Raw genomic sequence first — 112,630 nt, forward strand, 5'->3', positions numbered from 1 at the left:
GGCTCATCGAATTCGTCCTGCTGGTCACCCAATACGACGGGCTGGCAACCACTCTCGCAACCCTGCGCGTCGAACTGGGTGGCGAGTTGGTTCCAGGTCGCGTCGGAGAGGATCTTGGTGGCGATGAGTTCGTCGACCGCGGTCAGAATGGTCCGATACCGCGTCGACAGTCCCGGTGCGTCGGGTCCGGTCTTGATGAGCTCGAGCAGATCCCGGTCGATGCCCGCCCGCTTGCCCAGCCGGATGTGATGGTCCATCTCGTACGCGGAATCGCGCAGGTGCGCCACACGCAGGATCACCATCTCGCTCTCCTTGCGCGAGATGCGTCCGCCGGGCATCAGATGGCCGCTGTAGAACAACCATGCTCGGTAGAGACCGCCGGTGCGCCCGAGGGTGGTGAACAGGTGAGGATTGGGCACCCCCGCACCCTTGGCGATCACCTTGCAGATGACCCAGTTGATGGGTCCCAGAGTTCTGGCGGTGCCGGACGGAATTCGTGGTGTGGTCACAGCCACACCGTACCGACTGCCCGGCCGGGCGTCACCGGGGGACAGAAGGGTAGGCTACCCTCTTTATGATTCTGCACAACTTCCCCTCGGAGGACCCTTGACGAAGTCCCATGCCCGCATCACGGCCCTCGCTCTCACCATCGCCGCCCTCGGTGTGGCTGCGACGGCGTGTTCGTCCACCGAGGCCGCCTCCGACACCGACGGCAGCGCGACGCGGTCGGTCGAGACCGTCCGGGGCACGGTCGACGTTCCCGAGACCCCGCTGCGCATCGTCACCCTCGAACCGGTCGAACTCGACACCACCGTCGCCCTGGGCCTCGTACCCGTCGGCACCGCAGTGCTCAGCGAGGCGAGCGGTGTGCCGTCGTACCTCGGTACCGAAGCCGCGAACATCGCGACCGTCGGCACTGTTGCCGAACCGACGATCGAAGACATCGCGGCCCTGCAACCGGATCTGATCCTGGGCACTGAGACTCGGCACGCCGAGTACTACGACCAACTCACCGCCATCGCGCCGACGGTGTTCATGGCCTCCCAATCCGATCCGTGGCGCGACAACGTCCGGTTCGTCGGACGAACACTCGGCAGGGAGGACGCTGCGGAGGAACTACTCACCGCCTACGACGATCGGTGTGCCGAGATCGCCGAGAAGCACGACACCGCTGGGAAGACGGCACAATTGATTCGCCCCCGCGCAGGCGAACTGACCCTCTACGGGCCGACGTCGTTCGCCGGGAGCACCCTCGAGTGCGCAGGCTTCACCACCCCGCCGAGGCCGGAATGGGCCGACGAGATCTCGGTCGACCTCTCGCCCGAGCTGGCGGCTCAGGCGGCCGCGGATCTGATCGTCGTCACCGCCTCGGACCCGTCGGACCCCGCTGCGATTCCGGAGTCGGTCACCGCCAACGCGGGCGTGCTGCCGAATCCGCATGCGGTGGATCAGTCCTACTGGATCACCGGCGTCGGACCCATGGGCGGACAGACCGTGCTCGACGACATCGATCGGATTCTTTCGGAGAAATAGTCCGAGTCACATTCGGACCGCGCCCGCCAATGCCGCCGCTTGCTCGGCCCGCGCGACCACCAAATCGCGTGAGGAATCGATGTGTGCCAGTAGCAGTTCCAGTGCCGAGTCCAAGGTCCCGGCGAGAACGCGCTCGACGATGTCGATGTGTTGATCGATCGCCGAGACGACGGCTGCGGCGTCGAGTCCGCCGAGTATCCGAACAGGACGCACCTTGGCGTTCACGGTGCACAGGGCCTCGGTCAGAGCCGGGTTGCCCGAGGCAGCCAACAGGGTGACGTGGAAGTTCTCGTCCAGGGACACCAGATCGTCGGTGGTCCCGGGAGGGTCGGCCCGCAAACCGATCCAGGTGTCCAACAGGTTCGACAACGACGACCGATCGACCGGGTGCGACATCGACCGAGTGATGCCGCGTGCTTCGAGAGTGGAGCGCAGCTCGTACAGGTCGGGCAGGTCGCCGATCCGGGGGCGATAGGCGTGCAGCCCGGCTTCGTCGCGGGTGACGAGGCCGTCGGCCTGCAACCGCGCCAGTGCCTCGCGCACCGGAGTGCGCGAGACACCGTACAGCTCGGCGAGACGCTCCTCGCCGAGCCGTTCGGTGGAGCTGATGGCACCGGAGATCAGATCCCGGCGCAGTGACGAATAGACCTTCTCGCGAAGGTCCTTGCGCGGCACGATGTGTCCGGTCAGATCGCCATGGCTGCGCGGACGTCCGCCTCGGACTCGGTTCCGCCCACGCCGGTGGACGTGATGCGGCCGGCCTCGAGGATGTAGTAGTTCTGCGCCGACTCGAGAGCGAAGCCGATGTGCTGCTCCACCAACAACACTCCCAGTCCTCCGCGTCGAGTGAGTTCGATGACGGTGCGTTCGATCTCGGCGACGACCGACGGCTGGATGCCCTCGGTCGGTTCGTCCAGGATCAACATCCGCGGTTCGGTGATCAGTGCCCGTGCGATCGCGAGCTGTTGGCGCTGACCACCCGAGAGCAATCCCGCTCTGCGACCGAGCAATTCCTTCAACGCCGGAAACAGATCGAGTGCCTCGTCGACGAGTGCTTTGCCGCGCTTGCGACCGTCGGCGACGACCTGCAGATTCTCGGCCGTGGTCAACTGGCCGAACGACTGCTGACCTTGCGGCACATACGCGAGACCGCGGGCAACGCGGGCGCTGGGACGCAGCGCGCTCACGTCCTCGCCGTCGAACATCACTTTGCCCGAATTGACCTTCAGCAAACCGACCGCTGCCCGCAGCAGAGTGGTCTTGCCCGCACCGTTGTGTCCCATCACCGCCGCGACCCCGTCGGCCGGAACCGTCAGCGACGCACCGTGAATCACTTCGCTGCGTCCGTAACCGGTACGCACATCGACCAGTTCAAGCATGACCGGCTCCCTCTTCTGCAATCTGGTCGAGTTCCTCGCCCGCCGCCGCGGTACCGAGATAGACCTCTTGGACCTTCGGATCTGCCTGCACCTCGGCGACTGTGCCCTCGGCCAGGACCCGACCGGCGGCCAACACCGTCACCGAGGTGGCGAACATACGCATGAAGTCCATGTCGTGCTCGACCACCACCACCGTCCGCTCACCGCCGATGCGCTGCAGCAGCTGCCCGGTTTCCTCGCGCTCCTCGTGACTCATGCCTGCGACCGGCTCGTCGAGCAGAAGCACGTCGGCGTTCTGCACCAACAGCATTCCGATCTCGAGCCACTGCTTCTGACCGTGCGCGAGAATTCCCGCGGGCTTGTCGCGCTCGGCCGTCAGGCCGATGGTCTCGAGAGCCTCCTCGATCTGGGGGAGTACCGATCCTCGACGACGCAACATCGTCAGCACGGACCGACCGGAACCGGCGGCGATATCCAGGTTCTGCAGGACCGTCAAATTCTCGAAGATGCTGGCGGTCTGGAAGGTTCGGCCGATGCCGAGGCGGGCGATCTGATGCACCTTCTTGCCGAGCAGTTCCACGCCGGACTTGGTGACCGAGCCGGTGGCCGGGACGAGGCCGGTGATGGCGTCGATCAGCGTGGTCTTACCGGCACCGTTGGGTCCGATGAGGAAGCGCAGATCGCCCTGCATCAGCGTCAGGTCGACGTTGGTGTTGGCCTTGAAACCGTCGAAACTGACTGTCAGATCTCGTACTTCGAGATACTGACTCGACATGCCGGCGTTGCCGCCGAACGTGGGTTGCGGACCTTCGACATGAATCATCGCGTCAGTTCCTTCTCTGGCTCTTCGCTCGGCTCGGGGACCGGTTCGGATTCCTTCTTTCGTTTGCGCAGCGCGAACAGTCCCGCGATACCCGCGGGGAAGAACCCGACGACCACCACGAACAGCAGGCCCTGTGCGTACGTCCAGCCCGACGGGAACTGCTCGGACAGCGTGGTCTGAGCCCAGGCGACGCCGAGCGCGCCGAGGACCGGGCCGAGCAGGGTGGTGCGACCGCCGATCGCGACACCGATGAGGAACGCGATGGACGGGACGATGCCGACGTCGTTGGGGGAGATGATGCCGACGATCGGAACGAACAGTGCGCCTGCGAGACCCGCGAAGAACGCCGCGGCCACGTAGGCCACGATCTTGACGTTGGCGGGGTCGTATCCGAGGAACCGAACGCGCTCCTCCTGATCCCGCACCGCCACCAGCAGTTCGCCGTAGCGCGAGTACATCAGCTGGCGGGTGATGGCGACGACCACGAGCAGTACGCCTGCGGCGATGAAGAACAGCATCTGCTTGTTCGCGGGGTCGTTGAGGTTGAACCCGAAGAACGTGCGGAACCTGTTGAGGCCGTTCGATCCACCGGTGGTCTGCTGGCCGATCAGCAGGATCGCGAACGCAGCGGCCAGTGCCTGGCTGAGGATCGCGAAGTACGCGCCCTTGACCCGACGCTTGAAGACGCCGAGGCCGAGCACCAGTGCCACCAGAGCCGGCACGAACAGGATGCCCAGGACGGTGGTGATCGGCGAGGTGAACGGCACCCAGTACGAGGGCAATTCACGGATACCGGCGATCGACATGAAGTCCGGTACGTCGTCGCCGCGTAGATCGGCGTCGGAGATCTTCAGATGCATGGCCATGATGTAGGCGCCGATACCGAAGAAGACACCCTGACCGAGGGTGAGCATTCCGCCACGCCCCCAGGCCAACCCGATACCGACCGCCACGATGGCGTAGCAGATGAACTTGCCCAGCAGGTTCAGCCGGAAGTCGCTGAGGACGGCAGGAGCGACGGCGAACAGCAGGATCGCGGCGAGCGCGAATCCCAGTAGGGCACCGCGCTTGGCGATGAACTCGCTCATACCAGGCTCCTTGTCTTGACGGCGAACAAGCCTTGCGGGCGGGCCTGCAGGAAGATCACGATGAGCACGAACACGATGACCTTGGCGATCGAGGCCGTGGTGCTGTACTCGATGAACGAGTTGAGAATCCCGAGAGCGAAGGCCGCGATGACCGCACCCTTGATCTGGCCGAGTCCGCCGACAACGACCACCAGGAAGGCGTCGATCAGATAGCTCTGTCCCACAGTGGAACTGGTGGAACCGATCAGGGTGAGCGCGACGCCCGCGACACCGGCCAGACCGGAGCCGAGGAAGAACGTCGAGATGTCCGTCCGACGGCTCGAGATACCCGAGGTCTCCGCGAGATCGCGGTTCTGGACCACCGCGCGGATGCGTCGACCCATTGCGGTCTTCTTCAGTGCCACCGACAAGGCGACGACGGCGACGATCGCGAGCACGAGGATGAAGATTCTGGTCTTGGGAACCACGGCACCGAGGATGTCGACGCCGCCGCTGAGCCATCCCGGGGAGACGACGTTGACCGCCGGAGCGCCGAAGATGTCGCGAGCGAGCTGCTGCAGGATGAGCCCGACACCGAACGTGACGAGCAGGGTGTCGAGTGGTCGGTGGTACATGCGCTGAATCAGCGTGACCTCCAACAACACTCCCATTGCGCCGCCGACGAGGAAACCGACGATCAGAGAGATGAACAGTGATGCGCCGCCGGTGGAGACGATCTGCTGCACCACGTAGGCCGTGTACGAACCGGCCATGATGAACTCGCCGTGCGCCATGTTGATGACGCCCATCTGACCGAACGTCAGTGAGAGCCCGAGGGCGGCGAGGAGAAGAATGGATCCGATCGACAGGCCGGTGAACAACTGTCCGATCACGACGTCCATAGGGGAGCTCCTTCGGAGCAGGTGAGTGGAACTTCGTAGCAGGCTACGAAGTTCCACTCACATGGGTGGTGGTCAGTTGAGGTCGGCGGCCCAGTCGTAGGTCTCCAGGAACGGGTCGGGTGCGATCGCTTCGGGGGACTCCCACACCGTGTAGATCAGTCCGTCGGCACGGATCTCACCGATGCGGGCGGTCTTGGAGATGTGGTGGTTGTCCCCGTCGATGACGACCTCGCCCTCGGGAGCGGCGAAGCTGACGCCGTCGGCCGCGGCCTGAATATCGGCCACGGCAAAGGAATCGGCCTTCTCGACGGTGTTCTTCCACAGGTAGACCGAGGTGTACGCGGCTTCCATGGGGTCCGAGGTCGGCTTGTCGGCACCGTACTTCGCCTTGTAGTCGGCGACGAACTTGTTGTTCTCCGGGGTGTCGACGGTCTGGTAGTAGTTCCAGGCGGTCAGCTGGCCCTCGATGTTGGCCGCACCGATGCCTGCGACTTCCTCCTCGGCGATGGAGACCGAAATGACCGGCATGTCAGCAGCTTTGAGTCCGGCGTTGGTGTATTCGCGGAAGAACGCGACATTCGAATCACCGTTGAGGGTGTTGAACACCGCGTCCGCGTCGGCAGAGCGAACCTTGTTGACGATGGTGGAGAAGTCCGTCGAGCCGAGCGGGGTGTAGTCCTCGCCCTTGATCTCGATGCCGTTCGCGGCCGCGTAGGCCTTGATCTCGCGGTTGGCGGTCTGCGGGAAGACGTAGTCGCTACCGACGAGGTACAGCGACGTCACGCCCTGTTCCTTGAGATAGTCCAGGGCCGGGATGATCTGCTGGTTGGTGGTGGCACCGGTGTAGAAGATGTTGTCCGACGCCTCGAGTCCCTCGTACTGGACGGGGTAGTAGAGGAGAGCGTCGTTGTCCTCGAACACGGGCAGCATGGCCTTGCGGCTCGACGAGGTCCAGCCGCCGAATACTGCTGCGACACAGTCGCTGCTGATCAGCTTCTCGGCTTTCTCGGCGAACACGGTCGGCTCCGAGGCGCCGTCCTCGGCGACGACCTCGATCTGCTTGCCGTTGACTCCGCCCGCTGCGTTGATCTGCTCGACGGCCAGTGCGATCGAATCGCGAACCGTCACTTCGCTGATCGCCATGGTGCCGGACAGAGAGTTGAGCGAGCCGACCTTGATGGTGTCACCGGAGGTGTCGACACACGAGGTGGCAGAACCGCCGCCGCCGTCGGCGGAGGTGGTGGTGTCGCTCGCCTTGCTTCCGCATGCGGTGGCGACCAGGCTCAATGCAGCCAACGCTGCGGGAACGACCATGACGCGCTTGACGGACATGCGCTTCGAGACAGCAGGCATCTACGGCCCTTTCGGAAGTTTTGTATACGGAGATGTATTCGCGATTGCGAACAGTAAAGGGCGAGTATTGCGTTGGTATTTTCTGCGGTGACGAGTCTGTTTCCCGCGTTACGCGGACGTAAATGCGCCAAAATGACAAGCAAGCTTGACAAAAAATGACAAGCAGAGTTGACTTTGGCGTATGTCCGGAACGAACAACGTTCGCGCACATCGCAAACTGGCACGGATCACCCAGGCCGAACTCGGCAGCATCTGCGGGGTGAGCCGTCAGAGCATCGTCTCCGTCGAAGGCGGCGACTATGCGCCGAGCGTCTACCTGGCGCTGCGATTGGCCCGCGCACTCGATACGACGGTGGAGACACTGTTCGGAGAGGAAGAATCATGAGCGCATTCGTCAGAGCAGCCCGATTCGTCGGCGACCTCGACGACGAGTTCTACGCCGACGAACTTCAACGCGACGCCTGGAACGAAGCCTCGGCAGTCGGATTCCAGTCGCTGCTGTGGATCGGACTCGTCTCGGCGGCAATCCTGCCCTATGCGGCGGGTGTCACCGGGGCGTGGGTGGCGCTGGGGATATTTCTGGCAATCTTCGCAAGTGCCTATGTCGTGATCGGGTACGCCCGGGCCCGGGGGGTCGACGCACATACGATTCAGGAGTGGCGACGCCCTAGGTTTGCGGTGTTCCTCGTTCTGTATCTCGCGGGTGCGGGCGGAACATTGGTTCGATTGGTTGCCACGTATCTCGAGGGCAGCACCTCGATGTGGGTCGCAATGGCTGTTGCGGCACCGGTGGGAGCTGCTGCCGCTGTGGTGGGGGTTCAGAAGAAGAAGCGGAAGCAACAAGACGCCGAGCGCGCCGCCGAAAAGGCCGAGCTACAGGGCTTCGAGGAAACGGACTGATTCTCGCGTCCCGAATCATCTGCGCGGAGTTTTACAGGGTGCAAAGATACGTAAAGATATCGGTTCGAACAGTCCGCTCGCAGATCCGCGGCACGAGAGGTATGTTCTGACCGATGACATCGAGATTCCCTGGATGTTTGCGGCTGTGGGTGGGCTGGTCGGAGGCGGGTTCGTAACGCGGACGGTTTCGCCCCCGATGTAAAGAGAGGCTCGGGGCGAGGCCGATGACGACGTGTGAAACCAATCCGTCTTCGACCGCGCCACGAACCACCATTGAGACCACGTTGGACGTTCACCTCAGGGTGGAGCACGCAAACAGGGAAGTCGAGGCCGTGCGCAGAGACAAGAGTTACCTCAGACTCGTCGGGTCGAGCACGCCGCAGCCCACCATCGAGGCTCTCGGCGGGCCGAAGGCCATCACCGTTCACGTCGAGAACGTCCTGCCGGGGCAGATGTGCGAAGTTCTTCACAACGGGATGCTGTCGTTGAGTCAGCGCGTGATCGTGGACGAGAACGCCACCAGCATCACCATCACCACGTTCAACCTCAAGCAGGGTGAATACAACGTCTCACTGCGTCTCGACGGACGACTGGACTGCGTGACCGAAGCGCACGCCGTCACCGTCGGTGAGCAGCTCGAGGTTCGTCGCAGCTCGTAAGGCCGGCGGTCAGCCGAGACGCTTCGCCGAAGGCTGGTGCTGGGTGATGCAGTGGATCCCGCCGCCTCGCTCGAACAGCGGCCTCGCGTCCACGGTCACCACGTCCCGGCCCGGATACGCCTCGCGCAGGATCGCTGCCGCTTCGGCGTCGGACGGATCGTCGTAACTGCAGGCGATCACGCCGCCGTTGACGACCAGATGATTGATGTAGCTGTAGTCGACGAAGCCGTCGGCATCACGCAGTGTCCGCGGAGCCGGCACCTCGACGATGTTCCAGTCCTCGCCCGATCCGTCGTGGGTGGCACGCAGAGCGTCGACGATCAGTGAACTGACCTCGTGGTCGGGGTGAGCCTGATCGTGTTGCCGATGCACCAGCACCGTTCCCGGCACCGGAATGGCCGCGACGATGTCGACGTGTCCGCGGGTACCGAAACGCATGGAATCGCGCGTCAGTCCGCGCGGCAGCCAGATGACGTGCCGCGCCCCGATGGTTCGTTCCAGTTCCGCTTCGATGTCGGCTTTCGACAGCCCGGGGTTGCGGCCCGGATCGAGTTGCACGGTCTCGGTCACCAAGACCGTGCCTGCGCCGTCGACCGCGATGCCGCCGCCCTCGTTGACTACGGTCGACGTGATGCGCGGTACTGCAGCCTGATCGGCGACGAACTCGCCGATACGGCTGTCCTTGTCCCACTGCGCCCAGTCCTGTGCACCCCAGCCGTTGAAGACCCAGTCGACGGCGGCGACCGAACCGTCCTGTGCGTGAACGAATGTCGGACCGATATCGCGCATCCAGGCGTCGTTCAAGGGCGCTTCGACGATGTCGATGTCGCGCGAGAGGTATGTCGATGCGACGGCGCGTTCGGCCGGATCGACGACGACGGTCACCGGCTCGAACGCGGCAACGGCGTGCGCGACGGCAGCCCACGTGGAGCGGGCCTCGTGCTTGGCTTTCGGATCGTCGCCGAGTGAGTAGCCCTCGCAGGGAAACGCCATCCACACCTTGTCCTGCGGAGCGGTCTCGGACGGCATCGTGAATGTCGTTGCTGTGGTGTTCATTTGATCACCGGCGTCGCGGCGTGTCCGTCACCGTACGGTGCGTCGGCGTTCACCGGCTGGGTGAGGCGGCCGTACGTGTCGGGTCTTCGTGTGAGTAGGAAGGGGAAGAGCTCCAACCATTCTCGACGCTGATCGAGGTCGAGATCCGCGACGAGGACGGCCGATTCGTCGCGGGGTGCCTGAACCAGGATGCGGCCGTAGGGATCGGAGATGAACGACGAACCGTAGAAGGTGATCTCGCCTTCGTTGCCGCAGCGGTTGGGTACCACCATGAACAGGCCGTTCGAGATGCCGTGGCCGACGATGACGTGTTGCCACAGCGGTTGGGTGTCGAAGGCCGGAAACGAGGGCTCGGACCCGATGGCCGTCGGATATGCGAGAATCTCTGCGCCGCCGAGCGCGTAACTGCGCGCGACCTCGGGGAACCACTCGTCCCAGCAGGTGGGCAGGCCCACTCTGGCGCCGCCGAGTTCCGCCGGGGAGTACACGGGATACGGGTCCTCGGCGGGGCCGGCCCGGAAGTAGGTGTCCTCGTAGTACCCGGCCGAAATGGGGATGTGCAGCTTTCTGGTTCTCGCCAGCAGTTCTCCCGTCGGGGAGACCATGATGGCGCTGTTGAAGCCCAATCCGTCTGCGGCTTCTGACTTCTCGTACAGCGAGGTGTGGACCACGATGCCGTTCGCGGCTGCGGCCTCGGCGGCGAGAGTGAACGTTGGCCCGGTCAGCAGATCCTCGGCTTCGCCGCCGGGGTTGGCTCCGGCACGGGTGTCGGCGGGGTAGCGCAGCAGGGTGATCTCGGGCAGGAAGACGACCTTCGCCCCGAGGTTCGCGGCGGCGGAGATGGCCTCGAGCAATTCGGCTTTCAACGCCGAGTCATCGGGGTTCCAGCAATGCTGTACCAACCCGACGCGGAGCGGTGCCCGATCGGTCGGGGTGGTTCGGGTCAGGGCCTCGGGGGCAGAGAGATTGGTGAGTGTCAGCATGCTGATCTCCTGTTAAAACGAATGTGATTCGTTAAGTATCGTGGATGTCTGCCTCGAACGCAACAGATACGGGAGAAATGCTGTGGGACGACCGTCGGCACCCCTTCTCGACCTCGATCGCATCACGACGGCGGCCCTGACTCTCGTCGAGGAGTCCGGTGGATTCACCATGCCTCAGCTCGCCAAGAAGCTGAAGGTCAGTCCGTCCTCGCTCTACAACCACGTGTCCGGACGTGACGAGATCATCGAGTTGCTGCGGGGACGGGCGATGTCCGAGGTGGCGATGCCGGAGGTCGGTGCGCCGTGGCGTGAGGCGCTCGCCTGGATCGCGCGCGGCTACCGAAACAGCTACGGACGCTACCCGCGGCTGATTCCGCTGCTGACGGCTCAGGCCGTGAACAGCAGTGCTGCGTTCGGGATGTACAACACGCTGGCGCGGGTGCTGACAGACGCCGGCTTCGTGCCGGCCGACGTGCTCCGCATCATCACCGTGCTCGACAGTTACGTGCTGGGTTCGGCGTTGGATCTGGCGGCTCCCGAGGCACCGTGGCTCAGCAGCCGCGATGTGGAACCGGAACTGAGGGCTGCACTGGACACCGCGGGAGATCTGCGCGAGCGATCCGAGGATGCCTTCGAATACGGACTCCGAGCGCTGCTGGCAGGATTCGATCCCACGACTCCGGACATGCTCGACGGTTAGGTCATCGACAACAACCGCAGGATCACCTTGACCTTGACGCAGCGTCAATGCCGATCATCGAAGCATGAGCCGAATCCGTCTTGCTGTCCCGCTGTACATCGGTGGCGCGTCGTTGTCGCTTTTCGGCAACTCGGCCATCACGATCGTCTTGCCCTGGTTGGTGCTGGCCACGACCGGAAGCCTGTCGTCGGCAGGTCTGATCGCAGCGGCAGCCGGCATCGCCGCGGTGCCGGCAACATTCGCCGGTGGTCGGCTGATCGACCGATTCGGGGCACGCAACGTGGCCGTCGTCTCCGATCTCGGCAGCGCGACTGCGGTACTCGGCCTGATCGTGGTGAGCACGACGGTGGGGTTGTCGGTGCCGTGGTTCGTAGTGTTGGGAGTCGCAGGCGCAGTCTTCGATGTACCGGGTATGACGGCTCGACAAGCGATGCTCGCCGACGTCGCGTCGATCTCGGGATCGTCGGTCACCACGGTGGCCGGGTTCTTTCAGACCGGATTCTCACTGGCCTTCCTGGCGGGACCGGCTCTGGCGGGCCTGCTGTTGAGCGTGCTGGATCCGATCGACGTCGTTGCCGTCACCGCCGCTTCGTCGGCGGCCGCTGCTGTGCTGACCGCGTTGGTTCCGGTCATGGGGCAGGCATTTCCGACTGCGACGACGGGGTCAGGGAGTGCCCTGGACCTGATCCGTGCGACGCCCGCACTGCGGGCGATGCTGATTTTCGCGTTCCTCGCCAGCCTGGTCACCCCGCCGATGATCAGCCTGCTGCTGCCCGGCCACTTCAACGAGATCGGTGAACCCGGGCAGCTGGGCCTGGCCATGTCGGCATTCGCAGTCGGTGCCCTGGCAGGGGCGGCACTGTTCGCTTTGTTGGCCGCCCGATCGCGACGGGCCACCTTCGTGACGGGAATGGCAGCGATGACGGCAGGCATCTGGCTGTTCGCGCAGCTGCAGGGTTTCTGGATCGTCGCGGCCGGGATGCTCGTGATGGGTCTCGGGTCCGGGCTGTTCGGTCCGATCTGGAATGTCTACGTGGCCGAACGCGTCCCCGCAGACGTTCGGGGGCGCGTCCTCGGCTGGCTGAACATGGGCGGGCTGGTGGCCGGGCCGATGGGGCTGGGACTGATGTCGGTGGTGCTCGTCGGCGGTGATCTCGCTCTCGGGGCCGTCGTGATGGGAGTCGGATGGACCGCCGTCGCCGCCTACGCCGTGCTGAGTCCGGGTGCGCGTGAGCTGACCGAACCGGTGTCGGAACCTGCCGGGGTCGACGGTTGATCGGCAAGAATGGTCGCGATGCTGCGCATCGGTGAGCTGGCTGCCTACGTGGGAGTGACGACCCGAACCGTGCGGTTCTACCACCAGCAGGGGCTGTTGGACGAGCCGCAACGCGACACGTCCGGTTACCGCCTCTACGACGGGGAGGCCGTCCTGCGGCTCTCACGGGTCGTTGCTCTTGCCTCGGCCGGTGTGCCGCTGGCGCGCGTCCACGAGCTACTCGATGCCTCGCAGGAATCCCTCGACCTGGCCTTGGTCGAGATCGACGCAGACCTGAGCACCAGGATCGAACGTCTGGAGAAGGATCGCGACAGACTCCGGCTGCTGCGGGCCGGCGACGCGCTGGTCCTTCCCGATCTGATCGTCGGCCTGATCGAGCACCTGCGCGAAGCGGGGATCGACTCCGACGTTGTCGATCACTATCGCGATGCCTGGGTGCTGACGTATGCCGTCTACCGGCCCAGGCTCGATCCCTGGCTGGAGGAATTCGGTGCCGTCATGCTCCGGGACCCGGGCTATCTGGCACTCATGGTGCGCTCCTTTCGGGCAGCCGAGCTCGAACCCGAGGACCCACGGATCCAGGAGCTCGCGGACGACACGGTCGAATGGATGGTGACCGCCTGGGACGGTGATGCCCTCGAGTGGTCGTTCGAGCGCGGTCTCGACGACCCCCGAGCCAACGCACTGCTCGAGGCTCAGTGGGCCGACCGCCCCGCCTGGGTGCGCGTCAGCGAGCTGATCCTGCAGGGCCTCCAGAAGCGCGGCGTCGAGCCCCCCGGGCGCCGACGAAGTCCAGTGGGATCGTCAGTCCTCGACGATCAGTGACGGAGTATCGCGGCGGAGAATGTTGCCCTTGAAGAACTCCGGCTTGCGCAATGCCACCACCGCCATGACGACCATGCCGAGAACGATGATGCCCACGCCGATGAGGAACACCATGCCGATCCCGAACAGTGATGAGCCGCTGCCGAATTCGGGGTCCCAGGCATCGACCGAGGTCTGCACGAACACCACGGCCATCCCGACACCACCGAGTAGCGGGGCGAGGAATTTGAAGAAGAAATTGCGGGTGCTGGCGAACAGCTCCTCGCGGAAGTACCAGACACAGGCGAATGCCGTGATGCCGTAGTAGAAGCAGATCATCAGTCCCAGAGCGGCAATGGTGTCGGTGAGAACGTTGTCGCTCACCACCCGCATCACGGCGTAGAAGCCGGCGGACGCCCCGCCTGCCACGAGCGTCGCGAAGCCCGGAGTGCTGAATCTCGGTGTGATGGAGGCGAACCGCTTCGGTAGGGCCTGGTAGTGACCCATCGCGAGCAAAGTGCGCGCCGGTGAGATGAACGTGGCCTGAAGCGAACTGGCTGAGCTGCTCAACACGGCCAGGGACAGCAGGATCGCAAAGGGACCCATCACCGGCCCGGCGAGGGCTGCGAACACATTGTCGGTGGTGTCGGGATTCTGCAGTCCGTTTCCGGTGTCGCCGGTACCGGCGAAGAGCAGGGTGGCCACCGCGGTGAGCAAGTACAGCACGATGATGAAGAACACCGTGACCAGCGCTGCGCGGCCGGGAATCTTTGCGCTGCCCGAGGTTTCCTCGTTGACCGTCAGGCAGACGTCCCAACCCCAGTACATGAAGATCGACAGCGACAGGCCTGCGGTGAATGCGGAGAAGCTCGGGATGCCGAACGGGTCGAACCAGTCCAGGCTGAACGAGATGTCCTGGGCCCCGTCGCCTGCCCCCACCTTGACGAATGCGGCGATGATGAACCACGCCATCACCAGCAACTGGAACCCGAGCATCGTGTACTGGACCCGCTTGGTCTCCTGCATGCCGCGATAGCAGAGCCACGCCGCCAACGCCATGAACACCAGGCACGTGACGATGTTGACGAGCTTGTTGCCGGTCAGGTCGGCCAAGGAGTCGTTGCTGGTGACCTGGGCGAGAAAGAGATAGAAGAAATCGACGGCCACTCCGGCCAGGTTCGAGAGCACGATGATGGTGGCCGCGATCAGACCCCAGCCACCCATCCAGCCGACGTACGGGCCGAAGGCCTTGGAGGCCCACGTAAAGGACGTGCCGCTGTCGGGTTCGGCCGCGTTGAGCTCTCGATAGCCCAACGCCACCAACAACATCGGGATGAAGCCGACGATGAAGATCGCGGGCAGGTGCACCCCGACCTCGGTGACCGTGGGCCCGAGCGACGCGGTGAGTGCGTACGCGGGTGCGATGGTCGAGATGCCCAGGACCACACTGGCGAGCAATCCGAGCTGGCCGGCGGACAGGCCCTTGGACTCGACGTCGACTACCTTGTGCTCATTCATCGCCGGCCTCCCTCGGAACAACGATCATCGGAACGGGAACGACCCGAAGCATCTTGGCGGCAACCGATCCCAAGAACAGGCGGTGAGGCTGGGCGAGTCGAGACGACCCCACCATCAACACGTCGCCGTCGTGCCAGTCGAGCGAAGAGGCGGCCTTCTCGATGCCGGAGCCCTCCGCCACCTTCAGCTGCACCTCCGATCCCGCGGGCAGTTCCGCTTGCACGGTGCGCAGTACTTCCTCGGCCTTGGCGAGACCGCTCTGTCCCCATGTCGATTGCTCTTCGGCGGACACGAGGGAGAGCAGGCGCAGCGGCAACTCGGCGGTGGCGGAGAGGTCGGTGGCTGCCTCGACGAGTTCTGCTGCCCCCGGCCGATTTCCGATGGCGCAGGTGATCTCCCGAATACGCTGCGGCGGAGAATGCCGATACCCCCGCGGAGCCAGCGCGAGCGGCACATGCGCCACGTGCAGCAGATCACTGGTGACGGTACCGATCGAATGGCGTCCGAGCAGACCGTCACCGGCCGCCCCGACGACGATCATGTACGCATCGAACTCTCGGACGACGTCGAGCAGGCCCTGCGCGAAGGACTCGTCGAACAGCAGGTGTGCACGTGCCTGTACGTCCTCGGGTACGAGGGTGAGTGCCTCGTCGAGCCAGCCGGTGGCCCGATCGATCAGGATGTCGTCGTATCCGGCCTCGACCGGCGCTTTGGACGGCACCGGACGCTCCTGCGGCAGCACCAGGCAGATGTCCAGCGAGGCCTGCAGCGAACGCGCGAGCGTTGCGCCCAGGGCGATTCCGTCCGCTCCACTCGGTGTTGCCTGGTACCCCACGATCAGACGCATGGGCGGACCTTCCCTGAGTTCGGGCGAGCTAATGACAGGTGCTACCGGGATCGGTATGGCACGATTTCGGTTCCGACGCCACGACGTCGAGCGAGGGATTGCGATCGAAGAACCCGAACGGCTTGAGCCAGAACGAGACCGTGTCCGCGGGCATCACCGGCCAGTCCTCCGGGCGAGTGATGTGGTGGATCCCGAAGGTGTACCAGACGACGACATCGGTGTTCTCGATGCTGCGATCCTTTTGGGTCCACTCCGGCAGGCCGTGATCGATACCGCTCTGGTTGACGAATTCACCACTGGGCCAACGCTCGTCGGGCGAGTTGGGGGTGACCCACACGGTGTGGCCGATCACCTGGGCGCGCTGGAAGATCGGCGACGCCGGATCGAACATCGACGGAATCGCCGCGCCCGGAACCAACTTGTAAGCGGGACGGGTGCCGAGACCGTTGGTGACGTTGTCGTTGACGACCTTCCATGCCTTCTGGGTGTTCCAGTCGTAATCCTGCTTGCCCTCGGACTCGGTGGTCAGGGGAGTGTTGACCTGAGTGAGTGCGAGGCCGTACGGATTGTCCGGGCCCATCGGAACTCGTTGCGTCTCACTGGCGTACACGGTGTTCTCGGTGCCGTCGATGTCCAGATCGAGCCGGGCGACCAGGAAGTGCTGGTGATAGGGCGCGTAGGTCCGATTGTCGACCAGCGTGCCCGACGGGTGCGCGCCACCCTCGTCGAAGTGGGTGACGACCATGATGCCGGTCGCACGGACCTCGCACTCGATGTTGCCGTCCTGATAGAACCGCCAGTAGACGAGGTACTCGTAGTTCGCCACGGTGGCATGGAAGCTGACGGTGAGTCGACGCATGCGGCGCACCTCGGCTCCGGCGTCGTGATCGACGTGCTTCCACAGCACGGCGTTGTCTTCTTCGTGAATGCAGATCGCGTTGGTGATCGTGTACGGCTCACCCTTGCTGTTGTGCAGCACCGCGTCGAGGTACCGGATCTCGCCGAGGCAATCGCAGCCCAGCTCGAGCGAGGTGGTCATGAAGCCCAGGCCCCACTCGCCGATGTCGAACGCGGTGCGCCGATAGTGATCCTCGGTGTGATCGCGATAGGGAACGACCATCTCCGCGAACGACATTCGGTTCGCGACCGACCGCACGTTGCCGTTGTCGTTGTAGTTGACGGCATGCAGCGTCATGCCCTCGCGATAGTTGAACCCCACGCGCAGCGACCAGTTCTGCCAGGTCAACTTGTTGCCGTCGAGCTCGAACGAGGGCCCGTCGGTCTGAGTGATCTCGAGGGGCTTCAACGGTGGACGTGTGCTCGCGTTCCTGATTCGCTCCGGGATATGGCGAGGCACGTACTCGCCCATGATCTCCGGCCGCTCGACGCGATACGTGTCCTCGATCTCGAGCAGTTCCATCGTGTTCACGTCGATGACGCAGTGGAAGCCGCCCACCGGTCCGGCGTAGGGATTGGCACCCTCCGCAGCTTTGACCCACGTGTCGGACCAGCCGAGGCGTCGACCCTTGTACTTCTCGGGCGTCACCGCCTCGCCGTAGGTCCAGGTGTCCATGAACACCAGATCCAGATCGGTGATACCGCGATCGGCAAGGGCGGCAATCACATCGGGGTGGGCACGCAGGGCTGCGTCGGCCTCCTCCCACTCGTCGACGGTGAAGTTGGGCTGCACGTCCGGAATGTGCGTCCACGATTCGGTGGTGCGATCGTCGAGCGATACCACGGCCTTGAAGGTGGTGTTCTCGTTGCGGTTCAACACCACCGAGACTGCCCGACGCGCAGGCACGGTTCCGTCCGCGTCGAACGCGGCGATCTCGGACTTGGCGGGTTCGATCATTTCGATCGAGGCGTAGCGCCAGCCATCGCCGACGCCGTGATCGCGGCCGAGAACCTCGGCCACGGCGGCGAATTCGTCGCTGGACAGGGGATCGAGGGGGTGAAAGGTCATCGAAGAGTCTCCGTCGAGCTCATGACGTGCTTGATGCGGGTGTAGTCCTCTACCCCGTAGGCCGAGAGATCCTTGCCGTAGCCGGAGTATTTGAATCCTCCGTGCGGCATCTCGGCCACCAGTGGGATGTGGCAGTTGACCCAGACGGCTCCGAAGTCCAGAGCTGCCGAGATACGCAGTGTACGTGCATGATCGGAGGTCCACACGCTCGATGCGAGACCGAAGTCGACGTCGTTGGCAAGCGCGATCGCCTCCGCCTCGTCGGTGAACTTCTGCACCGTGAGCACCGGGCCGAAGGTCTCCTCCTGAACGATCGGATCGGATTGCTGCACGCCGGTGATGATGGTCGGCTCGAAGAAGAAACCCTTGTCCCCGATGCGCTTGCCGCCGGTGACGATGGTGGCATGCGCGCCGATGCCGTCGACCTTGGCGCTCACCTGCCCGAAGTGGTTGACGTTGTTCAGTGGCCCGAGGAAGGTGTCGGGGTCGTCTGGAAGGCCGACTTTCAGCGTCTTCGCCTTGGCGACAAGGGCATCGACGAGGGTGTCGTGCACCGACTCGTGTACCAGGACGCGGGTGACGGCGGTGCAGTCTTGACCGGCGTTGAAGAACGCGGCCTCGGCGATACCGTCGGCGGCCTTGCTGATGTCGACGTCGTCGAACACGATTGCCGGTGCCTTGCCGCCGAGTTCGAGGTGCGCCCGCTTGAGTTGCTTGGCGGCGGCCACGGCGACAGCGATGCCGGCGCGCACCGAACCGGTGATCGATACGAGGCCGGGAGTCTTGTGCTCCACGATGGCAGCTCCGGTGCCGCCGTTACCGAGAACGACGTTGAGCACGCCGTCGGGGACGATGCCCTTCGAGAGCTTCGCGAGCACCAGCGTGCTCTCGGGAGTGGTGTCACTCGGCTTGAGCACGATGGTGTTTCCGGCGGCCAGCGCAGGACCGATCTTCCAGATCGCCATCATGAACGGGTAATTCCACGGGGTCACCTGCCCGACGACACCGATCGGTTCCCGTCGAACGTAGGAGGTGAAGCCGTCCATGTACTCGCCCGCGGATTTGCCCTCGAGCATCCGCGCCGCGCCTGCGAAGAATCGGATCTGATCGGCACCGACGGTGACTTCCTCGGCGGCAATGGTGGCCTTGGGCTGACCGGTGTTGCGGCTCTGCGCCTCGACGATCTCGTCGCTGTGCGCCTCGATGGCGTCGGCGAGCATCAGCAGTACCTTCTGCCGCTCACTCGGAGTCGTTTTGCCCCAGGTCTCGAAAGCTTTGGTGGCAGCCGACATTGCGGCATCGACGTCGGCCGCGTCGGAGATGGGGGAGTGGGCGACGATCGACTCGTCCACCGGACTCACCACATCGAGCATCTCGGTGCCCGAGGGCGTCACGAACGCCCCGTCGATGTAGTTCTGCAGGACAGGCACCGTCATCACTGAACCCCTAGCGTCGACTGTTTCGGTTCTGCAAAGCCTGCACCTATGGACGAGACTTCGCCACCCGACAAGATGTCCAACCCGCGCCGGCGGCTCAGGACGAAATGTCGTTCTCTCGGGCGAGGGCACGGACGCCCGCGATGAAGGTGTCGAGACCGAGCTTCTCGAACGCCGCCCGAGCCGTGGCATCGCCCAGATGTGGGGCGGCTGCCAGGATGTTCGGGAACTCCTGGGGATCGAGGGATTCCATCGTCGACGCCACCTCCTGCTCGACGTGTGCCCGACGCTCCGGTTCGACCTCGACGCCGGTGAACAGTGGCTCCGTGACGAGTGAAATGGCGACCCTGACACCCTGGCGGGCGAGCTGGGTGGCGTCGGGAGGGGAGAAACCGGCCTCACGTAAGAGCTTCAAGCTCAGTTCCATCGCAGCTCTGCTGTTGGGAGAGAACAGCATTCGCGGCACCACGATGGTCGCGGCTCCCGGGTGTGCGCGCAGGGCGCGCATGAAGTCCTCGTGCACGGTGCGCAGTTGATCCCACCATGCAGCGGTGGGATCCACGGTGATCTCGAGGTCCTCGCAGACGCGGTCACCCATGGCGTCGAGGAGCTCGTCCTTGTTCTTCACGTGCCAGTAGATCGCCATGGGCGATACGCCCAGTTCGGTGGCGATCTTGCGGATGGTGAGCGAGTCCAGTCCGCGACGGTATGCGACGTCCAGCGCGGCGTCGACGACGGCAGTCCTGGTCAGGCGTGGCATCGGCAGAACTATACAGGCGTACGAGTCGGTGCTAGCGTAACTCGTACTTAGTACGAGAAAGGGGTCGAAAGGTGGACGACGTCATCCTCGTCGGCGGCGGAATCATGAGTGCAACGCTCGGGACACTGCTGCAGCGACTGGAACCGAGCTGGTCGATTCGGGTGCTCGAGCGATTGCCTCGCGTGGCCGCGGAGGCATCGGACGGATGGAACAACGCTGGAACAGGGCACGCGGGTCTGTGCGAGACCAACTACACGACCCTGCGATCCGACGGGTCCGTCGACATCGATCGAGCCGTGAGGATCGCCGAGCAGTTCGCGATCACCCGTCGCTTCTGGTCGACGCTGCCTCAGGTGGACTTCGTGCGCCCCGTGCCGCACATGACGCTCGTACGAGGTGCCGACAACGTCGAATTTCTTCGCGCACGGCATCGTGCGCTGCGTGCGCATCCGCTGTTCGAGGCCATGGAGTACACCGAAGACCCTGCGGTGCTTCGGCAATGGGCACCGCTCGTGGCAGAGGGCAGGACGGGGCAGTGGGCGGCGACCCGAGATGCGACGGGTACCGACGTCGACTTCGGCGCAGCGACGCGGCAGCTGTTCGACGCCATGTCGGACGCAGGCGCGAGCGTCGAGACGGGCCGTGAAGTGCGCGGGTTGAGTCAGGATCGAGATGGATCCTGGCGACTCGACGTGCGCGGCGGTCGGCCGGTGGAACGAGCTCGTTTCGTGTTCGTCGGAGCCGGCGGCTGGGCGCTGAAGTTGCTGCGCCGAGCCGCAATTGCCGAGGCGCGCGGCTACGGACTGTTGCCGATCAGCGGACAGTTCCTGCGCTGTGATCGGCCCGAGCTGGTCGATCGGCACGACGCCAAGGTGTACGGGACTCCGCCCATCGGAGCTCCGCCGATGTCGGTGCCGCACCTGGATACTCGCGTCGTCGACGGCCGACGATCCATCCTGTTCGGACCGTACGCCGGGGCGAACCCGAAGTTTCTGAAACACGGATCCGTGATGGACCTTCCGCGATCGCTCGGAAGAGACAACATCGGTTCGCTGCTGTCGATGGCCCGCCGCAACACCCCGTTGATCGGGTTGTTGCTCTCCGAGTTGACCGCGACGCGGAGCAAGAAGATCGCTGCGCTGCGTGAGTTTCTGCCGCACGCCGAATCGGAGGACTGGTCGATCACCAACGCCGGTCAACGCGCCCAGATCGTGAAGAACGGTGCACTGCAGTTCGGCACCGAAGTGGTTGCCTCGCAGGACGGTACGATCGCCGCCGTGCTCGGCGCGTCGCCCGGTGCCTCGACTGCCGTGCCCATCATGATCGAGCTGTTGAATCGGTGCTTCCCGGAACGACAGTGGGACTCCCACCTGAACGAGCTCTTCACCGGCTAGCCTGTGGCGGTGGGAGACGCAGAGGTGGGGTACCGACAGATCGCCGACGACACCTGGGCATTCATGCGGCCGCCCGGCAGTTGGGGCCAGACCAACACCGGACTGATCGTGGCACCGGGTTCGGCGTCGATGCTGATCGACACCGTGTGGGATGTGAACTGGGCGCAGCGAGTTGTCGCCGACACCGCCGAACTGGTGGCCGATGCGCCGATCACCGAAGTGCTCAACACCCACTCCGACGGTGATCACTGGTGGGGAAACGACACCGTCCCCGCGTCCGCTCGCATCACCACCAGTACCGCGTCACTGCACGCCATGAAAGAGGAAACGCCACCGAAAGGGGTGGACGCGTTCGCATCTCTCGGCGCGAAGATCGGCTGGGTGCCGGGACCGGTCGGTGCGATGGGCTCCTACATGAACCGAGTCCGCGGCGACGCCACCTTCCCGACGAGTCTGCCGAGACTGCCCGACCACACCTTCGAGACCACCGAGACCATCGACGTCTCGGGGCGGCCGGTCCACCTCCGCTATCTCGGCCCGGCGCACACCGAAGGAGACCTCATCGCCCATCTGCCGGACGTCGGAGTCGTGTTCGCCGGCGACCTGCTGTTCATCGACGCCACTCCGGTGCTCTGGCACGGACCTCTGCAGAACTGGATCGATGCCCTCGACCACCTCCTCGAACTCGATGCCGCCGTCTACGTTCCCGGGCATGGACCCCTGTGCGGCACCGACGAGATCCGGGCACTCCGCAACTACTGGACCTGGGTGTCCGAGGCCGGACGCAGCTGCTTCGACGCTGGACTCGGGCCCACCGAGGCCGCCCTGAATCTGCTGAAATCAGGCGAATTTCAGCAGTACGCGCACTGGGATTCACCGGAACGGCTCATCCTGAGTATGAGCACGCTCGACCGCCTGTGGCGAGGTGAGAAGCCTGCTCCACCCACACTGACGCGTCGAGCACGGGCGTTCGCGGACGCGGGACGGTTTCTGCGAGAGCGCTAGGCGAACCGCTGCGTCAACGACGCGGCATGCGTGAACAGGCTGGACAGATCCGTCTCGGCCGCAGGGGGTTCGAGTACGACGGTGGTGGCACCGGCATCGATCCAGCGTTGCAGGTTGCTCAGCGCGGCATCGGAATCGGTCGCGGCGGCAATGTAGACGACGATCTCGTGGTCCGGCCCACCATCGATGTGCTCGATGGCCGTTCGCACCTGATCCGGTGACGTCTCGCTCGTGAGGATGGTTCCCACACCGGTGCGTCCGCTCAGGGCCAGAGTCTTCGGCCCCGTCGCACCGACGAGCAGCGGCGGCGGTTGCAGCGGAGGCCAATTCAGCTGCACGTTGTCGAGTGAGACGTACCGCCCCTGCACGGTGACGCTCTCGCCCGCCAACAGTGCGGTGAGCGCTGACATCTGTTCGCTCAGCAACGTCAGAGGCGACTGCACTCGCGCCCCGATCTGACCCATCCACGACTGAACACCGTGTCCGAGCCCCACGCGCAGCCGCCCCGGATGGACTCGGGCCACGGTGGCGATCTCCATCGCTGTGGCTGCCACGTTCCGCATCGGAGTGGGTAGTACCCCGATGCCGACGTTCACCCGTTCGGTGCACGCGAGAACCAGTGCAGCAGTGGATATTCCACCGGAGTAGAAGCAGTCCTCCCACAACCACACCTCGTCGACGCCTGCGCGGTCGGCCTCACGTGCCGCCTCGACGAGATCTTCCGGCGCAAGTTCGGGTCGGAGTACAACGCCGATACGAGTCATTCCAGTCTTCCTTCCTTCTCAGCGAACGAGATACGGGGACACCGAACTTCGATGCTCGTCGATGTCGAGGTCCTTGCCCAGCGGCGGAAATGCGCGTTGCGGGCAGTTGGAGCGCTCGCACACCCGGCAGCCCGCTCCGATCGGCGTCGCCGCCGCCGAACCCTGTACGTCCAAACCGTCGGCGTACACCAGCCTTCCGGCGTGGCGCAGTTCGCAACCGAGGCCGATGGCGAAGGTCTTGCCGGGCTGACCGTATCGCGCAGCGCGTCGCTCCACCGTGCGTGCGATCCACAGGTAACTGCGGCCGTCGGGCATCTCGGCGATCTGCGTCATGATCTTGCCCGGATAGGCGAACGTCTCGTAGACATTCCACAGCGGACAGGTGCCACCGCTGGATGAGAAGTGAAAACCCGTGGCGGACTGACGCTTCGACATGTTCCCGGCGCGATCGACGCGCACGAACGAGAACGGCACACCCCGCAACTCGGGCCTCTGCAAGGTGGACAGGCGATGGCAGATGGTTTCGTAGCTGACCGAGAAGAAAGCCGAGAGCCGCTCGATGTCGTACCGAAAATCCTCGGCCACGTCATGGAACTGGTGATACGGCAACACCGTCGCGGCGGCGAAGTAGTTCGCGAAACCGAGCACCGCCAACTTCTTCGACGACTCACTGGTGAAATTGCCCTCGTCGGCCATCTTCTTCAGCAGATCCCCGCATTCGAGATAGGCGAGTTCGGCGGCGTACTTGAACACCTTCTGTCCACCGGAGAGATGCGGTGAAATTTCCAGTACCCGCGTCTGCGGATCGAACCGGTGCAGCACGTTCTCGCCGAGGTCGATCCGATTGACGATCTGCACGTCGTGAACCGTCCGCAGCCGCTTGGCGATCTCGCCGCCGACGTCGGCGCGATGGAACCGGATCCTCGACGTCAGAGCCTCTGCCGCAGTGTCCAATTCGTGCAGATAATTCTGCCGCTGATAGAAATAGTCACGCACTTCCTCGTGCGGCTTGCTGATGGAACCACTGCCACTGCCGTCGGAGAAACGCTCCTCGGTGGCGGCCAACAGCTGAGCCGTCGTATTGCGGTATCGGCGGTGCATGTTGACCATCGCCCGTGCCAACTGCGGGTGCGAGCTGACCATCTGCGCGATCTCGTGCGCATCGGCGTCGATCCCCATGTCCTGATCGAGCGCGACCTCGCGGAGTTCGGCGACCAGCCTGGTGTCGTCCTCGGAGGAGAAGAACGATGTGTCGACGCCGAACACCTCGGAGATCCGCAGCAGTACCGGCACCGTCAGTGGACGCACGTCGTGCTCGATCTGATTGAGATAGCTGGCCGAGATTCCCAGCTTCTGCGCCAGCAACACCTGACTCATGCTGCGTTCGCTGCGGAGCTGCCGAAGCCGCACGCCGACGAAGGTTTTGGACATATCGCCAGGCTACGCCTGCGAAGAATTGGCTTAACAGCATTGGCAACTAGCTGCTGGATCACAATTCGGGGTTGATCGGGAACATTAGCCGAGGTAAAGGCGTATACCGGTATACGAGCTATTCACCACGCACCACGAGGAGCGGTCATGTCCAACCGTCAACGCACATCCGAAATCGCCAGGGACGTCGTCGTATTCGTCACCGGAGCCGTACTCGTCGCATCCACTGTCTGGCTGCCCGTCCAGGGAGACCAGGAAGTCACCGGTGCCATCCTCGTGCTCGGCATTCTCGCTGCCTCGACCGCCCTGTGGGCCATCGGATCCTCGTCGAGGCAAAGCCACTGGACCCACGTCGGCCTCGGCCTGCTGCTCGCAGTCTCGCCCGCGCTGATGGTGTTCCCGTCCGGACTGCTGGCCGCGGACCTGTTCGCCATCGTCGGCGGACTCGTGATCGCTGCCATGGGTGCCCTCGGGGTGCTCTCCTCGCGTCGGACGCCGATCACCTCTCAGGTGATCGCACACAGCGACGACCGAACCGGCGTCCGTATCTGATCTCGGCAACTGGTGCTCCACTCCCGGGGCCGCGTGCGATAGATGTCGTACGCGGCTCCGGGAGTGGGGCATTTCGTGCATTCATCGCCGCGAACGCCGACGCCGCCTGATCACCGATGCGATTTCGGCAGCCACGACGTCCGGCGCGGCGAGCACATCGAACGCCGAATAGCGCAGCATCAGCCAGCCATCGAGCACGATCGCGTTCTGTCGCATGACACCGATCCATCGTCGACGGTTCCCCGCGCATGTGGACCGTCGGCAGAACACGGGTGAAGCGCCGCGAGACGGTGCTGGGGTGCACTCCGGAGGCCAGCAGCTGCTGAAGGGTGGCCGGGCCGGGAGTGGAGCCTGCGGAATGACCACTGGTGTCGGGAGTGGAGCCTGCGGAATGACCTGTGTGGGCGGGAGTGGAGCCTGCGGAATGACCTGTGTGGGCGGGAGTGGAGCCTGCGGAATGACCTGTGTGGGCGGGAGCGGAGCTGGAGTTTTCGGGAGCCATGGGTGGCAGCATCGGGGATGCGTCGTCCGGCCCCAGATGCTCGACCTGGGGTGACGCACTGCCCTGCGGATAGCTACGTGCCTGTGGACGAGTGCACGATGCGCTCCACTCGAGAGCGCCGGACGCGTGATCGCGGCGATCGTGGCGGCAAGTGGAGCACCCCGTACACGCCCACATCGTGGGATTGGAGTACTGTGATGTCGGTCACATGGTACCAAGTTTCTGACTCGATTCAGACGCCCCCGTCAAACCGTACAAGCGTCCGGTAAAGAATTTTGTGCATTGCGTTCATCAACTGGGGATTCATCGCTACTGGCGAGTAACCACGCCGTCCGATCGGAGAGGTTTGCGTCGACCGAAAATTTGCAACATTAGCAACGGTGCCCGTAAAGCTAGCCAAGATTGGCACTAACAACTGGTAGACGCATGTTTTCGGGTGTGCCATTGTTTTGGAGTACACCAGAAGGGCCTGGCAACGATGTGAAGATTCGTCTCGAGGCAGGCCGAGAAGCAGAAGAGACTGGAGCTGAAGATGTCGACCACCGGCACCCCGAAGACCACCGCCGAGATCCAGCAGGATTGGGACACCAACCCCCGCTGGAAGGGCGTCACCCGTAACTTCACCGCACAGCAGGTCTCCGACCTCCAGGGCACCGTCGTCGAAGAAGCGACCCTCGCTCGCCGCGGCAGCGAGATCCTGTGGGACCTCGTCAACAACGAGGACTACATCAACTCGCTCGGTGCTCTCACCGGTAACCAGGCCGTGCAGCAGATTCGCGCCGGCCTCCAGGCGATCTACCTCTCCGGTTGGCAGGTCGCAGGCGACGCCAACCTCTCGGGCCACACATACCCGGACCAGAGCCTCTACCCGGCCAACTCGGTGCCGTCGGTCGTCCGCCGCATCAACAACGCACTCCTGCGCGCCGACGAGATCGCCAAGATCGAGGGCGACACCTCCGTCAAGAACTGGGTCGCACCGATCGTCGCCGACGCCGAAGCCGGCTTCGGTGGCGCACTGAACGCCTACGAGCTGCAGAAGGCCATGATCGTGGCCGGCGCTGCAGGCGTCCACTGGGAGGACCAGCTCGCTTCGGAGAAGAAGTGCGGCCACCTCGGCGGCAAGGTTCTCATCCCGACCCAGCAGCACATCCGCACCCTGACCTCGGCACGCCTCGCGTCCGACGTCGCCGACGTCCCGTCGGTCATCATCGCCCGCACCGACGCCGAGGCAGCCACGCTGATCACCTCCGACGTCGACGAGCGTGACCGCGAGTTCCTCGACGGAACCCGCACCGCTGAGGGCTTCTTCGGCGTCAAGAACGGCATCGAGCCCTGCATCGCTCGTGCGAAGGCCTACGCCCCGTACGCAGACCTCATCTGGATGGAGACCGGCGTGCCGGACCTCGAGGTCGCCAAGAAGTTCTCCGAGTCGGTTCGCAGCGAGTTCCCGGACCAGCTGCTCGCCTACAACTGCTCGCCTTCGTTCAACTGGAAGGCGCACCTGGACGACGCGACCATCGCCAAGTTCCAGAAGGAACTCGGAGCCATGGGCTTCAAGTTCCAGTTCATCACCCTGGCAGGCTTCCACTCGCTCAACTACGGCATGTTCGACCTGGCACACGGCTACGCCCGCGAAGGCATGACCGCGTTCGTCGACCTACAGGAACGCGAGTTCAAGGCTGCCGAAGAGCGCGGCTTCACCGCCATCAAGCACCAGCGTGAGGTTGGCGCCGGCTACTTCGACCGCATCGCCACCACCGTCGACCCCAACACCTCGACGGCCGCACTGAAAGGCTCCACCGAAGAAGGCCAGTTCCACTGAGCTAGCCCGCCTTCCCGGATCTTCAGCGCACTAGTCAGGCGGTCCGCAACTTTCGTTGCGGGCCGCCTGTTCTGTACAACGAAGGTCTTGGGCGTTCCCCTGAAGAGTTACCCTCATCTCGCTATAAATTGTTGTGCTGCAACATTATTCGCTAGGAGTTTGCCTTGACGGTCGAGAGGGTGGGGATCGTCGGAGCGGGGCAGATGGGGGCAGGAATCGCGGAGGTCTGCGCCCGCGCCCATGTCGACGTGCTGGTCCACGAACAGACCCGCGAACTGGCGACGGCCGGTCGCAGCCGCATCCTGCAATCGCTGGACCGCGGCGTCAGCAGCGGCAAGATCACCGAACGCGAGCGTGAGCAAGCGGCATGCAGGCTGCGCTTCACCTCCGACCTCGCCGACTTCTGCGATCGCCAACTCGTCGTCGAAGCAGTGCTCGAAGACGAGAAGATCAAGGCCGACATCTTCGCCGAACTCGACTCGGTGGTGACCGACCCCGACGCCGTCATCGCCTCGAACACCTCCTCCATTCCCATCGTCAGCCTGGGAGCCGCGACGACGGCACCCGGCCGAGTCGTGGGTCTGCACTTCTTCAACCCGGTCCCGGTGCTGCCGCTCGTCGAGCTCGTCACCACCGACCTGACCTCACCGGTAGTGGCCGACCGTGCCGAGCGATTCGCAGGCGATGTTCTCGGCAAACAGGTGGTGCGCTCAGCAGACCGCTCTGGCTTCGTCGTCAACGCGTTGCTCGTGCCGTATCTGCTCTCTGCGATTCGCATGGTCGAGTCCGGATTCGCCACCAAGGAAGATGTCGACAAGGCGACGGTGCTGGGCCTGGCGCACCCCATGGGGCCGCTCGCACTCGCCGATCTGATCGGTCTCGACACCGTCAAAGCCATTGCCGATTCCATGCACTCCGAGTTCGAGGAACCTCTGTTCCTGGCACCCCCGCTGCTGCTGCGCATGGTCGAATCGGGGCGCGTCGGCAAGAAGGCCGGAGCCGGGTTCTATCGCTACGAGAACGGCCGGATCGCAAAGTAGACACCGCCGCGGGCGGGTTGCCCCGCGACGGTCACCGGAGCGCTATTGTCGGTCTGCGAACGCAGTCACTTCGATCACAGGAGCGTGTCAGTGAGCAAGTCCACGAAGTCGAACGGTGTGGTTCCCAAGGCATTCGGGATCGGGTTGGCCGCCACCGGTGCCGCCCACTTCGTGGTGCCGGAGGCGTTCGAGGGAATCACCAAGCTCCCGTTCCCCAAGGACACTCGAACCTGGATCAGTCGCAACGGAGCCACCGAACTGGCGGTCGGTGCGGCGATCGCGTACCCGAAGACCCGCAAGATCGGACTTGTCGGTCTGGTGGCGTACGTTGGGTGGCTGGGCGTCAATATCGCCAAGAACAGCTGACGTTACTGTTGCGAACGACTCGTTTAGAGTAGGAATAGCCTGGTCGGAGCGGTAGCTGCCTTGCGCTCGCATCGATGCGTAGGTAGCAATGTAGTTATGACTTCAGCTACCGCTTACCAGGCCACCGCTCCGGACGCCCCGCTCGAGAAGGCGACGATCGAGCGACGCGCCGTCGGACCGAACGACATCCTCATCGACGTCAAGTTCGCCGGCATCTGCCACTCCGATATCCACACCGCCCGTAACGAGTGGGGCGGCACCACTTACCCCGTCGTTCCCGGGCACGAGATCGCAGGCATCGTGGCCGAGGTCGGCTCAGAGGTCACCAGCCGCAAGGTGGGCGACCGCGTCGGAGTCGGCTGCTTCGTGGATTCCTGTGGCGAGTGCGAGGCGTGCAAGGACGGCGACGAGCAGTACTGCACCAAGGGCGTCGTCCAGACCTACAACTCGAAGACCTACGAGGGCGAGTTCACCCACGGCGGCTACTCCACCCAGATCGTCGTGACGGAGAAGTTCGTTCTCGGCATCCCGGAAGGCGTCGAGCTCGACGTCGCCGCACCGCTGCTGTGCGCAGGCATCACCCTGTACTCGCCGCTCAAGCACTGGGGCGCAGGACCGGGCAAGAAGGTCGCCATCATCGGCATGGGCGGCCTCGGCCACATCGGCGTCAAGATCGCGCACGCACTCGGAGCCCACGTCACCGTGCTGAGCCAGACGGACGCCAAGGAAGCCGACGGCAAGGCCTACGGTGCCGACGAGTACTACGCCACCAAGGACACCACGGCGCTCAAGGATCTGCAGGGCAAGTTCGACCTGATCCTCAACACGGTCTCCGCGAACCTGCCGATGGGCAAGTACCTCGGACTGCTCGCCCGCAACGGCACCCTCGTCGAGCTGGGCGTTCCCGAGAAGCCCCTCGAGGTGCCCGCGTTCAACCTGCTGGCCAACCGTCGTTCGTTCGCCGGTTCGATGGTCGGTGGCATCGCCGAGACCCAGGAAATGCTGGACTTCTGCGCCGAGCACCACATCGGTGCCGAGATCGAGGTCATCCCGGCCGAGAAGATCAACGAGGCATACGACCGCGTCGTCAAGTCCGACGTGCGCTACCGCTTCGTGATCGACGCAGCCACGCTGTAACAGTCTCGTTCGACGCGTGAATGGTCCATTGACCTGCCCAGACTGGGGTCAATGGACCATTCACGTCTTCGAAGCGGGCCCTTCCTCAGCTCTCGGCCAGCCGCTTCTTCTCGTGTTCGACGTCGAAATCGGCTGCGGGCCAATCGAGATCGAGCTTCTCCAACGTGTCGATCAGGATTTCCGTGACGGCCAAGCGGCTGTACCACTTGCGATCGGCCGGAACGACGTACCACGGTGCATGGTCGAAGTCCGTACGATCCAACACCCGCTGATACGCCGCCCGGTACTGCGGTAGGAAGCCGCGCTCGGTGACGTCGCCCGGGTTGTACTTCCAGTGCTTCTCGGGTCGATCGAGACGTTCCTGCAATCGCTTCTTCTGTTCGTCGGCCGACACGAACAAGGCCACCTTGACGACAACCGTGTCCTCGTCGACCAATCCCTTCTCGAAAGCGTTGATCTCGTCGAATCGCTTCTCCCACACCTGCCGTGGCACCAGGTCGTGGACCGCGACGACGAGAACGTCCTCGTAGTGGGACCGATCGAACACCCCGATTCGGCCGGCCCGCGGAAGTGCTTTGCGGATGCGCCAAAGGTAGTGGTGCTGCTTCTCTTCCTGAGTCGGAACCCCGAATGACGCGAGGTCGACACCCTGCGGATCGACCATCCCGATCACGTGTTTGACCATGCCGCCCTTGCCTGCGGTGTCCATGCCCTGCAGCACGAGCAGAACCGACTTGGTGCCGCCTGCACGCCCGTGCGCATAGAGTTTTTCCTGGAGCGCCGCCAGCACCGCGCCGCGCTGTTCGAGGACCTCGTTGCCGTGCGCCTTGGCTCCGTCGAAACCTGGAGTGGCGGTGAAATCGATGTCCTCCACGCGGGGAGACGCGCTGGCCCGCAGCACATCGACGGGAGACAGCGTCCACAATTTCGACTTGTCGGCCATAGGGGAGAAGACTACTTCTCTACCATGGGACTCATGGCCCCTACCATTGCAAAAGCAGAAACCGTGTCGCGTGAGCAACTGCTCGAATTCGTCTCTCCGCGGCACCACCACACCCTGATCACTCGCAAGCGCGACGACGGTCTGCAGGTCTCCCCGGTCTCGGCAGGGGTGGACTCGGAAGGCCGCATCGTCATCGCCACGTACCCCGAGCGCGCGAAGGTGCACAACATCCGCCGCAATTCCGCCGTCACGGTGCTGGTGCACAGTGACGACTGGAACGGCGACTACGTCCAGGTCGACGGGACGGCCGAGATCATCGATCTTCCAGACGCCGTCGAGCCCCTGGTGGAGTACTTCCGCAGCATCGCCGGCGAGCACTCGGACTGGGACGAGTACCGCGAGGCGATGGTGAAGCAGGGAAAGTCGTTGATACGCATCGTGATCGACACCTGGGGACCGATCGCCGCGGGTGGCTTCCCCCCGGGGAGAGTGTGACAAGTCCCCCGGGGAGGGTGTGATCTAGCCCTTCAGCGGTGCCGCGAACAGTGGCACGGCGTTTTCCAGCGCGTATCGGGTGCCGGCCACGGAGGCGGCCGAGAATGCGTTGGACAGGTTGGTGTCACCCAGCACCACGAGGCGTCCGTCGCGTGCCGACGGCAGGCCCTGGATCGACGGGTTGTCGGTGATCACCTCGGGTCCGGTGCCGATGGGGAACATGACGGTGAGGTCGGCATCGAGTGCGGAGATGTTCTCCTCGGAGAGTTCGATGCTGAATGCTCCCGGCTGCGCGAGGTTCTGGACGGCCGGGGTGTTCTCCATGCCCAACGACTCGAGGAAGTCGACGCGGGTGTCGCCGCGGACGTAGGCACCGACCTGTCCGCTGTAGAGCGTGCCGACGGCGACGGTCTTGCCGGCGAATTCGGGGTTGGCGGCGATGGTGTCGTCGACCAGTGCCTGGGTGTCGTCGACGAGCTTCTTGCCCTCGTCGACCTTTCCGAGCGCTTGGGCAACGATCTCGGTCTGGCCGTCCCACGTGGTGCCGTAGGCGACGTCGGTTCCCGGCGGCGCCGCGACAGTCGGGGCGATCTCGGACAGGTCGTCGTAGACGGCTTTGTCGTTGGTGCTGCGGGTCCACAGGATCAGATCCGGTGCCAGTGCCGCGATCGATTCCATGTCGACGTCGAAGGTGCCGACGATGGTGGGGTCGGTGTCGTAGGTTTCGTCCACCCACGGGCCCAGGCCGTTTCCGCCGACACCGAGCCAGTCACTCGCTCCGACGGGCTGGACGCCGAGTGCCAGTGCGGTCTCTGCATCCGACCAGCCGAGCGCGACCACTCGCTGCGGATCGGCAGGGACCTCGACGTCGCCGAACATGTCGGTGACGACGACAGCACCGGACTCGGCCGAGTCGGTGCCGCCGTCGGAGTCACTACCGTCGGAGCTGCATGCGGTGAGGGTGAGGGCAAGGGCGAGGGCTGCCGCAGGCAGAGCCAACGAACGAGAAATGCGCATAGGGCACGCTAACCTATCAAGCGCTGAAATGCTCCACGATCTTCGCGCAGAAGGCCGGTAGGTCGTCCGGGTTGCGGCTCGAGACCAGGTTGCCGTCGACGACCACTTCCTCGTCGACGACGGTTCCTCCCGCGTTGCGAATGTCGGTTCGGATGCTCGGGTAGGACGTCAACGTCCGGCCCTTCAGAACGTCGGCCTCGACGAGAGTCCAGGCACCGTGGCAGATGACGCCGACGGGCTTGCGGGCCTGTACGAATGCGCGGACGAACTCGACTGCGTCCGCGTCGACGCGCAGTTGATCGGGGTTGGTGGTTCCGCCGGGCAGGATCAGTGCGTCGAAGTCGTCCGCAGAGACGTCGGCGACGACACGGTCGACGGTGAAGGTGTCGGCGGCGTGGACGTCACTCTCCATGGCCTGAATGTCGCCATGGTCGAGCGATACCAATGTGACTGTGGCTCCGGCATTTTCGACGGCCTCGCGGGGCTGAACCAGCTCGACCTGCTCGACGCCGTCGGTAGCGAGAATGGCGATGCGGCGTCCGGTCAATGTTTCGGTGGTCATGCTCCATCGAATGTCCGACCGAGTCGATTCTCAAACTGACGAGCGATGGTACGAATGGAGACATGAGCGAATCACCCATCGAAACTCCGACCGAGGACCGCGCCCTGCAGAACCTGCCGATCGTGGACGAGCCGGACGAGCCGAGTGCCGATGACCTGCCCATCGAGGCCGACGCCCGGGACGTGCTGGATCAACGAGCAGAAGTTCCCCTGGACGACGACGGGTACGACGAGCGCTAAGGAGTCTTCGGCTCGTCGTCGACCAGAGGATGCGGCTGCGACTTGAACTTCGCGGGGGAGCCGTCGGCCATGGCGACTCCGTGGATTCCGCCCCACATCATCATGCAGAGGTAGTCGATCAGGTCGTCCGCAGACATCGACTTGTTGGAGATCCACCAGTGCGTGGCCAACTGAACCGCACCGACGATCGCAAAGGCCCACGGCACAGAGCCGCCCGAGTCCATCTCGCGCTGCCGTAGACGCTCACCGAGCACGGTGGAGAGCAACTCGGCGATCATTCGCTCGGACTCGGCGACGACATCGCGGTTGTTGCCGGCGTTGTTCGCCATGACGTACAGGTAGACCTCGGGATCGGTGGCCACCGTCTCGACGTACGCGGTCACGACGACGCGAGTGAGCTCGTACTCGTCGAGCTCGTGCGAGATCGCCGCGTAGATGCGCGGTGCGAGAGTCGTCTCGACGTACCGCGACATCGTCGCGCTGGTCAGGTCGTTCTTGTCGGTGAAGTAGCGGTAGAGCACCGTCTTGGAGATACCGATCTCCGACGCGATCTCGTCCATCCCGATCTCGCGGCCTCGCAACCGGATCGCGGCCAAGGTGCCGTCGACGAGCTCTTCGCGGCGGGCGATCTTGTGCTCACGCCATCGACGTTTTCGGCCGTCCGGCTTCTCGACCTTGGGCTTGTCCTCGCTCGGCTCGGCCTCGCCCAGCTTTGCCTCCGTCGTATTTCTTGCCACAACCCCACCCTATGCGCCTTGTCCGACACCATTGCAGGCTGCGTCCGGTTGATCCGACGTATTTCTGGGCACAATGTCGGTTGTGCAGCTCATGAACTTCGACGACGAGACCAAACGTCGCGACCTCCGCAAGATGAAAACAGTCGCGACGGGCTTTCTCGTTTTCGCATCGATCGTCTACCTCTTCTGCCGATGGCAGGAGTCGACGGGCGCAGGTGCCTGGGTCGGCTACGTCCGGGCGGCGTCGGAGGCGGGTATGGTCGGCGCGCTCGCGGACTGGTTCGCGGTGACGGCACTGTTCAAGCACCCACTGGGTATCCCGATTCCGCACACGGCGCTGATCAAGAAGAAGAAGGACCAGTTGGGCGCGAGCCTGAGTTCGTTCGTCGGCAGCAATTTCCTCGCACCCGAGGTGGTGTCCGAGAAGGTCGCGTCCGCGCAGGTTCCCCTGCGATTGGGTACCTGGCTCGCCCAGCCGGACAACGCCGAACGCGTCGCGGCCGAGGCGGCGACCGTGCTGCACGGCGTCGTCGACGTCCTCAACGACGAGGACATCACCGCCGTCATCGACAGCACCATCGTGCGCCGACTCGCCGATCCGCAGTGGGGCCCGCCGATCGGCCGCATCCTCGACGAGTTGCTCCGTGAGAACCGTCAGCTGCCGTTGATCGACATGCTCGCCGAGCGCGCTCACCAGTGGGCGCTCGGCAGCCAGGAGATGATCGATCGCGTCGTCGCGCGAGATTCCCCGAACTGGTCGCCGAAGTTCGTCGACACGCTGTTGGGCGAGAAGGTCTACAAGGAACTCGTCGAGTTCACCTGGAAGATTCGCTCCAACCCCGAGCACGACGTCCGTCAGGCCGCGAACAAGTTCCTGGTCGACTACGCCAACGATCTGCAGCACGACCCGGTGACCATCGAGAAGGCCGAGAAGCTCAAGGCGCAGATCATGGGACGCGAGGAGATCACCGGCCTCGCTGCGGCGACGTGGAAGGTGGCCAAGCGTCTGATCACCGAGTCGGTGGACGATCCGACGAGCACGCTGCGCACCAAGATCAAGGAGAACACCGCCAACCTCGGCGTTCGCCTACGCGACGACGCGGACCTGCGCGGCAAGGTCGACGGTTGGCTCCTCGGTGGGGCCAGCTACATCGCCGCGAACTACGCCGACGAGATCACCACGATCATCGGCGACACCGTCGCTCGCTGGGATGCCGAGGAGGCGAGCAAGAAGATCGAACTGCAGGTGGGACGGGATCTGCAGTTCATCCGCATCAACGGAACCGTCGTCGGTTCCATCGCCGGTCTGGCCATCTACACGATCTCGGATCTGATCTTCGGGCACTAGTGCTAGCAGAGTGCTTGCAATAGTTAGCACCCTTCGGTACCGTCCAGTAGGACACCGAAAACAGGAGGCCGACATGGCCGATGACGAGGGGGATCTGGTCGCCAAGGCGACCGAGGCGACGCAGGTCGTCGCCGAGGCAGGGGATCTTGTCGCCGCAGTCGTGACGACCGCAGCGCAGGACATAGGCAGCTACATCCGATCGCAACGGGAAGCCGCGCAGGTATCCATGCGGCAACTCGCGAGCCGAGCCGGAGTGAGCAACCCCTACCTCAGCCAGATCGAACGCGGACTGCGCAACCCGTCCGCAGAAGTGCTAGCGCAGATAGCCAAGGGTCTGCGCGTCTCCTCGGAGGTGCTGTACGTCCGGGCCGGGATCTTGGAAGCGCGTCCCCACGGTCCGGTGCGCGAAGCTCTGCTCGGCGATGAGCACATCACCGAACGGCAGAAGCAAGTGCTGATCGAGATCTACGACTCGTTCTGTCGTGAGAACGAGTCGACGCAGGAGCCCGAACCCGACGAACAGGAGACACCAGATGTCTGATTCCAAGAACTTCGAGAACGTCAAGACCCCCATCTTCGCAGCCGTCGGTGCAGGCGACGCAGTCGTCCAGGCCGTAGCGGACGTCGTCGCTCAGGTGCGCTCGCGCGCCGAGAGCCGCACCAGCGAGGTCAACGCCCGCATCGCCGACATCTCCGAAGATGTCACCGAAGGCGTCGAGAGCCTGCGCGAGCGGCTGGCCAACCTGCCCGCAGAGCTGCCCGACGAGATCGCCGAACTCCGTGAGCGCTTCACCCCCGAAGAGCTCCGCAAGGTTGCCGAGGCATACCTCAAGGTGGCCTCCGACCTCTACACCTCGCTCGCCGAGCGCGGCGAAGAGACCGTCGAGCGCATCCGCCGCACCCCGGCCGTCGAAGAGAGCCTCGAGCGCGCCAACTCCGCCGCCAACGACGTCGTCGACCTCACCGAGCAGGCCCTCGGAACAGTCGCCTCGCAGACCCGCGCAGTCGGCGAGCGCGCCGCTGCCCTGGCCGGCCTCGCGTCGGACAAGGTTCGTGAAGGTGCCGAGGAGATCTCCGACGCCGCCGACGAGCTCGCCGAGAACATCGACGAAGCAGGCGACGAGGCCAAGGACAAGGCCGTCGAGGCTTCCGACAAGGTGAGCGGCGTTGCGGGCAAGGTCGAGGCCAAGACCCGCAGCAGCGCGAACTCGCCGATCAAGAAGACCCCGGCTCCGGCCAAGAAGACGGCACCGGCACCGGCAGCGAAGAAGTCCACCCCGGCTCCGGCCAAGAAGGCTCCGGCGAAGAAGACCACTCGCTAAAGCACTCGTAAAGAAAACGACCCCTGCGCCGCGCGGCGCAGGGGTCGTTTCTCGTACACTGGCGCCCGTGAGCATCGCCGGCAGCTTCAGCTACTACATCCTGACCTTTCTCCAGATCCTCGGAGTGGTAGGTGCAGGATTCGCGATCTTCCACGCACTGCGTCAGCGTGCCGACGCCTTTCCCGCCGTGGACAAGCTCACCAAGAACGCCTGGCTGGCCATTCTGTTCGTCGGTCTGCTCCTCATCCTCGTCTCGGGAGTGATCGGATTCCTGGGCATCATCGGCGTCGTCGCCGTGTGCGTGTACCTCGTGGACGTACGGCCCAAGATCGACAGCATCCAGCGCGGACCCCGCTGGTAGCCAGCCGCGTCGACGCCGGTTCGCTCCTGGGCGTAGCCTCTACCGCACCCGCTCGGGGGATACAGGTGGAGGGGAATCAGTGGTTTCACGCAAGGTAATCGAACGCGCGCTGTTCGGAGTCGGCAGTGCAGCCGTCGCGGCATCTGTCGGCGCGTTCGTCGTTCGGCGGCGTCGCCTGCACTCGTTCACCAAGACGACCGACGTCCAGCCCGACGAGCTGCTGCAGTACCCCACATTCGAGCCGCACATCACCGAGGTGGTCACCGACGACGGCGCCCACCTGCACGTCCGTAGCTACGGTGACGCCGACGCCGCGCCGATCGTCTTCAGCCACGGTTGGACCTGCTCGGCCGACTACTGGTACCCGCAGATCAACGCCCTCGCCGGCCGCTACCGCGTCATCGCGTACGACCAGCGCGGCCACGGCCGCAGCGACGTGGGAACGCGACCACTGAGCCCCGACGTGTTGGCCGACGATCTCGCCGCGATCCTCACCGCCACCGTCGACGAGGACAACAAAGCTGTGCTGGTGGGACACAGCATGGGCGGCATGTCCATCATGGCCTGGGCCGGAAACTATCCCGAACAGGTCGATCGCCTGGTCAGTGCCGTGCTGCTCGCCAGTACGGCGACCGACTCGCTCGTCCGCGAAACCACCGTCATCCCACTGCCGCAACGCTTCCCACGCCTCCCGACCCCCGTGGGCAAAGCCGTGCTCAGCTCGGCACTACCGCTGCGTCCGTCGCCGGTGACCCGCCAAGCCATCAAGTACATCTCCATGGCACCCGGAGCGACACCGGCCGAGGTGGCGTTCTGCGAGAAGATCGTGCTCGAATGCGCGCCGCGCACCCGCGGCATCTGGGGCGCCGCACTCAGCGACCTCGACATCCACGAGGCACTCGAGAACATGTCCGTCCCCACCAGTGTGCTCGTCGGATCGGCCGACCGACTGACCCCACCCGTGCACGCCCGCAAACTCGCCCGCGCACTCGACGACCACGACCACCTGAGCAGACTGATCGTGATCCCCGGAATCGGACACATGAGCTCCGTCGAGGCAATCGACGAATTCAACACCGAAGTGGTTCGGCTCCGGAATCTCTGATTCTTCGGGTCCCGCCTAGCTGAACACCACGGTCTTGCGGCCGTGCACCAGGACACGATCCTCCAGGTGCCACCGCAGGCCACGGGAGAGCACCAGCTTCTCGATGTCGCGGCCCTGACGCACCATGTCGGCCACCTCGTCGGCATGGTCGACGCGGATGACGTCCTGCTCGATGATCGGACCCGCGTCGAGCTCGGCCGTCACGTAGTGGCATGTTGCGCCGATCAGCTTCACGCCCCGCGCGAACGCCTGGTGGTACGGGCGCGCACCGACGAACGACGGCAGGAAGCTGTGGTGGATGTTGATGGCGCGGCCCGCCCAGTGCGCGCACAGCGACTCGGGGAGAACCTGCATGAACCGTGCCAGCACCACCGCGTGCGGGTCGTAGGAATCGACCAGCGACCGCACCTCCTCGAAGGCGGGCCCGCGCTCGGCCGGATCCTTCGCGAACTCGACGTGATGGAACGGGGTGCCGTGCGCGGCGGCGATCGGCTCGAGCGACTTGTGGTTGCCGATCACCGCGGAGATCTGTGCGGGCAGTTCGCCGCCCGCAGCGCGCCCGAGGAGGTCGTGCAAGCAATGCGCTTCCTTGCTGACGAGCAGGACCACGCGCTTGGGTTCACCCGAATCATGAAGTGTCCATTCGGTTTCCGGGCCGAGCTCGGCGGCCACCGCGGCGAAACGCGTGCGTAGCTCCTCGATGCTCATGTCCACCGACGACGCGCGTACTGCCTGCCGGGTGAAGAACCAACCGGTGTCGGGATCGGCGTGATAGGCGGCCTCGACGATCCATCCACCGACCTCGGCGAGGAAGGTCGAGATACGGGCGACGATGCCCGTCTTGTCGGGGCAACCGAGCGACAGAACGTAACGGCGATCCTCGGATACGGAAGAACTCATACCGCCGATTGTCTCAGGGCGTCCGCACTCCGGTTGCCACCAGTGTCCCGAGATCGATCGAATCGATTCCGCGCTCGGTGAGCAGCGCAGAGAACTCGGCACGGATCTGCGCTCGGGTCGCATCGTCGAACGGTGTCAACGCGCCCCGCATCGCGCTGCCCAGCACGAGATCCCACACGAACGACTCCGTCGCGGGAACGTGGTTGGACAGCTCCACGACCTCGACCTCGGTGGTGCCGGCCGCAGTGAGCCACGCGGACAGAAGATCCGCAGTCTCCATCCGCCGGATCGGGTGCTTGTCGTATCCGTCCTGCGCGAGTGGCCCGTCGTGCTCGTTCGGCGGCGAATGCGCACCGATCACCTCGAAGAACGTGCCCGCGAACGCCTCGAACGCACCCTTGCGCCACACCGTCACCCCGACGCGACCGCCCGGACGAACCATCGACACCAGACGCGCGAAATCCCCCTCGGGATGGGGCAGAAAGAAGATGCCGTACGAACAGGCCAACGCGTCGTATCCGGCATCGGGAACCGTCGACGGCGGCTCCCACTCGGTGGCGTCGGCGAGAACGAAGTCGATGTTGCGCAGCGCACGGTCGGTGGCCTTCACCCGGCCCACCTCCAACAGCTCGTCGGCGAGGTCGATGGCATGGACGAGACCGTCCGGGCCGACGGCCGCCGCCGCAGGAATCGCCGACGCCCCGGTGCCGGAACAGACGTCGAGGACCGCGTCGCCGGTGGCCAACCCGAGCGCGAAGGCGAGCGACTGCCCGGCCGGCCCCCAGACCTGCGGCGTCACCGCGTCGAATTCCCTGCTGGTGGCATTGAAGGTAGCGGCGAGCGAGGCTGCGGTCATGAACGGAAATCGTAGACCGACAGGGCTGCGAAAGGGCGTGCTGTGAAAAGCTGGACCGCATGACACTCACCCGCGCTGCGCTCGCCCAGATGGTCGACCACACGCTGCTCAAGCCGGAAGCGACAACGGCCGATGTGGCCGCTCTCATCGAGGAGGGCCGCGAGCTGGGAGTGCTCGCGGTGTGCGTCTCGCCGTCGATGCTGCCTATTCACGCCGAGGGAATGCTCACTGCCGTCGTCGCCGGATTCCCGTCGGGCAAGCATCATTCGTTGATCAAGGGATCCGAGGCCAGGCTCGCGGTGCAGCAAGGTGCCGACGAGGTCGACATGGTGATCGACGTCGGCGCAGCGATCGCGGGAGACTACAACGCGGTACTGGCCGACATCGTCACCGTCCGCGAGGGGATCGCCGGAACCGCGGTCCTGAAGGTCATCATCGAATCGGCAGCACTGTCCGACGACGCGATCGTCGAGGTCTGCCGCGCCGCCGAGAAGGCTGGTGCCGACTTCGTCAAGACGTCCACCGGCTTCCACCCGGCCGGCGGCGCGAGCGTCGAAGCAGTGCGCTTGATGGCAGAGACCGTCGGCGGACGACTGGGCGTCAAGGCCAGCGGCGGCATCCGCACCACGGAGGCCGCCCTGGCCATGATCGACGCGGGCGCAACACGATTGGGGCTTTCGGGAACGCGCGCGGTGCTCGACGGTCTGAACTAGAGCGACCGCTCACGTGGGTTACGCGACCAGCGAGCAGCCCTCGGGAGTCGGCTGATTCTGATCCTGCTGGGTCACCGGAATCGTGTACTGACCGCCCTCGAGGGTGAGCTCGATGCCGGAGTCGGTGACCGTCAGCGACGTCGGTGCCATGTCCAGCGGGTAGGCCTGCAGGCTGTCGGTCAGCACGCCGACGACGGAGTCGACCAGATCGGTGGGGATACCGAGACCCAGGATCGACGCGTCGACGGTCTGGAAATCGACCCTGCCGTCGACGACCTGCGGCTTGACGGTCAGATTCGCCAGGGCCCCGACGGCGAAGTCGAGGGTGCCCGCCGATGCGTCCGAGGTGACGCCCGAGACGATCGCGCCGATGCCCTGGCTCTGCAGGGTGCGGGTGATGCCGTCGGTCGACCACGAGATGTCGGCACTGGAACTGCCGATGGTGCCGCCGGAGTCGGCGGTCTGCGTCAGGTTCAGGTCACGTGCCTCGGCCTGCACGACCATGCCCTCGGCTGGGCCGAAGCGCGCGTCGTCGCTGTCGACGGTCACCGAGGAGACCTTCTTGTCCACCAGTGAGAGCAAGACCGGCTTGAGGCCCAGACCGACCTCGACCTGGCTGCCGAGCTCGGATTCGAGCTGACCGGCGAGACAGGATTTGATCTGCTGACGGACGAACAACTCGCCACCGATGACGGCGACGAGGAGGACGACAACGACGGAGACTGCGATCAGCGGTGCGGTGCTGCGCCTGGCTGTGGATGACATTCCTGGCAGTCTTCCCGATGATTCTGAGCAAGCTCTGTGAAACTCGCCGAACCAGCGTTCTCGGCCGAAACTTTGTGACCTGTAACACATTGTGACGTAGGCTTGCGTCATGAGTACGACAGGACCGAGCGTGCACGAACTGCACTCGCTGGCCACTCGTCAGGACGGCTATTTCACGGCCGAGCAAGCCGGCGAGCTCGGCTTCGATTCTGCGATGGTGCGCGTCAATCTGGCCACGAACACGTGGACTCGCGTCGAGCGCAACCTGTTCCGACTCGGCCAGTGGCCCCACAGTGAACTCGAAGTGTTCGCCATGTGGTGCGCCTGGTTCGGCGGCGAGGCCGTGATCTCGCACCAGAGCGCGGCCGAGCTACACGGATTCGGGCACCTGCACCCGCAGTTCGTGCACGTCTGCGCATTCGGCGACCTACGACTGACCGACACCAGGCTCGCAGTTCATCGCCTGCGACTCGAGCCCCGGGACGTCGAATCGGCAGGCACGTTCAACCTCACCACCCCGGTGCGTACGGTGCTCGACCTCGCCGCAGGCGGCATCTCCCAGATCACGCTCGACGAGGTGGTGTGCGACGCCGTCGCGATCGGTCGCGTCGACCCGCAGACGCTGTACTCCGAGGCCGGAAGCAGCACCGACCGAGTGGCCGAACGCGTCGAACTGGCACTGTCCGCCTGCACGTAGCCGCGGAATCGGGTGCATCCGACCGCGCTGAGCGCGGTCAGCTGCACCCGATTCACGTTGCCGGTGCGACCGTCGACCAGGGGACCGTGAGCACGTTGTCTCGCATCCGCCGGCGGGGGAGCGTGATCGGAAGCCCCTGTTCGACAAGCACTTTCATGGCTGCACGCCACCGAATTCGAGGCCCGAACGGTGCCAGCGGGGCCGAGACCGACCACGCTCTGTCGGCCCGTCGGAGCAGATCGTGCACGCGCTCACCCTCGGTGTTGCGATGTATCAACACCTTCGGAAGCCGCTCCGCGATGTCCGACGGCATCTCGACGTCGAACGGATCCCACGCCAGCGTCAATGAGCGCGGCCCCTCCGCGTCGAGCAACACCCAGGCGCAGCGTCGACCGAGCTCGTCGCAGGTGCCGTCCATCAACAGGCCACCGGGTGCCAGGCCCGACAGAATGCGTTGCCAGGCAGCAGGAACCGCATCCTCGGGGTACTGGCGCAGTACGTTGAACGCCCGTACCAGGTTGGGGCGCAAGCCCGCCAGCTCGAAACCGCCGCGAGCGAAGTCCACGCCGTCACTTCCCGGGACGACGCGAGCGGGGTCGATCTCGAGACCGGTGACGCGGAGATCGGGCCGGACGGTGCGCAACCGACCGGCCAGCTCGAGCGTCGTGTTCGGCATCGCCCCGTACCCGAGGTCGACGACGAGGGGATTCGGCGAGCCCAGCAGAACGCGTCGAACATCGGGGTCGTGCATCAACCACCGATCGCTACGCCGCAACCGATTGATGCCGGTGGTGCCGCGGGTGATGACGCCTTCGGGGGCAGGAGTGGAGCCTGCGGAACGACCCTTGCTCTGATTGTTCAGTTCAGGCGTTCTTTTCGAGCCAGTCGGCGGTGACTTCGCCTTCACCGCGCCACAGGTCGATGAGGTTGACCAGCATCAGCTGCTCGAGTTTGCCGCCGATGAACGGCAGGAAGACCTTGGCCTCGGAGGATGTGCGCAGAGTCGAACCGCCGTTGGTGGGGAACAGCGAGGTGGTGCCCTTGAGCGAGCCCGGTCCGGCCGGAATCGACGCGTCGTAGTGGCCCGCGGTGACTTCTTCGAAGGCGTCGAAGTGCACGTTGCGGGTGATGATCATGTCTTTCTTCATCACCGTCTGCGCGATGTCGGGCAGTTCGGTGCGTGGGATGACGTGGTGCATCACGATGTCGATTCCGGCGTCGGACACCTCGAAGCTCTTCAGCTCGTTCTCCGAGTACTTACGCATCTCCTCGATGCGCGCATCCCAGTGATCGCGACTGGAGAGCGCTGCATAGACCTGCTGCGTCGAGTGGGTGAACCGGGCGGAGTAGTTCATTCGGCGAGCCATAGTGCGCCAGGTTAGCTGCTTGCTTGGGCCGCAATCCAGTTACCGGTGAAGTCCTGTTCGTTGTCGATGAGCGAGAGCACCTGCTCGCTGATCATCGCTTCGATCTTGCCGCCGAAGATGGGGACCTTGACCTCGGTGGTGCCGGCCAGTGCGATGGTGGTCGTCTCGCCCGTGGCGTCGAGCGAGGTGGTGCCGGTGATGCGCGCGGGTGCGCCTTCGACCGTGGCTCCGAAGGTGCCGTCGGCATGGGTGCCGTCGAACGGTCCCCAGCTCTCGGTGCGTTCGATGATGAGGTCGCCCTTCTTGAAGGCGGTCACCGCGGACGGCAACTCCTCCTCGGGGACGGCCTGGGTCATGACGACGTCGATGGTTCCGTTGCCGACGGTGACGCTCTTCAGGCTGGCGCCCGGTCCGCCGATCTGCTCGATGCGGTCCTTCCAGTACTGCTCGGACGTCAATGCAGCGTGGACCTTGTCGGCGGAGGCGGGCACAGTCGAGCTGTGCTCAATGGGGCGAGGCATAGGCGCAGGTTACCGGGTGGCTCCGACGCAGGTGCGCGACCGGTAGCGTGAGAGTCCGTGCCTACTGCAATTTCGGAGCTCACCACCATCCGGGTGGGCGGCCCGGCCCGTGAATTCACCGTTGCGACGAACGCCGACGAGTTGGTCTCCCTGGTGCGCGACGCGGATCGCTCGGGAACCGATGTGCTGGTCATCGGCGGCGGATCCAACCTGGTGGTCGGCGACGACGGGTTCGACGGCCGGGTGGTTCGGGTGACCGGCTCGCGGCTGGACATCGACGGCGAGATCGTGACGGTCGACGCCGGTGTCGAGTGGGATGCCGTCGTGCAGGCGACGATCGATGCGGGACTGTCGGGCATGGAAGCGCTCTCGGGCATCCCCGGAACCACCGGTGCGACGCCGATCCAGAACGTCGGCGCGTACGGCGCGTCGACGTCGGAGCTGCTGCACAGTCTCACCGTCTACGACCGCGAGACCGATCGGACGGCGGTGTGGACGCCGGAGCAGTGCGGTTTCGGAACGCATCGATCGTCTGTGTTCAAGCGGTCCTCGCGGTACGTGATTCTGGACGTGACGTTCGCGCTGAAGAAGACGACCGAGTCGCTTCCGGTGCGCTACGCGGCGTTGTCGGAGCGTCTCGACGTGCAGATCGGCGACGTCGTACCGGTGTCGGATGTGCGTGCGGCTGTGCTGGCTCTGCGCGGAGAACGCGGGATGGTGCTCGACGGAGACGATCACGACACGTGGAGCGTCGGATCGTTCTTCCTCAACCCGGTACTGCCCGAGGTGCCCGAAGCCGCAGCGCACGCGCCCAACTTCCCCGACCCCGCGGGAACCAAGATTCCGGCGGCCTGGCTGATCCAGAACGCTGGCTTCCCGCGCGGCTACGGCACCGAATTCGGGCGCGGCACTGCGGCGCTGTCGTCCAAGCATGTGCTGGCGATCACCAACAGGGGTGGGGCAAACGCGTCGGACATCATGGCGCTGGCCGCGCACGTCCGCGACGGGGTGCAGGAGAAGTTCGGCGTCACGCTCACGCCCGAATGTGACCTCGTCAACTGCGCGCTGGGTTAGGGCCGGTCGAAACGGCGCATACGATGGAGCTTTGCAAGTGAAGGCTCCAGGGAGGTAAATCAGTGCAGGTCACAAGCGTGGGACATGCGGGATTCCATATTCGGACCGACGCCGGAAGCATCCTGTGCGACCCGTGGGTCAACCCGTCGTTCTACGCGTCGTGGTTCCCGTTCCCCGACAACTCGGGCCTGGACTGGGACGCCCTCGGTGATTGCGACTACCTCTACGTCTCGCACCTGCACAAGGACCACTTCGACCCGAAGAACTTGGCCGAGCACGTCAACAAGGACGCCACGGTGCTGCTGCCGGACTACCCGGTGCTCGATCTCAAGCACGAGCTCGAGAAGCTCGGCTTCCACAAGTTCTACGAGACGACGGACTCGGTCAAGCACACGATCTCCGGTCCCAAGGGCGATCTCGACATCATGATCATCGCGTTGCGCGCACCCGCCGACGGCCCTATCGGCGACTCGGGTCTGGTCGTCTCGGACGGCAAGACCGTCGCGTTCAACATGAACGACGCGAGGCCGGTGGACCTGGACGTGATGACCGAGAACTTCGGTCCCGTGGACGTGCACATGCTGCAGTACTCGGGCGCGATCTGGTACCCGATGGTCTACGACATGGTCTCGCGCGCGAAGAAGAACTTCGGCATCCAGAAGCGTCAACGGCAGATGGATCGGGCGCGCCAGTACATCGAGCAGGTCGGCTCGACGTGGGTCGTCCCGTCGGCCGGCCCGCCGTGTTTCCTCGACGACGAGCTGCGTTCGCTCAACGACGTCTACGGTGACCCGGCCAACGTGTTTCCGGATCAGATGGTGTTTCTCGAGCAGATGCGTCTGCACGGGCACGACAAGGGCCTGCTGATGATGCCGGGCACCGCCGCCACGTTCGACGGTTCCGAGTTGATCTCGCACGAGCACCCGATCCCGACGGCCGAGGCCGAGGCCATCTTCACCACCGGCAAGGCCGACTACATCGAGGCCTACGCCCAGCGTCAGGCATCGGTCATCGCCGCGGAGAAGGCGGCCTGGGCTCCGGCCGAGGGCGAGCCGCTGCTCGAGCCGATGCGAGGCCTGTTCGAGCCGATCATGGCGCAGACGGATCTGATCTGCGACGGCATCGGCTACCCCGTCGGAATCACGATGGGCGACGAAACCGTCGTGCTCGACTTTCCGAAACGGATTGTGCGCGAACCGATCTCGAACGAGAAGTTCCGCTACAGCTTCACCATCCCGCCGGAGCTCGTACGCACCGCCATACGTGACAAGGAGCCGGACTGGGTCAACTCGATCTTCCTGTCCACCCGCTTCCGTGCCCGACGCGTCGGCGGCTACAACGAATTCCTCTACACGTTCTTCAAGTGCCTCACCGACGAGCGCATCGCCTACGCCGACGGCTGGTTCTCCGAGGCACACGACGACACCGCCACGATCACGATTGGCGGCTACGAGATCCAGCGCCGCTGCCCACACCTGAAAGCGGACCTGACGAAGTTCGGCATCGTCGAGGGAAACAAGCTCACCTGCAATCTGCACGGGTGGGATTGGAGCCTCGATTCCGGCCGCTGCCTCACCTCCAAGGGCCACGAACTTCGCACGCGCAAGCTGTGAGACTGCCCCCAAAAATCGGGGTAGTTCGCAGACGCAGGTACGTTGGATAACGTGCATGAGCAGGTAGAACAGACAAAACGGACGCGCATGGTGTGGTTGATCGCCGTGCTCGTCGCCTTGGTGGCACTCGTGGCGGGCTGCACCGTCGGATCGGGCGAAGCCGGCTCGGGCACGGCAGCCCCGACCACCGAGGCAGCGCCCGTCGCGAAGGTGACCGAGAACCCGGTCGCAGGTGCCGTCGACGTCAGCCCCGTCGCGCCGATCTCGGTCTCCGTGGCCGACGGAACGCTCACCCAGGTCGCATTGACCAACCCCGACGGCAAGGTCGTCCAGGGCGCGCTCTCGCCCGACAAGACCTCGTACGCCGTCACCGAGCCACTCGGCTACGGCGTGCAGTACACGTGGTCCGGCTCGGCCGTGGGCAGCGACAACAAGACCGTCGACATCGCCGGGGCCTTCACCACCGTCGAACCCGACAGCCGCACGTCGGTGAGCACCAACATCGGCGACGGCCAGGAAGTGGGCATCGCTGCGCCGATCATCCTGCAGTTCGACTCCGCGATCGCGGACAAGGCCGCCGTCGAGAAGGCGTTGACGGTGACGACCAATCCGCCGACGCCCGGCGCGTGGGCATGGTTCCCCGACGACAACGGCTCACGCGTCCACTGGCGTCCCACCAACTACTGGGCACCCGGCACGACGGTCTCGGTGGACGCCAAGCTCTACGGCGTGAACTACGGCGACGGCGCATACGGTGCCGACGACGTCACCCTGAACTTCAGCATCGGACGCAGTCAGGTCGTCGTCGCCGACGCCACCAGCCACCGCATGCAGGTGGTCCGCGACGGCCAGACGATCATGGACATTCCCGTCAGCTACGGCGAGGGCAACGAGGACCGCAACGTCACCCGCAGCGGTATCCACGTCGTCACCGAGAAGCACGAGGACTTCCTGATGTCCAACCCGCCGTTCTACGAGAACGTCCGCGAACGCTGGGCGGTGCGCATCTCCAACAACGGCGAATTCATCCACGCCAATCCGCTGACCACCGGCGTGCAGGGCGCGTCGAACGTCACCAACGGATGTATCAACCTCTCCGACGCCGATGCTCAGCAGTACTTCCAGACGGCGATGTACGGCGATCCCGTCGAGGTCACCGGAACGCGCATCGACCTCTCGGCAGCAGACGGCGACCTGTACGACTGGGCCATCGACTGGCCGACCTGGGAGTCGATGAGTGCGGTGTAGCCGCAGTGGTGCGGTTATGTACCCCAGGGGGCACTTAACCGCACCACTGCCGAAGGCACTTACTTCCGGGAGAAGCGCCCCGGACCGGCCTGATCACGTGGCTTGATGATGATCTGGTCCAGGTTGACGTGCGACGGGCGCGAGGCCACGAAGCCGATGACCTCGGCGATATCGCTCGCCACGAGCGGCGTGATGCCCTGGTAGACAGCGTCGGCCTTGTCGGCGTCGCCGTCGAACCGGACGAGGGAGAACTCGGTTTCCACGGCACCCGGCGCGACCTCGGTCAACCGCACCGGCTTGCCCAACAACTCGCCGCGCAACGTCCGATGCAGCACCGCCTGAGCGTGTTTGGCCGAGGTGTAGCCCGATCCGTTGTCGTAGGCCTCGAATGCCGCCACGGACGTGATGGTGACGATCAGGCCGTCACCGGAGTCGATCAGCTTGGGCAGCAACGACTTCGTCACCCGCAATGTACCGAGCACGTTGGTCTCCCACATCCAGCGCCAGTCGTCGAGGTCGGCGTCGATCACCGGGGCCAAGCCCTTCGCGCCACCGGCATTGTTGATCAGCACATCGACGCGGGGAATGACCGCAGTGAAGGCAGCGACCGAATCCTCGTCCGTCACATCGAGTTCCAGAGCAGTGCCACCGATCTCCGACGCCAACTCCTCGAGCCGGTCGAGTCGGCGGGCACCGATCACGACGTGGAAGCCGTCGGCGGCGAGTTGGCGGGCGGTGGCCGCGCCGATGCCGGAGCTCGCTCCGGTGACGACGGCGATTCGGGCATCGGGGGAAATCTGTTCGGACGAGGTCATGGCGAAATTCTATGCCCGACGTGCCCCGTGCTTTCCGATGCCCGATTGGACTTCGGACGCGAGGGTGCTAATTTTGGGTGTATGTCCGCCAGTGAGACCACCGCGATGCGGGTCACGTATGTGACCGCGTCCCTCGGTTCTCGCTTGCCGCTTCCTCGGGAACTGTGTTGTCCCGGCCAAGGAAACTGTCTCTAGCCTTTCGGCGCTACGGACAGTCGATTCGCGTGTCGTGGTCTCTCGTGACCACCGTGCCCGCCCCTTGACCTGCATCACTTCGCTCTTCCGTCGTTGTCCATCCACGACGGAGGTCTGCCACTGCTGAGGACCACAACCGATGTCCGTATCGACACTGCACCACCACGCCGGCCCCACCTCTCCGCGGTCTCTCCCGAGGCCCCGATCTCGCGTCCAACTCGTCGCACCCGATCTGCGGATCGCCGACAGTCCCGCCGCGTCGGTGCTTCGGGTGGCCTGCGTCGAGGGTCCCATCTCGCGCGAGCGTGCCGCTCGCGCAACCGGATCGAGCATCGCCACGGTCAACCGTCAGGTGTCGGCGCTGCTCGCCGCCGGACTGCTCCGTGAGCGCGCAGACCTGACGGCATCGGGGGCGATCGGACGACCGCGGGTGCCGTTCGAGGTCAACCACGAGCCGTTCTCGACCATCGGCATCCACATCGGAGCCGTCGTCACCGGCATCACCGTCAGCGATCTGCGGGGACGCATCCTCGGTGCCGTCGAAATACCCACGCCCGCTGGATCTTCGGAGACAGCGCTGGCCTCGGTCACCCGCAGTGCCGGTGCCTTTGCCGGACGCTGGCACCGCCGCACGCCGCTGTGGGTAGGGGTGGCGATCGGTGGACGCGTCGACACCGCGAGCGGCACCGTCGACCATCCGCGGCTGGGATGGGAGAACGGCCGTGTCGCCGGGATCATCGGCGGTGGACTGGGACTGCCGATCTCGGTCTCCGGACACGTCGAGGCCATGGCGGCCGCGGAGTTGCTTCTTGCGCCGCGTCTGTCGGACAGTGTCGCGGCGCAGAGCAACAGCGGAACATCGCTGTACTTCTACGCACGCGAGACCGCAGGCATGGCGCTGACCATCGACGGCCGCGTGCACACCCCCACGAGCGGCCCTGGCTCCATCGCACACTTACCCACCGGATCGTCTGCGCTGTGCGGCTGCGGCAATCGGGGATGCCTCGAGGCCTCCGTCAGCGATCGAGCCGTGGTTGCCGCTGCCGTGGATCGCAAAATAGTTGCACCGCAGCCTCACCCGAGTATCGGCGCGGTGTATCAGGCGGCGCAGGCAGGCTCCGAGGCCGCGCGGGAGCTGCTCGTCGAGCGGGCGCAGATCCTGGGTCGAACGGTGGCGCTGCTGCGCGACATGTTCAATCCGGACCGCGTCGTACTCGGAGGCCAGGCGTTCACCGCGTACCCGGCCGGAATTCCGCACGTGGGGGAGGCCTTCGCGACGCATTCGACGTTGGAGCGCAGGGATATTCGGGTGACCGGGTTCGGTGACAAGGTGCAGGAACACGCCGCAACCGTGGTCTCTCTGAGCGCCCTGTACTCCGATCCGCTCGCCTCGATGCGCAGGGCCGCGGCGTAGGTTCAGCTCCATGAGCAAGCCCGATACGAGCACCCCTGCAGCAGGACCGATTCGTCAGGCCACCGGCGTCGACGGAGCCAACATCGTCTACCGCGTCAGCGGTGACCCAGCGTCGCGGCCACTGATCCTGCTGCACGGGTGGGCGCAGAGCTCGGCCTGCTGGGGCGAGGGACTGCTGGCCGACCTGGCGGAGCGTTACCGCGTTCTCGCCGTCGATCTGCGCGGACACGGCTATTCCGACGCCCCGTCGGACGGTTACGACGACCCGAAGAACTGGGCAGGAGACGTGGCCGCGGTGCTGGCCGCCGAGAACATCACCGCCGACGCGGTGCTGCTGGGTTGGTCGTACGGCGGACTGGTGATCTGTGACTACCTCGCCGAACACGGCACGGACGCGGTGGCGGGCATCGTGCTCGTCGGTGCGATCACCAGCATCGGCAGGGGAGAAGCAGGCGGCCGCGTCGGGACTGCCATGCGCGCGGCGATCCCCGGCGCGATGGCCGAGGAGCCCCGCGTCGCCATCAAGGCGTTGGGAAGTTTCGGTCATGCGCTCACCGGGCCGACCGAAGGTAAGGGAACGGAAGCGCAGGCGCTGTTCGGGTTGACGCTGTCCACGAGGCCGCGGGTTCGCGCCGCCCTGTTCGATCGAGCGGTCGGCCACGACGACCTGCTGCGCAGCCTCGACATCCCGGCGTTCGTGCTGCACGGAACGCAGGACACCGTCGTCGACGTCTCTGCCGGACGGCACGCTGCGGAGCTCATTCCCACGGCGGTCGCGTCGTACTGGGATGGCGTCGACCACGGCCCGTTCGTCGCCGATCCGCAGCGCTTTTTCACCGAGGTGACCGAGTTCGTGGACGGTCCGAGTCTGCCCGGTCGTCAGAAGGGGTAGTTATCGAGACGTAATGTGGAGGCGTGCACACTGAGGGAGTGACTGGACGCCAGCTGAACAGGGTCGCTGTGTTGTCCTTGCATACCTCCCCGCTGGCGCAGCCGGGAACGGGCGATGCGGGCGGTATGAACGTCTACGTGCTGCAGAGCGCGAAAGAGCTGGCCAAACGGGGCGTGGAGGTCGAGATCTTCACCCGCGCGACGGCGTCGACCGACGCTCCCGTCGTCGAGGCAGCTCCTGGAGTGCTGGTGCGCAACATCGTCGCGGGCCCGTTCGAGGGGTTGGACAAGCACGATCTGCCCACTCAGCTGTGCGCATTCGCCGCCGGGGTGCTGCGCGAGGAAGCTCGCCACGAACCCGGTTACTACGACCTGGTGCACTCGCACTACTGGCTCTCGGGTCAGGTCGGCTGGCTGGCGCGCGATCGCTGGGGAGTGCCGCTGGTGCACACCGCGCACACTCTTGCCGCCGTCAAGAACGCGTCTCTGGCGCAGGGCGACTCGCCCGAGCCCGCGGCGCGTCAGATCGGTGAGCAGCAGGTGGTGGCCGAGGCGGATCGGCTGATCGCCAACACCACCGAGGAAGCGAAGTCTCTCGTCGAGATCTACGGCGCGTCGCAGGGTTCGATCGACGTGGTTGCGCCGGGAGCCGATCTGGCGCAATACAATCCGGGCGACAAGCTGGCGGCGCGTGCCGAACTCGGACTGAATCCCGACGAGTCGATCGTCGCGTTCGTCGGACGCATCCAACCGCTCAAGGCCCCCGACGTGCTGATCGCCGCGGCTGCCGAAGTGCTGCAGCGCAATCCGACGACACCACTGCGGGTCCTCATCGTCGGCGGACCGTCCGGCAGCGGACTGGATCGACCCGACAGCCTGATCGATCTGGCCGAGAACCTCGGGATAACTGCCCGAGTGACGTTCATGCCGCCGCAGCCGTCGCCGCGCCTGGCCCAGGTCTACCGCGCCGCGGACATCGTCGCCGTGCCGAGCTACAACGAATCGTTCGGCCTGGTCGCGATCGAAGCCCAGGCCTGCGGAACTCCGGTCCTGGCCGCGGACGTCGGCGGGCTCGGCGTAGCGGTGCGATCGGGCGAGACCGGACGCCTGGTGCAGGGGCACCGCACCGAGGACTGGGCGGATGCGCTCTCGTCCATGCTGGCGGACCCAGTTGCCTTGGCCGACATGGCGACCGCAGCACCGCGGCACGCCCGCAACTTCTCGTGGGAGCATACCGCCGACGGACTCATCGAGAGCTACCGGCAGGCCAAGTTCCACTTCGATCGAGGCGAGGGACCGAGCGAGTTCTCTCCGCGACGCGTCCGAGGATTGTCGAAACTACGCAGATCAGGAGCTGTGACTGCATGAGCGAGACTGCCGAACTGATCGACCGGGCACTGAAGGAACGCGAGCTGGACTACACCCGGCGGGGCGAGGTGTTCACCGTCGAGCTGCCGGGGGAACGCAAACTCAAGACGACGACGATGCTGACCGTCGGGCATCACGGGGTGCGCATCGAGGCGTTCGTATGCCGCAAACCCGACGAGAACTTCGAGGGCGTCTACAAGTACCTGCTGCGGCGCAACCGTCGCCTGTACGGGGTTCACTACACGATCGACAAGGTCGGCGATATCTACCTCGTGGGCCGAATGTCGTTGCACGCCGTCAACGGTGACGAACTCGATCGCATTCTCGGCCAGACCTTGGAGGCGGCCGACGGCGATTTCAACGTGCTGCTCGAACTGGGCTTCGCGGAGTCCATCAAACGGGAATGGGCGTGGCGGGTCTCGCGCGGCGAATCGTTGGCGAATCTGAAAGCGTTCGAGCACCTGGTGGAAGCAGGTAAGGCCGAGCAAGCGTAACTCGCTCGAAATGGGTCGGTGTCGCTGCCCGTAACGTCCGGTTCCTAGCCTGACACTCATGACCAGGCCCGAGGACGCCCGCCCACCGGTGCTGCAGATGTTCGGTTACGGTCTGCAACACATCCTCTCGATGTTCGGTGGCGTCATCGCCGTACCGATCATCGTCGGCGGAGCGGCCGGACTCTCGGGGGCCGATCAGGCCCTGCTGATCTCCTGCGCGCTGTTCATCAGTGGCGTGGCCACGGTGTTGCAAACGATCGGCATCCCGTTCTTCGGCTCGCAACTGCCGCTGGTGCAGGGTATTTCGTTCGCATCGGTCTCGACGGTTCTCACGATCATCGCCAGCGCGGACGACGGGCGCACCGGACTGCGCACGGTGCTCGGAGCTGTTCTGGTGGCCGCGCTGATCGGATTGGCGATCGCCCCGTTCTTCTCCAAGATCGTCCGCTTCTTCCCGCCGCTGGTGACCGGCAGCATCATCACCGTCATCGGACTGTCGCTGATGCCCGTGGCCGCGCGCTGGATCACCGGCCAGGAAATGGTGGGCGGTGCGCCGAACCCGAACTATCTGGACCCCGGCAACATCGGGTTGGCGATGTTCACCCTCCTCGCCGTGCTGGTGATGACCAAGATTCCCGGACTGTCGCGGTTGTCGATCCTGCTCGGACTCGTCGTCGGCACCGTCGCGGCGCTCATCGTCGGCAAGACCGACTTCGACGGCGTCGCCGACGCGTCCGTGGTGGCCGTCCCGACACCCTTCGCCTTCGGCTCACCGATATTCGCGATCGGCGCGATCGTGTCGATGACCATCGTGATCCTGGTGATCATGGTCGAGACCACCGCCGACATCCTCGCCGTCGGCGAAGTGGTCGGAACCGACGTCGACTCCAAGCGTGTCGGCGACGGCCTGCGCGCCGACATGGTGTCCTCCGCCGTCGCCCCGATCTTCAACACGTTCCCGGCCACGGCCTTCGCGCAGAACGTCGGCCTGGTCGCGATGACCGGTATCAAGAGCCGCTTCGTCGTCGCGATGGGCGGTGGCGTGCTTGCGCTGCTGGGCCTTTCGCCGATTCTCGCGGCCGTCGTCGGGGTCGTCCCGCTTCCGGTCCTCGGCGGCGCCGGCATCGCGCTGTTCGGAACCGTCGCCGCCAGCGGGATCCGCACCCTCGGCAAGGTGAACTACGACAACAACTCCAACGTCGTCATCGTGGCGGTGACCTTGGCGTTCGGTCTCATACCCGTTGTCGCGAGCGACTTCTGGGACGAGTTCCCGGACTGGTTCGTCACGATCTTCCACTCCGGAATCAGTGCCGCCAGCATCGTCGCGGTGGTACTCAACGTATTCTTCAACGTGTTCAAGCCCGGTACTCCGCCGAACCCCTCGGTGGTGGCAGCGGGGCCGGCAGTGATGGTGCGTGAGGACGAAGCACGAATACTCCGTGAAGGCGGCAGCTTGCCCGACGATCGCTCGACCGCAAAGGCCGAACCGGACGAGGCCGGGCCCGACAGGGACGCCTGACCGAAATCCTGCGCACCCTCGCCCGCGCGAGTAGCGTCCCGACCCAGACGAAGTACACCTAAATTGGAGGACATCTTGTCATTCGTTACCCGCACGAGTACGCGGAAGGCAGCACTCGGCGGCGTCGCGTCGCTCGGTGCCATCGCCCTGATCGCAGGCTGTGGATCTGCCCCCGAAGACGAAGGATCGGGCGGAGGCGGATCGAGTGACTTCCTGCCCTGCATGGTCTCCGACAGTGGCGGATTCGACGACAAGTCGTTCAACCAGCTCGGGTTCGAGGGACTGACCGAGGCCTCCGAAGAGCTCGGCGTCGAGCCGCGCACCGTCGAGTCCGCATCGCCCACCGACTACGGCCCCAACATCAACAACCTCGTCGATCAGGGCTGCAACCTCATCGTCACCGTCGGATTCGATCTGGCCGACGCCACCAAGGTGGCAGCCGAGGCCAACTCCGACATCGACTTCGCGATCATCGACGACTCCACGATCGATCTGCCGAACGTCAAGCCGCTGACCTACGACGCGTCGCAGTCCGCATTCCTCGCCGGCTACGCGGCCGCGAGCTACAGCACCACCGGAGTTGTCGGTACGTTCGGTGGCTCCCAGTTGCCGACCGTCACCATCTTCATGGACGGGTTCGCCGACGGCGTGAACTACTTCAACGAGCAGAAGGGCGAGGCGGTCCGTGTCATCGGCTGGGACGTGGCCTCGCAGAACGGCTCGTTCACCGGCGGATTCACCGCCAACGAGGTCGCGAAGAACACCGCCCAGGGTCTGATCGACCAGAACGCGGACGTCATCTTCCCGGTCGGCGGTCCCATCTATCAGAGTGCGGCACAGGCCATTCGCGACTCCTCGCGTCCCGTCGCCCTCATCGGTGCCGACGCCGACGTCTTCGAATCCGACCCCTCGGTCGGTGACCTGCTGCTCACCTCTGTGACCAAGGGACTCAAGACCAGTGTGGACGAGGTCGTCGCCAACTCCGGTGCCGATGCGTTCGACAACACCCCGTACGTGGGCACGCTCGAGAACGACGGAGTCGGTATCGCACCGTTCCACGACTTCGAGTCGAAGGTCGACCCCGCGCTGCAGGGCGAGCTGGACACGATCAAGGCCGGCATCATCGACGGGTCCATCACCGTCGAGTCGCCGTCGGCACCCAAGTAGCACCAAGCGGTCGTAAAGGGATATGAAGCTCGAACTTCGCGGTATCACCAAACGATTCGGCTCGTTGATCGCCAACGACCACATCGATCTGAGCGTCGAATCCGGCGAGATCCACTGTCTCCTCGGCGAGAACGGTGCAGGCAAGTCCACGTTGATGAACGTGCTCAGTGGCCTGTATCGCGCCGAGGAAGGCCAGATCCTGCTCGACGACGTCGAGCAGAACTTCGCCGGACCGGGCGAGGCGATGACCGCCGGAATCGGCATGGTGCATCAGCACTTCATGTTGATTCCGGTGTTCACCGTCGCCGAGAACATCGTGCTCGGTAACGAAACCACCTCTCTCGGTGGACGACTCGACCTCGTGGCAGCGCGGAAGCTGGTGCGGGAGATATCCGCGAGGTTCGGCTTCGACCTCGATCCCGATGCTCTCGTCGACGACCTCCCCGTCGGCGTGCAGCAGCGGGTCGAGATCGTCAAAGCACTCTCTCGTGAGGCCAAGGTGCTCGTGTTCGACGAGCCGACGGCCGTCCTGACGCCGCAGGAAACCGACGATCTGATGCGGATCATGCGGGAACTCGCGGCTTCGGGAACCACGATCGTCTTCATCACCCACAAGCTGCGCGAAGTACGCGAAGTCGCCGACAAGATCACCGTCATCCGGCTCGGCAAGGTCGTCGGCGAAGCGAAGCCGACCGCCAGCAACACCGAGCTCGCCGCACTGATGGTGGGACGCGATGTGCAGCTGACCGTCTCGAAGGACCCGGCCACGCCGGGGGACGCGGCACTGGTGATCGAGAACCTGTCGGTGTTCGATGCCCAGGGCAACAAGACCGTCGACGACGTCAGCCTCGAAGTCGCGGCGGGGGAGATCCTCGCCATCGCAGGCGTACAGGGCAACGGTCAGACCGAATTCGTCGAAGCCCTACTCGGGTTGCAGGACAACGTATCCGGCAAGATCAGTCTCGACGGCAACTCGCTCGTCGGGTCGACGGTGCAGGACGTGCTCGACGCAGGCGTCGGCTTCGTCCCCGAGGACCGAACCGTCGACGGACTGGTGGGCGAATTCTCCATCGCCGAGAACCTGATGCTCGATCGCTCCAACAGCTTGCCGTTCGTGCGACGCGGCGCGGTGCAACGCGACTATCTGAACACGTTCGCGTCGGAGAAGCTCGGCGAATTCGACGTCCGCGCACCGGGAATCGGCACCGCCGTCGGCCGCCTCTCCGGTGGCAACCAGCAGAAGGTGGTGCTCGCGCGGGAACTGAGCCGCGATCTGCGACTGTTCGTCGCAGCGCAGCCGACTCGCGGAATCGACGTCGGATCCATCGAATTCGTGCACAAGCGCATCGTCGCCACCCGGGACTCGGGGATCCCGGTCATCGTGGTGTCGAGCGAACTGGATGAGGTTGCCGCACTGGCCGACCGCATCGCCGTCATGTATCGAGGAGCAATCGTGGGAATCGTCCCCGGGGATACGTCCCGCGAAACACTCGGCTTGATGATGGGCGGTGAGCGTGGTGAATAGCGCCGAGCAGCCCTCGAAGTCGCATGTCGTTCTGCGGCAGATCTTCACCGGCAGCGCGATCATCTCGGTTCTCGCGGTTCTGCTCGCGCTGATCGTCGGTGCGGTGCTCATCGCCGCCACCAACTCCGGCGTGCAGGAATCGGCCGGGTACTTCTTCTCCCGTCCCTCGGACATGCTGAAAGCGATCTGGGATTCCGTCTCCGGTGCGTACTCGTCGCTGTTCCAGGGCTCGGTGTACAACTTCCGGCGTCCCGGATTCGAGAACGGCATCCGGCCGCTGATGGAGACGCTGACGTTTGCGACCCCGCTGATCGTCGCGGGACTCGGTGTGGCACTGGCCTTCCGCGTCGGCATGTTCAACATCGGTGGCCGAGGCCAGATGCTCATCGCATCGGCATGCGCAGGCTGGGTGGGCTTCGGAGTGAACCTGCCCGCCGGCATCCACCTGCTGGTGGCCGTCGTCGCCGGAGTCCTGGGCGGTGCAGTGTGGGGCGGTATTGCCGGATTCCTCAAGGCGCGCACCGGCGCTCACGAAGTGATCGTCACCATCATGCTCAACTACATCGCGTTCTATCTCGTTGCCTACTTGTTGCGCACCCCCGGTGCTCTGCAGGCGCCCGGATCGAACAATCCCAAGACCGCGCCCATCGCGTCGACTGCGGTGTTCCCCAAGCTGTTCGGCGACCGCTACAGCCTGCATCTCGGATTCGTGCTGGTGATCATTGTGACGATCGCGGTGTGGTGGCTGCTCGAGCGATCGAGTCTCGGGTTCCGCTTCCGCGCCGTCGGCGAGAATCCCCACGCCTCGCGCGTCGCCGGTATGAACGTCAACCGGATCTACCTGTACGCGATGATCCTGTCGGGCGCGCTGGTCGGCTTGGCCGGAGTGGCGCAGGTGCTCGGCACCGTCACCACCGGCTTCAGTGCGGACATCGACGCCGGAATCGGATTCGACGCCATCACCGTCGCACTGCTCGGCCGATCGAAACCCTGGGGAGTGTTCTTCGCGGGAATCCTGTTCGGCGCGTTCAAGGCCGGCGGGTTCGCCATGCAGGCAGCCGAGGGCGTACCCATCGACATCGTGCTCGTCGTGCAGTCGGTGATCGTACTGTTCATCGCTGCGCCGCCACTGGTTCGAGCGGTGTTCCGATTGCCCAAACCAGGTGAAGAGAAACTCGCGAAAGCCGAGACCGCGAAGGTGGGTGCACTGTGACCACCTCTACCGAGTCCGTCGGTGCCCCCGCCGAGGCGGTACTGGGTCGTAGCTGGAAGGTGCCGACGATCCTCGGGGTCGTGACCCTGCTCGCCCTGGTGCTGTTCGTCGTCAAGAAGGGCTCGGGGACAAGCACATTCGCCTTGGCGTCGGAGGACGACTTCTTCGCCCTGCCGGCCGTAAGCGTGCCGTCGTTCGGTACCGGTCTGGTCGTGGTCGTGTTGTTGGCCGTCATCACCGCGTACGCGGCGTTCCTCGCCTCGGAGTACCGCTCGACGCCATTGTGGCTGCTCGCAGTGTTCGCTGTGCTGTTCGTCTTCGGATTCCTGGCCTGGGCAGCGGATGGTGAGACCATCCCCGTTCCCGGATTGCTCATCGGCGCAGTCGCTCTGAGCACCCCACTGATCTTCGGCGCGATGGGCGGCGTGATCTCCGAGCGCGTCGGCGTCATCAACATCGCCATCGAAGGACAGTTGCTGGCAGGTGCTTTCGTCAGCGCCGTCGTCGCGTCGATCACCGGGTCCACGTACGTCGCGCTACTCGCCGCACTGATTGCCGGCGCGTTGACCGCGTCCCTGTTGGCCGTGTTCTCGATCCGCTACTTCGTCAACCAGGTCATCGTGGGTGTGGTGCTCAACGTGCTGGTCGTCGGACTGACCAGCTTCCTGTACTCGGTGGTGCTCACCAAGAACACCGAGACACTCAACTCACCACCGCGCTTCGCGCGCATCGACATTCCGGTGCTCTCGCAGATTCCGATTCTCGGCCCGGTGCTGTTCCGGCAGACACTCATCGTGTACCTGATGTACATCGCCGTCGCACTCGTGTTCTTCGGGCTGTTCCACACCAAGTGGGGTCTGCGACTGCGTGCCGTGGGTGAACATCCGCAAGCTGCCGACACCGTCGGAATCAACGTGGCCCGCACCCGCTTCTGGAACGTCTGCCTCGCCGGTGCCATCGCCGGACTCGGTGGCGCGTACTTCACCCTGGGTTCGGTCGGAGCGTTCGGCAAGGAGATGACGGCCGGTGCCGGCTACATCGCACTCGCCGCCGTGATCTTCGGTCGGTGGGATCCGGTACGCGCGACGTTGGCCGCACTGCTGTTCGGATTCGCGTCGAACCTGCAGAACGTACTGGGCATCATCGGCTCGCCGGTACCCAGCGAATTCATGCTGATGCTGCCGTACGTGGTGACCATTTTCGCCGTCGCGGGCCTGGTGGGCCACGTGCGGGGACCGGCCGCGGCGGGCAAACCGTATGCGTCGCGAAGTTAGCGCCCCCGCTACCTGACTCGGCGGTAGGGTCGCTGTCCGTTGTGACCGCTTTCACTGTAGGGTTCGGTCATTGTTGCCGCAGTTTTTCGAAGGAGAGCCATGAGCTTCCGCAGTCCCTTTCCCGATGTCGAGATTCCCGAACTCAGCGTCTACGACTTCCTGTTCGGATCGATCGCCGAGTCCGACCTCGACAAGCCTGCACTGATCGACGGAACGTCGGGTGCGGTCACCACCTACAAGTCGCTGATCGGTCAGATCGACGCCATCGCAGGCGCACTGGCCGCACGTGGACTCGAGGTCGGCGACGTCGTCGGACTCCACTCGCCGAACGTGCCCGCGTTCGCGTCGGTGCTGCACGGCATCCTGCGCGCAGGCGGTACCGCAACGACCATCAACGCGCTCTACACGGCCGAGGACATCGCCAAGCAGCTCACCGGCTCGGGCGCGAAGTTCCTCTTCACCGTCTCCCCGCTGTACCCGCAGGCCAAGGCCGCCGCGGAAAAGGTCGGCCTCGACGCAGACCACGTCATCGTGCTCGACGGCGCAGAGGGCCACCCGAACCTGCGCGACCTGCTCACCCAGGGCGCACCTGCCCCCGAGGTCTCGTTCGACCCGGCCACACACGTCGCAGTGCTGCCGTACTCCTCCGGCACGACGGGTGTGCCGAAGGGCGTCATCCTCACCCACCGCAACCTCGTCGCGAACGTGGCGCAGATGGAACCGCGCGTCGGAATCGACAGTGACGACGCAATCCTGGCGCTGCTGCCGTTCTTCCACATCTACGGCCTGACGGTGCTGCTCAACATCGCGCTCAAGCTGCGCGCGCACCTGGTGACGATGCCGAAGTTCGACCTCGTCGAATTCCTGCGGATCATTCAGGATCAGAAGCTCACGTACCTGTTCATCGCACCGCCGGTGGCCGTCGCGCTCGCCAAGCACCCGATGATCGATCAGTACGACCTCTCCAGCGTGCACACCATCTTCTCGGGTGCCGCTCCGCTGGACGAGGAACTGGGCAAGGCCGTCGCGAAGCGCCTGAACACGCGGGTGCGTCAGGGCTACGGCATGAGCGAGCTCAGCCCCGTCAGCCACGCCATTCCGTTCGATCGCGACGACATGCCGCTCAGCTCGGTGGGCCAGCCGCTGGCGAACACCGAGAACAAGCTCGTCGACCCGGGCACGCTCGAGGAGATCGAGCTGCCCACAGAGGGATTGAGCAAGCCCGGCGAGCTGTGGGTCAAGGGACCGAACGTGATGGTCGGGTACCTCAACAACCCCACCGCCACCGCAGAAACCCTCGACTCCGACGGTTACCTGCACACCGGCGACATCGCCGTCGTCGATCCCGAGGGTGTCGTCTACATCGTCGACCGCCTCAAGGAACTGATCAAGTACAAGGGCTACCAGGTGCCCCCGGCCGAGCTCGAGGCGTTGCTGCTCACGCACGAGGAGATCGCCGACGCCGCCGTCATCGGTGTGCTCGACGACGAGGGCGAGGAAATCCCCAAGGCATTCGTCGTCCGCCAGCAGGGTGCCACCATCGACGAGGAGGGCATCATCGCCTTCGTCGCCGAGCGCGTGTCGCCGCACAAGAAGGTACGACGCGTCGAGTTCATCGACATCGTCCCCAAGTCTGCAGCGGGCAAGATTCTGCGCAAGGACCTGCGCGCCGCCGAGGCCGAAAAGTAGGACTCCGTTCCACGACAACACCCCGTCCCACACTCAGTGGGGCGGGGTGTTGTTCGGTTGTGGGCCAACGTATTCAGTAGAACCTCACACCCTTTTTCCCGACCGCGCGGCGCTGATCCGAGGCGAGTACGGGCGCGCGGTCGGCAGTAGGGGTGTGAGGTTGTGTGGAACCGGTGCCGCGTTCGCTGCGTCCAAGGGGTGGGTGGGTTCGACGAAGGGGAGTGGTGTGAGCGTGACGCGGTGGTGGGCGGCGGGAGTGGTCGGCGTGATGGCATTGGTCGCCGGATGTGGCGGGGCGACGGAGGGTGCGCCGGTTGAAGAGCCGGCAACGAGTTCGGTGGCTGCGACGCCGGTGGCAGACGAGCCATGGGATCCATGCACCATCCCGAACGACGCCATCGAGGCAGCGGGATTGGATGTGGACAGCAAGAGCACGAACCTGTTCGGAGACGCGCCGTTGTCCACCGATTGGAAGACGTGTATCTGGACAGACCCCGATCCGGGGTCGTGGTATTTCCTGGGAGTGTTCTCGGGATTTCACTCATTGGGTGATCTGCAACGGAACGACCGCTTCAACCAGTTCTCGGAGGTCGGCGAACTCGGCGGCTATGAGTTCTTGCGCGCCGATCGTCCCGCTGGAAGAAGTTGTGGCGTGGCCTTCGAAGTCGAGAAGGGATTGGTGTACTTCGTCCTCGACACTCGCGCGGCGAGCGAGCCAGCCAGAGATCCGTGTGTCGAAATCGAGAACATTGCGCGCACCACGCGCGCTTATCTGCCACCTATTTCGAGCTGAACTGAAGGCTATGACTGTGGGACAAAACCCTGGGGATCTGTTCGACTCGATGCAGTACTGGCGACACTTGTCGGATCAGGCCGAAGCAGGAGTTCTGGAGATACCGGAAGATGTTGCGGCGCAGTGTGACGCTGCATGCGTCACGTACATTGCCCACCTGGAGGGCATGGTGCAGAAGACGGAGTTTCTCGTCGATCTCAAAGCATTCGGCACGCTTCCTTCGGCTCAACAGCTGGGTCGAAAGTTCAAGCGACTTGCCGATGGGGAAGAGCGGTCGGCGGCTGTCGCGATCAGGCAACACATCGAGGTCATCGAACTGATGCGGTCGGTGTTTCGTCGCTATTTCGTCGAGACCGAGGGAGTCGATCAGAGCGTGGCAGCTCGAATCGGCGGGATCGGAGCGGGCTTGGGGGAGTGAGCCGGCGACCTCACACCCTTTTTGCACACCTCACACACCAGCCAGGACTTGAACTCCAGCGCGCAGTTGCGAAAAGGGGTGAGGTGTCGACAGTCCCGGCGGCGAAGCGTCGAACAATGTCCGAAATGTCCGCAATATCAACCCTCGCAACACAATCGAGACAACGCTCACGAATGGGATGACCTAGTCTGCGATCGTGAACCCTTCCGCTGCCCGTTTGGTGCCGATGCGACCTCGTGATCCGAACGAGCCGCATCGCTCCGCGAGCCCACTCGAATTGTTCTTCGACCTGGTCTTCGTGGTGGCCGTCAGCATTGCGTCGGTTCAACTCCATCACGACCTCACCGAGAACCACATCGCCGACGGTTTGCTCGGCTATGCACTCGTGTTCTTCGCGATCTGGTGGGCGTGGATGAACTTCACGTGGTTCGCGACGTCCTTCGACACCGACGACTGGCTGTATCGCGTGCTCACCGTCGTGCAGATGGCCGGGGTGTTGGTTCTCGCCGCAGGAATCGAATCGGCGTTCGTGGACCAGGATTTCACCATCGTGGTGATCGGGTACGTGGTGATGCGCGTGGCGATGGTGACTCAGTGGCTGCGGGCATCGCGAAGCCCCGAACATCGACAGACCGCGCTGAGCTACGCGATAGGCATTGCGGGAGTGCAGGTTCTGTGGATTCTCTGGGTACTGCTACTCGACGGCACCGCTGCGATCATCCTGTTCGTCGTACTCGCGGGCGTCGAGATGTCGGTGCCGATCATCGCCGAGCGAAAGGGCACAACACCCTGGCATCCGCACCACATCACCGAACGCTACGGATTGTTCACTCTGATTCTGCTCGGCGAATCACTGCTCGCGTCGGCCAACGCGATCATCGAGGCGATTCACGACGAGAGCGCACTGGCACCGTTGATCTCGATCTCCGTCCTCACTCTCGTCGTCACCGCGAGCCTGTGGTGGATCTACTTCTGGCCCCCTCATCACCGAGCGATCGGCAGATTCGGCAACTCGGTGATCTACGGCTACGCCCACTACTTCATCTTCGCGGCAGCAGGTGCGTTCTCGGCCGGCATCGAGGTCGAGATCGACGTGCTCACCGACCACAGCAAGCTCGGCGACGTCGCCGCGTCGTTCACCGTCACGATCCCGATCGCGGTGTTCGTGTTCGGGGTCTGGCTGATCGCTGTTCGCGCACACGCGGACCGCATCGTCAACATCGCAGTTCCACTCGGTGCCCTACTCGTGTTGTTCGACCCGATCATCCCCATCCCGATCACCCTCACCGCCGTCGTGATGACCGTCGTCGTCGGGGTGCTCGTCGTACGCGGGCCGACGCAGCCAGAGCATGAGAAACTGACCACATGAGTATCGGAACCTTGATTCTGCTTCGTCACGGCGAGAGCGAATGGAACGCGTCCAACCAGTTCACCGGTTGGGTGGACGTGCGACTGACCGAGAAGGGTGAGGCCGAGGGCAAGCGCGCAGGCCAGCTCCTCGCCGAGGCGGGCATCCTGCCCGACCTGCTGTACACCTCGCTGCTGCGTCGCGCGATCAGCACCGCCAACCTCGCACTCGACGCGGCCGACCGCCACTGGATTCCCGTCGTCCGCGACTGGCGTCTGAACGAACGGCACTACGGCGCGCTGCAGGGACTGAACAAGGCCGAGACCAAGGACAAGTACGGCAACGAGCAGTTCATGCTGTGGCGTCGTAGCTACGACACCCCGCCGCCGCCCATCGAGATCGGCAGCGAGCACAGCCAGGACGCCGACCCGCGCTACGCCGACCTGGACAGCGTTCCGCTGACCGAATGCCTCGCCGACGTGGTCGAGCGCCTGATCCCGTACTTCGAGGAGACGATCGTCGCCGATCTGAAGGCCGGCAAGAACGTCCTCGTCGCCGCGCACGGCAACTCGCTGCGCGCCCTCGTGAAGTACCTCGACGAGATCTCCGACGCGGACATCGCCGAACTCAACATCCCCACCGGCATTCCGCTGAAGTACGACCTCACCGAGTCGGGCGGGAAGCTGAAGCCCACCAACCCGGGCGGCACCTACCTCGACCCCGAAGCAGCGGCCGCAGGTGCAGCTGCCGTGGCAAACCAGGGCGGCAAGTAACTCGGCCTCGCCCAAACCGACAATTTGTCGTAACTGCAGGTGAACGATCGAAGAACACTGCCGACGGGGACTATGACGACCAGGGAAATGCCTGCACCCTGCGTATGTGAGCTGTCCATCGAACGTACGATTCCGGTGTGAGTGTCGCATCGGCCGTACTACTGGCAATCGCCACGGCCTTCGTGGGATACCTCGTCGGCGGTGTTCTGATCCCGTACCTCAACACTCGGCACTCGGAGCGTCGCAGAGCCAGCTCCGGGCTGACGATGTCGCAGGTACTGGACCTGATCGTCCTCGCATCGGAAAGCGGCATCGCCGTCGTCGATCAATTTCACGACGTCGTCCTGTCGAATCCGCGAGCCGAGGAGCTCGGACTGGTGCGTAACCGTCTGATCGACGACCGGGCCTGGGATGCCGCGCTCAAGGTCCTCGCCGACGGCAACCCCGTCGAAGTCGACCTCAGCTCGAAGAACCCGAGAACCGGCCGAGACAAGATCGCCGTCCGCTGCGTCGCGCGGCTGCTGAGCAAGGAAGACAAGCGGTTCGTCGTGCTGTTCGCCGACGACGATTCCGAGCAGGTCCGGATGGAGGCGACGCGTCGGGACTTCGTGGCCAACGTCAGCCACGAACTCAAGACCCCCGTCGGCGCGATGAGCCTGCTGGCCGAGGCGCTGCTCGAATCGGCCGACGACCCGGACTCCGTGAGGCACTTCGGCGGCAAGGTCGTCGCCGAATCCAAGCGGCTCGGCAACATGGTGACCGAACTGATCGCACTGTCGCGACTGCAAGGTGCCGAGAAGCTACCCGACCTCGAGGTCGTCGACGTCGACACCGTCGTCAACGAGGCGATGGATCGATCCAAGCTCGCCGCCGAGAACGCCGGAATCTCCGTCACCACCGACCACCCGAGCGGCCTCGAAGTTCTCGGCGATCAGGCGCTGCTGGTGACGGCCCTGGCCAACCTCATCCAGAACGCCATCGCCTACTCCTCGGACGGTGCGCCGGTGTCGGTGAGCCGAGCCCTGCGCGGAAACAACGTGGCGTTCGCCGTCACCGACCGCGGCATCGGCATCGCCAAGGGCGACCAGGAACGCGTCTTCGAGAGATTCTTCCGCGTCGACAAAGCTCGGTCGCGGGCCACCGGCGGCACGGGCCTCGGCCTGGCCATCGCCAAACACGTCGCAGCCAACCACAACGGCAGCATCTCGCTGTGGAGCAAGCTGGGCACCGGATCCACCTTCACCCTCCAGATCCCTGCGTACTTCGAAGAAGAAGACGACGCTTCGGTTACAGAAAGAGAGAATCAGTGACCAACGTTCTGATCGTGGAAGACGAAGAGTCGTTGGCCGATCCACTGGCCTTCCTGCTCCGCAAGGAAGGTTTCGAGGCCACCGTCGTCGGAGACGGACCGTCGGCACTCGCGGAATTCGATCGCGCAGGAGCCGACATCGTGTTGCTCGACCTCATGCTCCCCGGCATGAGCGGAACCGACGTGTGCAAGCAATTGCGTTCGCGCTCAGGCGTTCCCGTGATCATGGTGACCGCACGCGACAGTGAGATCGACAAGGTCGTCGGACTCGAACTCGGTGCCGACGACTACGTCACCAAGCCGTACTCGGCACGCGAACTCATCGCCCGCATCCGCGCAGTCCTGCGGCGCGGCTCCGACGCCGAGGTCGACGGCGGAGTCGACACCGGAGTGCTCGAAGCCGGACCGGTGCGCATGGACGTCGAACGCCACGTGGTGATGGTCGGATCCGAGCAGATCACGTTGCCGCTCAAGGAATTCGACCTGCTCGAGTATCTGCTGCGCAACTCCGGTCGAGTGCTGACCCGCGGACAGTTGATCGACCGCGTGTGGGGAGCCGACTACGTGGGCGACACGAAGACACTCGACGTGCACGTCAAGCGACTGCGCTCGAAGATCGAGGCCGATCCGGCCAAGCCGGAACACCTCGTGACCGTACGCGGACTGGGCTACAAACTCGAGGGGTAGTGCGCTGCGCGCAGTGGTGTGACTCCGTTCCCGGGTCGTTTCGCAGGCTCCACTCCTGCGTGCCCCCTGCGGCACTTGACCACACCACTGCCGGAGGCACCTATCGACGCTGCGCCTCACGAGTGGCGGGGTGCACCGCGATCAGACCCAGACCGCGGCGACGCTTGCACAGCGATGCCAGTTCGTCGTACGCGGCCTTGCCGAGCAGTTCGGTCAACTCGGGCTTGTAGGACTCGAACACCTGCTTGGAGCCGACGTGCGCGTCGGGCGAGCCCGAGCAGTACCAGTGCAGATCGAGACCACCCTCGCCCCAGCCGCGTCGGTCGTACTCGCCGATCGTGGTCTTGAGAATCTCGGAGCCGTCCGGCCGCGTCACCCAGTCCTGGGTGCGCCGGATCGGTAGCTGCCAGCACACGTCGGGCTTGACCTCGAGCGGTTCGATGCCCTTGCGCAGCGCCATCGAATGCAGCGCGCACCCGATTCCGCCCTCGAACCCGGGACGGTTCTGGAAGATGCAGGCACCCTTGTAGCGACGCGTACGCAACGACTGCTCGTCGTCGAGATCGTCGTATTCGACGTACCCCTTCTTGCCCAGACCCTTGTCCATGAGCTGCCAGTCCTGTGGGGTGAGCAACTTCACCGACTCGTCGAGCTTGCGTTTGTCGTCCTCGTCGGACAGGAACGCGCCGTGCGAGCAGCACCCGTCGTCGGGCCTGCCCTCGACGGTTCCCTGGCACGCCGGAGTGCCGAACACGCAGGTCCAGTTGGACAACAACCACGTCAGATCCGCGGCGATGACGTGTTCCGCATTGTCGGGGTCGGGGAACTCGACCCATTCTCGAGGGAAATCCATTTCGACCTCTGCAGCGAACGACTGCTGCTCACGACCTGCTGTCACAAACGACGACGGTAGACCCAGTACCGTGGGCATGTGCGAATAGGGGTGCTCGACGTCGGTGCAGACGCGGCTCGAGGCGACTCCTCGAGGCGACTCGTAGCGTTCGTACCGCGGATCATGGCAGCCGACCGTGCAGAATCGGTAGGTGTCAGCGCCGACAGGTCGCCACAACAGGTGGCCGGGGCTCTGACAGCGGAGGCGAGCATGCGGGCATCGACAGCGGAGTCATTCGAGATATGCCCGTGGGCGCTGAAGGAAGGTTTGATGTTGAGGAAGCTGGACCCCGAAACGTACGGCGATCCGGTGGGGAGCTCGAAATGAGCGACACCAACCCGGACGACACCGGACAGATCTCGGTTGCCGAGCTACTGGCCCGCAACGGTCAGAAGACGAACCTGAGCGCGGGCGGTCGCCGCCGCCGTGGCGTCAAGGGCGGCATCTCCGTTGCCGAGCTCACCGGTGAGATCCCCGTCGTTCGCGACGAGCCCGGCAACCGCAGCGCCCCGGTGGTCGAGACCCCGGCTCCCGACGCGTCCGAGCCCGAGACGCCCGACGTCGCCCCGGCAGCCCCGCAGGGCAGCGATGCGGCCGAGGACGATGCACGCGTCGCCGTCTCTTCCCGGCCGCAACCGGCCCGGCCGCAGACCACTCGCCCCACCCCGTTCCAACCGGCAGGCAAGCGCGAGAAGCAGCAGCCCGAGCCGGAACTGTTGTCCGGCTCCACCACGGTTGCCGGTGATCTGCTCAACCGCTCGCACGACGACACCGAACGCGCCAAGCGCCCGGCTGCGGCTGCGGCTGCGGCTACGACACCGACGCAGGATCGGCTTCCGTACGGATCCACCGCGGCCGAGCAGGGGCGGACCCGCAAGCCGGTGGGCTTCCGAGCATCGCGGCAGGTGGAGGTGGCCGAGCCGAACACCGACGTCGCTCCGCGAGCAGCGATCGTCGACGTCGACGACCTGGCCAAGACCGTGGTGTCGCCGCGCATTACGCGCGCCGAGGACACGACGGCCGAGTCGGCAGCTGAGTCGGCGGGGGTCGAGACGTCCGCCGCCACCGAGGTCGTCGATCTCGTGAAGCCGGGGATCGACGACGAGCCGAAGACCGCGTCCGACATCGAGGACGACGCGGCAACCGACGACGCACCGGACGCGAAGGCCGACAGCGCGACTGCGGCCTCGCGCACCGATCGCCGGGCCGCGGCCGTCAAGGGCAAGGGCGGTGCCGTCCGGCAGTGGCTGGTGCTGATCGGTCAGGCCGTGGTGTCGATCGCCGTCGGCGCGCTGCTGTTCAAGGGCTTCGAGCAACTGTGGGACGTGTTGCCGTGGGTCGCGTTGGTGCTGTCGGTGCTGGTCATCGTCGGGCTCGTCGCGGTGGTGAGAATTCTGCGGCGCACCGACGATCTGATGTCGATCGTCATCGCGATCGCCGTCGGCGTCTTCGTCACGCTCGGTCCGCTCGCCTTCCAGCTCAGTACCGGCTGAGCCGGTAGACCGATGGGTGCCAAGCGAATTCAGGTGGGACTGTCCACGGCCTCGGTCTACCCGCAGAACACCGAGGCGGCGTTCCGGTACGCGGCGGAGCTCGGATACGACGGCATCGAACTGATGGTGTGGGCCGAGTCGGTCAGCCAGGACGTCGACGCGGTGGCCGCGCTCTCGCGGGAGTATTCGATGCCGGTGCAGGCCATCCACGCGCCCTGTCTGCTGATCTCGCAGCGAGTGTGGGGATCGGATCCGGTCGCCAAACTCGCCCGGTCGGTCGAGGCGGCCGAGAAGCTGGACTCGGCGACGGTCGTGGTGCACCCACCGTTCCGATGGCAGCGCAAGTACAGCGACGGCTTCGCCGATCAGGTCGCCGAACTCGAATCGAACTCTCACGTGGTGGTCGCCGTCGAGAACATGTTCCCGATGCGTGCCGACCGCTTCTTCGGGCGCAAGGAAAAATCCGCACAGCGACTCGAACGCCGCGGCGGTCCGGGCGCAGCCCTGTCGGCGTTCTCGCCGTCGTACGACCCGACGGACGTCGGCCACGATCACTACACCCTCGACCTCTCGCACACCGCCACGGCAGGCTCGGACGCGCTCGAGATGCTCGACCGGATGGGCAAGGGCATCGCGCACCTGCATCTGGCCGACGGCCGGGGCGCATCGGTCGACGAGCATCTGATCCCCGGCCACGGCAGCCAGCCGTGCGTGGAGGTGTGCACCGAACTGGTGCGCCGAGGCTTCGAGGGTCAGGCGGTGATCGAGATCAACACGCAGAACGCGCGGACGGTTCCCGAGCGTTCCTCGATGCTCGGGCAAGCACTGCAGTTCGCCCGCGCACACCTGTCCTGAGGCCGCCGGTAAGTTGTCGTCAATGAGTTCCGCCAGCCCCTTCAAGGCCGCCACCACCCTGACCGCGCTCGAGGTCGACGCCGACACCGCGTCGTTCGCGGGCGCAATCGACTCCACCTGGACCATCGGTCCGAAGGTGCACGGCGGCGCGATGCTCGCCGTCTGCGCGGCAGCAGCGCGTCAGCACATCGTCGCGACCGACCCGGATCAGGCCGAGATCCAGCCGCTCGCGGTGAGCGTCAGCTACCTGGCCGCGCCCGATCCCGGCGAGGTTGCGCTGACGACGGTGGTGCGCAAGCGCGGTCGCCAGGTCTCGCACGTCGACGTCGAACTCACCCAGGCCGGACGCGTCGCCGTGCGTGCGGTGGTGACCCTCGGGCGTCCCGATTCCGACGAACCCCACCACGAGACACCGACGTCGCTGGCGTCGATGGCCGTCGAACCTCCCGCCGAGACCCTCGCGGTGGCAGGCGATCATCCGATGGCGTCCATCGTGCACGTCGCCAAGGGCTGCGAGATGCGTATCGACGCGTCGTCGGCGTCGTTCCTGACCGGTCAGCAGGGCGAGGCGGAGATTCGACTGTGGGTGCGTCCCTTCGCGGGCGACGAGGCCGACGCCGACACCGCCGTGCTGTTCGCACTGATGACCGGAGACATCTCGGCTCCGGTGACCATGAACCGCGGAATGTTCGGCTGGGCTCCGACCGTGCAGTTGACGACCTACCTGCGACGCCGTCCGGCACCGGGGTGGCTGCGCGTGGCGGCGACCAGCACCGTCATCGGCAGCACCTGGTTCGAGGAGGACCACGTGGTGCTGGATTCGACCGGTGCCGTCGTGGTGCAGAGCAGACAGTTGGCGATGGTGCCGCGCTCGAACTGACATGGCAGGCTTGCCCACATGACGAGAATTGCAGTGATCGGCGGCGGACGGATCGGTGAGGCGTTGATTGCGGGACTCCTCGAGTCCGGCCACGCAGTGCGCGATCTGGTGGTCGCCGAGAAATCGGAGACGCGCGCCAAGGAAATCGCGAAGGAATTCGGTGTGCTGACCACCACCGTCGGCGACGCATCCGAGGGTGCCGACGTGATCGTGCTGGCGGTCAAGCCGGCCGACGTCGAAACGGCACTGACCGAGATCACCAAGATCGAGCTCGACGGCGACCGCGAACAACTCATCGTCTCGCTGGCCGCAGGCGTCCCCACCACCAAGTTCGAGCCCAAGCTCCCAGCCGGTTTCCCTGTCGTCCGGGTCATGCCCAACACCCCGATGCTCGTGGGGGAGGGCGTCAGCGTGTTGGCACCGGGCAAGTACGCCCGCGCCGAGCACCTCGAACTCGTGCGCTCGATCCTCTCGGCCGTCGGCAAGGTCGTCGTGGTCAAGGAGAACCAGCTCGACGCCGTGACGGCCGTGTCCGGCTCCGGTCCGGCCTATTTCTTCCTGGTGGCCGAGGCCATGATCGACGCGGGAGTAGGCCTCGGATTGACCCGCGACGTGGCGTCGGCGCTCGTGGTTCAGACGATGGTGGGGTCGGGGGCGATGCTCGATCGCTCCGACGAGAGCCCGATCGAGCTCCGGTATGCCGTGACTTCTCCGGGCGGAACCACCGCCGCTGCGGTGCGTGAATTGGAGAGAAACGGCCTCCGAGCAGCGTTTTTCGATGCACTCGGTGCCGCAAATGCCCGATCCATTGAGATGGGCATCACAGCAGAATAAAAAATCTTTTCCCCACTCCCGTCGCAGTAACCCCATCTGTCCCTATAGGCTCGGGGGCAGCACGTGCGTGTCTGTTCGGCAGGAGGGGAAGCCTGCCGCATGAGACGTGCCGGAGGTATGTGGATTGATGGCGTCTATAAACAAGCCGTCCAAGGGTTCGTCCCCGGACGGTCAACCGGCTCTGGCCGGAACGCAGTTCCTCACGGTCGCCGAAGTGGCGACGCTGATGAGGGTTTCGAAAATGACCGTGTACCGGCTGGTGCACGGCGGAGAATTGCCCGCTGTACGAGTGGGTCGATCTTTTCGTGTGCACGCCAAGGCGGTCCACGACTATCTCGAGACCTCGTACTTCGACGCAGGCTAGTAGTGCACGTGGGGCCGGTTTCGTAAGTCCTGGTTCACACCGGTAGGATTGGCGCTCGTCGTGCCAGCCAGCCGGTGTGCAGCCGTGGGCGAGTACGTGGCCCCAGCGCCAGCTCGGTGACCGCAGCCCAAGGGCTTGGTTGTCAGGTAGGCGTACGCAAACGGCGTGCGCGAAAACGCTAGAGAAGAACGTGAGGACACCCGCATGGGTTCAGTGATCAAGAAGCGTCGCAAGCGCATGTCGAAGAAGAAGCACCGCAAGCTGCTTCGTCGTACCCGCGTGCAGCGCAGGAAACTCGGCAAATAAGCCTGCCGTCATCTGCTTCACGAGGAAGCCCGTCACCGTCGGTGGCGGGCTTTTCCCGTTCGAAGAACGGGCTTTGCTTCTCACCCACGCGGACACCTGCCGATCCAGTAGGCTTTGCAGCGGAACCGACGTTGGGGGTGCGCAGTGAGTCCGAGCGATCGTGGATCGACTGCGCCCCGAGTGGTCCTCGTGACCGGAGCGAGCCGATTCCTCGGCGGTTACCTCGTCACCAGGTTGGCCCAGAATCCCAACATCGAGCGCGTCATCGCCGTCGACGCGGTGTCTCCGAGCAAGGATCTGCTGCGCCGGATGGGTCGCGCGGAATTCGTCCGCGCCGACATCCGTAATCCGCTGATCGGCAAAGTGATTCGCAATGCAGGCGTCGACACCGTCGTGCACGCAGCGACCGTCGCCAAGCCCCCGAAATCCGGTGGCCGCGCGACGATGAAAGACCTCAACGTCATCGGCGCGATGCAGCTGTTCGCGGTCTGCCAGAAGTCACCGACCGTCGAGAGGGTGGTACTGCGGTCGTCCTCCTCGGTGTACGGCTGCAGCGCGAAGGACCCGGTGAAATTCACCGAGGAGATGAGTGCCCGACGCCCCCCGAGCGGTGCGTACGCGCGGGACACGATCGACATCGAGGGATACTTGCGCGGCCTGGGCCGTCGACGACCGGACATCGGGGTGTCGATCCTGCGCATGGCACCGCTGATCGGTCCACGACTGAACGGCACCATCTCGCGGTACATGACTTCACCACTGATCCCCAGCATCGTCGGTCGCGACGCCCGCATGCAGTTGCTGCACGAGGAAGACGCCCTGGCTGCGCTCGAGCGCGCCACTCTCGGCGGATCGGCAGGAACGTTCAACATCGGAGCCGACGGCACGATCATGCTCTCCCAAGCAATTCGCCGAGCCGGCCGCGTTCAGGTTCCGGTTCCGTTTCCGCTGTTCAAGAGCGTCGGCCGCGCCCTGATGGGCGGCATGATGCGCGAGTTCACCACCGAGCAACTCGACTACTTCCACTTCGGCTGCGGACTCGACACCACCCGCATGCGGTCCGTCCTGGATTTCCAGCCGCGGTGGACTACGGTTCAGGCATTCGACGACTTCGTCCGAGGCGCAGCGCTGCGGCCGGTCATCAGAACCGAATGGGTGGACAGCGTCGAGGATCGACTGGTCTCGGCCGTCGAAACAGGCGCGTCCACCGCGCGTGCACTGGCAGCGCTGCGTAGTTCGGAACCGGTGCGTACTTCGGGAGGGGACGGGTGAGCGAAGTGGCCAAAGTGATTCCATTGCACGGCGGCACGTCCGGCCGCTCGGCCCGAGCAGCTGCGGGCTCGCGTGAACGGCACCCGTCCTCCTACGCCGATCCTCGCGAGCCGACCCCGTTGCTGGACCCGGCACCGGCCGAGGCGTCGGCCGTGACGCCGTCGATCCCGACTCCGCTGCTGTCGATGATCGACGACACCAAGTCCACGATCGTCGATCAGATCTCCTCTGTCGCCGAGTTCGTTCGCAGGCGGCTGGCCGGTGACTACAGCGTCGACGAGTTCGGCTACGACCCGCACTTCGCCGACGCCGTCTGGCTTCCGTTGTTGCGGCCGCTGTTCGACAAGTGGTTCCGTGTCGAGGTCAAGGGCATCGAGAACATCCCGTCCGTCGGCGGCGCGCTCGTCGTCGCCAACCATGCGGGCGTGGTGCCCGTCGATGCCCTGATGGCGTCGGTCGCGGTGCGCGATCACCACCCGGCGCACCGCCCTCTGCGAATGTTGGCCGCCGACATGGCATTCGAGATGCCCGGCGTCGGCACGATCGCACGCAAGGCAGGGCACACGCTGGCGTGCAACCCCGACGCCGAGCGTCTGCTGCGTACCGGCGAGGTCGCTGCGGTGTTCCCCGAGGGGTTCAAGGGCATCGGCAAACCGTTCAGTGAGCGCTACAAGTTGCAGCGATTCGGTCGCGGCGGATTCGTCTCGGCTGCGCTGCGGACGGGCGTGCCGATCATCCCGTGCTCCATCGTCGGCTCGGAGGAGATCTACCCCAAGATCGGCGACATCGCACCACTGGCCCGACTGATGGGCATGCCGTACTTTCCGGTCACACCGTTCTTCCCGCACCTCGGCCCGCTGGGTCTGATCCCGATGCCGTCCAAGTGGTACATCGAGTTCGGCAAACCGATCCCCACCGATGGATACGACTCCACCGCGTTCGAGGATCCGATGGTGCTGTTCGAGTTGACCGACCATGTCCGCGAAACCATTCAGCACACGCTGTATCGACTGCTGGCCAAGAGGCGCAACGTCTTCCTGGGGTGAACCCGCGGGTTATCCTGTGCCCGTGCACATTCGAGACACCATCATCGACGACCTGCCCGAAATTCTCGACATCCACAACGATGCGGTCGCCAACACCACCGCCATCTGGGACGAAGAACAGGTCGATCTCGCCGATCGCACAGCCTGGTTCGAGGGCCGGATCGCCGCCGGATATCCGGTACTCACCGCAGAGGTCGACGGCCGGGTGGCCGGCTACGCGTCGTACGGACAGTGGCGGGTCAAGAGCGGCTACCGGCACTCGGTGGAACACTCGGTGTACATCCACCGGGACTTCTACCGACGTGGGCTGGCCAGCGCCCTGCTGAGCGAGTTGATCGAGCGAGCCGAGGCAAGCGACATTCACGTGCTGGTCGGGTTCATCGAATCCGAGAACACCACGTCGATCGCACTGCACGAGAAACTCGGATTCGTCACCGTCGGACAGATGCCGCAGGTGGGCGTCAAGTTCGGTCGGTGGCTGGACCTGACGCTGATGCAGCTCACGCTCTGATCGCCGTCCGGATGGATCAGGCCTTGCGACGGCCGATCACCGCGGCCAGCCCGCCGCCCACAGCGCCCAAGGCCAACGCCGTGGGCACACCGATCTTGGCGGCCTTGCGTCCGGTGCGGTAGTCGCGGATCTCCCAACCCCGGTTCTTGGCCAGCTCACGCAGGTCGGTATCGGGGTTGATCGCCACGGCGGTGCCGACCAGCGAGAGCATCGGCACGTCGTTGTGGCTGTCCGAATATGCGGTGCAGCGCTTGAGGTTGAGACCTTCGCGCACCGCCAGCGAGCGCACCGCGTGCGCCTTGCCGATACCGTGCAGGATGTCGCCGACGAGCCGGCCGGTGAACACCCCGTCCTTGCTCTCGGCGACGGTTCCGAGGGCCCCGGTCAAGCCCAGACGCTTGGCGATGATCTGGGCCAGTTCGAGGGGAGTGGCCGTGACCAGCCAAACCTGCTGACCGGCGTCGAGGTGCATCTGAGCGAGCGCCCGGGTGCCGGCCCAGATCTTGTCGGCGATCATCTCGTCGTAGATCTCCTCGCCGAGCCGGGTCAGCTCCGAGGTGGGACGGCCGGTGATGAACGAGAGCGCCTTCTCTCGTCCGCTCGCCACGTCCTCGCTGTTCTCCTTGCCGCTGACCCTGAATTTGACCTGCTGCCAAGCGAATTGGGCCAGATCGCCGCTGGTGAAGTATTTGCGGGCGGCCAGCCCGCGAGCGAAGTGGATGATCGACGCGCCCTGCACCATCGTGTTGTCCACGTCGAAGAAGGCAGCAGCCGTCAGGTCTCGCGGAACGGCACCCTCGGACTCGATCTGCAACGCCAGAGCCGCATCGGCACTGGCCTGGCCGGCCACGTTGGCGCGGACCTCGGCGTCGGTCGGACCGAACGGATTGCGAATCCTGCGGATGCGGCGCTTGAACTGCTTGTCCTCGCGCGGATCGTTGGTATCGACCATGTCGATGTCGGGCGTGTTCTCGATCGGCAGGTCTGTTCCCCCGTCACTCACTTACGTCCACCTCCCAGTCGAGTCGCTCGCCCCAAGCCTAGTCGGGGTTGCCCGAACGACAGGCGAAGGGCAGCACTGCACGCCTGTGGTTCGGCCCCTGATCGGACCGGGCAGTGTGACCTTCGTCTCCACTGCCGCCGTGTCACAGTGGAGGCATGCAGACGACTCCCACCGGCGTGGCTCTTCTCACCCGCGCAGGCTGCCATTCCTGCACGCACGCATTCGAGGTGTTGAGCGAGGTGTGCCGCGAATTCGACCTGGCCATAACCGTCGTCGACGTCGACGAGGCGGCAGCGGAATCGCCTGACCTGCGTGCGGAGTACGGGGATCGGGTGCCCGTGGTGCTTCTCGACGGCATCGAACACAGTTACTGGGAGGTAGACGTGCCGCGGTTGCGGGCCGATCTCACCCGTGCAGGGCACCCTAAGAACGTGTGATTGCTCTCGCGTGTGCAGGTGAGGGCCGGTGTGCGCAACTTTGTTCATTCGTTCACAAGCAGTTACCGTGGTGTGAACAGCGTCCGTGAAATAGACACGAACGCAGGATCAGCGTGAAGACCGGCATCGACGCCGTTCGGACGAGGAGCCCCAGACGTGACCGAAGAGCGCCCGTCGCCCAGCGGCGTAGAGCGGGTCATCCCTCAGGCTACGGTCACCCGTCTGGCGACGTACCTGCGGGTCCTCTCGATCCTCGCAGACGAGGGCGTTCTCATCGTCTCCAGTGAAGAACTGGCCACCGCAGCAGGCGTCGGATCGGCCAAACTGCGCAAGGATCTCTCCTTTCTCGGCCCCAACGGCGTTCGCGGAGTCGGCTACGACGTCGCCCGTCTCCGCGCGAAAATCGACAGCGCACTCGGACTCGATCGCGGCCATCGTGTCGTCCTGGCCGGAGTCGGCAACCTCGGGCAGGCGCTGGCCGGCTACGGCGGATTCGCTCGACGCGGCTTCACGATGGTCGGACTGTTCGACAGCGACCCGGCGCGGGTGGGCACCGACATCGACGGCCTCACCGTGCGGCACGTCGACGAACTCGTCGCCGCCTGCCGTGAACTCGAAGCCACCATCGGCGTCATCGCCACCCCCGACGAGGCCGTGCACAGCGTCGCCGAGCAGCTCGTCGCGGGCGGCGTCGAATGCATCCTGAGCTTCTCGCCGATGGTTCTCGACGTCCCCGAGCACGTCGAGGTGCGGCGCGTGGACCTGGCGGTGGAGATGCAGGTGCTCTCCTTCAACAGCTCGCGCAACGTGTCCGGACCGACCGACATCGCCGGCCCCGCCATCGTCGCCGCGCCGCGGCCGCAACCGGTATCGCCGCCCCCGCTCTCGTCGTCACCGCTCTCGTCGTCACCGCTCACGTCCACGGCACGCCTCGGCCGCAGTCACGGCCCGCGTATCGCCGGCAATCCAAGCCCAGTCAACAGTTCGACAAGAAACGGATCGGTGATTGCACCGTGAGTGTCCTTCTCGTCGGGATTTCGCACCGTAGCGCTCCCGTCGCAGTCCTCGAGCGTGTCGCCATCACGGACACCGACCGCCCGAAACTGACCGACAAGCTCATGGCCAGCGGAAGCATTTCCGAGGTCATGGTGGTGTCCACGTGCAATCGCGTCGAGATCTACGCCGTCGTCGACGCCTTCCACGGCGCATTGACCGCCGTCGGCGAAGTTCTCGGTGAACACTCCGGGCTCGAGATCGCGGACCTGACCAAGCACGCCTACGTCCGCTACAGCGAGGCCGCCGTCGAGCACCTCTTCGCCGTGGCCAGTGGCCTCGACTCGATGGTCATCGGCGAGCAGCAGATCCTCGGCCAGATCCGTTCGGCCTACGCCGCCTCGGACGGGCAGCAGGCCTCGGGCCGTGTCATGCACGAACTGGCTCAGCAGGCCCTGCGCGTGGGCAAGCGTGTCCACAGCGAAACCGGAATCGACGCCGCCGGAGCCTCGGTGGTCTCGGTCGCCCTCGACCGCGCCGCCGAGAAGTTCGACGGTTCCCTCGCCGGCCGCAAGGCCGTCGTCCTCGGAGCCGGAGCGATGGGCGGCCTCGCCGTCGCCCACCTCGGCCGCGCAGGCATCGGCGCGCTGACCGTCGTCAACCGCACCCGCGAGCGAGCCGACCACCTGGCCGAGAACGCCGTCTCCAACGGGATCACGGCAACCTCGGTCGCCATCGAGGACCTGGCCGACGCAGTCGCCGAGGCCGACATCCTCCTCACCTGTACCGGAGCGGTGGGGGCCGTGGTCTCCATCGCCGACGCCCACCTCGCGCTCGCCCGCCGCGGCTCCGATCGACCGTTGGTGATCTGCGACCTCGGTCTGCCGCGCGACGTCGACGCCGCGGTGTCGGGTCTGCCGGGCGTCACCGTCTTCGACATGGAGTCCCTGCAGCGCGATCCTGCTGCCGGTGCCGCGGCGAACGACGCGTCGGCGGCTCGCGAGATCGTCTCGAGTGAACTCTCGGGTTACCTTGCCGGACAACGACTTGCCGAGGTCACCCCCACCGTCACGGCGCTGCGTCAGCGTGCTGCCGAGGTGGTCGAGGGAGAGCTGCTGCGTCTCGAATCGCGGCTGCCCGGGCTCGACTCGCCGCAGCGCGACGAGGTGGCGCGCACCGTGCGTCGCGTCGTGGACAAGCTGCTGCATTCGCCCACCGTGCGCGTCAAGCAGCTCGCCAGCACGCCGGGTGGGGACTCCTACGCCGCTGCGTTGCGGGAGTTGTTCGAGCTGAGCCCCGGCTCGGTCGACGCGGTCGCCACGCCGATGGAGATCGGCTCGCTGGAACTGGTGGACGATTTCACCGCCAGCCGCACCGATCTGCGCTCGGACTCCTACCCCGGCGGAACCACCGGTCAGGAGCGTGCCGAATGACCGGCATCGTCAAGATCGGTACTCGCGGAAGCCTTCTCGCGACCACCCAGGCCGACACGGTTCGGGTGGCCCTCGCGGCAGCCGGAGTCGAAGCGGAACTGGTGATCGTCAAGACCGCAGGCGACCTGTCCGCTGCTCCCGTGCAGACGATCGGCGTCGGTGTCTTCACCGCGGCGCTGCGTGAGGCGCTGGCCGACGGCACCGTCGACATCGCCGTGCACTCGTACAAGGATCTGCCGACAGCGGCCGACGAACGGTTCACCATCGCCGCCATCCCCGCTCGCGAGGATCCGCGCGATGCCCTGGTCGCCCGCGACGGACTGGTACTCGGTGAGTTGCCTGCCGACGCGAAGGTCGGCACGTCCGCACCCCGCCGTATCGCTCAATTGCGGGCTCTCGGACAGGGATTGGACGTTCTGCCGTTGCGCGGCAACCTCGACACGCGGATCGGGAAGGTGGCGTCGGGTGAGCTCGACGCCGTCATCGTCGCCCGCGCCGGACTGTCCCGTATCGGCCGACTCGACGTCGTCACCGAGGCGCTCGACCCGGTTCAGCTGCTCCCGGCACCGGCCCAGGGTGCGCTCGCCGTCGAATGCCGCGTCGAGGACACCGATCTCGCGGCGGCCATCGCCACCCTCGACGACGCACACTCACGCGCCGCGGTGGCAGCCGAACGCGGACTGCTCGCCGAACTCGAAGCCGGCTGCACCGCTCCGGTCGGTGCGATCGCAGAGGTGGTCGAATCCATCGACGAGGACGGCCGAATCTTCGACGAACTGTCCTTGCGGGGCTGCGTCGCCGCCATCGACGGCAGTGACACCATCCGGGCGTCGATCGTCGGATCACCCGATCGCGCCGAGGAGCTGGGCCGGGAATTGGCCCGCGAACTGCTCGATCTCGGTGCGCGCGAACTGGTTTCGATCACCGAACCGGCACAGGCCGGTTCTCCGGCACAGGGTGGATCTCATGTCTAGGGCCATAACGGCACCCGTCCGCGGACGCGCCAAACGCAAGGCGACCCGTCCCGTGGTGCGAAGAGAGTCGATCGCCACCGCTCGACTGATTCCGAAACGGGGCACCGCAACCCCGATTGAACTGCAGTACCCACACAAGACAGCACTGGAGAACAACCGATGAGCCCAGTCCGCAAGAACACCAACGGACGGATCCTGTTCGTGGGATCCGGGCCGGGTGACCCGGCTCTGCTCACGGTCCGGGCACGGGAAGTGCTCGGAGCGGCCGAGCTCGCATTCACCGATCCCGACGTCGACAAGGGCGTCACCGCCCTGGTCGGTGCCGACGTTCCGCGTGACCCGGAGACGGGCGAGAACGGTGTCGAGGTTCGTCCGGCACTCGGCGAACCGGCCGAGGTCGCCAAAACGCTTCTCGCCGAAGCCAAGAACGGCCACGATGTGGTTCGCCTGGTCTCCGGTGATCCGCTCACGACCGACTCGGTGATCGCCGAGGTCAGCGCCGTCGCCCGCACACACGTGCCGTTCGAGGTGCTGCCCGGCCTGCCGTCGGGGTCGGCCGTCCCCAGCTACGCCGGAATGGCACTCGGCTCGGGCCACACCGAGGCCGACGTCCGGGGCGAGGTCGACTGGGCAGCACTCGCTGCTGCTCCCGGCCCGCTGGTACTGCACGCGACATCGGGTCACCTGGCCGAAACCGCCAGTGCCCTCGTCGAACACGGCCTGGCACCGCAGACGCCCGCAGCCATCACAGTCCGCGGCACCACCCGTCAGCAGCGGACCGTCGAGGCCACCCTCGCCACCCTCAACGACGCGGGATCCGAGCTCGTCGGATCGCTCGTCGTCACCGTGGGCAAGGTCGTCTCGGGCCGAAACAAGATGTCCTGGTGGGAATCTCGCGCACTGTACGGCTGGACCGTGCTGGTGCCGCGCACCAAGGACCAGGCCGGGGAGATGAGCGATCGACTCGTCACCCACGGAGCCATCCCCATCGAGGTCCCGACCATCGCCGTCGAGCCCCCGCGCAGCCCGGCCCAGATGGAACGCTCCGTCAAGGGCCTGGTCGACGGCCGCTACCAGTGGGTCGTCTTCACCTCCACCAACGCCGTTCGCGCCGTGTGGGAGAAGTTCGAGGAGTTCGGTCTGGACGCTCGCGCGTTCTCCGGCGTCAAGATCGCCTGTGTCGGTGAGGCAACCGCGGCGAAGGTGCGCTCGTTCGGCATCAACCCCGAACTCGTGCCGTCGGGTGAGCAGAGCTCACTGGGACTGCTCGAGGACTTCCCGCCGTACGACGAGGTCTTCGACCCGGTCAACCGAGTTCTCCTGCCGCGCGCCGACATCGCCACCGAAACGCTCGCCGAGGGCCTGCGCGAGCGGGGCTGGGAGATCGACGACGTCACCGCGTACCGCACCGTTCGGGCAGCACCGCCCCCCGCCGAGACCCGCGAGATGATCAAGACCGGCGGCTTCGACGCAGTGTGCTTCACGTCGAGCTCCACCGTCCGGAACCTGGTCGGCATCGCCGGAAAGCCGCACGCGCGCACGCTCGTTGCATGCATCGGCCCCAAGACCGCCGAGACGGCCGTCGAATTCGGTCTGCGCGTGGACGTGCAGCCCGAGTCGGCGCAGGTCGGACCGCTGGTCGAGGCTCTCGCCGAGCACGCGGCTCGCCTGCGAGCCGAGGGCGCACTGCCTCCGCCGCGCAAGAAGTCCCGCCGCCGCTAGAACCAGCGGAGGCACACCGGTCCGTAAGGAGTTCGCTTGTTCCCCACCGACCGTCCTCGACGCCTGCGCCGTACCCCGGCACTGCGTCGACTCGTGGCCGAGACCTCGCTCGAGGCACGGCATCTGGTGCTGCCGATGTTCGTGGCCGATGGCATCACCGAGCCTCGGGCGATCAGCTCGATGCCCGGGGTCTACCAACACACGCTGGATTCGCTGAGCGCCGCCGCCGCAGAAGCGGTCGCGGCAGGCGTCGGCGGCGTCATGTTGTTCGGGGTACCGAGGCCCGAGGACAAGGACGAGACCGGCTCGGGTGCAACCGACCCGGACGGAATTCTCAATCGGGGTCTGGCGCGGCTGAAGGCCGACCTCGGAGATTCGACGGTCATCATGGCCGATACCTGCCTGGACGAGTTCACCTCGCACGGGCACTGCGGAGTCCTGGGCGAGAACGGTTCCATCGACAACGACGCCACCCTGCTGCGCTACGTGGATATGGCCGTCGCGCAGGCGGATTCCGGTGCGCACCTGCTCGGACCGAGCGGGATGATGGACGGACAGGTCGGGGCCATCCGCGCCGGACTCGACGCTGCCGGCCACGTCGAGGTCGGTCAGCTGGCGTATTCGGCGAAGTACGCCTCGGCCTTCTACGGCCCGTTTCGCGAAGCAGTGGGGTCCTCGTTGCAGGGCGATCGCCGGACGTACCAGCAGGATGCGGCGAACCGCCGCGAGGCCACCCACGAGGTGGAACTCGATCTCGCCGAGGGTGCCGACATGGTGATGGTCAAGCCGGCGATGTCGTACCTCGATATTCTTCGCGACGTCGCCGAGATGTCACCGGTTCCGGTTGCGGCGTATCAGATCTCCGGGGAATATGCCATGATCACCGCCGCCGCTCAGAACGGGTGGATCGACCGCGACGCAGCGGTGCTGGAATCGCTCGTCGGCATTCGACGCGCCGGTGCCGATGTCGTACTGACCTATTGGGCTACCGAAGTGGCGGGCTGGTTGTGAACGAATTTCCTCCGAACAACAACCCGGACGGCAACAACCCCGACAGCAACAGGCCGGGTAACCCACCGCCGCAGCCGGATTGGCAGCGCTGGGAGATGGAGCACGGCTTTCCGCAGACAGGACCGGAGCCCCCGCCGACCCCGCGTCCGGCGCCCGTCGACGTAGAGACCGCACGCCACCTGTGGTGGGGAGTGGCGCTGATCGGGGCGCTCTCGGCGCTGTTCTCGGTGTGGACACTGTTCGGGGCGCGCGAGGAATTCGCGCAGTCCCTGCTCGACGACCTCGCAGCGCAGGACGCAGCCGCCGACATGACGGTGGAGTCAACGCAGTCGATGGTGACGGTGATGCTCGTCGTCACGGTGTTCGTCGTACTCGGTTTCGGGGCGCTGTTCCTGTTCTGGGTAAAGCGGATGCGCGCAGGCAAGATGTGGGCGCGCATGCTGCTCACCATCATCGGATCGTTCACCGTGTTCACGATGATCCTCGAACTGTTCGCCATCGCGTCGAGCGCAGGTGCGATGAACATCGTGATGAGTGTGCTCGGGATCGGCCAGGGAGTGCTGGCCGCCGGCGCGATCTACCTGATGCACCGTCGGGAATCCAACGAATACTTCGTCGCTTCGGGACGGCGGTAGTTTTCAGAACTCGATAATTCCGGGCGTGTTCGAGGCTGCGGTACGGGCCGTGTGACTAGCATCACTCTCGATATCGTCTCGAGTGATCGGAACCGACATGGCAGAGCACACCCCTGCAGCAGCGAGCATCACGCAGCCGACCGCAGCACCGGCCGTCGATCGCGAGCCCTGTCCCGCCGAGAGCGGTCGCCCCGGCTGGGCCCTGCTCGGGCTGTTGCTCGCCGTCTCGGCTGCCATCGCAATCATGGCGCTGGGCATTTCTGCAGGCTGAGCGCGTCGCGTCGGTACGCAATCTCTGCCGGCCGAACGCACGGCTCGCCCACGGTGGCAGGATGTCTGGCGTGAGCGCAGACACCGACGCACCGATCGCCCGGCCCCGTGTGGTTTCCGTCGCCTACTGGCTGTGGTTGGCCTCGGCGGTGCTGCTGATCGTGGTGTGCATGATCGCCCTGACGCTCCCCGCCGACCAGATCCGCGCGTCGTTCACCACCGGCGGTGCGACGGACGAGCAGATCGATTCCTTCTTGACGGTCTTTCGTGGACTCGGCGTGATCTTCGGTGTGGTCGGGCTGGCCGTCGGCCTGATGTCGGGCCCGGTTCGTGGCGGAGACCGCAGGTTCCGACGCGCTCTGGTGGCGCTGTCCGGAGCCGTCGCGCTGCTGTTGACGTTCGCCGCGCTGGTGTTTCCGTTCGTGCTGCTGGTGATCACGGTCGCGTTGGTGGTCGCGGCCGTTCTGGTCTACCGGCCGTCGGCGCGGGAGTGGTTCGTCCGTGAGCAGTGAGATGAGTAGCGAGACCCCCACCGACGACCCCGTGCTCTTCCACGAGCCCGGTGGGCGATGGCGCATGCTCGCCTGGGGACCGGTGTTCTGCCTCGTGGTTCTCGCGGTCGAACTCGCATCCGGACCGGTGATCCACTGGTTCGCTCTCGCTCTCTTCTCGCTGATTCTCGTCGGTCTCACGTACGTCCAGCTGCGCGCCGCGCGGATGCACGTCAGCGTGGAACTCACCACCCGTCGGCTGCGCCAGGGAACCGAGACCGTCGACCTCGACGAGATCGACGACATTCTGCCGCCTGCCGAGTACGCCGACGGCGAATACGAGCCGAAGAAGTGGGAGACCGCGCGAGTACTCGGAGAGCTGTCCGGTGTCCCGCGCAAACGTCACGGCATCGGGCTGCGTCTGGTGGGCGGCGGACTGGTGCAGGCGTGGGCGAAGGACGACGACGGGTTGCGTGCGGCTCTCGAAACGGCCAAGCGGGAGTACCTGTGAGGAAGTCCCTCGGGTGGGCGGAGTTGGCGCTGGCTCTGCTCGCGGTGATCGGAGCTGTGGCGTGCTGGAACGCAGGCGTGCGCACCACCGAGTTTCCCGCGGTTCCCGATGTGTCCCCGGCGTATTCGGGGACGTTCTACTCGGGGTCCTGGATCGCGCTGGCCGCTCTGGCCGCCGTCGTGGCCGGACTGCTGATGGTCGACGGCGTTCGTCGAGTCGTGTCGAGGGGTGCACCCCCTACCGGGTAGGGGTATGGTTGGCGGTATGAGCAGCTACAGCGCCGAGCAGGACGACCTGTTGAAGCGATTGCGTCGTATCGAGGGCCAGGTGGCCGGGATATCGAGAATGGTCGCAGACGATCGCTATTGCATCGACGTCCTCACCCAGGTGTCCGCGGTGACCAAGGCGCTGCAGTCGGTCTCGTTGAAGCTGCTCGACGCCCACCTCGCTGGATGCGTCGTGGAGGCCGCGAAACACGGCGGACCCGAGGCGGACGCGAAAGTGAAAGAGGCCTCCGAGGCCATCGCCCGCCTGGTTCGTTCCTGACTTAAGAGGGGAAGATTGACGATGCAGACGACATATTCGGTCGAGGGCATGACGTGCGGGCATTGCGCCGCATCGGTGAGAGAAGAAGTATCGGAGATCTCGGGAGTCACCGGCGTCGACGTCGATGTGAATTCCGGTGCGGTCGTGGTGAGCAGCGATTCGACGCTCGACACCGCGACGGTGGATGCCGCAGTCACCGAAGCCGGGTATCGACTGGTGTCCTGACACGCTCGGTCGGTGGTTCGGAAGTCGCGAAAACGGTGATACCGGAAAAATGGGACTCACCGAACACCGTCAGGAGCGCTCGTGAAGAAATCGGCCACCGGAGCAGCCGTCATCGCCGTGAGTGTCGCGCTGGTAGCGGCCTGTTCGGCGGACACCACCGAACAGGGCAGTAGCGCAGAGCCGACCGGGTCGTCCGCGACCACGTCGTCGCAGAGCTCGTCCGAAGCTGCTCCCTCGCCGGACGCGCCTGCCGGGCCGCTGCCGAACCTGTCGGTCACCACCGTGCTCGACGGCCTCGACAAACCGTGGGATGTGGTGGTTGCTCCCGATGGAACGGTGCTGACGGGGGAACGCTCCGGCCGGTTCGTCATCCGCGACTCCGCGGGAGTCCAGCGTGAACTGAACGCGGACCTCGGCGATCTCTACGCCGCCGGTGAGACCGGACTGATGGGAATCGCACTGGCCACCGATTTCGCCGCGTCGCGAACGGTCTACACCTGTCAGGGTGTGCGCGGCGACGCGGGAAACAACATCGGCGTGATGTCCTGGACCGTGGACCCGGAGTGGACGGGTCTGACGCGCACCGGCACTCTCGTCGACGACATTCCGGTCGCCGACGGCGGGCGTCACGGTGGCTGCCGCATCCTCGCTCACCCCGACGGCACGCTGTACATCGGCACCGGGGACACTGCGAGCCCCACTGTTCCCCAGGATCGAAACTCGCTGGGCGGCAAGGTATTACACGTCAACGCAGACGGTACCGCCGCGGCCGACGCGCCGGATCGCATCTTCACTCTCGGGCATCGCAATGTGCAGGGACTGGCGATCCGCCCCGGAACCGACCAGATCTTCGAGGTCGAGCAGGGGACGAGCCGAGACGACGAGCTGAACCTGTTGGTGCCGGGCGGCAACTACGGTTATCGCCCCGATCGACGGTCGTCGGTCTACGACGAATCGGTCCCCATGACCGACCCCGATCGGGTTCCCGGTGCCCTGCCCGCAGTGTGGAGTTCGGGTGATCCGACCATTGCCACCCCCGACGTCACGTTCACCGACGGTGAGCAGTGGGGCTCCTGGAGCGGTGCCGCGGTGATCTCGAGTCAGCAGGGCGAGAAGCTCGTCTTCCTGGCGTTGTCGGAGGACGGAACCGAGTACGTCGCCGAGGCGGAGGCGCTGGACGGCACCTACGGCAGGCTGCGTTCGCTCACCCCCTTCGGAAGCGACGGCGGCTTCCTGCTCACCACCGACAACGGATCCGACGATCAGGTACTGCTCGTCACTCCCGAGGTCGGCTGAACCGAGGTTGCCGTCTCCCACGCGTGATCGGCAATTCGGTCAGCGTGTGACCTGGGACTGCTGTCAACTCCTGTTGCTGCCGGGTAACGAATTGCCTCGTGAGTCGGCGAGCCGCCTCCTGATTGTGTTTAAGATCATGTGATACCGGTCATATCGGGCCGATCGCGGATCGTCGTCAGGAGTGTGGATGAACAAGCTGGTGTCCAGTTCCGGAGTGATCGCGGCCAGCGTCCTCCTGACGCTTGCCGGTACGACCACCGCGACGGCGCAGGCCGATCCGCTTCCCGATCTGACGGTCACCACGGTGCTCGACGGACTCGCGAAGCCGTGGGATGCGGTGGTCGCGCCGGACGGAACGGTGCTGACCGGTGAGCGCGCCGGGCGGTTCGTGATCCGCGACGTCGGCGGGGCCACCCGCGAGCTCGCCGCGGACCTCGACGACCTGTACGCGTCCGGCGAGACGGGCCTGATGGGCATTGCCCTCGCGACGGACTTCGAAGCGTCCAGAACCATCTACACGTGCCAGGGCGTGCAGGGCAGTGGCGGTGGCGGCACCGGTAGCGCCGGAACCGGAAGTGCGGGCGGTGGCAGCGACAACCACATCGCCGTGCTCTCGTGGACCGTCGACCCGGGGTGGACGGCTCTGACGCGCACCGGCACCCTCGTCGACGACATTCCCGTCGCCGACGGCGGACGCCACGGCGGCTGCCGAATTCTGGCTCATCCCGACGGCACCCTGTACGTCGGCACCGGAGACACCGCGACGCCGACGGTTCCGCAGGATCGGAACTCGTTGGGCGGCAAGGTTCTGCACATCAACGCCGACGGTTCCGCCGCGGCTGGTTCACCGGATCGCATCTTCACTCTGGGACATCGGAACGTGCAGGGGTTGGCGATTCGGCCCGGCACCGGTCAGATCTACGAGGTGGAGCAGGGCACGACCCGAGACGACGAGCTGAACCTGCTGGTGCCCGGCGGCAACTACGGATACCGTCCCGATCGACTCCCGTTCATCTACGACGAGTCGGTACCGATGACCGATCCCACCCGCGTGCCCGGTGCACTCGCCGCCGTGTGGAGCTCGGGTAGTCCCACCATCGCCACGCCCGGTCTGACCTTCGCGAACGGCGCGGGATGGGGCTCCTGGAACGGGGCCGCGGTGATATCGAGTCAGCAGGGCGAGAAGCTGACGTTTCTGAAGCTGTCCGAGGACGGTACGGAGTACGTCGACGAGGCCGACGCCCTGGTGGGTACGTACGGTCGACTGCGCTCGCTCACCAGCTTCGGCGACGACGGCGCATTCCTGCTGACCACCGACAACGGATCGGACGACAAGGTTCTGCTCGTCACCCCCGCTGCCGACTGATGTGCGGCCCCGAGGTCATCGACACGGTTCACCGCAGAATCGGACGTAGGGCGCTGTTCGGCTCGTTGGGGGCCGCCGCGTTGACCGTTGCGACGGCCGGAGCGGTGCGCGCCGAACCCGTTGCGGCGTCGGCGCTTCCGGCGGGCCGACTCATCGACCTGACCCACACCCTGAGCCCGACGTTTCCGGTGTGGCCGGGCAGCGAACCGTTCTCGATGCGGCCGGTCGCCGCCTACGAGTTGGGCGGCTTCCTGGTGAACAAGTTGTCGTACTGGGAGCACACTGGCACGCACATCGATGCTCCGGCGCACCGCATTCGTGGCGGTGCGACGGCCGACATCCTGCCCCTGGAGGATTTGATCGCCCCGCTGGTCGTGGTGGACATCTCGGCTCGGGCCGCGTCCGATCCAGAGGCCGTGGTGACGACCGAGGACATCGCGCAATGGGAGCGCGAGCACGGCCGAATACCCGACCGCGCGTTGGTGGTGATGCACAGTGGCTGGCAGAACAGGCTGGCCGAGCGCGCGGCACCCGGGTTCGGCGGCGACGCGGCGCAGATGCTGGTACGCGAGCGGGGCATCGTCGGAATCGGAGTCGACACACTGAGCCTCGACCGGATGAACGACCGCGAATATCCTGCGCACACAGCGGTTCTCGGGGCAGGTCGATACGGAGTCGAGGCACTGGCGAACCTGGATGCAGTGCCCCCGGCAGGGGCGACGGTCGTCGTCGGCGCACCGAAGCACGCGGGCGCGACCGGCGGTCCCTGCCGGGTCTTCGCAATAATTCCCGGCTGAACCCGGCTACGCGTCAGTGCGCGTGACTGGGGTTCGCGGCCGGCTCTTCCTCGGTTCCGGCCCCGGGCTCACCGAGCATCGCGGCACCGACCAACGCGTCGGGCACACCGAAACCGTCGACGAGCAGTTCGGCGTGCGGCCGCAGCGTGCGGCACCGCTCGTTGATGGCACGGGTGACGGCCTTGGATCGCTCGGTGGACAGGTAGCGGTGCTCGATGAACCAGGCCTTGTCCGCCTCGATCACCGACAGCGCGTAGAGGTCGCAGACCTCGTCGAGCAGATCCTTGGTGGTGGGGTCCTCGCAGGATTCGATGCCGGCGATGAACGCCTCGAAGATGATCCGATCGATGTGCGCGCTCGCGGCATGCAGAACGTGATCCTGCACCGCGTTGAACGCCTCGAACGGGCTGGTCTCCTTGGACTTGGACTGCAACCGGCGCGCGACGGTGGAGAGCAGGTACTCCTCACGATCTTCGAACATCTTGACCTGGGTGCCGCGGTTGAACAGCGAGCCCTCCTCCTCGTTGTCCTGACGCCGATCGAGGATGGTCTGCATGATCGCCTGGGCCGCAGTGCGTTTGACGACGCGGTCGCCCACCATGTCGGCGGCGAACTTGACCCATTCGACCGGGCTCATGGACTTGACGTCGTCGGCGTACGCGGTGAGCAGCTCCTTGGCCACCAACTGCGTCAGCACATGGTTGTCGCCCTCGAACGTGGTGAACACGTCGGTGTCGGCCTTGAGCGAGATCAACCGGTTCTCGGCGAGATAGCCTGCGCCGCCGCACGCTTCACGGGCTTCCTGGATCGCGGCGGTCGCATGCCAGGTGTTCGCGGCCTTGAGGCCTGCGGCCCTGGACTCGAGCTCGCGCTGCTCCTCGGCGTCGGGGTTGTCCGCGGTCTGCAACTCGTGCATCTTCGACACGAGCTCGTTCTGCGCGAACTGCAGGGCGTAGGACTTGGCGATGAGCGGGAACAGTCGACGCTGATGCACCAGGTAGTCCATGATCAGGACCTCCTGATCGGAATCGGGAGCGGAGAACTGCCTGCGCTGCAACGCGTATCGCGTCGCGATGTCGAGGGCGACACGGGCAGCCGCCGCGGCACTGCCGCCGACCGTGACACGGCCGCGGATCAACGTGCCGAGCATCGTGAAGAACCGTCGAGACTTGTTCTCGATGGGGGAGGAGTACGTACCGTCGTCGGACACGTCGGCGTACTTGTTGAGCAGGTTGTCTCGCGGGATGCGGACGTGATCGAACATGAGGCGGCCGTTGTCGACTCCGGGAAGACCGCCCTTGTACTGGCAGTCCGAGGTGGTGACACCGGGCAGGTCGTCACCGTTCTCGTCGCGCAGTGGAACGAAGAAGCAGTGCACACCGTGGCTCTCGGGCTCCTCGCCCGGGCCTGCGGTGATGAGTTGGGCGAACACAGCGGCGACCGTCGCCGTTTCGGCGGCACCGCCGATGTAGTCCTTGCGCGAGGACGGCGTTGGGGAGTTGATGACGAACTCGTCGGTCTTCGGGTCGTACGTGGCCGTGGTCTCGAGCGACTGCACGTCACTGCCGTGTCCGGTCTCGGTCATGGCGAAGCAGCCGAGCAGGTCGAGACTGATGATCTTGGGGACGTAGGCCTCGTGGTGGCGTTCGGTGCCGAGATTCTCGATGGCACCGCCGAACAGTCCCCACTGGACACCGGCCTTGACCATCAGCGACAGATCGCTCATCGCGAGCATCTCGATCATCGTCACCGCTGCACCGACGTCACCGGTGCCGCCGTGTTCCTTCTTGAAGCCGTTGTCGGCAGCGCCGGCAGCGGCGAGAAGCTTGAGCTGTTCCATCGCCTTGGTGCGGGCGATGACGGTGTTCGGCGTGTAGTGCGGGCGGAACTCGTCGCGGGCAAGCTGCCTGCGCGCCTCGTTCTTCACATCTCGCCAGCGGCCGTCCAGAGTGTTCCGAAGGTGATCCGTTGTGGTTGCCATACCCGACGGTAACCTTTTGCGGCCGCCTGTGAAGGCCGGAAACTCAGACCGGCCAGACGAATTCTTTCCACACCCCGCGGACGGTGCGCCAGAAGCCCGATTTCGCGTACGGACCGTCGTGGAACAGGGACGCGCAGTTGTCCTCCAGAGCCCTGTTCACCAGGGGGCTGAAGTCGGTGAACTCACCGACCAGGAACTCCTTGAAGCCCTCCGGCCACGCGTACTGGGCTGGTTCGTGTTGTGCCTCCACGACCGCGAGTGTAATGCAGCAGTAACACCGATGTTACAAATCCCACTCACTTCAGCAGTGCGAAAGCCTGCTGGGCGACGAGGAACGCGTAGCTGGACGGGATCAGATCGATCGCGCCGTCGGCGCGGAACTGCTCGGTGACGATCCAGTCCTGACCGGAGGCGTCGGTGGCCAGGAACGCGCCCGCCAGATCCCCGGGAGCGCTGCCGCCCTTGAACCCCGAATACGGCCACAGCGCGGCGTCGAGCTGCACTCCCGGAGTGATCGCCAGGATGCGACGGTTCTCCTCGGCCGACTCACTCGTCGCCAGGTAACCCATCGCAGCACAGACGTCCTGCGCGTTGGCGAACCATTCGACCCCGTCGGCCGATGCCGGGTTGTCCAGGAAGTTCTCGAAGTCGATCTCGAGCGGCCTCGCATCGGCCTGCTCGAGCAACTCGACCCGGGAATCGGGGTCGGCCTCGGACCACTCGGCCCGCATGTTCGGATCGCCGAACCCGATGACGAAGAACTGCCGAGTGTCCATCATCGGGGTCATCACCGACGGATCGTGATGACCCATGACCGAGAGCTGACGCTCGACTCGGTCGCGGCCGAGGTGATCCATCAACAGATCCGTTGCGGTGTTGTCGGACAACGAGATCATCTTCTCGGCCGCGTCGCGGACCGACACCCTGGTGCCGTCGGGCAGATTCTGCAGTTCGCCGGACGGCGCGCTCTTGGTGGCGTCGCGAACGGTGAGCTGCTCGTCCCAGCGGACGGTGCCTGCCTCGATCTCGTCGGTGAGCGCGCCGAGGACGTACAGCTTGAACACCGACCCGAGGGGCAGTACCGAATCGGCATTGGTGGAGTAGATCGACTCGCAGTCACCGCCGTTGAGCCGTGACGCGCTGTAGGAGTAGTTCGGAGCCACCTTCGACAGTGCCGCGTCGAGATCGTCGAACGACGAGATCGTGGGAGTGTCCGGCCGGGCCAGGAAGCCGTCGAGTTTGCCGTCCGCACCGATCGACGTCGTGATCGTGGCCGGGATGCCTTCGGTGGTGAAACGCAGGACGCCGGAGTTCGGTCCGGGCTCGAAGCCCGTGGCCACGTTCGGCGCGCCGGCGCGCAACTGTTCGAGTGGTCCGGCGAGCCCACCCAACGGAGCGACGGCCTCGGCCAGCTCGGGGCCGGTGATTGCCTCGACCTCGGCGGAGTCGGGCGCCTCCTCGGCGTTGATCCACCGCAGGATGCGTTCGTTGAGTGCGCCGACGGGAGTCGAGGTGTCGATGACGAAGTCCGGAGCGGTGGTGGTGGGCACGGGCGCTGCGGACGTGCCCCCGCAGGCGGTGAGCGTCAGAGTTGCGGCCACGACCACCCCAACGAGTCTCGTCACGGTGCGCGTCGTCATGCTGCGATGCTAGTGGATTCGGACATTTCGCCACCCGTCCAGTCTCGGGACGGCCGGTCGGGTGCTGTGGCAGTGTGCTCTGGCGTGCTGACTTCCGAAGACGTCCGTCGACTCGACTCCGATCACCTCTGGCACCCCTACAGCCGGTTTCCGGCGAGTGCGACGCCGCTGGTGGTCGACAGTGCGTCGGGAGTGCGACTGACGCTGGCCGACGGCAGGCAACTCGTCGACGGCATGAGCTCGTGGTGGGCGGCGGTGCACGGCTACCGCCATCCGGTGCTCGACGCCGCCGCGCACGATCAGCTGGGCCGGATGAGCCACGTCATGTTCGGCGGACTGACGCACGCCCCGGCGGCCAGGTTGGCCGAGTTGCTGGTCGACATCACGCCCGCAGGGCTCGACAAGGTGTTCCTCGCCGATTCCGGATCGGTCTCGGTTGAAGTCGCGGTGAAGATGGCGTTGCAGTACTGGCGTGGGCGCGGCGAGAACGGCCGCACACGGCTGTTGACCTGGCGCGGCGGCTATCACGGCGACACGTTCGCTCCGATGAGCGTGTGCGACCCGGACGGCGGGATGCACACGCTGTGGACCGATGTATTGGCGAAGCAGGTGTTCGCTCCGGCCCCGCCCGTGGAGTACGACGCCGGCTACGTGACCGAATTCGAGCGGGTACTGAGCGAGCACGCGAGCGAGCTGGCGGCGATCATCGTCGAGCCGATCGTGCAGGGCGCTGGTGGGATGCGGTTCCACGACGCCCGCTATCTGCTTAAACTACGCCGCATGGCCGACGAGTACGGCGTGCTGCTGATCTTCGACGAGATCGCCACCGGCTTCGGCCGAACCGGAGAGTTGTTCGCAGCCGATCACGCCGGTGTCTCGCCCGACATCATGTGCGTAGGCAAGGCATTGACCGGCGGCTATCTCACCTTGGCGGCGACGCTGTGCACCACCGAGGTGGCCGAGACGGTCTCGGGCGGCGAGGCCGGGGGCCTGATGCACGGGCCGACGTTCATGGGGAATCCACTTGCGTGCGCGATTGCGGTGGCCTCGGTTGAGCTGTTGCTCTCGCGCGACTGGCGCGCCGAGGTCGCCGCTATGACATCGGGGTTGGCCGACGGCCTCGCGCCGGCCCGGTCGCTACCGGGAGTCGCCGACATTCGCGTTCTCGGCGGCATCGGCGTCGTCGAGATGCACAGTCCGGTGGACATGGCGCGGGCCACGGCAGCGGCCGTCGACGCGGGAGTGTGGCTGCGGCCGTTCGGCCGTCTGGTGTACGCGATGCCGCCGTTCATCTGCACCGATGCGGAGGTGGCTGCCATCGCGGATGCCATGGTGGCGGTGGCGCGCGACCATACTTGAACGGCGTTCAAGTATGGTGCTGCCATGACCGCTCTGGATTGGCTCGACGCCACCGCGCACGCCCGACGCGAGGCCGGCCTCGAGCGCATCGTGACAGCCCGCACCGCCGAGGACGAAGTCCTCGATCTGGCGTCGAACGACTACCTCGGCCTGTCCATGCATCCGGCCGTCATCGACGGAGCCTGTGCTGCTGCGCGCCGATGGGGCGGCGGATCCACCGGATCGCGGCTGGTCACCGGCACCACAACGGCGCACGAGCGCCTCGAGGACGACCTCGCGGAGTTCGTCGGAGCCGAGGCCGGACTGGTGTTCTCCTCCGGCTACACCGCCAACCTCGGAATCGTGACGGCACTGGCGGGCCGAGATGCACTGGTGATCTCCGACGCCGCGTCGCACGCCTCGCTCATCGATGCCTGCCGACTGTCGCGGGCACGGGTGGCCGTCGCTCGGCACTGCGACACCGACCACGTCGACGAGCTGTTGCGGGAGCGTCCCGAGCAGCGGGCCCTCGTGGTGACCGATTCGGTGTTCAGCACCGACGGCGATCTCGCGCCGCTGGCCGAGCTGTACGCGGTGTGTCGGAGACGGAACGCGGTGCTCGTCGTCGACGAAGCACACGGATTGGGCGTACGCGGCGACGGCGGCAGGGGAGCCGTCCACGAAGCGGGCCTCGCCGGAGCGCCGGACCTGGTGATCACCGCAACGCTGTCCAAGGCCCTCGGATCGCAGGGTGGAGTGGTGCTCGGGCCGGCAGCGGTACGCACGCAGGTGCTGCACGGTGCGCGCACGTTCGTGTTCGACACCGGTCTCGCCCCCGCCTCCGTCGGCGCGGCATCGGCCGCGCTGACCGTCCTACGCGCCGAACCCGACCGGGTCCATTCGATCGGCGTACGTGCAACGCAACTGGCCGCCGCAGCGGGCGTCGAACCGACGAGATCGGCAGTGGTTCCGGTCATCCTGGGCGACGCGCAGCGTGCGGTGCGCGCGGCGGGGGACTGCCTCGAGCTCGGCGTCCGCGTCGGATGCTTTCGGCCACCGTCGGTTCCGGCCGACGGGTCTCGACTGCGACTGACCGCGCGGGCAGATCTCACCGATTCCGATGTCGACCGTGCCGCGTCGGTTCTCGCGGCGGTGTTGAGTACGGCGGTTGTGTGGTGACGGTTCTGCTCGTGACCGGAACGTCGACCGGCGTCGGCAAGACCGTGATCACCGCGGCGCTCGCGGTGGCAGCGCAGGCAGGCGGACGGTCCGTCGCGGTGTGCAAGCCGGCGCAGACCGGCGTCGGAGGTGACTACCCGGACGAAGCCGATATCGATGTGGTGCAACGCTTTCGGGTGTGCAGGGAGTGGAGTTGGCGCGGTACCCCGAGCCGCTGGCTCCGGACGTCGCGGCCCGCCGATCGGGCAGGCCGATGCTCGAACTCGAGGCTGTGGTCGACGCTGTGCGCGCGCTCGACGCGGCCCACGACCTAGTGTTGGTCGAAGGCGCGGGCGGAGTCGCGGTACGTCTGGGCGCAGGAGGGTTCACCGTGCTCGACGTCGCCAAGACTGTGTCTGCGCCGATCGTGATCGTGGCCGGTGCCGAGCTGGGAACGCTCAACCACAGCGCACTGACAATTGCGGCAGCGCGGGCGGCCGGCGTCGAATGTGCAGGTCTGGTGATCGGGTCGTGGCCCGCCGCACCGAGCTTGGCCGCGCGGGTCAACCGCGACGAGTTGCCACTCGTGACGGGGATCGAACTGACCGCGTCTATCCCGGAAGGAGCGGGCCTGTTCGAATCGCGCGCCTTCGAAGCCGTGGCGGTCGAAGCCTTCGGTGAGTTTGTCGAGTCTTTACTCGGGTACCCGGCATAGATCGTCTGCCGGTCCGGCAGTCGAGAACATGGGAGTCCGCCAATGAGCACCACCGTATGGATCATCGTTGCAGTAGTAGTCGTACTCGTGGTCGTTGCCCTCGCCGTCGTCGTGGCACGCAAGGGCAAGGAACGTAAGAGGTTGGAAGCGAACGAGATTCGCGAAAAGGCAGCCGACGATGCCGCAATCGTCGAGGAGCGTGAACTGCTGGCCAGGGAAAGCGAGGCCAAGGCGCGCCGGGCCCAGGCAGAAGCGGATGTCAAAGCGGCCGAGGCCGACAAGCTCGCGCAGCAGGCTCAATCGCACCAGGGAGTAGCGGCGAAGTCGCGCGACGAGCTGGATGCCGAATTCGCCCGGGCGAACGAACTCGATCCGGACGTCGATCATCGATCGGGTGCCAGGGCCGCACATACGGACAACAACGGCCGGCTCGACGATCGCGAGCAGGCGCACCACAGCGGTGCGGACGTCGCCGAGACCTACCCCGGTCAGCACAACTCCGGGACACGAAACGCCGCTGCTCACGATGCCGCCGCACACACGAACACCGACCCGCGTAGCACCGGGGAAAAGGTCCGCGACACGGTCGACCCACGCACGGACAACGGACACCACCGCACGAACTGACGGCGAGAACCTGCTGCCGTCGGGCGAGCCCGGCACCAGCAGGGCTAGTCGGTCGAATTGTGCGGTAACTCGAGTTCGACGACCTCGTGCTCGCCGAGGTCCGGTCGCTCGTTGGTGATCTTCGCCTTGGCGTAGGCCAACAGGTTCGACACCTTCGACCCGGGGGTGGACCAGTACTCGGCCCCCTCGGCGGCCACGTGGATCAAGGCGACCTCGCGCGAATCGGGGTTCTTCTCGAACCACGCGGCCGCCCGGGTGTTCCACAGTTCCTCGGCCTTGGTGTGGTTCTCGACCACCGCGGCCGTACCGGAGAGCGACACCCAGCCCTCACCGGACTGGAACGAGACGTTGACCGTCGGGTTCGCCGCGATGTCGCCCACCTTCCGGGAATCGGTGGCGGCGAAGAACCACAGGTCGCCGTCGAACTCCGCTTCCTGAAGCGCCATCGGGCGCGAGATGAGGTGGCCGTCCCGGCCGACGGTGGTGAACATGCAGAGCCCGGCTTCGGACATCAATTGAGCGACTTTCGTGACGCCGTCCCCGGGGTTGTCGGCGCTTGTTCTCTCGGTGTTCGTCATCGAAACCAACTACCCGGTGTGTAGCTCGCTAAACCGTTAAGGTGACAAAACGGACACGGGTACCGGGAGGCAGTGCATGGGAAAGAACCTCGACAAGAACAATCGACCGGACCTGCGCGTGAGCAACGACGAACGTGAGGCCGTCGTGACCACTCTCGGTCTGGCGATGAGCGAGGGCCGCTTGACGTTGGTCGAGTACGAACAAAGGCTCGACGCGGTGTGGGCGTCGACGACTCGCGGTGATCTGGCCGAGGTCGTGCGCGACTTGCCGGCCCCCGAGAATTCGACGGCAACGGATGTCGCTCGTACGACGAGCGAGTGGCGGGAGTATCTGGACGAGTGGCGCTGGTGGCTCGGTGGTGCCGTGGTCATGAACGGAATCTGGGCCGTTCAATGGATCTCCGACGGCGAACCGACCTCCTACTGGCCTCTGTGGCCCCTCGGTATCTGGGGCATCATCCTGGTCGCGATGGTGTTCATGCCCGAGGATAAGAAAACCGACGACTGAGGCCGGCGTCGACCGCATTATTACGCCCTGTAGTTGGTGATTTCGCCGAACCTGGGACACTGGAAGACGTGACTGTTTCTCCCGGCGACGACGCCCCCGTATCGGCCCAACTCTTCGCCCGCGCGAGCGAGGTCATTCCCGGCGGCGTCAACTCGCCGGTACGCGCCTTCGCGTCGGTCGGCGGAACGCCCCGCTTCATCACGCAGGCCAGCGGATACACGATGACCGATGCCGACGGAAAGTCGTACGTCGACCTCATTTCGTCCTGGGGTCCGATGATCCACGGACACGCCCACCCGGCCATCGTCGAGGCCGTCCAGAAGGCAGCCGCGACCGGCCTGTCGTTCGGTGCGCCCACGCTCCGCGAAATCGAACTGGCCGAGGAAATCGTGCGTCGCGTCGGCCCCGTCGACCAGGTTCGCCTTGTGAATTCAGGCACAGAGGCCACCATGAGCGCGGTGCGCCTGGCCCGCGGCTTCACCGGCCGCACCAAGATCGTCAAGTTCTCCGGCTGCTACCACGGCCACGTCGACGCCCTGCTGGCCGACGCGGGCTCGGGACTCGCCACGCTCGGACTGCCGACCTCCCCCGGCGTCACCGGCGCACAGGCGTCGGACACCATCGTCGTTCCCTACAACGACCTCGCCGCCGTCACCGCAGCCTTCGAGGCCAACCCCGGCCAGATCGCATGCATCATCACCGAGGCAGCCGCAGGCAACATGGGTGCCATCCCGCCGGTCACCGGCTTCAACGAGGGACTGCGCCGCCTCGCGACCGAGCACGGCGCACTGCTGATCATGGACGAGGTGATGACCGGCTTCCGCGTCAGCGCCTCCGGTTGGTACGGCATCGACGGAATCGCAGGCGACCTCTACACCTTCGGCAAGGTCATGTCCGGCGGATTGCCTGCCGCCGCATTCGGCGGTCGCGCGGACGTGATGGCCTACCTCGCGCCCGCCGGACCGGTGTACCAGGCAGGCACGCTCAGCGGTAACCCCGTCGCCGTCGCGGCCGGATTGACGAGCCTGCAACTGGCCGACGCAGCCGTCTACGAGAAGTTGCAGACCAACTCGCAGAGGCTCGGAACACTGCTCGGCGACGCCCTGACCGCCGAAGGCGTCACCCATCACGTGCAGTTCGCGGGCACTATGGTGAGTGTGTTCTTCGCCGATGGACCCGTCACCGACTACGCGCAGGCCAAGGCCGCGCAGACGTGGCGATACCCGGCGTTCTTCCACGCGTTCCTCTCCCGCGGGGTGTACCCGCCGCCGAGCGCATTCGAAGCCTGGTTCGTCTCCGCTGCCCTCGACGACCGAGCCTTCGAGATCATCGCCGACGCGGCCCCGGCCGCCGCCAAGGCCGCAGCGGCCGCCACCGCACCACTGTGACGTCTACACAGAACTGATCTTCCACCCGACTAGCGAGAAACAGGACCCCGACGTGACCGAGGCCCCCGCAACACATCCGCACTCGACGACGCGCACCATCGTGCACGTCCTCCGGCACGGCGAGGTGCACAACCCCAAGGGAATCCTGTACGGACGTCTGCCCGGCTTCAAGCTCTCGGTGACCGGTCAGTCGCAGGCCAAGGCAGTGGCCGACGCGCTCGCCGGCCACGACATCACCCACGTCGTGGCATCGCCGCTGCTGCGCGCACAGGAAACAGCCGGACCCATCGCGGCGGCTCACGGCCTGACGATCGCCGAGGACGAGAACCTCATCGAAGCAGGCAACGAGTTCGAGGGACTGCGCGTGGCCGTCGGCGACGGTGCCCTGCGCCGACCACGGCACTGGTGGAAGCTTCGCGATCCCTTCACCCCGTCGTGGGGCGAGCCGTATCTGCAGATCGCGCACCGCATGCTCGCCGCCGTCAACGCGGCCCGCGTCGAAGCCGTCGGGCACGAGGCCGTCTGCGTCAGCCACCAGCTCCCGGTGTGGACACTGCGCCGATTCCTGCAGGGCGACCGGCTCTGGCACGACCCGCGTAATCGTCAGTGCGGACTCGCCTCGCTCACCTCGCTCGTCTACGAGGGCGATCAGCTCGTGGACCTCGTCTACTCCGAGCCCGCAGGAGCATCCGATCCGAGGATCTCCGGTGCGTAGGTTTCTGCTCGCAGTGTCCGCGGTGGCACTTGTCGCCGGCTGCTCGACCGGCACCGACGCGGTGGCGCAGGGCGGCACTTTCCAGTTCGTCTCACCCGGCGGCAAGACCGACATCTTCTACGAGCCCGACGAGCGCGGCACCATCGGCGAACTGTCCGGGCCGGATCTGATGACCGAGGGCAAGACGACCTCGTTGTCCGACTACGACGGTGACGTCGTCGTTCTCAACGTCTGGGGTCAGTGGTGCGGTCCGTGCCGCGGCGAGGCCGACGACCTCGAAGACGTCTACGAGGCCACCAAGTCCCTCGGCGTCGAGTTCCTCGGCATCAACGTGCGCGACGAGTCGCAGACCGCCGCACAGGACTTCGTCGTCAGCAACAACGTGAGCTACTCCTCGATCTACGACCCGCCCATGCGCACCCTCAACGCGCTCGGCGGCGTCCCCACCTCCGTCATTCCGACGACCGTCGTGCTCGACCGACAGCATCGCGTCGCGGCAGTGTTCTTGCGGGAGCTGCTCGCCGAGGACCTGCAACCCGTCGTCGAGCGTGTGGCAGCCGAGGAGCCAGTGCAGCAGTGAACGTGACTCACCTGGCCGGGATCGGCGCGAGTTTCCAGGAAGCCGCGGCCTCCGGGCCACTGATCCTGGCCCTCGGAGCCTGCGTGCTGGCCGGGCTCGTCTCCTTCGCGTCGCCGTGCGTGGTGCCCCTGGTGCCCGGATACCTCTCGTACCTCGCCGGAGTTGTCGGAGCCGATGCCCCGGCCGTCAGCGCCGACGAGGCGGCGGTGAAGACGAAGGTGCGCAGCGGCCGGTTGCGCGTGGCCGGGGCGGCGGGACTGTTCGTCCTCGGATTCACCGTCGTGTTCGTTCTCGCCACCGCATCGGTGTTCGGAGCGATCTCCGTCCTGTCGATCAACCGCGAACTGCTCATGCGAATCGGCGGCGTCGTCACCATCGCCATGGGCCTGGTGTTCGTCGGACTGATCCCGGCCCTGCAGCGCGACGTGCGCTTCGAGCCGAGGCAGATCGGCTCACTGGCCGGAGCGCCGCTGCTCGGCGGTGTCTTCGCACTCGGATGGACTCCGTGCCTCGGGCCGACGCTCGCAGGCGTCATCTCTCTGGCCGCAGGGACCGACGGCACGACGGCAGCGCGTGGCGTCGTCCTGATCGTGGCGTACTGCCTCGGTCTCGGCCTACCGTTCGTGATCCTCGCGTTCGGTTCGGTCAGCGCGCTGCGAGGCGTCGGCTGGCTACGTACACATGCACGACAGATACAGGTGTTCGGCGGAATCATGTTGATAGCAGTAGGAATTGCACTGGTCACCGGTGCCTGGGATCAGTTCGTCGGTTGGGTGCGCGACGCCTTCGTCTCCGATGTGGTGTTGCCGATATGACCGCCGACGTCGAAGAACGTACCGAGGCGTCGCCGCCGCACAAGCAATCGATGCTGGGCAGGGCAGTGGCTCTGGTCCGCAACACCTGGCGCGGCCTGACCAGCATGCGAACCGCGCTCGTGCTGCTGTTCCTGCTGGCCTTCGCCGCAGTGCCCGGTGCCTTGGTGCCGCAGCGCAGCCTCAACGCGGGCAAGGTCGACGAGTACATCGCCGACCGCCCGACCCTCGGCCCGATCATGGACAGGCTCGAACTGTTCGACGTCTTCGGCAGCTTCTGGTTCACCGCGATCTACGCGCTGCTGTTCGTCTCGCTCATCGGCTGCATCCTGCCGCGCTGCATCGAGCACGCGAAGCAGTTGCGTACCAAGCCCGTTCGCGCGCCCCGCAACCTCTCCCGTCTGCCGCACCACAGTCGCTACGACGTCGACGGAACGCCGGAGGAGGTCGCCGCACAGGTGCGCACCCAGTTGCGCGGCTGGCGCGTCGCCCAGCGAACCGAGGACGGCGGAGCAGTGACGCTGTCGGCGGAGAAGGGCTACGTCCGCGAACTCGGCAACCTCGTCTTCCACCTCTCGCTCGTCGGACTGCTCGCCGCCATCGCCATGGGCAAACTGCTCGGATACGAAGGCAACCGCATCGTCATCGCCGACGACGGACCCGGCTTCTGCACCTCGACCCCGGCGAACTACGACTCGTTCCGCGCAGGCAACCTCGTCGACGGCACCGACCTCGAACCACTGTGCGTGCGCGTCAAGGACTTCACGGCCGACTACCTCGACACCGGCCAGGCCGAGATGTTCACCTCCAACATCGAGTACCAGGCAGGCCAGGACCTCACGAACAACGTCTGGCGCGACGACCAACTGCAGGTCAACCATCCGCTGCGCGTCGCCGGAGACCGTGTCTACCTGCAGGGCCACGGCTACGCACCCACCTTCACCGTGACGTTCCCCAACGGCGAAACCCGCACCGACACCATCCAATGGCAGCCGACGGACGCCACGACCTTCCTCTCCAGCGGAGTACTGCGCGTCGACCCGCCCGGCGGCTTGTATCCCGACGCTTTGGACCGGCGCAAGAACCAGATCGCCATCGAGGGACTGTTCGCGCCGACGGCGTCGTTCCACGGCAGCCTGCTGTCGTCGAGCTTCCCCGCCATGAACGACCCCGCCGTCGCCATCGACATCTACAAGGGCGACACCGGACTCGACACCGGACTGCCGCAGTCCATCTTCTCGCTCGATCAGGAAATGATCGCCCAGGGACGCCTCGTGAAACAGGACCGCGTCAACCTGATGCCAGGAGAATCCGCGACGCTCAGCGACGGAACGGTCGTCACGTTCGACGGAGCGAAGGAATTCGTCAACCTTCAGGTCTCGCACGACCCGGCTCAGACCTGGGTGCTCGTCTTCGCACTCACGATGATGGGCGGACTGCTCGTCTCACTGGTGATCAAGCGTCGCAGAATCTGGGTCCGACTCACCGCCGACGCCCAGGCACGACGTACTGTAGTAGACCTCGGCGGACTTGCACGCACCGATCAGGCGGGGTGGGGCGAAGAGTTCGACCGCCTGTGCACCCGCCTGCTCGGCGATACCTCGAAACAGGAGAACTGACCGATGCCGATCAACGAGACCCTCTCGCAGTACAGCGACTGGTCCTTCGAATCAGCGTTCACCATCTACGTGCTCGCATTCGTCCTGCTCATCGCCCAGTACGCCTCCGCCAAGGCGACGGCCGCCCAGGCCAAGGAACTCGTCGGTGCCGGTGCCCCCGTTGCCGACAGCCGACCGGGACGCGTCGTCGAAACGCCGAAGCGCCCGCTGTCCGAGCGACTCGCAGGTATGGGCTTCGCGTTGCTCGCCCCGGCTCTCGCCCTGCACGTCGCCTCGGTGGTGCTCCGCGGTTTCGCTACCCACCGCTTCCCGCTCGGCAACATGTACGAGTTCGTCACCATGGCCACCGCAGCCGCTGCCCTCACCTCGGTGATCGTGCTGCGCAAGAAGACGATGCGCCCGATGCTCGTGTTCGTCCTCGCACCGGTCATCGTGCTGATGTTCTTCGCCGCCACCAAGCTCTACGCCGACGCCGCACCGGTCGTCCCCGCACTGCGCTCCTACTGGCTGCCCATCCACGTCACCATCGTCAGCGTCGGCAGCGGCATCCTGCTGGTCTCCGGTGTCGCGTCCCTGCTGTTCCTGCTGCGCATCAAGCAGCCCCTGGGAGAGGAAAGCGTCGGTTTCTGGGGCAAATTCGCCTCCAAGCTGCCCGACGCCCAGGCCCTCGACCGACTCGCCTACAAGACGACCATCGTCGCCTTCCCGCTCTTCGGAGCCGGCGTCATCCTCGGCGCAATCTGGGCCGAAGCCGCCTGGGGACGCTTCTGGGGCTGGGACCCCAAAGAGACGATGTCGTTCATCACCTGGATCATCTACGCCGCCTACCTGCACGCCCGCGCCACCTCCGGATGGCGCAACACCCGCGCCGCCTGGATCAACATCGCCGGATTCACCGCCATGCTCTTCAACCTCTTCATCATCAACATGGTGGTCTCGGGACTGCACAGCTACGCGGGTCTGAACTAGTTTTCGACAGCTGTGCAGGCTCCGCGCGGGACTGCCAGCTGGTAGCGTCCGATCCGGCTCGATGGGGGACACATCCGAGCTCGGATCTTCGATGTGGACGCGAACTGGGGGGAATCGGTCATGGCCGATCGGCACGAGGACAACTGGCAACCCGTCCGGCCTCTGGACGACGATGTGCCCGAAGAACACGTAGCGCCGTCCCCTGGATCCGAGCCGGTCGTCGTCGCATCGACGTCGGAGGCCACATCCGCACCGCCGCGGGAGCCCTTCCGATCGACCCCCATCACCATGCCGCCCGAGAGCATCTCGAACCCGCCCGCGCCGCAGCCCGAGGCCGCGCCCACACCGCCGCCGGTTCCTGCGCCGCGCGCGGCCCAACCGAAGGACGGATCTGAGCCGGTACAAGGTGGAGGTAACGATGCCGTGGTCGCCGCGACCCCGGCCGAGGTAGACAAGACGGCAACGGCGGCACCCACGAAACCGGTGGAACCGCCGAAGACTCCCGTGGCGTCGACCGTGAAACCGACTCCTCCACACACGCCGAGCGAAGCGAGCCCGCCCGTCGTATCGGGACCGACCCCGCCGCAGAATCCGGTGCCGCAGAACCCGGTGCCGCAGAACCCGGTGCCGCAGAACCCGGTGCAACAGAACCAGTGGGCTCCGCAGAATGTCGGCGGGCCGCAGAATCAAGCTGGGCCGCAGAACTATTGGGCACCACAGAACCATGGCAGCCCACAGGGGCAGTTCGCGCCGGAGGGGCAATGGAACCCCCAGAATCAGTGGAACCCCCAGAACCAATGGGGACCTCAGCCCGGCCAGTGGCCCGAGCAGCCGCATCCGGGTCAGCCCCAGCAGCTTCGGCAAGGCCCGGGCGACGCGTTGGTGGTCGCACCGGGAGCGGTACCGGCCGTGGACCCGAATCGGTCGGGGGAGCAGTTGGCACCGCAGCCGGTGTCCTCGCTCGATCTCGGCAGTTCGTTGCTCGTCCGGTCAGGGAATGCGCCGCCGGTGGCCGGGTGGCGTCGGGCGCTGTATCTGATGTCGGGTGGTCGTGTGGACGTCGGCAACAGTGCGGCCCAGCAGCGACGCCTGGTGTTGACGGCGCAGGTGGATCGGCCTCTCGTCGGGTGCCATCGTGTCGCGGTCCTGTCGCTGAAGGGGGGTGTCGGCAAGACCACGACGACGGCCACCCTCGGCTCGACGTTCGCCGAGATTCGAGGTGATCGGGTGATCGCTATCGACGCCAACCCCGACCGTGGAACGCTGGGGCAGAAGGTGCCGCTCGAGACGGCTGCCACCGTTCGTAATCTGTTGCGCGACATACAGTCTCTTGATCGCTACAGCGATGTCAGGGCCTACACGTCGCAGAACGTGCATCGACTGGAGGTGTTGGCATCCGATTCGGACCCGGCGGCCTCGGAGGCATTCAGCGGTGAGGATTACGACCGCGCGGTGTCGCTGCTCGAGAAGTTCTACAGCATCGTCATCACGGACTGCGGCACCGGTCTGATGCACTCGGCCATGGAAAGAATCCTCGAGGGAGCCGACACACTGGTGGTGGTCAGCTCGGGATCGGTGGATGGTGTGCGGAGCGCGTCGGCAACGCTGGATTGGCTCGATGCGCACGGCTATCGCGAGCTGGTCGCCACATCGGTTGCGGTGGTCAACGGGGTTCGGCCGAGGGCCGGAAAGGTCGACCTGCAGAAGGTTGTCGAGCACTTCGAGCAACGATGCGCCCGGGTGCGAACGATCCCGTTCGACCCGCATCTCGAGGAGGGGGCGGAAATCGAACTCGATCGTCTTCGTGGACGCACGCGGAATGCGCTGTTGGAAGTCGCAGCGGCGGTAGCGGCAGGATTCCCCGACGCGCCCACCGCTACCCACCGCTACTGAGAGCTACCGGACCCTACTCGCTGGGTTCGGTGCCGGCCTCGGTCCCGTCTTTCCCTCCGCGGCGAGCTTCACGGTTGATTCGCCACAGAAAATCGGGATCGTCATCGGGTCCGACAGTGCGGGTGGGTGGAGCCTGCGTGCTGGGTCCGAATGCCTTCCAGAACAGCACGATCACTGCCACCAAGCCGATCAACGCCAATAGATAAATCACGACGCACCTCCTACTACGAGGGTAGCCGTGATGCAACCACCTCCGCACCCGTCGAGCGTCGAAGATTCCTGAGAATGTTCGATGAGTTCGTACGGGTACGGATACCGCCGGTGGATCGCCCTTCGGGGCTTGCGAATCAGTGGTGTGTGCCGGCTTCCGTCGTCAGAGAGGTCAGCAACTGCATGACCTCGGTCTCGCGGAATCGACGGTGCCCGCCCGGAGTGCGGAGCGATCCGAGGCGCCCGGCGTGGGCCCAGCGCGTCACTGTCTTGGGGTCGACGTGAAAAAGCGCGGCTACCTGACCCGGCGTGAGAAGTGAGTCCTGAGCCTTGTGAAATGTGGGTGCGCTCATCTGTCGTGTCCTCCTACGATGCGGTTCGGTGCATATGCGTCGAACCGGAGATATCGGTCTGCTGCGTTCGGTCCCCATGGTTGCACTCGAACCCCTAGGTACTCGACTGATACAAGGTTGGTAAAGGGGAGGTAATGGACAAATCGGTCATGCCGGGGTTGGGTCGGTATGCCTGCCGAGCCCGGTAGATTGGGACCCGTGAGCGACGCGACGAATGCCGAGAGTAACAATCCCACCAGCGGAAATGCCGCGCCAGGTAGGTCGGCGAAGAAGTCCCTCGCCGTCAACCTCGGTGTCTACACCTTCGCGCGACTGGCGCTCGTCGTCGTGATCGCGGCCGTCATCGTCGGGGTCGGTTTACTCTTCGGCGTCGAGGTCCCGGTACTCGTGGCCGCGATTTTCTCGGTGCTGATCTCGCTACCGCTGTCGCTGCTCCTGTTCAAGAACATGCGCATCCGCGTCAACGAGTCCATTGCAGCTGTCGACGAGGACAGGCGCGCCGCGCGCGCGGACCTGCAGTCGAAGCTGCGCGGTGAAGACGGCAAGAAATGACCAGGTCGGTCGATCACTCGGGATCTCGGGCGTGGGTCGACAACGCAGTCCGGTTGATCGAGGCCGATTCCCAGCGCAGCGCGGACACACATCTGTTGCGCTACCCCCTCCCCGCGGCCTGGGGGATCTCGCTGTACCTCAAGGACGAGTCGACGCACATCACCGGCAGCCTGAAGCATCGGCTGGCTCGGTCGCTCTTTCTGTACGCAATCTGCAACGGCTGGGTCACCGAACGCACCACGGTGATCGAGGCTTCGTCGGGCTCCACTGCGGTCAGTGAAGCGTATTTCGCCGGACTGCTCGGATTGAAATTCGTCGCCGTGATGCCACGGAGCACAAGCCCGGCCAAGATCGCACTCATCGAGTCCCACGGCGGAAGATGTCACTTCGTCGACAAGCCCGGCGAGATGTACACCGAAGCGCATCGACTCGCGGCTGAGCCCGACAGCCACTACATGGACCAGTTCACGCACGCCGAACGAGCCACCGACTGGCGCGGAAACAACAACATCGCCGAGTCCATCTTCGACCAGTTGCGGCTCGAGGAATGCCCCATTCCCGACTGGGTGGTCGTCGGTGCAGGAACCGGTGGAACCAGCGCCACCATCGGCCGCTACATCCGATATCGCAGGCACGCAACGCAACTGGCAGTGGTCGACCCCGAGAATTCGGCGTTCATCGGCGGCTACGAGTCCGGAGACGCGGGTTACGAAACAGGGCTGTCCTCCCGCATCGAGGGCATCGGTCGACCGCGCGTCGAACCCTCGTTCGTCGGCCAGGTGATCGATCGGATGATCGCGGTGCCCGACGCCGCCTCCGTGGCCGCCGCACGATTCACCTCAAACGCACTCGGCAAACGGGTGGGCGGTTCGACGGGCACCAACATCTGGGGTGCCTTCGGATTGATCGCGGAAATGATCGCCGCAGGCCGCAGCGGGAGCGTGGTGACACTGCTGTGCGACGGTGGAGATCGATATTCGCAGACCTACTTCGACGACGCCTGGGTCTCGAACCAGGGCATGGACCTCGACGGAGCAACGGCAGCGCTGGAACGGTTCATTCGTACCGGGGTGCTCTGAGGCGACCTACTTGCTCACCGCCATCGATGCCGCTGCCGTTGCAGCAGACACCGCGGTGACCGCCGGCCAGGCACCGATCTTCTTGGCGAGCGGGTGCGAGGCACCGAACGCGACGAGGTAGGTCCCGAGCAAGGCACCGGCACGGGCCGAACCCGAGGATTTCTGCCAACGGATCGTGCATGCCACCCCGACAGCTGCGAGCACCGCTCCGCCGAGCTGACGATTGTGTGACTGCCGGGCAACGGCGAAGCCGCCGAGCAGACCGCCGGCAGCGAGCGCGGACGTGGCGAGCGAGCGGCGAGTGTCGTTGGTGGGCATGATCATCACCCTAGCCGCGCCTGCACCCGCAGGTTCCTCGCCAGGTGGTCTCGTTGCTCGATCACCAAGCGCCGCAGGGCAGCCGGTGCCCATTCGTGCTCGGTGAGCCAACTGTCCGCTGCCTCTGTCGACGACTGCTGCGGGAACAGGCGGACGACGATTCGCCTCGCGATCTCGATACTGCGCGAGGTCCACAGCGACGAGATGACCTCGAAGTACCGAATGTCGTAGGGCTTAGTCAGGTCCGGTCGGTGCCCGGCCCCGAAGCCGGTGATGAAGGCGTCGAGAACATCGTTGGACGCATCGTCGCGCTCGGTGATGGCAGCCCACGCCCTCGCCTTGACCTCGGCAACGGGTATCGCCGTCGACGCCGCGGTGTGTGCGGTGCGTCCCGACAAGGTGTCGTCGGAGGCCAGCTCGGCGTCGAGCTCGGCCGAGGTCGCGTTCCCGGTTGCGGCCAGGGCCAGCCAGAACGACCAGCGCTGATCGGGATCGAGACGTAGGCCTGGCACCGTCGCCGTGCCGTCGAGAAGTGCGCGCAGGTCGGCTGCGCGGGAACCGTCGAGTTGCGCCGCGGCGGCGGTGGCTCGACCCCACACCAACTGGGCATCGCTGCCCGGCTCGCTCGCATGCAGTTGCGTCCACGACGCCTCGAGCCACTGCCGGGTCGGTTCGGCTCGGCGGTCCTCCGGGAGGTAATGCTCCAGGGCGTATGCCACGTTGGCCGTGACTGCCGACAGTAGGCCGATCTTGGGCTCGTTGGGCGCGAATCTGGTTGCGATGTCGATGTATTCGAGTGCAGACATCTCGGCGTCGCGGGTGGAGTTCCACAGTGCTGACCACACCAGGCCTCGGGCAAGGGGATCGACGATGCGATCGAGGTGGTTCCGCACGGTGGTAGTCGAGCGCTCGTCGAATCGGATCTTGGCATACGTCAGGTCGTCGTCGTTGAGCAGTACCAGTGCGGCATCGGGCAAGTCGACCGGCGTTCGTGCATCGGTGATGTCGAGTTCTCGGCGGTGGGTTCTCGTCAGATTCCCCGCCTCGTCGAGATCGTAGAGCCCGACGGCAATTCGGTGCGGCCGCGGATCTGTCTGCTCGACGGCATCGCCGGTGTAGCTGAGCGTGGAGACGCCGGTGGTCTGCAGCCATGCTGCGGCCCAGGTGTCGAGGTCGCGCCCGCTCGCGCTGGACATCTCGCTCAGCAGATCGGTCAGCGTCGTATTGCCGAAAGCGTGGGCTCGAAAGTAGTTGCGGGAAGCGGCGAAGAAGGCGTCGGCACCCACGAACGCCCCGAGTTGTTTGAGGACGCTCGCCCCCTTCGCGTAGGTGATGCCGTCGAAGTTGAGCTTGGCGGCCTCGAGGTCGGTGATGTCGGCGACGATCGGGTGGGTGGTCGGGAGCTGGTCCTGTAGGTAGGCCCACGCTTTCCGGCGGTTCGCGAAACTGACCCAGGCATCGGTGAATCGGGTCGCCTCGGCCGACGCGTACGCACCCATGAAGTCCGCGAAGGATTCCTTGAGCCACAGGTCGTCCCACCACTGCATCGTGACGAGGTCACCGAACCACATGTGCGCCATCTCGTGCAGAATCGTGTTGGCGCGGGCCTCGTATTGGGCTTCGGTTGCCGCAGAACGGAATACATACGATTCGGTGAACGTGACGAGCCCTGGATTCTCCATCGCGCCGAGGTTGTATTCGGGGACGAAGATCTGGTCGTACTTTCCGAAGGGGTACGGGTAGTCGAACTTGTCGTGAAAGAAGTCCAGGCCACGCTTCGTGATGTCGAAGATATCCTCGGCGTCGAAGAATTCGGAGAGCGAGGCTCGACAATACGCGCCGAGAGGGACGGTGAGTTCGCCTCGCGTCCAGGACGATTGGACGCGGTGATACGGACCGGCCGCAACTGCAGTGATGTAGGTCGATATCGGTAGGGTCGGCGCGAAGGTGGTGACCGTGTCGGCAGTGACTCCCTCGCGGTTCGACAGCACGGTCCACGTCGGTGGAGCCGTGACCGTCAGAGTGAAGGGGGCTTTGAGGTCCGGTTGCTCGAAGTTCGCGAACACTCGGCGCGCATCGGCCGGCTCGTACTGCGTGTAGAGATAGACGTTGTCGTCGACGGGATCGACGAATCGATGCAACCCTTCACCCGACCGGCTGTACCGTCCGTGCGCGCGAATCCGAACGATGTTGTGCTCGGTGAGTCCGACCAGTCGAATGCGTGCGCCGTCGTAATCGATCGCCGCGTCGATGCCGTTGACGGTGACCTCGACGACTGCTTCGCCGATGAAATCCACCCATGTCGCAGCGGTGGTCGCGTCGAATTCGATGTTCGTCACGGTCTCGAAGGTGTCGAGGTCCGTGTCCTCCGCGCGCAGAAGATCCAGGTGAACGCGATACTTCACCCCACCGATGTGGCGCGATCGCCTGCGAGTTTCGGTCCGGGTCAGATTCGCGGTGCTCACCGAACCAACCCTATGCGATCGAATCTTCACAGGGTCGGTGCAGTGAAGTAGTGGCGTCCGAGTGGATCGACGATGTGCAGCACCCCTTCCGGTAGTAATTCGGTGTGCCACAGTTTGCACGTTTTCAGGTTGTGGTGGAGTCGACAGCGGGGGCCGATGTTCGTCGGGATCGTCCAGCCCCCTCGCTCCGGATTCTGCCGATCGAACTCGACGATGTGGTCGAGGTCGCATCGGTCCGAAGGCACGTCGCATCCAGGATGCAGGCAGTACGGATGGTCTGCGCGAACCCGCGCCGCGAGTGCCCTACTCGGCTTGTAGGACAGTGCCCCCGGGGGCGGAACCGTCATGCCTCCATGTCCGTCGGGGTAGAGCGCGTGCTCGCCGAGGGGATTGCTCTCGACGACTGACCGCCAACGCTCGATCAGCGTCCCTCCTCCCGGCCGCAAGCGCGAGGCAACGCCCGGCGGCGATGCCTCGTCGGGTTGTGCCGTGTCCTTGGGTTGTGCTGTGTCCTCGGGTGGTTGCGTGGCCGGTGACGGTTGCCTGACCGGCCGAACCGGCCGTTGGGGCACGGATTCAGCACTCGCGCTTGATGTCTCGTCGGCTGTGTCGCCGGCCGACGCCTCGGTCGCGCCAGTGGGCTGCGGCTCTTCGGATTCGGGAATCGCGACGTCACCACGAGCGGTCAGGCACGGTGCACACTGGCACACCAGTGTCTCGCCGCGCATCAACGCATTGTGTGCTTCGCCTCGTCGTTGATCAGGGGATCGAGGATCCTCCGGGTGTAGTCGCGCGATCACGGCGTCGATCCGTGAAATCTGTTCGTCGGCTTCACCGTCGGTCATCACCGTGGTGAGACTGGACAGTCCCCGTGCTCGTCTCCGCAACCGGATTCGCTTCTCCGTGCGCGCGGCACGCTTGCGCACTTCGCGGTCCCAATCCGGATCGGCCTCGATGAGCAGTCGATCGATTTCGCGCCCCAGAGCGCCCGGAGCCATCTCTCTGGCGGCCTTGAGAACCTCGGCTTCGATGTCGACCACCGTGGTCGGACGAGCGTGGAGCAAGTGATCGTGAATCGTCCTGACCCGCTCCATATCGAGCGAACCGTCGACGAATCGACGCTTCACCGATGGCTGCAATCGGCGCCACATCTGCACCTTGTTGTTGACCGACGCGAAGGTGGACGACATTGCCGCTGCCAACTCGCAGATCGCCGAGCTGTAGAGATCCTTTTCTGTCACGCCGGTGTCCCACGGCGATGCGCATGCCGTTCGGCCGCGAACATAGTCGTCCATGAGCGACAGTTCCGATGCGGCAGCAGCGTTGATCCTTCTGCGCGCACCGAGAACGTCGGCGAGAGCAGAGTGATCGTCCGCCATCCACGTCGACTTGCGTAGCCCCATGTCACCCCCCAGCGACGAAGGGCCGAACACGCATTCGACCCGATGCCGAGAAGTGTAGAACCGGCCACCGACAAGTTCTGTCGCCCCTGGTCGAGGCACTCAGCGCGAGCGAACAGCCAGGGCGATATCGAGAGCGAGTAGGTAGTGATTGATGTCGATCGCTGCCCGAGAGCCTGCTGCCGCGGAATTGATCAGTTGTGCCGGCGAATCCGAGACATTCCCCGCTGCCCACAGTCCGTCCACGCTGGTGCGGCCGGTCGGTTCGGTTGCCACCCATCCGCTGTCCAGTCGCGCGCAGCCGATCCGGATGAGGAGAGCGTCGTTGGGCACGAACGTCGGGCCGACGAAGACGACAGCTCTGGGAACGAGGCTGCCGTCGGTGAGTTCGACGCCGGCGACGCTGCCGTCCTGCGTGAGGAGCCGAGAGACGGGGACATCCACGATTCCGACCGATCGCGCGTCGAGTGCGATCCGTTCGTCTTCGGTCAGCTCGATCCCGTTGGTGAAAAAGATGACGTCCGAGGACCATTGGCGAATCAGCGAGGCCTGATGGACGGTGAACGGTCGATTCGATCCGCCGATCACGGCAATGGGTCGATCTCGCACCTCGTAGCCGTGGCAGTACGGGCAATGCAGTACCCCTGAGCTCCAGTGCTCGCGTGCGCCCGGAATGTCGGGCAGCTCGTCGCGGAGACCGGTGGCCACCAGCACCGACCTCGAATCCAGGACCGATCCACTCTCGAGGTGGACCGTGAATCCGCCGTCGACACGGGTTACGTTGCCCTGCAACAACTCCCCGCCGTAGCGGAGCACTTC

The 112,630-nt window shown here is 65.4% G+C and carries 120 protein-coding genes and 2 pseudogenes (1 of these 122 running past the window's edge); 82 read left to right on the forward strand and 40 right to left on the reverse strand.

Translation table 11 applies throughout. The annotated features are described in order from the left end of the window. On the reverse strand, positions 1-515 hold a 515-nt coding region (locus CH251_RS15870; protein WP_256979102.1), incomplete at its 3' end, for a carboxymuconolactone decarboxylase family protein. A 91-nt stretch (positions 516-606) separates the two neighbouring features. Here CH251_RS15870 and CH251_RS15875 point away from each other — a divergent pair. Beyond that, positions 607-1,533 carry an iron-siderophore ABC transporter substrate-binding protein gene (locus CH251_RS15875; RefSeq protein ID WP_094613981.1) on the forward strand — a complete coding sequence of 309 codons (927 nt, stop codon included), beginning with the start codon at positions 607-609 and terminating at the stop codon, positions 1,531-1,533. Positions 1,534-1,539: 6 nt separating this feature from the next. Here CH251_RS15875 and CH251_RS15880 read toward each other — a convergent pair whose 3' ends face one another. The 6 genes from CH251_RS15880 to urtA all read right to left on the reverse strand — a co-directional run bounded on the left by CH251_RS15880 (position 1,540) and on the right by urtA (position 7,057). Beyond that, a complete protein-coding gene (locus tag CH251_RS15880) occupies positions 1,540-2,208 on the reverse strand; it encodes a GntR family transcriptional regulator (protein WP_094613982.1) in 669 nt (222 codons plus the stop codon). 11 nt (positions 2,209-2,219) lie between these two features. Further along, a complete protein-coding gene (urtE, locus tag CH251_RS15885) occupies positions 2,220-2,912 on the reverse strand; it encodes an urea ABC transporter ATP-binding subunit UrtE (RefSeq protein WP_094613983.1) in 693 nt (230 codons plus the stop codon). Then, positions 2,905-3,735: an urea ABC transporter ATP-binding protein UrtD gene (urtD, locus tag CH251_RS15890; RefSeq protein WP_094613984.1), complete on the reverse strand. Its 831-nt coding sequence runs from the start codon at positions 3,733-3,735 to the stop codon at positions 2,905-2,907. The genes urtE and urtD overlap by 8 nt, the downstream gene beginning before the upstream one ends. After that, a complete protein-coding gene (gene urtC, locus CH251_RS15895; protein ID WP_094613985.1) occupies positions 3,732-4,823 on the reverse strand; it encodes an urea ABC transporter permease subunit UrtC in 1,092 nt (363 codons plus the stop codon). The genes urtD and urtC overlap by 4 nt, the downstream gene beginning before the upstream one ends. Next, positions 4,820-5,704 carry an urea ABC transporter permease subunit UrtB gene (urtB, locus tag CH251_RS15900; RefSeq protein ID WP_094613986.1) on the reverse strand — a complete coding sequence of 295 codons (885 nt, stop codon included), beginning with the start codon at positions 5,702-5,704 and terminating at the stop codon, positions 4,820-4,822. The genes urtC and urtB overlap by 4 nt, the downstream gene beginning before the upstream one ends. A gap of 72 nt (positions 5,705-5,776) precedes the next feature. After that, complete coding sequence (gene urtA / locus CH251_RS15905; RefSeq protein ID WP_094613987.1) at positions 5,777-7,057, reverse strand: urea ABC transporter substrate-binding protein; 1,281 nt, start codon at positions 7,055-7,057, stop codon at positions 5,777-5,779. Positions 7,058-7,238: 181 nt separating this feature from the next. Between urtA and CH251_RS15910 the strand changes: the two genes are divergently transcribed. The 3 genes from CH251_RS15910 to CH251_RS15920 all read left to right on the forward strand — a co-directional run bounded on the left by CH251_RS15910 (position 7,239) and on the right by CH251_RS15920 (position 8,616). Beyond that, a complete protein-coding gene (locus tag CH251_RS15910) occupies positions 7,239-7,442 on the forward strand; it encodes a helix-turn-helix transcriptional regulator (protein ID WP_094613988.1) in 204 nt (67 codons plus the stop codon). Beyond that, positions 7,439-7,957 (forward strand): hypothetical protein, encoded by a 519-nt coding sequence (locus tag CH251_RS15915; protein WP_094613989.1) that lies wholly within the window; start codon positions 7,439-7,441, stop codon positions 7,955-7,957. Before CH251_RS15910 ends, CH251_RS15915 begins: the two co-directional genes overlap by 4 nt. 332 nt (positions 7,958-8,289) lie before the next feature. Beyond that, positions 8,290-8,616 carry a hypothetical protein gene (locus tag CH251_RS15920; RefSeq protein WP_143537798.1) on the forward strand — a complete coding sequence of 109 codons (327 nt, stop codon included), beginning with the start codon at positions 8,290-8,292 and terminating at the stop codon, positions 8,614-8,616. Between the two features lie 9 nt (positions 8,617-8,625). Here CH251_RS15920 and CH251_RS15925 read toward each other — a convergent pair whose 3' ends face one another. Then, entirely contained in the window at positions 8,626-9,672 is a 1,047-nt protein-coding gene (locus tag CH251_RS15925; protein WP_256979104.1) for an agmatine/peptidylarginine deiminase, read from the reverse strand. Further along, positions 9,669-10,655, reverse strand: coding sequence for a nitrilase-related carbon-nitrogen hydrolase (locus CH251_RS15930; protein WP_094613991.1), 987 nt, complete (start codon positions 10,653-10,655; stop codon positions 9,669-9,671). The genes CH251_RS15925 and CH251_RS15930 overlap by 4 nt, the downstream gene beginning before the upstream one ends. Before the next feature lie 82 nt (positions 10,656-10,737). Between CH251_RS15930 and CH251_RS15935 the strand changes: the two genes are divergently transcribed. The 3 genes from CH251_RS15935 to CH251_RS15945 all read left to right on the forward strand — a co-directional run bounded on the left by CH251_RS15935 (position 10,738) and on the right by CH251_RS15945 (position 13,456). Beyond that, positions 10,738-11,355, forward strand: a complete 618-nt coding sequence (locus CH251_RS15935; protein WP_256979105.1) for a TetR/AcrR family transcriptional regulator C-terminal domain-containing protein — start codon at positions 10,738-10,740, stop codon at positions 11,353-11,355. A gap of 64 nt (positions 11,356-11,419) precedes the next feature. Beyond that, positions 11,420-12,631: an MFS transporter gene (locus tag CH251_RS15940; protein ID WP_094613992.1), complete on the forward strand. Its 1,212-nt coding sequence runs from the start codon at positions 11,420-11,422 to the stop codon at positions 12,629-12,631. An 18-nt stretch (positions 12,632-12,649) separates the two neighbouring features. Beyond that, entirely contained in the window at positions 12,650-13,456 is an 807-nt protein-coding gene (locus CH251_RS15945; RefSeq protein ID WP_179273310.1) for a MerR family transcriptional regulator, read from the forward strand. Here the strand turns inward: CH251_RS15945 and CH251_RS15950 are convergent. The 5 genes from CH251_RS15950 to CH251_RS15970 form a co-directional block, all read right to left on the reverse strand. After that, positions 13,436-14,953: an APC family permease gene (locus CH251_RS15950; RefSeq protein ID WP_094613994.1), complete on the reverse strand. Its 1,518-nt coding sequence runs from the start codon at positions 14,951-14,953 to the stop codon at positions 13,436-13,438. The two genes, CH251_RS15945 and CH251_RS15950, sit on opposite strands and share 21 nt — an antisense overlap. Then, positions 14,946-15,800 (reverse strand): universal stress protein, encoded by an 855-nt coding sequence (locus CH251_RS15955; protein WP_094613995.1) that lies wholly within the window; start codon positions 15,798-15,800, stop codon positions 14,946-14,948. Before CH251_RS15955 ends, CH251_RS15950 begins: the two co-directional genes overlap by 8 nt. A 28-nt stretch (positions 15,801-15,828) precedes the next feature. Then, positions 15,829-17,766: a primary-amine oxidase gene (locus CH251_RS15960; RefSeq protein ID WP_094613996.1), complete on the reverse strand. Its 1,938-nt coding sequence runs from the start codon at positions 17,764-17,766 to the stop codon at positions 15,829-15,831. Beyond that, complete coding sequence (locus CH251_RS15965) at positions 17,763-19,202, reverse strand: gamma-aminobutyraldehyde dehydrogenase (protein WP_094613997.1); 1,440 nt, start codon at positions 19,200-19,202, stop codon at positions 17,763-17,765. Before CH251_RS15965 ends, CH251_RS15960 begins: the two co-directional genes overlap by 4 nt. Positions 19,203-19,299: 97 nt before the next feature. Continuing rightward, positions 19,300-19,962, reverse strand: coding sequence for a TetR family transcriptional regulator (locus CH251_RS15970; protein WP_094613998.1), 663 nt, complete (start codon positions 19,960-19,962; stop codon positions 19,300-19,302). A gap of 71 nt (positions 19,963-20,033) precedes the next feature. Between CH251_RS15970 and mqo the strand changes: the two genes are divergently transcribed. Together mqo and CH251_RS15980 are read left to right on the forward strand one after the other, a co-directional pair. Further along, positions 20,034-21,356, forward strand: a complete 1,323-nt coding sequence (gene mqo / locus CH251_RS15975) for a malate dehydrogenase (quinone) (RefSeq protein ID WP_218828309.1) — start codon at positions 20,034-20,036, stop codon at positions 21,354-21,356. A 9-nt stretch (positions 21,357-21,365) separates the two neighbouring features. Beyond that, positions 21,366-22,361, forward strand: coding sequence for an MBL fold metallo-hydrolase (locus tag CH251_RS15980; RefSeq protein ID WP_256979107.1), 996 nt, complete (start codon positions 21,366-21,368; stop codon positions 22,359-22,361). On the opposite strand, the gene CH251_RS15985 is transcribed toward CH251_RS15980, so the two are convergent. Continuing rightward, complete coding sequence (locus CH251_RS15985) at positions 22,358-23,125, reverse strand: LLM class flavin-dependent oxidoreductase (protein ID WP_094613999.1); 768 nt, start codon at positions 23,123-23,125, stop codon at positions 22,358-22,360. The genes CH251_RS15980 and CH251_RS15985 overlap by 4 nt on opposite strands. An 18-nt stretch (positions 23,126-23,143) precedes the next feature. Next, positions 23,144-24,556: an acetate metabolism transcriptional regulator RamB gene (gene ramB / locus CH251_RS15990; RefSeq protein ID WP_094614000.1), complete on the reverse strand. Its 1,413-nt coding sequence runs from the start codon at positions 24,554-24,556 to the stop codon at positions 23,144-23,146. Positions 24,557-24,703: 147 nt separating this feature from the next. Between ramB and CH251_RS15995 the strand changes: the two genes are divergently transcribed. Further along, positions 24,704-25,108 (forward strand): hypothetical protein, encoded by a 405-nt coding sequence (locus CH251_RS15995; protein ID WP_094614001.1) that lies wholly within the window; start codon positions 24,704-24,706, stop codon positions 25,106-25,108. An 81-nt stretch (positions 25,109-25,189) separates the two neighbouring features. Here CH251_RS15995 and CH251_RS27970 read toward each other — a convergent pair whose 3' ends face one another. Further along, positions 25,190-25,324 (reverse strand): hypothetical protein, encoded by a 135-nt coding sequence (locus tag CH251_RS27970; protein WP_256979108.1) that lies wholly within the window; start codon positions 25,322-25,324, stop codon positions 25,190-25,192. 818 nt (positions 25,325-26,142) lie between these two features. On the opposite strand from CH251_RS27970, the gene aceA reads away from it, so the two are divergent. From aceA to CH251_RS16020, 4 genes are all read left to right on the forward strand, one after another. Beyond that, positions 26,143-27,432 carry an isocitrate lyase gene (aceA, locus tag CH251_RS16005; RefSeq protein ID WP_027498404.1) on the forward strand — a complete coding sequence of 430 codons (1,290 nt, stop codon included), beginning with the start codon at positions 26,143-26,145 and terminating at the stop codon, positions 27,430-27,432. A gap of 164 nt (positions 27,433-27,596) precedes the next feature. Beyond that, positions 27,597-28,472 (forward strand): 3-hydroxybutyryl-CoA dehydrogenase, encoded by an 876-nt coding sequence (locus tag CH251_RS16010; protein WP_094614002.1) that lies wholly within the window; start codon positions 27,597-27,599, stop codon positions 28,470-28,472. Between the two features lie 90 nt (positions 28,473-28,562). Beyond that, positions 28,563-28,838, forward strand: a complete 276-nt coding sequence (locus CH251_RS16015; RefSeq protein WP_094614003.1) for a hypothetical protein — start codon at positions 28,563-28,565, stop codon at positions 28,836-28,838. 96 nt (positions 28,839-28,934) lie between these two features. Continuing rightward, the gene (locus CH251_RS16020; RefSeq protein WP_037186868.1) at positions 28,935-29,975 is read left to right on the forward strand and encodes an NAD(P)-dependent alcohol dehydrogenase; all 1,041 of its coding nucleotides are present in this window, start codon (positions 28,935-28,937) and stop codon (positions 29,973-29,975) included. Between the two features lie 85 nt (positions 29,976-30,060). On the opposite strand, the gene CH251_RS16025 is transcribed toward CH251_RS16020, so the two are convergent. Next, positions 30,061-30,918 (reverse strand): PPK2 family polyphosphate kinase, encoded by an 858-nt coding sequence (locus tag CH251_RS16025; RefSeq protein ID WP_094614004.1) that lies wholly within the window; start codon positions 30,916-30,918, stop codon positions 30,061-30,063. A gap of 33 nt (positions 30,919-30,951) precedes the next feature. Between CH251_RS16025 and CH251_RS16030 the strand changes: the two genes are divergently transcribed. After that, positions 30,952-31,413, forward strand: coding sequence for a PPOX class F420-dependent oxidoreductase (locus CH251_RS16030; protein WP_094614100.1), 462 nt, complete (start codon positions 30,952-30,954; stop codon positions 31,411-31,413). 24 nt (positions 31,414-31,437) lie between these two features. Here CH251_RS16030 and CH251_RS16035 read toward each other — a convergent pair whose 3' ends face one another. Next, positions 31,438-32,430 (reverse strand): iron-siderophore ABC transporter substrate-binding protein, encoded by a 993-nt coding sequence (locus tag CH251_RS16035; RefSeq protein WP_094614005.1) that lies wholly within the window; start codon positions 32,428-32,430, stop codon positions 31,438-31,440. Between the two features lie 16 nt (positions 32,431-32,446). Further along, positions 32,447-32,992, reverse strand: coding sequence for a type 1 glutamine amidotransferase domain-containing protein (locus tag CH251_RS16040; RefSeq protein WP_094614006.1), 546 nt, complete (start codon positions 32,990-32,992; stop codon positions 32,447-32,449). 62 nt (positions 32,993-33,054) lie between these two features. Here CH251_RS16040 and CH251_RS27555 point away from each other — a divergent pair, with 62 nt between their 5' ends. Beyond that, entirely contained in the window at positions 33,055-33,231 is a 177-nt protein-coding gene (locus CH251_RS27555; RefSeq protein WP_179273309.1) for a hypothetical protein, read from the forward strand. Here the strand turns inward: CH251_RS27555 and CH251_RS16045 are convergent. Next, entirely contained in the window at positions 33,228-33,968 is a 741-nt protein-coding gene (locus CH251_RS16045; RefSeq protein ID WP_094614007.1) for a TetR/AcrR family transcriptional regulator, read from the reverse strand. The two genes, CH251_RS27555 and CH251_RS16045, sit on opposite strands and share 4 nt — an antisense overlap. Positions 33,969-34,041: 73 nt before the next feature. On the opposite strand from CH251_RS16045, the gene CH251_RS16050 reads away from it, so the two are divergent. From CH251_RS16050 to CH251_RS16070, 5 genes are all read left to right on the forward strand, one after another. Further along, the gene (locus CH251_RS16050) at positions 34,042-35,316 is read left to right on the forward strand and encodes a DUF445 domain-containing protein (protein WP_179273308.1); all 1,275 of its coding nucleotides are present in this window, start codon (positions 34,042-34,044) and stop codon (positions 35,314-35,316) included. A 73-nt stretch (positions 35,317-35,389) separates the two neighbouring features. Next, positions 35,390-35,857, forward strand: a complete 468-nt coding sequence (locus tag CH251_RS16055) for a helix-turn-helix domain-containing protein (RefSeq protein WP_052047273.1) — start codon at positions 35,390-35,392, stop codon at positions 35,855-35,857. After that, positions 35,850-36,638: a heparin-binding hemagglutinin gene (locus CH251_RS16060; RefSeq protein WP_094614008.1), complete on the forward strand. Its 789-nt coding sequence runs from the start codon at positions 35,850-35,852 to the stop codon at positions 36,636-36,638. Before CH251_RS16055 ends, CH251_RS16060 begins: the two co-directional genes overlap by 8 nt. 73 nt (positions 36,639-36,711) lie before the next feature. After that, positions 36,712-36,999, forward strand: a complete 288-nt coding sequence (locus CH251_RS16065) for a DUF2516 family protein (RefSeq protein WP_371828356.1) — start codon at positions 36,712-36,714, stop codon at positions 36,997-36,999. A 79-nt stretch (positions 37,000-37,078) separates the two neighbouring features. After that, positions 37,079-38,104 (forward strand): alpha/beta fold hydrolase, encoded by a 1,026-nt coding sequence (locus CH251_RS16070; RefSeq protein WP_094614009.1) that lies wholly within the window; start codon positions 37,079-37,081, stop codon positions 38,102-38,104. 15 nt (positions 38,105-38,119) lie between these two features. Here the strand turns inward: CH251_RS16070 and purU are convergent, their stop codons facing one another. Further along, complete coding sequence (gene purU / locus CH251_RS16075; RefSeq protein WP_094614010.1) at positions 38,120-39,004, reverse strand: formyltetrahydrofolate deformylase; 885 nt, start codon at positions 39,002-39,004, stop codon at positions 38,120-38,122. Between the two features lie 13 nt (positions 39,005-39,017). Beyond that, a complete protein-coding gene (locus CH251_RS16080; RefSeq protein WP_094614011.1) occupies positions 39,018-39,860 on the reverse strand; it encodes a class I SAM-dependent methyltransferase in 843 nt (280 codons plus the stop codon). A 59-nt stretch (positions 39,861-39,919) separates the two neighbouring features. On the opposite strand from CH251_RS16080, the gene deoC reads away from it, so the two are divergent. Then, a complete protein-coding gene (gene deoC, locus CH251_RS16085) occupies positions 39,920-40,573 on the forward strand; it encodes a deoxyribose-phosphate aldolase (protein ID WP_373454956.1) in 654 nt (217 codons plus the stop codon). Positions 40,574-40,591: 18 nt separating this feature from the next. On the opposite strand, the gene CH251_RS16090 is transcribed toward deoC, so the two are convergent. Further along, entirely contained in the window at positions 40,592-41,338 is a 747-nt protein-coding gene (locus tag CH251_RS16090) for a DUF2993 domain-containing protein (RefSeq protein ID WP_179273307.1), read from the reverse strand. Positions 41,339-41,447: 109 nt separating this feature from the next. Between CH251_RS16090 and CH251_RS16095 the strand changes: the two genes are divergently transcribed. Further along, positions 41,448-42,035: a type IV toxin-antitoxin system AbiEi family antitoxin gene (locus CH251_RS16095; protein ID WP_094614013.1), complete on the forward strand. Its 588-nt coding sequence runs from the start codon at positions 41,448-41,450 to the stop codon at positions 42,033-42,035. Between the two features lie 52 nt (positions 42,036-42,087). Here CH251_RS16095 and CH251_RS16100 read toward each other — a convergent pair whose 3' ends face one another. From CH251_RS16100 to CH251_RS16110, 3 genes are all read right to left on the reverse strand, one after another. Then, on the reverse strand, positions 42,088-42,786 hold the full coding sequence (locus tag CH251_RS16100; protein ID WP_306436809.1) for a class I SAM-dependent methyltransferase: 699 nt from the start codon (positions 42,784-42,786) through the stop codon (positions 42,088-42,090). Positions 42,787-42,898: 112 nt separating this feature from the next. Further along, entirely contained in the window at positions 42,899-43,402 is a 504-nt protein-coding gene (locus CH251_RS16105; RefSeq protein WP_032393853.1) for a DUF2505 domain-containing protein, read from the reverse strand. Between the two features lie 11 nt (positions 43,403-43,413). After that, positions 43,414-43,923, reverse strand: coding sequence for a DUF2505 domain-containing protein (locus CH251_RS16110; RefSeq protein WP_094614014.1), 510 nt, complete (start codon positions 43,921-43,923; stop codon positions 43,414-43,416). A 57-nt stretch (positions 43,924-43,980) separates the two neighbouring features. On the opposite strand from CH251_RS16110, the gene CH251_RS16115 reads away from it, so the two are divergent. From CH251_RS16115 to CH251_RS16125, 3 genes are all read left to right on the forward strand, one after another. Further along, the gene (locus tag CH251_RS16115) at positions 43,981-44,997 is read left to right on the forward strand and encodes a UDP-N-acetylmuramate dehydrogenase (RefSeq protein ID WP_094614015.1); all 1,017 of its coding nucleotides are present in this window, start codon (positions 43,981-43,983) and stop codon (positions 44,995-44,997) included. 62 nt (positions 44,998-45,059) lie between these two features. Continuing rightward, entirely contained in the window at positions 45,060-46,610 is a 1,551-nt protein-coding gene (locus CH251_RS16120; protein WP_094614016.1) for an MBL fold metallo-hydrolase, read from the forward strand. 87 nt (positions 46,611-46,697) lie between these two features. Then, positions 46,698-47,858, forward strand: coding sequence for an Ig-like domain-containing protein (locus CH251_RS16125; protein ID WP_179273306.1), 1,161 nt, complete (start codon positions 46,698-46,700; stop codon positions 47,856-47,858). Positions 47,859-47,917: 59 nt separating this feature from the next. On the opposite strand, the gene CH251_RS16130 is transcribed toward CH251_RS16125, so the two are convergent. Continuing rightward, entirely contained in the window at positions 47,918-48,673 is a 756-nt protein-coding gene (locus CH251_RS16130; protein ID WP_094614018.1) for an SDR family NAD(P)-dependent oxidoreductase, read from the reverse strand. Positions 48,674-49,007: 334 nt separating this feature from the next. Here CH251_RS16130 and CH251_RS16135 point away from each other — a divergent pair, with 334 nt between their 5' ends. The 16 genes from CH251_RS16135 (at position 49,008) to CH251_RS16210 (ending at position 66,750) form a co-directional block, all read left to right on the forward strand. Next, entirely contained in the window at positions 49,008-50,282 is a 1,275-nt protein-coding gene (locus CH251_RS16135) for an ROK family transcriptional regulator (RefSeq protein WP_179273305.1), read from the forward strand. A 10-nt stretch (positions 50,283-50,292) separates the two neighbouring features. Further along, entirely contained in the window at positions 50,293-51,174 is an 882-nt protein-coding gene (locus CH251_RS16140; RefSeq protein ID WP_256979109.1) for an alpha/beta fold hydrolase, read from the forward strand. A gap of 38 nt (positions 51,175-51,212) precedes the next feature. After that, positions 51,213-52,541 (forward strand): D-inositol-3-phosphate glycosyltransferase, encoded by a 1,329-nt coding sequence (gene mshA / locus CH251_RS16145; protein ID WP_179273304.1) that lies wholly within the window; start codon positions 51,213-51,215, stop codon positions 52,539-52,541. Further along, positions 52,538-53,035, forward strand: coding sequence for a YbjN domain-containing protein (locus tag CH251_RS16150; protein ID WP_094614019.1), 498 nt, complete (start codon positions 52,538-52,540; stop codon positions 53,033-53,035). Before mshA ends, CH251_RS16150 begins: the two co-directional genes overlap by 4 nt. A gap of 58 nt (positions 53,036-53,093) precedes the next feature. Then, positions 53,094-54,554 carry a nucleobase:cation symporter-2 family protein gene (locus CH251_RS16155; protein ID WP_094614020.1) on the forward strand — a complete coding sequence of 487 codons (1,461 nt, stop codon included), beginning with the start codon at positions 53,094-53,096 and terminating at the stop codon, positions 54,552-54,554. 75 nt (positions 54,555-54,629) lie between these two features. Continuing rightward, positions 54,630-55,721, forward strand: a complete 1,092-nt coding sequence (locus tag CH251_RS16160; RefSeq protein ID WP_256979110.1) for a BMP family protein — start codon at positions 54,630-54,632, stop codon at positions 55,719-55,721. A 22-nt stretch (positions 55,722-55,743) separates the two neighbouring features. Beyond that, positions 55,744-57,246 (forward strand): ABC transporter ATP-binding protein, encoded by a 1,503-nt coding sequence (locus CH251_RS16165; RefSeq protein WP_094614022.1) that lies wholly within the window; start codon positions 55,744-55,746, stop codon positions 57,244-57,246. Beyond that, positions 57,230-58,459: an ABC transporter permease gene (locus CH251_RS16170; RefSeq protein WP_256979111.1), complete on the forward strand. Its 1,230-nt coding sequence runs from the start codon at positions 57,230-57,232 to the stop codon at positions 58,457-58,459. The genes CH251_RS16165 and CH251_RS16170 overlap by 17 nt, the downstream gene beginning before the upstream one ends. Further along, entirely contained in the window at positions 58,456-59,733 is a 1,278-nt protein-coding gene (locus tag CH251_RS16175; RefSeq protein WP_094614023.1) for an ABC transporter permease, read from the forward strand. Before CH251_RS16170 ends, CH251_RS16175 begins: the two co-directional genes overlap by 4 nt. A gap of 99 nt (positions 59,734-59,832) precedes the next feature. After that, on the forward strand, positions 59,833-61,422 hold the full coding sequence (locus tag CH251_RS16180) for an AMP-binding protein (RefSeq protein ID WP_094614024.1): 1,590 nt from the start codon (positions 59,833-59,835) through the stop codon (positions 61,420-61,422). A 256-nt stretch (positions 61,423-61,678) separates the two neighbouring features. Continuing rightward, on the forward strand, positions 61,679-62,215 hold the full coding sequence (locus tag CH251_RS16185) for a DUF3558 domain-containing protein (protein ID WP_143537797.1): 537 nt from the start codon (positions 61,679-61,681) through the stop codon (positions 62,213-62,215). 10 nt (positions 62,216-62,225) lie between these two features. Then, positions 62,226-62,633 carry a hypothetical protein gene (locus CH251_RS16190; RefSeq protein WP_094614026.1) on the forward strand — a complete coding sequence of 136 codons (408 nt, stop codon included), beginning with the start codon at positions 62,226-62,228 and terminating at the stop codon, positions 62,631-62,633. Between the two features lie 226 nt (positions 62,634-62,859). Continuing rightward, positions 62,860-64,002, forward strand: a complete 1,143-nt coding sequence (locus tag CH251_RS16195) for a low temperature requirement protein A (protein ID WP_094614027.1) — start codon at positions 62,860-62,862, stop codon at positions 64,000-64,002. Then, on the forward strand, positions 63,999-64,754 hold the full coding sequence (locus tag CH251_RS16200; protein WP_094614028.1) for a phosphoglyceromutase: 756 nt from the start codon (positions 63,999-64,001) through the stop codon (positions 64,752-64,754). The genes CH251_RS16195 and CH251_RS16200 overlap by 4 nt, the downstream gene beginning before the upstream one ends. A gap of 137 nt (positions 64,755-64,891) precedes the next feature. Then, positions 64,892-66,064 (forward strand): cell wall metabolism sensor histidine kinase WalK, encoded by a 1,173-nt coding sequence (locus tag CH251_RS16205; RefSeq protein WP_094614029.1) that lies wholly within the window; start codon positions 64,892-64,894, stop codon positions 66,062-66,064. Next, a complete protein-coding gene (locus CH251_RS16210) occupies positions 66,061-66,750 on the forward strand; it encodes a response regulator transcription factor (RefSeq protein WP_032380369.1) in 690 nt (229 codons plus the stop codon). Before CH251_RS16205 ends, CH251_RS16210 begins: the two co-directional genes overlap by 4 nt. 100 nt (positions 66,751-66,850) lie before the next feature. Here the strand turns inward: CH251_RS16210 and CH251_RS16215 are convergent, their stop codons facing one another. Beyond that, positions 66,851-67,603 (reverse strand): hypothetical protein, encoded by a 753-nt coding sequence (locus tag CH251_RS16215; protein ID WP_179273318.1) that lies wholly within the window; start codon positions 67,601-67,603, stop codon positions 66,851-66,853. A 132-nt stretch (positions 67,604-67,735) separates the two neighbouring features. Here CH251_RS16215 and CH251_RS16220 point away from each other — a divergent pair. From CH251_RS16220 to CH251_RS16265, 10 genes and pseudogenes are all read left to right on the forward strand, one after another. Continuing rightward, positions 67,736-67,969: pseudogene (locus CH251_RS16220) on the forward strand (hypothetical protein); the annotation flags it as partial. Then, the gene (locus CH251_RS16225; protein WP_094614030.1) at positions 67,966-69,135 is read left to right on the forward strand and encodes a hypothetical protein; all 1,170 of its coding nucleotides are present in this window, start codon (positions 67,966-67,968) and stop codon (positions 69,133-69,135) included. The pseudogene CH251_RS16220 and the gene CH251_RS16225, both read left to right, overlap by 4 nt. Before the next feature lie 12 nt (positions 69,136-69,147). Further along, positions 69,148-69,990 carry a sugar phosphate isomerase/epimerase gene (locus tag CH251_RS16230; protein WP_094614031.1) on the forward strand — a complete coding sequence of 281 codons (843 nt, stop codon included), beginning with the start codon at positions 69,148-69,150 and terminating at the stop codon, positions 69,988-69,990. Between the two features lie 22 nt (positions 69,991-70,012). After that, the gene (locus CH251_RS16235; RefSeq protein ID WP_094614032.1) at positions 70,013-70,870 is read left to right on the forward strand and encodes a thioesterase family protein; all 858 of its coding nucleotides are present in this window, start codon (positions 70,013-70,015) and stop codon (positions 70,868-70,870) included. A gap of 18 nt (positions 70,871-70,888) precedes the next feature. Then, on the forward strand, positions 70,889-71,704 hold the full coding sequence (gene proC / locus CH251_RS16240; protein ID WP_094614033.1) for a pyrroline-5-carboxylate reductase: 816 nt from the start codon (positions 70,889-70,891) through the stop codon (positions 71,702-71,704). 127 nt (positions 71,705-71,831) lie between these two features. Further along, a complete protein-coding gene (locus tag CH251_RS16245) occupies positions 71,832-72,068 on the forward strand; it encodes a helix-turn-helix domain-containing protein (RefSeq protein WP_008713658.1) in 237 nt (78 codons plus the stop codon). Between the two features lie 204 nt (positions 72,069-72,272). Beyond that, complete coding sequence (locus tag CH251_RS16250) at positions 72,273-72,374, forward strand: 30S ribosomal protein bS22 (RefSeq protein ID WP_003402602.1); 102 nt, start codon at positions 72,273-72,275, stop codon at positions 72,372-72,374. Positions 72,375-72,518: 144 nt separating this feature from the next. Then, entirely contained in the window at positions 72,519-73,646 is a 1,128-nt protein-coding gene (locus tag CH251_RS16255; protein WP_256979114.1) for an NAD-dependent epimerase/dehydratase family protein, read from the forward strand. After that, positions 73,643-74,692: a lysophospholipid acyltransferase family protein gene (locus CH251_RS16260; protein WP_094614035.1), complete on the forward strand. Its 1,050-nt coding sequence runs from the start codon at positions 73,643-73,645 to the stop codon at positions 74,690-74,692. The genes CH251_RS16255 and CH251_RS16260 overlap by 4 nt, the downstream gene beginning before the upstream one ends. 22 nt (positions 74,693-74,714) lie before the next feature. Beyond that, positions 74,715-75,203 carry a GNAT family N-acetyltransferase gene (locus CH251_RS16265; RefSeq protein ID WP_094614109.1) on the forward strand — a complete coding sequence of 163 codons (489 nt, stop codon included), beginning with the start codon at positions 74,715-74,717 and terminating at the stop codon, positions 75,201-75,203. A gap of 16 nt (positions 75,204-75,219) precedes the next feature. Here the strand turns inward: CH251_RS16265 and CH251_RS16270 are convergent, their stop codons facing one another. After that, a complete protein-coding gene (locus CH251_RS16270; RefSeq protein ID WP_256979127.1) occupies positions 75,220-76,155 on the reverse strand; it encodes an HAD family phosphatase in 936 nt (311 codons plus the stop codon). A 206-nt stretch (positions 76,156-76,361) separates the two neighbouring features. Here CH251_RS16270 and CH251_RS16275 point away from each other — a divergent pair, with 206 nt between their 5' ends. The 16 genes from CH251_RS16275 (at position 76,362) to CH251_RS16350 (ending at position 88,913) form a co-directional block, all read left to right on the forward strand. Next, positions 76,362-76,643 carry a glutaredoxin family protein gene (locus tag CH251_RS16275; protein WP_094614037.1) on the forward strand — a complete coding sequence of 94 codons (282 nt, stop codon included), beginning with the start codon at positions 76,362-76,364 and terminating at the stop codon, positions 76,641-76,643. 156 nt (positions 76,644-76,799) lie between these two features. Further along, positions 76,800-77,660 carry a redox-sensing transcriptional repressor Rex gene (locus tag CH251_RS16280; protein ID WP_094614038.1) on the forward strand — a complete coding sequence of 287 codons (861 nt, stop codon included), beginning with the start codon at positions 76,800-76,802 and terminating at the stop codon, positions 77,658-77,660. After that, positions 77,657-79,069, forward strand: a complete 1,413-nt coding sequence (locus tag CH251_RS16285; protein WP_094614039.1) for a glutamyl-tRNA reductase — start codon at positions 77,657-77,659, stop codon at positions 79,067-79,069. Before CH251_RS16280 ends, CH251_RS16285 begins: the two co-directional genes overlap by 4 nt. After that, on the forward strand, positions 79,066-80,043 hold the full coding sequence (gene hemC / locus CH251_RS16290; protein ID WP_094614040.1) for a hydroxymethylbilane synthase: 978 nt from the start codon (positions 79,066-79,068) through the stop codon (positions 80,041-80,043). The genes CH251_RS16285 and hemC overlap by 4 nt, the downstream gene beginning before the upstream one ends. Before the next feature lie 159 nt (positions 80,044-80,202). Continuing rightward, positions 80,203-81,765, forward strand: coding sequence for a bifunctional uroporphyrinogen-III C-methyltransferase/uroporphyrinogen-III synthase (locus tag CH251_RS16295; protein WP_068046447.1), 1,563 nt, complete (start codon positions 80,203-80,205; stop codon positions 81,763-81,765). Between the two features lie 36 nt (positions 81,766-81,801). Continuing rightward, a complete protein-coding gene (gene hemB, locus CH251_RS16300; protein ID WP_094614041.1) occupies positions 81,802-82,776 on the forward strand; it encodes a porphobilinogen synthase in 975 nt (324 codons plus the stop codon). Further along, positions 82,773-83,411, forward strand: coding sequence for a hypothetical protein (locus CH251_RS16305; RefSeq protein WP_094614042.1), 639 nt, complete (start codon positions 82,773-82,775; stop codon positions 83,409-83,411). The genes hemB and CH251_RS16305 overlap by 4 nt, the downstream gene beginning before the upstream one ends. Before the next feature lie 97 nt (positions 83,412-83,508). Beyond that, positions 83,509-83,682, forward strand: a complete 174-nt coding sequence (locus CH251_RS27560; RefSeq protein ID WP_155290783.1) for a hypothetical protein — start codon at positions 83,509-83,511, stop codon at positions 83,680-83,682. Positions 83,683-83,752: 70 nt separating this feature from the next. After that, on the forward strand, positions 83,753-84,193 hold the full coding sequence (locus tag CH251_RS16315) for a hypothetical protein (protein ID WP_094614043.1): 441 nt from the start codon (positions 83,753-83,755) through the stop codon (positions 84,191-84,193). 1 nt (position 84,194) lies between these two features. Next, a complete protein-coding gene (locus tag CH251_RS16320) occupies positions 84,195-84,683 on the forward strand; it encodes a hypothetical protein (protein WP_094614044.1) in 489 nt (162 codons plus the stop codon). Beyond that, a complete protein-coding gene (locus CH251_RS16325) occupies positions 84,680-84,931 on the forward strand; it encodes a hypothetical protein (protein ID WP_256979115.1) in 252 nt (83 codons plus the stop codon). The genes CH251_RS16320 and CH251_RS16325 overlap by 4 nt, the downstream gene beginning before the upstream one ends. Before the next feature lie 16 nt (positions 84,932-84,947). After that, the gene (locus tag CH251_RS16330) at positions 84,948-85,229 is read left to right on the forward strand and encodes a metal-sensitive transcriptional regulator (RefSeq protein ID WP_032393890.1); all 282 of its coding nucleotides are present in this window, start codon (positions 84,948-84,950) and stop codon (positions 85,227-85,229) included. A gap of 21 nt (positions 85,230-85,250) precedes the next feature. Next, the gene (locus CH251_RS16335) at positions 85,251-85,454 is read left to right on the forward strand and encodes a heavy-metal-associated domain-containing protein (protein ID WP_094614046.1); all 204 of its coding nucleotides are present in this window, start codon (positions 85,251-85,253) and stop codon (positions 85,452-85,454) included. Positions 85,455-85,565: 111 nt separating this feature from the next. Next, a complete protein-coding gene (locus tag CH251_RS16340) occupies positions 85,566-86,750 on the forward strand; it encodes a sorbosone dehydrogenase family protein (RefSeq protein WP_373454962.1) in 1,185 nt (394 codons plus the stop codon). A 187-nt stretch (positions 86,751-86,937) separates the two neighbouring features. Next, positions 86,938-88,116: a sorbosone dehydrogenase family protein gene (locus CH251_RS16345; RefSeq protein WP_094614047.1), complete on the forward strand. Its 1,179-nt coding sequence runs from the start codon at positions 86,938-86,940 to the stop codon at positions 88,114-88,116. After that, positions 88,116-88,913 carry a cyclase family protein gene (locus tag CH251_RS16350; RefSeq protein WP_094614048.1) on the forward strand — a complete coding sequence of 266 codons (798 nt, stop codon included), beginning with the start codon at positions 88,116-88,118 and terminating at the stop codon, positions 88,911-88,913. The genes CH251_RS16345 and CH251_RS16350 overlap by 1 nt, the downstream gene beginning before the upstream one ends. A gap of 13 nt (positions 88,914-88,926) precedes the next feature. Here the strand turns inward: CH251_RS16350 and CH251_RS16355 are convergent, their stop codons facing one another. Genes CH251_RS16355 through CH251_RS16365 form a run of 3 tightly spaced genes read right to left on the reverse strand, consistent with a single transcriptional unit; the run spans position 88,927 to position 92,534 of the window. Further along, positions 88,927-90,894 (reverse strand): acyl-CoA dehydrogenase, encoded by a 1,968-nt coding sequence (locus tag CH251_RS16355; RefSeq protein ID WP_094614049.1) that lies wholly within the window; start codon positions 90,892-90,894, stop codon positions 88,927-88,929. Between the two features lie 43 nt (positions 90,895-90,937). After that, the gene (locus tag CH251_RS16360; RefSeq protein ID WP_094614050.1) at positions 90,938-91,144 is read right to left on the reverse strand and encodes an inositol 2-dehydrogenase; all 207 of its coding nucleotides are present in this window, start codon (positions 91,142-91,144) and stop codon (positions 90,938-90,940) included. A 46-nt stretch (positions 91,145-91,190) separates the two neighbouring features. Next, positions 91,191-92,534: a serine hydrolase gene (locus tag CH251_RS16365; RefSeq protein WP_094614051.1), complete on the reverse strand. Its 1,344-nt coding sequence runs from the start codon at positions 92,532-92,534 to the stop codon at positions 91,191-91,193. 84 nt (positions 92,535-92,618) lie between these two features. Between CH251_RS16365 and CH251_RS16370 the strand changes: the two genes are divergently transcribed. The 4 genes and pseudogenes from CH251_RS16370 to CH251_RS16385 all read left to right on the forward strand — a co-directional run bounded on the left by CH251_RS16370 (position 92,619) and on the right by CH251_RS16385 (position 96,372). Further along, a complete protein-coding gene (locus CH251_RS16370; protein WP_373454957.1) occupies positions 92,619-93,893 on the forward strand; it encodes an adenosylmethionine--8-amino-7-oxononanoate transaminase in 1,275 nt (424 codons plus the stop codon). Between the two features lie 24 nt (positions 93,894-93,917). After that, positions 93,918-95,051 carry an 8-amino-7-oxononanoate synthase gene (locus CH251_RS16375; protein ID WP_094614052.1) on the forward strand — a complete coding sequence of 378 codons (1,134 nt, stop codon included), beginning with the start codon at positions 93,918-93,920 and terminating at the stop codon, positions 95,049-95,051. Further along, a pseudogene (bioD, locus tag CH251_RS16380) lies at positions 95,048-95,745 on the forward strand (dethiobiotin synthase). Before CH251_RS16375 ends, bioD begins: the two are co-directional and overlap by 4 nt. 42 nt (positions 95,746-95,787) lie before the next feature. Further along, positions 95,788-96,372: a hypothetical protein gene (locus tag CH251_RS16385; RefSeq protein ID WP_094614053.1), complete on the forward strand. Its 585-nt coding sequence runs from the start codon at positions 95,788-95,790 to the stop codon at positions 96,370-96,372. Between the two features lie 44 nt (positions 96,373-96,416). Here the strand turns inward: CH251_RS16385 and CH251_RS16390 are convergent, their stop codons facing one another. Then, entirely contained in the window at positions 96,417-96,950 is a 534-nt protein-coding gene (locus tag CH251_RS16390; protein WP_094614054.1) for a pyridoxamine 5'-phosphate oxidase family protein, read from the reverse strand. Positions 96,951-97,026: 76 nt separating this feature from the next. Here CH251_RS16390 and CH251_RS16395 point away from each other — a divergent pair, with 76 nt between their 5' ends. The 8 genes from CH251_RS16395 to CH251_RS16430 all read left to right on the forward strand — a co-directional run bounded on the left by CH251_RS16395 (position 97,027) and on the right by CH251_RS16430 (position 105,434). Then, the gene (locus tag CH251_RS16395; RefSeq protein WP_094614055.1) at positions 97,027-97,458 is read left to right on the forward strand and encodes a DUF1707 domain-containing protein; all 432 of its coding nucleotides are present in this window, start codon (positions 97,027-97,029) and stop codon (positions 97,456-97,458) included. Between the two features lie 68 nt (positions 97,459-97,526). Next, positions 97,527-98,846 (forward strand): glutamate-1-semialdehyde 2,1-aminomutase, encoded by a 1,320-nt coding sequence (gene hemL / locus CH251_RS16400; protein ID WP_094614056.1) that lies wholly within the window; start codon positions 97,527-97,529, stop codon positions 98,844-98,846. 52 nt (positions 98,847-98,898) lie between these two features. Then, the gene (locus tag CH251_RS16405; protein WP_094614057.1) at positions 98,899-99,561 is read left to right on the forward strand and encodes a histidine phosphatase family protein; all 663 of its coding nucleotides are present in this window, start codon (positions 98,899-98,901) and stop codon (positions 99,559-99,561) included. Then, the gene (locus CH251_RS16410) at positions 99,554-100,141 is read left to right on the forward strand and encodes a TlpA disulfide reductase family protein (protein ID WP_094614058.1); all 588 of its coding nucleotides are present in this window, start codon (positions 99,554-99,556) and stop codon (positions 100,139-100,141) included. Before CH251_RS16405 ends, CH251_RS16410 begins: the two co-directional genes overlap by 8 nt. Continuing rightward, positions 100,138-100,956, forward strand: coding sequence for a cytochrome c biogenesis CcdA family protein (locus CH251_RS16415; RefSeq protein ID WP_373454958.1), 819 nt, complete (start codon positions 100,138-100,140; stop codon positions 100,954-100,956). Before CH251_RS16410 ends, CH251_RS16415 begins: the two co-directional genes overlap by 4 nt. Next, positions 100,953-102,572, forward strand: coding sequence for a cytochrome c biogenesis protein ResB (locus CH251_RS16420; protein WP_094614059.1), 1,620 nt, complete (start codon positions 100,953-100,955; stop codon positions 102,570-102,572). Before CH251_RS16415 ends, CH251_RS16420 begins: the two co-directional genes overlap by 4 nt. A gap of 3 nt (positions 102,573-102,575) precedes the next feature. Continuing rightward, complete coding sequence (gene ccsB, locus CH251_RS16425) at positions 102,576-103,541, forward strand: c-type cytochrome biogenesis protein CcsB (RefSeq protein ID WP_094614060.1); 966 nt, start codon at positions 102,576-102,578, stop codon at positions 103,539-103,541. A 120-nt stretch (positions 103,542-103,661) separates the two neighbouring features. Continuing rightward, complete coding sequence (locus CH251_RS16430) at positions 103,662-105,434, forward strand: AAA family ATPase (protein WP_373454959.1); 1,773 nt, start codon at positions 103,662-103,664, stop codon at positions 105,432-105,434. Between the two features lie 13 nt (positions 105,435-105,447). Here the strand turns inward: CH251_RS16430 and CH251_RS16435 are convergent, their stop codons facing one another. Continuing rightward, the gene (locus CH251_RS16435; protein ID WP_032393904.1) at positions 105,448-105,645 is read right to left on the reverse strand and encodes a hypothetical protein; all 198 of its coding nucleotides are present in this window, start codon (positions 105,643-105,645) and stop codon (positions 105,448-105,450) included. A 136-nt stretch (positions 105,646-105,781) separates the two neighbouring features. After that, on the reverse strand, positions 105,782-105,997 hold the full coding sequence (locus tag CH251_RS16440) for a BldC family transcriptional regulator (protein WP_008713732.1): 216 nt from the start codon (positions 105,995-105,997) through the stop codon (positions 105,782-105,784). Positions 105,998-106,165: 168 nt separating this feature from the next. Here CH251_RS16440 and CH251_RS16445 point away from each other — a divergent pair, with 168 nt between their 5' ends. Together CH251_RS16445 and CH251_RS16450 are read left to right on the forward strand one after the other, a co-directional pair. Further along, positions 106,166-106,549: a DUF4229 domain-containing protein gene (locus tag CH251_RS16445; RefSeq protein WP_094614061.1), complete on the forward strand. Its 384-nt coding sequence runs from the start codon at positions 106,166-106,168 to the stop codon at positions 106,547-106,549. Further along, positions 106,546-107,628 (forward strand): PLP-dependent cysteine synthase family protein, encoded by a 1,083-nt coding sequence (locus tag CH251_RS16450; protein WP_094614062.1) that lies wholly within the window; start codon positions 106,546-106,548, stop codon positions 107,626-107,628. The genes CH251_RS16445 and CH251_RS16450 overlap by 4 nt, the downstream gene beginning before the upstream one ends. A gap of 6 nt (positions 107,629-107,634) precedes the next feature. On the opposite strand, the gene CH251_RS16455 is transcribed toward CH251_RS16450, so the two are convergent. The 4 genes from CH251_RS16455 to CH251_RS16470 all read right to left on the reverse strand — a co-directional run. Next, entirely contained in the window at positions 107,635-107,946 is a 312-nt protein-coding gene (locus tag CH251_RS16455) for a hypothetical protein (protein ID WP_094614114.1), read from the reverse strand. Positions 107,947-107,951: 5 nt separating this feature from the next. Further along, complete coding sequence (gene pepN, locus CH251_RS16460) at positions 107,952-110,411, reverse strand: aminopeptidase N (RefSeq protein ID WP_094614063.1); 2,460 nt, start codon at positions 110,409-110,411, stop codon at positions 107,952-107,954. Between the two features lie 26 nt (positions 110,412-110,437). Further along, complete coding sequence (locus CH251_RS16465; RefSeq protein WP_143544976.1) at positions 110,438-111,844, reverse strand: HNH endonuclease signature motif containing protein; 1,407 nt, start codon at positions 111,842-111,844, stop codon at positions 110,438-110,440. A 69-nt stretch (positions 111,845-111,913) separates the two neighbouring features. Continuing rightward, a protein-coding gene (locus tag CH251_RS16470) for an NAD(P)/FAD-dependent oxidoreductase (protein ID WP_094614065.1) crosses the window boundary here: on the reverse strand, positions 111,914-112,630 show its 3' portion. Its footprint extends 192 nt past the window's final position; the window shows 717 of its 909 coding nt (coding positions 193-909); the start codon falls outside the window, past its right edge; it ends in the stop codon at positions 111,914-111,916.

This window comes from Rhodococcus sp. 06-462-5 (genome assembly GCF_002258315.1).
Lineage (GTDB): Bacteria > Actinomycetota > Actinomycetes > Mycobacteriales > Mycobacteriaceae > Rhodococcoides.

Excerpts from the sequence above, each read along its gene's own strand:
- CH251_RS15930 (WP_094613991.1), bottom strand. The coding sequence starts at position 10,655 with ATGCTGACACTCACCAATCTCTCTGCCCCCGAGGCCCTGACCCGAACC.
- CH251_RS16275 (WP_094614037.1), top strand. The coding sequence starts at position 76,362 with ATGCAGACGACTCCCACCGGCGTGGCTCTTCTCACCCGCGCAGGCTGC.
- CH251_RS16060 (WP_094614008.1), top strand. The coding sequence starts at position 35,850 with ATGTCTGATTCCAAGAACTTCGAGAACGTCAAGACCCCCATCTTCGCA.
- CH251_RS15940 (WP_094613992.1), top strand. The coding sequence starts at position 11,420 with ATGAGCCGAATCCGTCTTGCTGTCCCGCTGTACATCGGTGGCGCGTCG.
- CH251_RS16450 (WP_094614062.1), top strand. The coding sequence starts at position 106,546 with ATGACCAGGTCGGTCGATCACTCGGGATCTCGGGCGTGGGTCGACAAC.
- CH251_RS15915 (WP_094613989.1), top strand. The coding sequence starts at position 7,439 with ATGAGCGCATTCGTCAGAGCAGCCCGATTCGTCGGCGACCTCGACGAC.
- CH251_RS15985 (WP_094613999.1), bottom strand. The coding sequence starts at position 23,125 with ATGACTCGTATCGGCGTTGTACTCCGACCCGAACTTGCGCCGGAAGAT.
- CH251_RS16390 (WP_094614054.1), bottom strand. The coding sequence starts at position 96,950 with ATGACGAACACCGAGAGAACAAGCGCCGACAACCCCGGGGACGGCGTC.
- CH251_RS16040 (WP_094614006.1), bottom strand. The coding sequence starts at position 32,992 with ATGACCACCGAAACATTGACCGGACGCCGCATCGCCATTCTCGCTACC.
- urtA (WP_094613987.1), bottom strand. The coding sequence starts at position 7,057 with ATGCCTGCTGTCTCGAAGCGCATGTCCGTCAAGCGCGTCATGGTCGTT.
- CH251_RS16445 (WP_094614061.1), top strand. The coding sequence starts at position 106,166 with ATGCCTGCCGAGCCCGGTAGATTGGGACCCGTGAGCGACGCGACGAAT.
- CH251_RS16375 (WP_094614052.1), top strand. The coding sequence starts at position 93,918 with ATGACCGCTCTGGATTGGCTCGACGCCACCGCGCACGCCCGACGCGAG.
- CH251_RS16130 (WP_094614018.1), bottom strand. The coding sequence starts at position 48,673 with ATGACCTCGTCCGAACAGATTTCCCCCGATGCCCGAATCGCCGTCGTC.
- CH251_RS15945 (WP_179273310.1), top strand. The coding sequence starts at position 12,650 with ATGCTGCGCATCGGTGAGCTGGCTGCCTACGTGGGAGTGACGACCCGA.
- hemC (WP_094614040.1), top strand. The coding sequence starts at position 79,066 with ATGACCGGCATCGTCAAGATCGGTACTCGCGGAAGCCTTCTCGCGACC.
- CH251_RS15995 (WP_094614001.1), top strand. The coding sequence starts at position 24,704 with ATGTCCAACCGTCAACGCACATCCGAAATCGCCAGGGACGTCGTCGTA.
- CH251_RS27970 (WP_256979108.1), bottom strand. The coding sequence starts at position 25,324 with ATGCGACAGAACGCGATCGTGCTCGATGGCTGGCTGATGCTGCGCTAT.
- proC (WP_094614033.1), top strand. The coding sequence starts at position 70,889 with ATGACGAGAATTGCAGTGATCGGCGGCGGACGGATCGGTGAGGCGTTG.
- urtC (WP_094613985.1), bottom strand. The coding sequence starts at position 4,823 with ATGAGCGAGTTCATCGCCAAGCGCGGTGCCCTACTGGGATTCGCGCTC.
- CH251_RS16230 (WP_094614031.1), top strand. The coding sequence starts at position 69,148 with ATGGGTGCCAAGCGAATTCAGGTGGGACTGTCCACGGCCTCGGTCTAC.
- CH251_RS16250 (WP_003402602.1), top strand. The coding sequence starts at position 72,273 with ATGGGTTCAGTGATCAAGAAGCGTCGCAAGCGCATGTCGAAGAAGAAG.
- deoC (WP_373454956.1), top strand. The coding sequence starts at position 39,920 with ATGACACTCACCCGCGCTGCGCTCGCCCAGATGGTCGACCACACGCTG.
- CH251_RS16050 (WP_179273308.1), top strand. The coding sequence starts at position 34,042 with ATGTCGGTTGTGCAGCTCATGAACTTCGACGACGAGACCAAACGTCGC.
- CH251_RS16195 (WP_094614027.1), top strand. The coding sequence starts at position 62,860 with ATGCGACCTCGTGATCCGAACGAGCCGCATCGCTCCGCGAGCCCACTC.
- CH251_RS16190 (WP_094614026.1), top strand. The coding sequence starts at position 62,226 with ATGACTGTGGGACAAAACCCTGGGGATCTGTTCGACTCGATGCAGTAC.
- CH251_RS15970 (WP_094613998.1), bottom strand. The coding sequence starts at position 19,962 with ATGCCACGCCTGACCAGGACTGCCGTCGTCGACGCCGCGCTGGACGTC.
- CH251_RS16420 (WP_094614059.1), top strand. The coding sequence starts at position 100,953 with ATGACCGCCGACGTCGAAGAACGTACCGAGGCGTCGCCGCCGCACAAG.
- CH251_RS16095 (WP_094614013.1), top strand. The coding sequence starts at position 41,448 with ATGAGTACGACAGGACCGAGCGTGCACGAACTGCACTCGCTGGCCACT.
- CH251_RS15955 (WP_094613995.1), bottom strand. The coding sequence starts at position 15,800 with ATGCGTCTGATCGTGGGGTACCAGGCAACACCGAGTGGAGCGGACGGA.
- CH251_RS16345 (WP_094614047.1), top strand. The coding sequence starts at position 86,938 with ATGAACAAGCTGGTGTCCAGTTCCGGAGTGATCGCGGCCAGCGTCCTC.
- CH251_RS16035 (WP_094614005.1), bottom strand. The coding sequence starts at position 32,430 with ATGCGCATTTCTCGTTCGTTGGCTCTGCCTGCGGCAGCCCTCGCCCTT.
- CH251_RS16365 (WP_094614051.1), bottom strand. The coding sequence starts at position 92,534 with ATGACGACGCGCACCGTGACGAGACTCGTTGGGGTGGTCGTGGCCGCA.
- CH251_RS16355 (WP_094614049.1), bottom strand. The coding sequence starts at position 90,894 with ATGGCAACCACAACGGATCACCTTCGGAACACTCTGGACGGCCGCTGG.
- CH251_RS16200 (WP_094614028.1), top strand. The coding sequence starts at position 63,999 with ATGAGTATCGGAACCTTGATTCTGCTTCGTCACGGCGAGAGCGAATGG.
- CH251_RS16025 (WP_094614004.1), bottom strand. The coding sequence starts at position 30,918 with ATGGCCGACAAGTCGAAATTGTGGACGCTGTCTCCCGTCGATGTGCTG.
- CH251_RS16105 (WP_032393853.1), bottom strand. The coding sequence starts at position 43,402 with ATGGCTCGCCGAATGAACTACTCCGCCCGGTTCACCCACTCGACGCAG.
- CH251_RS16055 (WP_052047273.1), top strand. The coding sequence starts at position 35,390 with ATGGCCGATGACGAGGGGGATCTGGTCGCCAAGGCGACCGAGGCGACG.
- CH251_RS16430 (WP_373454959.1), top strand. The coding sequence starts at position 103,662 with ATGGCCGATCGGCACGAGGACAACTGGCAACCCGTCCGGCCTCTGGAC.
- ccsB (WP_094614060.1), top strand. The coding sequence starts at position 102,576 with ATGCCGATCAACGAGACCCTCTCGCAGTACAGCGACTGGTCCTTCGAA.
- CH251_RS27560 (WP_155290783.1), top strand. The coding sequence starts at position 83,509 with ATGGCAGAGCACACCCCTGCAGCAGCGAGCATCACGCAGCCGACCGCA.
- urtE (WP_094613983.1), bottom strand. The coding sequence starts at position 2,912 with ATGCTTGAACTGGTCGATGTGCGTACCGGTTACGGACGCAGCGAAGTG.
- CH251_RS16080 (WP_094614011.1), bottom strand. The coding sequence starts at position 39,860 with ATGACCGCAGCCTCGCTCGCCGCTACCTTCAATGCCACCAGCAGGGAA.
- CH251_RS16335 (WP_094614046.1), top strand. The coding sequence starts at position 85,251 with ATGCAGACGACATATTCGGTCGAGGGCATGACGTGCGGGCATTGCGCC.
- urtB (WP_094613986.1), bottom strand. The coding sequence starts at position 5,704 with ATGGACGTCGTGATCGGACAGTTGTTCACCGGCCTGTCGATCGGATCC.
- CH251_RS16135 (WP_179273305.1), top strand. The coding sequence starts at position 49,008 with ATGTCCGTATCGACACTGCACCACCACGCCGGCCCCACCTCTCCGCGG.
- CH251_RS16295 (WP_068046447.1), top strand. The coding sequence starts at position 80,203 with ATGAGCCCAGTCCGCAAGAACACCAACGGACGGATCCTGTTCGTGGGA.
- aceA (WP_027498404.1), top strand. The coding sequence starts at position 26,143 with ATGTCGACCACCGGCACCCCGAAGACCACCGCCGAGATCCAGCAGGAT.
- CH251_RS16330 (WP_032393890.1), top strand. The coding sequence starts at position 84,948 with ATGAGCAGCTACAGCGCCGAGCAGGACGACCTGTTGAAGCGATTGCGT.
- CH251_RS15950 (WP_094613994.1), bottom strand. The coding sequence starts at position 14,953 with ATGAATGAGCACAAGGTAGTCGACGTCGAGTCCAAGGGCCTGTCCGCC.
- CH251_RS16235 (WP_094614032.1), top strand. The coding sequence starts at position 70,013 with ATGAGTTCCGCCAGCCCCTTCAAGGCCGCCACCACCCTGACCGCGCTC.
- CH251_RS16030 (WP_094614100.1), top strand. The coding sequence starts at position 30,952 with ATGGCCCCTACCATTGCAAAAGCAGAAACCGTGTCGCGTGAGCAACTG.
- CH251_RS16090 (WP_179273307.1), bottom strand. The coding sequence starts at position 41,338 with ATGTCATCCACAGCCAGGCGCAGCACCGCACCGCTGATCGCAGTCTCC.
- CH251_RS16270 (WP_256979127.1), bottom strand. The coding sequence starts at position 76,155 with ATGGTCGATACCAACGATCCGCGCGAGGACAAGCAGTTCAAGCGCCGC.
- CH251_RS16140 (WP_256979109.1), top strand. The coding sequence starts at position 50,293 with ATGAGCAAGCCCGATACGAGCACCCCTGCAGCAGGACCGATTCGTCAG.
- urtD (WP_094613984.1), bottom strand. The coding sequence starts at position 3,735 with ATGATTCATGTCGAAGGTCCGCAACCCACGTTCGGCGGCAACGCCGGC.
- CH251_RS16455 (WP_094614114.1), bottom strand. The coding sequence starts at position 107,946 with ATGCCCACCAACGACACTCGCCGCTCGCTCGCCACGTCCGCGCTCGCT.
- CH251_RS16245 (WP_008713658.1), top strand. The coding sequence starts at position 71,832 with ATGGCGTCTATAAACAAGCCGTCCAAGGGTTCGTCCCCGGACGGTCAA.
- CH251_RS16020 (WP_037186868.1), top strand. The coding sequence starts at position 28,935 with ATGACTTCAGCTACCGCTTACCAGGCCACCGCTCCGGACGCCCCGCTC.
- CH251_RS16150 (WP_094614019.1), top strand. The coding sequence starts at position 52,538 with ATGAGCGAGACTGCCGAACTGATCGACCGGGCACTGAAGGAACGCGAG.
- CH251_RS16385 (WP_094614053.1), top strand. The coding sequence starts at position 95,788 with ATGAGCACCACCGTATGGATCATCGTTGCAGTAGTAGTCGTACTCGTG.
- CH251_RS16155 (WP_094614020.1), top strand. The coding sequence starts at position 53,094 with ATGACCAGGCCCGAGGACGCCCGCCCACCGGTGCTGCAGATGTTCGGT.
- CH251_RS16110 (WP_094614014.1), bottom strand. The coding sequence starts at position 43,923 with ATGCCTCGCCCCATTGAGCACAGCTCGACTGTGCCCGCCTCCGCCGAC.
- CH251_RS16100 (WP_306436809.1), bottom strand. The coding sequence starts at position 42,786 with ATGCACGACCCCGATGTTCGACGCGTTCTGCTGGGCTCGCCGAATCCC.
- CH251_RS16165 (WP_094614022.1), top strand. The coding sequence starts at position 55,744 with ATGAAGCTCGAACTTCGCGGTATCACCAAACGATTCGGCTCGTTGATC.
- CH251_RS16350 (WP_094614048.1), top strand. The coding sequence starts at position 88,116 with ATGTGCGGCCCCGAGGTCATCGACACGGTTCACCGCAGAATCGGACGT.
- CH251_RS15925 (WP_256979104.1), bottom strand. The coding sequence starts at position 9,672 with ATGAACACCACAGCAACGACATTCACGATGCCGTCCGAGACCGCTCCG.
- CH251_RS15910 (WP_094613988.1), top strand. The coding sequence starts at position 7,239 with ATGTCCGGAACGAACAACGTTCGCGCACATCGCAAACTGGCACGGATC.
- ramB (WP_094614000.1), bottom strand. The coding sequence starts at position 24,556 with ATGTCCAAAACCTTCGTCGGCGTGCGGCTTCGGCAGCTCCGCAGCGAA.
- CH251_RS16125 (WP_179273306.1), top strand. The coding sequence starts at position 46,698 with ATGGTGTGGTTGATCGCCGTGCTCGTCGCCTTGGTGGCACTCGTGGCG.
- CH251_RS16320 (WP_094614044.1), top strand. The coding sequence starts at position 84,195 with ATGAGTAGCGAGACCCCCACCGACGACCCCGTGCTCTTCCACGAGCCC.
- CH251_RS15965 (WP_094613997.1), bottom strand. The coding sequence starts at position 19,202 with ATGACGGTGCCTGTCCTGCAGAACTACATCGACGGGGCGTTCGTGACG.
- CH251_RS16395 (WP_094614055.1), top strand. The coding sequence starts at position 97,027 with ATGGGAAAGAACCTCGACAAGAACAATCGACCGGACCTGCGCGTGAGC.
- CH251_RS15960 (WP_094613996.1), bottom strand. The coding sequence starts at position 17,766 with ATGACCTTTCACCCCCTCGATCCCCTGTCCAGCGACGAATTCGCCGCC.
- CH251_RS16215 (WP_179273318.1), bottom strand. The coding sequence starts at position 67,603 with ATGGATTTCCCTCGAGAATGGGTCGAGTTCCCCGACCCCGACAATGCG.
- CH251_RS27555 (WP_179273309.1), top strand. The coding sequence starts at position 33,055 with ATGAGCGAATCACCCATCGAAACTCCGACCGAGGACCGCGCCCTGCAG.
- purU (WP_094614010.1), bottom strand. The coding sequence starts at position 39,004 with ATGAGTTCTTCCGTATCCGAGGATCGCCGTTACGTTCTGTCGCTCGGT.
- CH251_RS16440 (WP_008713732.1), bottom strand. The coding sequence starts at position 105,997 with ATGAGCGCACCCACATTTCACAAGGCTCAGGACTCACTTCTCACGCCG.
- CH251_RS16180 (WP_094614024.1), top strand. The coding sequence starts at position 59,833 with ATGAGCTTCCGCAGTCCCTTTCCCGATGTCGAGATTCCCGAACTCAGC.
- CH251_RS16225 (WP_094614030.1), top strand. The coding sequence starts at position 67,966 with ATGAGCGACACCAACCCGGACGACACCGGACAGATCTCGGTTGCCGAG.